Below are 115,343 nucleotides of genomic sequence, written 5' to 3'. Positions count from 1 at the left end.
GATGAACGCCCACCGGCCGGTCCGGTATTCGATGACGGTCGTCTCAGGATCGGCGGGCCATGTCTGTTCGGGCACGAACGGCAGCGTAGCCGAAGATGGCTCCAGCAGTGGGGGTTCGCGACCTGTGCCCCGGATGGTCAGCGGATGCTTACACTGCCGGGTCCGAAAGTGTGGATGAGCTGGGTGATCGTGGGGACCGCCGGGGAGGCAGCCGCCAGCTGAGGGCTGGCCTGACAGGTCGACAACTACGCTCGATACCGGGCCTGGCGGGCTGATGCGCCGCCCGCGCATACTGCCCGATGCTGACCTCCGCAGAGATCGAACGAACCGCAGGAGGCAGGCATGTCGGTCACGGTGGGACTGCTGGTGACGCTGGAGGCGCGGCCGGGCAAGGAGGCCGACGTCGAGGAGTTCCTCAACGCCGGTCGCTCGCTGGTCGAGGACGAGCCGGCCACCTACCCCTGGTTCGCCGTCAAGCTCGGACCGACGACTTACGCGATCGTGGACTTCTTTCCCGACGCCGCCGGCCGCACGGCCCATCTGCAGGGCAAGGTCGGTCAGGTACTCGGGGCGAGGGCCGACGAGCTGTTCGCGAAGGCACCCGACATCGCGCAGCTCGATGTGCTGGCGTCGAAGCTGACTTGAAGTCTCGAGAACGGGCGCTGGAAACCGGGGCGAGGGGCTGCTCACTCGCCGTTCACAACGAGCCTCCCAGCACCTTCCAGGCTCTGGTGGCCACGTGCAGGTTGAACCTGCTGTCGACGTCATTCAGGTCCAGGTCCGTGATCTCCCGGATCCGGCCCAGCCGGTAGCGCAGGGTGCTGCGGTGGATCACCAGCGTGGCAGCGGTCTCGTCGTAGTGCCCGCCGCATTCGAGGTACTGCGACAGCGTCTGCACCAGGTCCGTGTTCTTGTGCTCGTCGTAGTCGAGCAGCTTGCCCAGCCATTCCCGCACGTACGCCACGATTTCGTCGCGATTTCCCCCGTTGTCCAGAATGCGGTAGAGGCCCAGTTGGTCGAAGGTCGTCGCACCATCGGGCGACCTCGATTTCCGGCGGATGTCCAACGCCCGTATCGCTTCCGAGTAGGACCTCGGAAAGTCACCGGGGCGGTCGCAGCGGCCACCGATCCCGGCCGCACCCGCGCCACCGAGGTTCTCCGAAAGCAGGCGGTACAGCACGTCCGCTTCCGGGCACCCGCTGACGAGGAGCACCACCAGACCCGAGTGCCGCGAGACGATCGAGCTCAGCTGGAGCGATGCGGCCGCTCGGCCCACGGCCTCGGCGACGGCGTCATCGGTCTGCACTCCATCCCAGCGGACGACGATCACGCAATGCGCACCACGCAGGTCGTGCCCGAGCACGTCGGCGCGCGCGTAGGCACTCTCGTCGTCGGTGCCGGTGATCAGGTCATCGACCAGGTCGCGGTGCAGACGCAACTCGACTTCGGCGAGATTGCGCATGTGGGACAGCTCCAAGGCCAGCACCGTCGTCGCGTATTCGAGGGTGAACATCTCGTGGGTGCCCACGGTGTGGCGCGGGTCCACGAGAGCCACCACAGCGAGCACCTCGTGCCGCGGTTTGACCAGCGAGAGCACCCGATCCCTCTCACGGACCGGGTGCGGAACCGCCGCGGCCCGCCTGAGCAGTTCCCCGCGCCGGGGGGCCTGGGGCTTCGGGTACGGATCGGGCTTGCCAGGCCCGGCCCAGGCCCGCAGGTTGCCGAACCGGTCCTCGATCGCGACCGGCAACGACGTCAACCGGTGCACCGCGTGGGCGATGCCGGGCTCGCCCGCACTCGACACGGAGAGGTCGCTGAGCATCTCGTGCACGCGCGTCTGCTGCTCGAGCCGGGCGACCGAGGCGGACAGCCTGCCGTTGAGCTCCTGCAGTTCGAGCGCGTGCTCGCGCTCCCGTCGGTGAAGCGAGGCGTTCACCAAGGCACCCGCCGTCTGCTGGCCGAGTGCTTCGAGCAGGAAGAACTCGTCCCTGGACGGCTCCACCGCCGCGTACACCACCAGATACCCCAGCAGGCCGTCCGGTCCCCGCAGCGCGAAGCCCCAGCACCAGTCGCCATCGGGGAGGACGAGCGGGCCGCTGACGCCGTCGAGGAACCTGACCTGCCGGTCGAGCTCCGCGTCCGGCTCCGTGTCGTCACGACGGCGGAGTCCGCCGGCGGTGAACAGGTACACCGCCCTGGCACCGCAACTGCTCAACGACGAGACCGAGGCGGCGGCCAGCCGGAGGATGTCGTCGGCTTTCCGGCCGTCGATCATCATCGTCGAGACCGCGAACAGCCCACTCAGAGTCGACTGCCGGCCACGCCACCAGTCATCCGTCCTTTGTGGAAATTCGTGGGCTCCGTCGCCCGCCTGCGCGGGTGCCATCGGACCTCCGACCATCGGCTACCTAGAACGCTACAGCGATTGATCCTGTTCTGCCGGGTCGATCGGGGGCGCGAAATTCGACCTGCCAGGCGCACGCGCGGGCACCGCCGTCCTTGCCACTGTGGGGTCATGTCGAGAGATCACCGCTACCGCAGGTCTCGCGACCTTTCCGGCGTGGTCGGTCTCTTCGCGACAAGCACCCGGACGAGGAATGAGGAGAGTCATGACACTGATGCGTTTCGACCCGTTCCGCGATCTCGAACGGTTGACCGAGCAGGCCTTGACCGGCGCGCGCGGCCCGCGGGCGATGCCGATGGAGGCCTTCCGCCGCGACGACCGGTTCGTCGTCGCCCTGGATCTGCCGGGAGTGGGCTCCGGCGATGTGGACCTGACGGTGGAACGCAACGTGGTCACCGTGCACGCCCGCCGCGCCCCGCTCCGCCGTGAAGGTGACGAACTGCTGGTCGACGAACGGCCGCAAGGAGAGTTCAGCCGTCAGTTCTTCCTCGGCGACAACCTGGACAGCACACGGCTGGCCGCGGAGTTCGACCGCGGCGTGCTCACGCTCGACATCCCGGTCGCCGAAGCCAGCAAGCCCCGCAAGGTCGAAATCAGTGGTGGTTCCGAGACGGCGGAAAAGCCCCGGATCGCCGAAAAAGCTTCCCGAGAAGAATCCGCCAACGTCTAGGAGTCGGACGATGAGCACGCAGCACGGCGCCAAGGCGCCATCACCGCGTCACTCGACGGATCCCAGCACTTCGGACCAGCGCCGCCCGATCGCGTCCTACGCAAACTACAGCGAAGCCGAACGTGCCGTCGACTATCTGTCGGACAACGGCTTCCCGGTCGAGCGGGTCGCCATCATCGGCTCGGACGTCAAGCTGGTCGAGCAGGTCGTCGGACGCCTGAACTACGGCGGCGCGGCGCTGCGCGGAGCCGGTTCCGGCGCGCTCACCGGGCTGCTGATCGGCTGGCTGTTCGGGATCTTCAACTGGTTCACGCCCTTGCTGGCGGCCTTCACACTGGCCGTTTACGGCCTCGTGTTCGGCGCGGTGATCGGCGCGATCTTCGGTCTGGTCATGCACGCGCTTCAGGGCGGCCGCCGTGACTTCGCCTCGGTCCGGGCGATGACGCCCACCCGCTACGAGGTCGTCGCCGACGAAGAGGTGGCCGGTGAAGCCAAGAACCTGCTCGCGAAGATGACGGGAGATGCGTGATGGCCAAGGCGGTCGGTATCGACCTGGGGACGACCAACTCGGTGATCGCCGTCTGGGAAGGCGGGGAGCCCACGGTCATCGCCAACTCCGAGGGCGCTCGCACCACCCCGTCGGTGGTCGCGTTCACCGAAACCGGGGAGCGGCTGGTCGGCCAGCTCGCCCGCAGGCAGGCGATCCTCAACCCCAAGGGCACGATCTACTCGGCGAAGAGGTTCATCGGCCGGAAGTTCGACGAAATCGGTGACGAGGCCAAGGCGGTCGGTTTCGACGTCGTCGACGGGCCGGGCGGCGTCGTCCGGTTCAAGATCCGCGACAAGCTCCACTCACCCGAGGAGATCAGCGCGCAGGTCCTGCGCAAGCTCGCCGACGACGCGGGCAAGTTCCTCGGCGAGCGGGTGACCGAGGCCGTCATCACGGTGCCGGCGTACTTCAACGACGCCCAGCGGCAGGCCACCAAGGACGCCGGCAAGATCGCCGGCCTCGAGGTCCTGCGCATCATCAACGAGCCCACCGCCGCCGCGCTCGCCTACGGGCTCGACTCGAAGGCCCACGAGACGGTCCTGGTGTTCGACCTCGGCGGCGGCACCTTCGACGTGAGCCTGCTCGATGTCGGTGACGGCGTGGTCGAGGTCAGGTCGACCGCCGGGGACACCCACCTCGGCGGCGACGACTTCGACCGCCGGATCGTGGACCACCTCGCCGACCAGTTCCAGCAGGACAACGGCATCGACCTGCGGTCGGATCCGCAGGCGCTGCAACGGCTTTTCGAAGCCGCGGAGAAGGCGAAGGTCGAGCTGAGCTCGGTCAGCCAGACCAGCGTGAGCCTGCCGTTCATCACCGCGGACAAGGACGGTCCGAAACACCTCACGACCACTTTGATGCGTTCGGTGTTCGAGCAGATCACCGCGGACCTCGTCGAGCGGTGCCTCGGCCCGGTCCAGCAGGCGATGGCCGACGCGAAGGTGACCGCGAACGACATCGACGAGGTCATCCTGGTCGGCGGGTCGACCCGGATCCCGGCCGTGCAGAGCCTGGTCCGCAGGCTGACCGGGGGCAAGGACCCGAACATGAGCGTCAACCCGGACGAGGTCGTCGCACTCGGCGCGGCCGTGCAGGCGGGTGTGCTCAAGGGCGAGGTCAAGGACGTCCTGCTGCTCGACGTCACCCCGCTGTCCCTCGGCGTGGAAACCCGCGGTGGCGTGATGACGAAGATCGTCGAGCGCAACACGACGATCCCGGCGCGGCGGACAGAGGTGTTCTCCACCGCGGAGGACAACCAGCCTGCGGTCGACGTCGTGGTGCTCCAGGGCGAGCGGGAACGGGCCGCCGACAACCGGGTGCTCGGCCGCTTCCAGCTCACCGACATCCGGCCGGCACCGCGGGGCGAGCCCCAGATCGAGGTCACCTTCGACGTCGACGCCAACGGCATCCTGGATGTCACCGCGAAGGACAAGGACACCGGCGCGCAGCAGGGCATCACGATCAGCGAGAGCTCGAACCTCGACCAGGCGGAGGTCGACCGCATGGTCGCCGAGGCCGAACGCAACCGGTCCGAGGACCAGCGGCTGCGCGAGGAGATCGACGCGCGCAACCTGCTCGACTCGGCCGCCTACCAGGTAGAACGCGCCATCACGGACACCACCCCGCCGCATGAGAAGGCACGGGCGGAGATGCTCGTCCAAGAGGCGCGTGAGGCCGTGAAGGACGCCGCGCCCCTGGACCGAGTGCGGTCGCTGACCTCGGAACTGCAGCAGGTGCTGGCCGGGCTCGGCGCGCCCCGGGGGAGTGGCGGCGGCAACGGCGATGGCGGTCCACGGCAAACAGCCGACGAGGACGACGTGATCGACGCGGATTTCGACCGGGCGTGAGGCGGATCGATGGCCACCACAGGAAAGGCGGAGGAGCAGGAGAACCCCGCCGAGCCCGGCACGGTGTCCGGCCCCCAGGAGACGCCGGCACCGGAGACCGGGGCGGACGAGAAGCTCGCCGAGCTCGAGGATCGGTGGCGGCGCGCCGTGGCCGACCTCGAGAACATCCGCAAGCGCCATGTCACGGATCTGCGGCGGGAGACCGAAGCCGAGCGGGCGCGGGTCGCGGCGGCCTGGCTTCCGGTGCTGGACAACCTCGAGCTGGCGCTCGCGCACGCGGAGTCGGATCCGTCGGCCATTGTGCAGGGCGTCCACGCGATCCGGGATCAAGCCGTCCGGCTGCTCGCCGAGTTCGGGTATCCGCGTGACGAGGAAACCGGGGTTCGGTTCGACCCGAACAGGCACGAGGTCGTCGCCGTCGTCGAGGACCCGGCCACCGAACCGAACACCGTGACCGGCGTGGTGCGCCCCGGCTACGGGACCGACCGGCACCAGTTGCGGCCGACGGCCGTGACGGTGTCCAAGTCCCAGGGGTGATGACCGGTGGCGAACGATTTCTACCAGGCCCTCGGTGTCGCCAAGACCGCGAGCGCCGACGAAATCCAGCGCGCGTACCGGAAACTGGCGCGGCAGCATCACCCCGACGTGAACTCGGACCCGGCCGCGGAAGAGCGCTTCAAGGAGATCAGCGAGGCCTACCAGGTGCTGTCCGACCCGGAGCAGCGCAAGAAGTACGACCGGTTCGGCGCGGACTTCCGCCGCGTGCCCGACGACTTCGGCGAGCGGGTGTACGCCGGTGACGCCGGCCGGGGTGGCGGCCGCGTCCGCTACGCACAGGCGGATCCGGGCTTCGCCGGCGGATTCGAGGGTTTCGAAGGCATCGACATCGAGGATCTGCTGGGCGGGTTCTTCCGTGACCGGGGCTCCGGCGGCGGCCCGATCGCCGGCGCCGACCAGGAGGCCGAGCTCGAACTGACCGTCGAGGAGGCCTACCGGGGCGGGCGAAGGCACTTGAGCGTCGCGGGCGAGCGCGGCTACGACGTCGACATCCCGGCCGGTGTGCTCGACGGGCAGCGCATCCGGCTCGCGGGCCAGGGCGGCAGGGCGTCCGGGAACGCCGCGCCCGGTGATCTCTACCTCGTGGTGCGGATCAAACCGGATCGTCGCTACCGCCTGTCCGGGCGCGACATCACGGTCGAACTGCCGGTGTCGCCCTGGGAGGCGGCGCTCGGCGCGACGGTTCCCGTGCTGACCCCCGGCGGTGAGGTGAAGGTGCGGGTCGTGCCCGGCTCGTCGACCGGGCGGCGGCTGCGGCTGCGCGGTGAGGGCATGCCCAACCCCAAGGGCGAGCCGGGTGATCTCTACGCCGAGGTGCGCGTGATGGTGCCGAAGAAGCTCGGCAAACGGGAGCGCGAGCTCTTCGAAGAGCTCGCCGCGGTCTCCGATTTCGACCCGAGGAGGACCTGATGGCCGAGTACCTGCTCACCCGTCCCGTCCGGCTCAGCCTCGACACGGTGGCCGCGCGAAGCGGGCTGCACCCGGAGCTGATCCGCCGGTTCGTCGCGCTGAGCCTGGTGGACGGCACCACCGACGCGAGCGGGCGGCTGTGGTTCGCGCCGTCCGCCGTCGACACCCTCGCGCGTGTCCAGCGCCTGCGCGCGGGCCTTTGCCTCAACTACGCGTCCATCGGGCTCGTGCTCGACCTGCTGGACCGCATCGACGTCCTCGAAGCCCAAGTCAGGAGCCACCGGCGATGGACATGAGCAAGCTGACCCGGAAATCGCAGGAAGCGCTGCAGGAAGCCCAGAGCGTGGCACAGCGCCACGGCCACACCGAGACCGACGGCGAGCATCTGCTGTTCGCCCTGCTCGACCAGTCCGACGGCCTGGCGCCCCGGCTGCTCGAACAGGCGGGCGCGGACGTCGACGGTCTCCGCGAAACCGTCGAAGCGGAGATCGCACGGCGACCGAAGGTGACCGGCCCCGGCGCCACCCCGGGGCAGGTCTACCTCACCCGGCGCCTCGCCGGCCTGCTGGACACCGCCGAACGGGAAGCCAAGCGGCTCAAGGACGAATACGTGTCCGTCGAACACCTCGTGCTGGCGCTCGCCGACGAGGGCGAGAAGTCCGCCGCGGGGCGGCTGCTGACCCGGTACGGCGTGACGCGCGAGTCGTTCTTGACGGCGCTGACCAGGATCCGGGGTAACCAGCGGGTCACCTCGGCGACCCCCGAGGGCGCGTACGAAGCGCTGGAGAAGTACGGCCGGGACCTGGTCGCCGACGCGCGGTCGGGCAAGCTCGACCCGGTGATCGGCCGCGACGCCGAGATCCGGCGGGTGATCCAGATCCTGTCGCGGAAGACGAAGAACAACCCCGTGCTGATCGGCGACCCGGGGGTCGGCAAGACAGCGATCGTCGAGGGTCTCGCCCAGCGGATCGTGCGTGGTGACGTGCCGGAAGGCTTGCGGGACAAGACGATCTTCTCGCTCGACATGGGCGCGCTCGTCGCCGGGGCGAAGTACCGCGGCGAGTTCGAGGAACGGCTCAAGGCCGTGCTGGCCGAGGTCAAAGCCGAAGAAGGACGCATCCTGCTGTTCGTCGACGAACTGCACACGGTCGTCGGGGCAGGCGCCACCGAGGGCGCGATGGACGCCGGGAACATGCTCAAGCCGATGCTGGCGCGCGGCGAGCTCCACATGATCGGGGCGACGACCCTCGATGAGTACCGCAAGCACATCGAGAAGGACGCCGCGCTGGAGCGCCGGTTCCAGCCGATCGTCGTCGACGAACCCTCCGTCGAGGACACCATCTCGATCCTGCGCGGACTGCGGGAGCGGCTCGAGGTGTTCCACGGGGTCAAGATCCAGGACGGCGCGCTGGTCGCCGCCGCGACCCTGTCCCACCGCTACATCACCGACCGGTTCCTGCCGGACAAGGCGATCGACCTGGTCGACGAGGCGTGTGCGCGGCTGCGCACGGAAATCGACTCCATGCCGGCCGAACTCGACGAGCTCACCCGGCGCGTCACCCGCCTGGAGATCGAGCAAGCCGCGCTGTCCAAGGAATCCGACCAGGCCAGCAAGGCGCGGTTGGCGGACCTCGAGAAAGAACTCGCCGATCTTCGTGCCGAAGCGGATTCGAAGAAGGCGCAATGGGAAGCCGAGCGCCAGGGGATCCGGCGGGTCCAGGAGCTGCGGTCCGAACTGGAACGGCTGCGCCACGAAGCCGAAGAAGCGGAACGGAACTACGACCTGAACCGCGCGGCCGAGCTGCGCTACGGCGAGATCACCGAAGCCGAGCGCCGGCTCGCCGCGGAGGAGGAACAGCTGGCGGGGAAGCAGGGCCGGAAGCGGTTGCTGCACGAGGTCGTCACCGAGGAGGAGATCGCCGAGATCGTCGCCGCGTGGACCGGGATCCCGGTTTCCCGGTTGCAGGAAGGCGAACGGGAAAAACTGCTGCGGCTCGACGAGATCCTGCACGAACGAGTGATCGGCCAGGACGAGGCGGTCCGGCTGGTGGCCGACGCGATCATCCGGGCCCGTTCGGGGATCCGCGATCCGCGCAAGCCGATCGGGTCGTTCATCTTCCTCGGCCCGACCGGGGTCGGGAAGACCGAACTGGCCAAGACCCTCGCGTCGGCCTTGTTCGACAGCGAGGAGAACATGGTCCGGCTCGACATGAGCGAGTACCAGGAGCGGCATACCGTCTCGAGGCTGCTGGGCGCTCCGCCGGGTTACGTCGGCTACGACGAGGGCGGGCAGCTCACCGAAGCCGTGCGGCGCAAGCCTTACTCGGTCGTGCTGTTCGACGAGATCGAGAAGGCGCATCCGGACGTGTTCAACACACTGCTCCAGGTGCTCGACGACGGACGGATCACCGACGCGCAGGGCCGGACGGTCGACTTCCGCAACACGGTGATCATCATGACCTCCAACATCGGCTCGCAGCACCTGCTCGACGGGGTCACCTCCACCGGTGAGATCAAGCCGGACGCCCGGGACGCCGTGCTGGCCGAGCTGCGGCACCAGTTCCGGCCGGAATTCCTCAACCGTGTCGACGACATCGTGCTGTTCACCCCGCTCGGGCGGTCCGAGATCGAGCGGATCGTCGACCTGCAATTCGACGAACTGCGCCACCGGCTGGCCGAACTGGACATCTCGGTCGAGCTCACCGCGGAGGCTCGGAAGCTCATCGCCCAGCATGGGTTCGATCCCGTGTACGGCGCCAGGCCGCTGCGCCGGTACATCTCCCACGAGGTCGAAACCAGGATCGGGCGCACGCTTCTGCGCGGTGAACCGACCGAGGGACTGGTGATCACCGTCGACGCCAAGGACGGCGAACTCGTCGTCACCTACAGCGGGAGCGAAGGGAGGTCCGCGGCATGAGCACCGACACGGTCGTCTGTGAACACTGCGGCCACAAGAACCGGGTCCCGGCGGCCGCCGCGGGCAAACCGAAGTGCGGCACTGCCATGAGCCGCTGCCCTGGATCGTCGACGCAGGCGAGACCGACTTCGCGGAAGTCGCGGAGCGGGCGACGATGCCGGTGCTGGTCGACCTCTGGGCCGCCTGGTGCGGACCCTGCCGACAGGTCAGCCCCGCGCTGGCCCAGCTGGCGCGGGAGCGGGCCGGAAAGGTGAAGCTCGTGAAGGTCGACGTGGACAAGGCACCCGGGCTGGCCCAGCGGTTCGACGTGAAGGCCGTGCCGACGCTCATGGTGCTGCGCGGTGGCGAGGTCGTCGCGCGGCAACCGGGCGCCGCGCCCGTGAACGTGCTTCGCGAGTGGCTCGACCAAGCGCTGGCACGGCCGGAGAACACCCAGAAAGCCAAAGCGGATCAGGGAAGTGACGTGCGATGACCGACCTCGTCGACCGGCATCTCGGGTTCATCCGGCACGTTGTGCCGCGAACCCCGCAGGGTTGTGAGGAGTGCCTGGCCGCCGGCACGCCATGGCTGCACTTGCGGCTGTGCTTGACCTGTGGACACGTCGGCTGCTGCGACTCGTCGCCGATGAAGCACGCGGGCAAGCACGCACACGCCATCGGGCACCCGATCGTGCGCTCGTTCGAGCCAGGGGAGTCCTGGCGCTGGTGCTACATCGATCAGACATTCGTATGACCGCCTCGACGGGAATCGACCTCGGCGCGCCGCTGACCGAGACCCCGGACACCTGCGGCGCGTTCCCCCGGCTCACGGACGAGCAGATCCGCGCGCTCGGCAAAGCGGGGAAACGCCGTCCGGTCGACGCCGGTGAGGTGCTGTACGCGCAGGGAGGGCGGCCGTCCGAGTTCTTCGTGATCTTGAGCGGCAAGGTCGCCGTGACCGAAGGAACCGGGGACGACACGGCGGTCGTCCGTGTGCACGGGCCTCGACGGTTCCTGGGCGAGCTCGGACTGCTCGAAGGGCAGCCCGCGTTCGTCGGCGCCGTGGCCGCCGAGCCCGGCGAGGTGCTCGCCATCCCGGTGAGCGCGGTGCTGCGCCTGGTGCTCGGCGATCCGCTGCTCGGCGACCTGATCCTGCGTGCCTACCTCGTGCGCCGGACGCTTCTCATCGGAGCCGGGAACGGACTGCGGATCGTCGGCTCCTGCTACTCCCCGGACACCAGGCGGCTGCTGGACTTCGTGGCGCGCAACCGGCTCCCGTACCGGCTGGTCGACGTCGACAAGGACCAGCAGGCCGAGGCGCTCCTACGGCGCTTCGGCGTCGCCGTCGCGGATACGCCGGTGGTCGTGGCGAACGGCGCCGAAGTGCTGCGGAACCCGAGCACCGCCGAGCTGGCCGGGAAAATCGGGTTGCGGCCGCCGGAACCGGAAAACGGTGTGCGGGACCTGCTCGTGGTCGGCGCCGGGCCCGGTGGGCTGGCCGCGGTCGTCTACGGCGCGTCCGACGGGTTGCGGCTGTCGGCGTTCGACGCCACGGCCGCAGGAGGCCAGGCCGGGACGACGTCGCGCATCGAGAACTACCTCGGCTTCCCGCCGGGGATCTCCGGTGCGGAACTGGCCGAGCGGTCAGTGATCCAGGCGGCCAAGTTCGGGGCGCGGGTCGCCGTCCCGGCCGAGGCGCGCACGCTCGAAGCACGCGACGGCCACTACGCCGTCGGATTCGACGAGGGCATCGAGATCGTTTCCCGGGCCGTCGTGATCGCCACCGGCGCCCGCTACCGCCGGCTCGTCGTGCCCGGCATCGAGAAGTTCGAAGCGTCCAGCATCTACTACGCGGCGACTCTGCACGAAGCGCGTCGATGCCAGGCTTCCCCGGTGGCCGTGGTCGGCGGTGGCAACTCGGCAGGCCAGGCGGCGGTGTTCCTCGCGGAAGGTTCGCCGGAGGTCTTTCTGCTGGTGCGCGGCGGCGACCTCGCCGCGAACATGTCCCGCTACCTCGTCGACCAGGTCGAACGGCATCCGCGGATCACCGTGCTCGCCCACACCGAAGTCCATGGGCTCGTCGGCGGCGGCACCCTCGAATCCGTGGTCGTCGAAAACAACCGCACCGGCGAGCGCCGCGTCCTCGACGCCCGTGCGTTGTTCGTCTTCATCGGGGCTTCCCCGCACACCGCCTGGCTTTCGGGGATGGTCGCCCTCGACGAGGACGGGTTCGTCCGCACCGGGGCCGACGCCGCCGGTTTCCGGGACTCCGACCTGTGGCGCGGGGTGCATCGCGCACCACTGGTGCTGGAAACGAGCAGGCCCGGGGTGTTCGCGGTGGGGGACGTACGCCACGGCTCGGTCAAACGGGTGGCTTCGGCGGTCGGGGAAGGCGCCATGGCCGTCCGGTTCGTCCACGAACATCTCTCACAGGAGGTCTGATGCCGGTCATGGGTGCGGCGAGGTTCGAGCGGTTCTTCCGGATGGCCGCGAGCCTGGACGTCGACAAGAGCGATCTGAAACGTTACGACGAATTCCTGGACCGCGAGATCCACGATCTCTTCGTGGTCGCCAAAGCCACGGCCAAGGCCAATGGGCGGGATGTCATCGAGCCGAGCGACCTGCCGGTCACCAAGGGACTCCAGGAGCGCATGCACGAATTCGCCAAACTGGAGGAGGACCTGGAAGTCGCGCCGCTGCTCGAGCAGCTCCTGGCGCGTCCCCCGCTCGGGATGGCGCTCTCCGAAGACACCGAGGCACGGCTCCCGGCCATCGCCGGCGGTCTCAGCGTGGCGCTGGCCCAAGCGTTCAAGATCATCGACCCGCGCGTGAAGAACCCAGGCTCCGCCGAATGGGATCAGGTCTTCCGGATATTCGAACTGCTCCTCTGAAAGGGCGTCAGGCATGGTCAACGGACTCTCACTCGACCTCGATCAGCCGGCGTACGTGGCCGCGTTCGCCGAGCTGCAACGCCTCACCGGGCGGGCGCGTGGCGCACCACTCGACGTCGCCGGCATCGCCGGCAACTTCACCGTCACCTCGACCTTGCGCGACGACCACTACACCGTCGTCACGGTCGGCGGATCGATCGACGCGCGGGCACTCCGCCTGCTGGCCGCGCACTTCGCCGGGCTGATCCACGCCGGCACGCGGCACCTGGTGGTCGACCTGTCCCAGGTCGGGCAGGTGGACGATGGCCTGCTCGAACTCGTGCACCGGGTGGAGGACAGGCTGACCGCGCTCAACGGCCTGTTCGAGCTGACCGGGCTCGCGCCGCCCGTGCTGTACGCGATGGACGACACCCTGCTGAGCGAGGTGTTTTCCTGGTACCGCTCCATCATCGACGACCCGAGACCGCGTGCCGCGCTGTGGTCGTCACTGCGCTGCCCACACGGACTCGAGGACGTCGCGGAGCCCGGATCCGCGGCGCGGTACCGGACTTTCATCGACACGGCCGCCCACGGCCGCGGCGAGCGGTGGGGGAGGCGCAGGTGAGTGTGATCGCCGAACGCCCGAAGCGACGCATGTGGCTCCGGATGTTCGGAGCAGGCCTGGTCCTGTGGATCCTGTCCGCGCTGGTCACCTACCTGACCGGAAACCCCAACCTCATCCCTACCCTGGTGCTGCTCGGCAGCTTCCTGGTACCGGTGACCTTCGTGGCGTGGGCGTTCGAACGCCGCGACTCCGGCGAGATCACCGCCGAACTCGTGTTCCGCACGTTCATCGTCGGCGGCGTGCTCGGCGTGCTCGGCGCATCGGTGCTCGAGACGTATCTGCTGTACCCGTCGGCGTGGCTGTACGTCGGCGTCGGCCTCATCGAGGAAGCGGTCAAACTGGCCGCGCTCGCCTTGCTGACCCGGCACTTGGCCGTGAAGTCCATGCGCGACGGGCTGATCCTCGGCGCGACGGTCGGGTTCGGGTTCGCCGCCCTGGAGTCGGCCGGGTACGCGCTGACCGCGCTGTTCACCCCTCAGGGACTGTCACTGACGGATTTGGTGACCACCGAGCTGCTGCGCGGGATCCTGGCCCCGGTCGGGCACGGGCTGTGGACCGCCGTTCTCGGCGGGCTCCTGTTCGCGTGGAGCACCCGGGCCCACTTCGTCCTCACCGCCCGGCTCGCCCTGGCCTATCTGGGTGTTTCGCTGCTGCACGCGCTGTGGGACTCGATGTCCGTGATTTCCCTCTACGTCACGCTTCTGCTGACCGGTCAGTCGTGGCAGTACGAACTGCTGGCCCGTGGCCTGCCTGCGGCGCCGACCGGTGCACAGGTCGGGCTGTACACGACGCTGACCTGGGTGGGGCAGGGCCTGATCGCGGCGATCGGGGTGGCGTGGCTGCTGGTGCTGGTCGCGCGGGCACGCCGGGAACGGCGGGGCACGCCACCGGCACGGGCCTACCGCGTGGCGACCTCCCGGCATCCCGCGCTGCCCCTCTGACGCCCTGCCCGACCCGGCTGGTTTGGCCGGCACCCGTCGGGGAAACCAGGTGCCGAGGAGAGAGGGGAAACCACATGAACGCGCCGCACCAGGTGGCCGTCGGGGTGTTGGCCGACGAAGGCCAGCCGGAGCAGGTGATCACCACCATCGTCGACGAGCTACCGGAAACCTTCGCCGCTTTGGTGAGTGGGCAGACGCGATGGCGGGTGGAGCACGAGGTCGACCAGTTGCCGCTGGACGAAGACGGTGACATCCCCATGCGCACGCTGTCGGAGCGGCACCGTCAGCGCCGGGGCTGGGATCTGCTGGTGCTGGTCACCGATCTGCCTCGGCGTGCGGGGACGAAACCCATCGTCGCCGGTGTCGATGTCGAGCACGGTGTCGCGATGATCTCGCTGCCCGCGCTGGGCGCCGTCCTGGTGCGGCGCCGAGTACGAGCGTTACTGGTTCGCGTTGTGCGGCAGTTGGTGTCACGGCGGTCCGGGGATCACGGCGGGCAGGGTGCCGCGGCATGGCTGCGTGAGGCGCTGGCCCCTACGCAGTTCCTGGCCGATGACAGAGCGCCGTCCGCGACACACGTCGCCCTGGTCGGGCTTCGTGGCCGGCTCCGGCTGCTGGCCGGGATGGTCCGAGACAACCGTCCGTGGCGGCTCGTCCCGCACCTCGCGGGTGCCACCGCGGCGGCGGCGGGCACCGCGGCCTACGGCATCATCACCAGTTCGTTCTGGAAGCTCGCGGACGCGCTGCCCCCGCTGAGGCTGACAGCGATCACGGTGGTCACCGTCCTGATCATGACGGTGTGGCTGACGGTGTACAACCACCTCTGGGACCAGCCTTCCGAAGCTGCCGAGCGACGCAAAGCGCTGCTGTACAACGTCTCCACGGTGACCACGCTGGCGATCGGAGTGGCGTGCATGTACGCGATCCTGTTCGTGCTCGCGCTGCTCGCGGCGGCCGTCCTGATCGACAGCGGCTATCTCGCTCAGACGCTCGGGCACCCGGTCGGTGTGGGTTCGTACCTGAACCTGGTGTGGTTGTGCAGTTCGGTCGGCATCGTCGCCGGCGCCTTGGGATCGAGCTTGGAAGACGAAGAGACCGTGCGCGGCGCGACCTACAGCCGCCGCGAGCAGGAACGTCAGGAACGAAACCAGCGCCGACAAGAACACCGGAGGACCACGAACAGGAACCCCTCCGCGCAAAACTCGGCCAAGGACAAGTAAGCGACCGCGAAGTTCGGGCACGCCCGGAGTCCGCACGAGCTGAACTGTCCGACATGTTCGCCCTGCCGACACTCGACTCTGTGAACACCCGGTCCGCTGTCGAAGCGTTGCGGTATCGCTTCAGCGGCCTGAGAATGACTGTCGTGGACGTTGTCGTCGGGCAGGAGAGCCACAGTGGACTTCAGGCGTCGAGTGCTCCGGGCGTTGCGACCATCGCCACGTCCGACCGGCCGGTTTCGCGATGGCCACCAGGATCGCGCCGGTCTTACGTCCTCTCCTGCGCCGGGCGTCCGCCTGGCTATGGCGGGACGACCTCGCCTACGCCGAACGTCGTTATGCGTTGAGAACCGGCCGAAAGTGAAGGACCCCTTCGTGTCGCGGATTCCAGCGGACGTGGCCGGGCTGCCATTGGTGGTCACCGCCACGGTCGACATGGACACCCAGGAGTACTGGGACCGGTTGCGCCGCACCTGGTTCCCGCCTGACCGGCTCAAGGTGGGAGCGCACATCACGCTTTTCCATACTCTTCCTGGAGACCATCTCGACTCGGTCGGCGGGGACTGTGCCGTACTGGCCGGCGAGACAAGCCGGTTCACGCTGGCGGTGACCGGGGTCCGGTCGCTGGGGAGCGGGGTCGCGCTCGTGCTGGACTCGCCCGAGCTGGTTTCCGTCCACAGTGGCCTGAGAAGCCGATGGCTCCGTTGGCTCACACCCCAGGACAGGCAACCTTTGATGCCTCATGTCACAGTCCAGAACAAGGTCGGCGCCGCCACCGCCGCGGCTACCCTCTCGACCCTCCGGCAGGAGATCACGCCCAGCACGGCAAGGGTGACCGGCCTGGCCGTCTGGCGTTACCTCGGTGGTCCTTGGGCACCGATCAGCAGGCACGAGTTCTCGGGAACCGTGCCCGCCTAGGCGTTTCGGACTTCGGACGATGTGGCCGGCCCCGTGTCGAGGGACCGGCCACATCGTGTGCAAACGGCCTGGGTCGGGAGAACCGGCCGTCCTCCTCACCATTTGGTCGGGCAGCGACCCTGGTGTGGTGAGGTGGTCTGATCGGGGCTAGGACTGGCCAGGGCGTTGCACGTCGCCGCGCCAGGCGCCGGTCTCGGAGCCGCCGCGGTTTTCGAGAAAGGTCTTGAAGCGGTCGAGGTCGCCTTGGACGCGGCGGTCGAGGATGCCGAGCTTGTCGGCGACGTTCTCCACGAATCCTTCGGGATCGATGTCCATCTGAACGGTGACCCGGGTCTGGTGTTCGTCGAGGCGGTGCACGGTGACGACGCCGGCGTGGTTCGGGCCGTCGTCGGACTTCCACGCGACGCGTTCGTCCGGGTGCTGCTCGGTGATGGTGGCGTCGAATTCCCTGGAAACGCCTGCCACGGTGATGGTCCAGTGTGTGTGGGTGTTGTCGCGCTCCTCGACCCGCTCCACGCCTTCCATGAAGTGGGGGAAGTCGGCGAATTGGGTCCATTGGTTGTAGACGTCGCTGACCGGCGCCTCGACATCGACGGACTTGGTGATCGTGCTCATCAAGCGCCTCCCTTGGGTGCTGGCCTGTTTCGTGTCCGCCTCCTGATACCCCGCCATGTCCGCTCGAAACCAGGGAAGTCGTCGCCGAACCTTGTCGCCGGCGACGATCGGGACGAAGGATCGATCGACCGGGATCCACTCGTCATCAGGACCTTCAGTGGTACACCGCGATCGGCGAAGTGAGCGCGACATTCCCCGCGCGCTCCATTTCGATGACACGACCTACGTGTGCGGGGCCCACCGGAATACGAGTTCCCTGCAAAGAGTGCTCGTGTCCGGCTCATACGGTCGGCTTGGCCACTTTCCCGCGAACGGCAGGGTTTCCACCGGGAGTTTTTCCTCACCAACGGAAAGCCGACCGCCCTGTAGCGCGGTGGGTGCGTACACAGCACCCACCGCGGTCGACGCACTAGCGGGGCCACCGGGCGGCTAGCCGCTCTCGACGGCTCCCAGCCGGTTCTCGTGGCCGGAGACTACGGAATGGACGAAGTGGGAGGCGACCTCGTGGAGTTTGGTGTTGCTGTGCTGGGATTCGGTGACGAGCAACCTGAACGCGTCGTCGGCCGAGACCTTGTGCACGGCCATGAGGATGCCTTTGGCCTGCTCTATCACGCCCCGGGTACGCATGGCTTCTTCGAGTTGGACGACGAGCCTGCGGGTGTCGCGATAGCGGCGGGCGGCGCGGAGACTGGAGGAGACGACCGTGGTGTACAGCTTCAGCAGTTCCGAATCGCTGTCGCGGAAACCGTGGTCGCCGAAACCGAAGAGGTTCAGCGCGCCGGAAAGCGTCTCGTCGATGTGCAGCGGCGCGGCGAGATAGCTGCCGACTCCCAGTTTCCGTGCCGTGGCGGCGAAATCGGGCCAGGCCTGGTCCGCGGCCGGCATCGAGAGCCGGACGATTTCGCCGCTGCGGGCCGCTTCCAGGCAGGGGCCGTCTCCGAGGGCGTACTGGGCGCGATCGATCTCCTCGGTGCGGTCGTCGGTACTGGCGGCGGTCCGCGGCCGACCGGTGTGGATCGCGGTGACACTGGCCAGATCCGCATCCGGAATCGCTCGCACCGCCTGGGCGCAGACGGCGTCGAGCAGTTCTTCGTCGCCTGATTCTGTTTCCAGCGTCTCGGTCAATGCGGCCAAGGCCGCGTTGACCTCGTCCAAGTACCCGTTCACCGAGGATTCGTTCGGCATGGTCTTCCTCTTGGTTCCGTCCTGCCGAGCGCCAGTTCGAGGTCGGCGTGGCAGGTGGCGCCGCGGTGTGACGGCGGTGTGAGCTGTCCGACGTAGCGATCGCCCGAGCGGAGGGCCTGGACGAAGCGCGCGACCCTGGCCGCCGTCGGGGCGATGGTCTTCCCGCCGAGGTAGCAGACGACGATGAGATCTTCGCCGGAATGCGTTTCGATCGCGATCGCCCAGCCGTGGACCTCGTCCCAGAGCAGGGCGACGTCCCGGTCGGGGTGGCCGGGGAGCCTGCCGTCGAGGGCGACGTAGGCCGAGACGGGGGTGTCGTGGTCGACGATGCAGGATTCGGGGCCGATCCCGAGGGCGTCGGTGACTTCGGCGAGGTAGTCCCAGAGGGCGGCGAGAGCGGGGTGCCGGGCCGGCGCGAGGAGCGACGCGGTCAACGGGGGTGTCCTTTCTTCCACGGCTGTCCGTGGTGGGACCGGTGATCGGCCGGTCCCACCACGGACACGGCGCTCAGGCCTGGATTTCCTTGCGGTCGGTCTCGGAGCCGCTGATCTCGATGCGCCGCGGCTTGGCCTTCTCGGCGATCGGGATGCGCAGGGTCAGCACGCCTGCTTCGTAACCGGCCGCGATGCGGTCGGTGTCGAGAGTGTCGCCGAGGAACAGCTGCCGGGAGAAGACACCCAGCGGACGTTCGGAGACCTGCATCTGGACGTCTTTCCCTGGGGAGGGCCGCCGTTCGGCCTTGACCGTGAGGACGTTGCGCTCGATGTCCAATTCGATCGCGTCGGCGGCGACGCCGGGAAGGTCGAAGCAGACGACGAATTCGTCGCCGTCGCGGTAGGCGTCCATCGGCATCATGGCCGGTTTGGACCAGGTTCCCGGGTTCGCGGCGCCGAACACCTGCTGGGAGAGCCGGTCCAGCTCGCGGAACGGGTCGGTGCGCATCAACATCGGGTTCCACCTCCTGGGTTCGTTGTCTGGTGTCAACACGCCCCTCTGTTCTAACATGTCATCGAAGCGATGACAACATCGGAGTCGTCGAAAGGATGACAATGGTCGAGACTGACTTCACGCGCCGGTCGCGTGACCTGTACGAGGTGGTGATGACTGCCCGTTCCAGCGCTGTCGAGCCGGTGACGCTCTTGGCCGCACTGGAGTCCTTACGGGTGCTACGAGAGGAGTTCGCCTCCTGGGAACCGGAATTGATCGAGGCGGCCCGCGCGGAAGGGGTCAGCTGGGCCCTGCTCGCCCCCGCGCTGGGAGTCGCCAGCCGTCAGGCGGCGGAACGCCGGTTCCTGCGGCTGAGGCCGTCCGACGGGGGCGAGCGGACGGGGGAGGCGAGGGTGGACGCCGAACGTGACCGTCGCGCGGGCGATCGAGCTGTCGCGGAATGGGCTCGGCGCAATTCGGCGATGTTGCGGCAGGTGGCCGGACAAGCCGGCGCGGTGGAAGGACTGAGCGCGGAAGGCAGGAAGAGCGCCGACAAGCTCAACACGGCACTCGGCGAAAACGACGTGGCCGATCTCCTGACTCCACTGGCGGACATGCGAGACCACCTGACGGCCGATCATCTCCACCTCGCCGATCGCCTCGGCGCGATCAGCGAACACACCGGGCAAGTACGGCAAGACGCCCTGGACAACCGTCGGCGACCCACGACCTGACACTCGTCATCCCGCGGCTGGACCCTGCCCGTCAGCGCGTCTCGACGATGCGGTTGAACTCGGCACAGGCTCGCTCGACCTTGTGCTGTGGATACTCCGGCAAGGATGCGACCGCCTCTCCGTTTCCCTGCGGGCGGCGAATAGCGCACGCCGACTTCGATGCCGGTCCGCCCGGAGCCCTTGTCGTGGAAGCGGACCACTCCGGAATTGACGACGTCGGGATCGGTGTTCTCGGCGGTGGTACAGGCGATCGCGTGCGGAGCCTGGTCTTCGGGATCCATTCGACGGTGCCCGCCGCCGCAATGTGCCCGGATCCGGCAGCGCGGAGCGTCTGCGCGTTGCTGTCGGACTGGCTCCCGGCCACGACCGGGGCGATGATCATGGTCGACGGCGGTGTCCACGCCCTCGGCGTCTGAGCCCGCGCCGCGGCCACCGCTCTTCCAGCCTCTCCCGGTTGAACGGGCTGCCGTGAGGCGCCTCTGCCACAGGTATGCGATGCATATTCGATGCATGAGTATCAGTGTGCACGGCGATGCGCGATCATCGTGACCGGGAGCAATGCAGGATCGATGCGATGCGACAGTGTTCGGCAGTGTCCGGGAGTGGAGGAGGTGCGATGAGTTCACTCACCACCCCGACAAAGGGGACGAACCCGGCCGAGAAGGCCGCGGGCGCTGGTGCGAAGTGGGCCGACGACCGGTATCACCTGGCCAAGGGCATGCGGCACCAGATCAACAAGGTGTTCCCGACCCACTGGTCCTTCCTTCTCGGCGAGATCGCCCTCTACAGCTTCATCATCCTGTTGCTGTCGGGTGTGTACCTCACGCTGTTCTTCGACCCCTCCATGGAGGAGGTCGTCTACAACGGCAGCTTCACCGGTCTGCAGGGCGTCGAGATGTCGCGGGCCTTCGCGACCACGCTCGACATCTCGTTCGACGTCCGCGGCGGTCTGTTCGTCCGCCAGCTGCACCACTGGGCCGCGCTGATCTTCGTCGCCTCGATGATGGTCCACATGTTCCGGATCTTCTTCACCGGCGCGTTCCGGCGCCCGCGTGAGGCGAACTGGGTCATCGGCGCGCTGCTGCTGGTCCTGGGCATGTTCGAGGGCTTCTTCGGCTACTCGCTGCCGGACGACCTGCTCTCCGGTACCGGTATCCGCGCGACCCTGTCGGGCATCGTGCTGTCGGTGCCGGTCATGGGCACCTGGATCCACTGGGCGCTGTTCGGCGGGGAGTTCCCGGGCAACGAGATCATCCCGCGCCTGTACACGATCCACATCCTGCTGCTGCCGGGCATCATGCTCGCCCTCGTGGGCGCGCACCTCGCGCTGGTCTGGTACCAGAAGCACACGCAGTTCCCGGGCGTGCGCCGCAAGGAGACCAACGTCGTCGGCGTCCGCATCATGCCGGTCTTCGCGCTCAAGGGCGGTGCGTTCTTCGCGCTGGTCACCGGCGTCATCGCGCTGATGTCGGGGCTCTTCCAGATCAACCCGATCTGGAACATCGGCCCGTACAACGCGGCGCAGGTCTCGGCGGGTTCGCAGCCCGACTGGTACATGGGGTGGGCGGATGGATTGCTGCGGATCTGGCCGCCGTGGGAGTTGTATCTCGGCGACCACACGGTTCCACCCGTCTTTTTCGCCGGCGCGGTGGGTATCGCGGTGCTCCTCACGCTTCTGCTGTCCTACCCCTGGCTGGAGCGGAAGCTGTCCAAGGACACCGCGCACCACAACCTGCTGCAGCGTCCTCGCGACGTCCCGGTCCGGACTTCGCTGGGCGTGATGGCGATCAGCTTCTACGTCGTTCTCACGCTGTCGAGTTTCAACGATATCTTCGCTTATCAGTTCGACCTTTCGCTCAACGCGCTCACCTGGGCGGGCCGGATCGGGCTTCTCCTCGTGCCGCCCACCGCGTATGCGCTGACATATCGGATCTGCCTGGGTCTTCAGCGGGCCGACCGCGAGGTGCTGGAGCACGGTGTCGAGACCGGCATCATCAAGCGCCTGCCGCACGGTGAGTTCATCGAGATCCACCAGCCGCTCGGCCCGCTGCCGCTCGAGTACCAGGGCGCGTCGGTGCCGAAGAAGATGAACAAGCTCGGCTCGGCGGGCAGGTCTCTGTCCGGGACTTTGCTGAAGCCAGATCCTCGGGAGGAGACCCACGCTCTCGAGGTCGCCCGCCGCAACGGGCATTCCGGGGGAGGCGCGGACCGATGACCGCGTTGCCGGGCTCCGTACCGGGCGGTCGGGCCCTCGGCGCGGTCATCGGGACGTGCGCCGCCGGTGGAACGATGCTGTCGCTCGCCGCGACGATCGAGACCGCGTCCTTGTTCGTTGTCGACGATCCGTTCCTTCGCCCGATGGCTGTGATCGTGGTGCCCGTCGTCGTCCACGGGATGCTGATCGTGACCATTGTGGACAGTAGGCACAGCGGGAGGCGGAAGTCCGCTTCGGTGATCGCCGCGCTGTTCGGGTTCTACCTCGTCGCCGGAACCGTCTGGGCGGTGATGTCACATAGCCCAGGCGAGAACACGATGGTGCTGATGACGGTTCTTCAGAACACGACAGGTCCGCTTCTCCTCTGCGCCTGGCGAGGCTTTGCCATGACAGATGCCGTGAACCGACCTCGGAGGGGAACGTGGGGCTGACTTTCTCCAGCGTGGTGGACGCCGAACTGGGCGAGGTCTTCGACTGGTTCTCCCGGCCGGGGGCGATTCACCGGCTGACTCCGCCCTGGCAGCCGATCCGTGTCGGCGCCGAAGCCACTTCCTTGCGCGATGGACGCGCCGAACTCGTCTTTCCCGGCGGCGTCACCTGGATCGCCGCCCACGACGAGGCCGAATACGATCCGCCGCGCCAGTTCGTCGACGTGTTCGCCAATCCTGTGTTGTCGCCTCTGCTGCGGTGGCGTCACACACACCGGTTCGCTCCCGCCGGACCGCGGCGGACCGAGGTGATCGACGTGGTCGACACCCCGGTGCCCGCACCCTTCCTCCGGTCGATGTTCGCATACCGGCATCGTCAGTTCGCCGCCGATCTCGCCGCACAGCAACGGTACCGTTCCCGCCCGCTGACCGTGGGAGTGACCGGGGCCGGAGGACTCGTGGGGACGGCCCTGACCGCCTTCCTCACCACAGCAGGTCATCGGGTCGTCAGGCTGGTCCGACGTCCGGCGCGAGACGCCGAAGAACGAACTTGGGATCCTTTCGCTCCCGCCGAAGATCTTCTCGAAGGTTTGGACGCCGTGGTCCATCTCGCCGGGGAGCCGATCGCGGGCCGGTTCACCGACGGACATCGTCGCGCGGTGCGGGAGAGCCGGGTCGGGCCGACCCGCGTCCTCGCCGGGCTGGCCGCGCGGACGACCGGGGGTCCCGGGGTCTTCGTGTCCGCCTCGGCCGTCGGCTACTACGGCACCGGACATGGTGACGAGATCCTCTCGGAAACGAGCCCCCGCGGTGACGGATTCCTCGCGGACGTCGTCGAGGATTGGGAGACAGCCACCGCACCGGCGTCCGAGGCAGGCCTGCGGGTCGTTCTTGTCAGAACAGGCTTGGTCCTCAGCCCCCGCGGCGGCCTGCTGCGCTTGCAGCGCGCCTTGTTCGGCGCGGGTCTCGGCGGTCCTCTCGGTGACGGCACACAGTGGATGCCGTGGATCGGCTTGGACGACCTGACCGACATCTACACCCGGGCCCTCACCGACGAAACGATGGCCGGACCGGTCAACGCGGTCGCGCCGGAGCCGGTCCGCAACGCCGACTACACGCGGGTACTCGGACGGATCCTCCACCGCCCGGCGCTGATGCGGGTCCCCGAGTTCGCGCCCCGGTTGCTGCTCGGCCGCGCCGGAGCGGGCGAACTCGCCCTCGCCAGCCATCACGCACGACCGGATCGTCTGACCGAAGCGGGGCACGTCTTCCGTCATCGGGAGCTCGCGGGCGCGCTCTCCCACCTGCTCGGCACCACGACGTCAACCGACATGGAACAACAAGAGAAAACCACGTGACCACGGTTCACGGGCTTTCTCGCCGAGGGTGCTTTCGCCTCGACCGGGCCAAGACCATCTACAGTGGACTTACACTTCCGTCCTATATGGACTTTCTTGTATCTGATGATCGCCGTCAGCCGCCGAGCTCGTCGAGCGCGGCGGTGAACGACACGGGCACCGGTTCGCCGACGATAGGAAGCCCCGCCCAGCCCGGCCCGGAGGGGCGTACCGGGATGCCGTGCGTGTGGAGGGCCCGCAGCAGCGCGACGTCCGCAGAGTGAGGCGTCATCGACCAGATCACGATCGCGTGGGGGAGAAAGCGCTCCTTGAGGGCGTGCAGCACGTCGACCGATACGAAGGTACCGAGATACATGGCGGGAGCTCCGTCATCCTGGAGCGCGGCGCCGAGCATCTTGATCGGAAGTTCGTGTCGTTCCGCGGGGCCGCTGAGCAGGAGGACAGGAGGCCTCCGGCCCGCGGTGAGATTGCCCGGCCCGGTGTAGCGATCGACCGCCGAGTCTGCCGCCGTCGCCAATGCCCATTCGGAGGCCATCACACAGCCCTCCCCACGGCGATTCCAACGGATGCCGAGAGATTTCAGCACAGGCGAGATGACCTCTGTCCAGGTGGACGCGACCCCCAGGGTCTCGAAAGCCTCGTCGAGAAGACCGGCCAGCGCCGTCATGTCGAGCGCCTCGGTCGATTCGACGAGGCGATCTCCCCGTTCTTTGGCTGTTTTCTCGGCGGCTGAGCGGGTGAGGACCAACTCTGCCGCTTCACGTGCGCTGGTTCCCTGTGCCTGCAGCGCTCGCATACGCCGCAGCCGCCGGACGTCTTCGGGGGAGTAGCGGCGGCGACCGTTGGCTGCGCGCTGTCCGGCGCCGATCCCGTAGCGCTGCTCCCAGGACCGGAGAGTCACCTGGGAGACGCCCAAGCTCCGGGCGACTTCACTGGATCCGAGCAGCCGCGAGACACCGTCGACAGTCAACTTGCCTCCACTCCTTGCCTGCTCTCGTAGTTTAGTCACCGATGACCGCCTGTTCACTTCGGACGCGGGAGCGACGTCCGTTCGACGACCACCCTCGGCGGTGGGGTGAAGGGGAGTCGCACGACGCCCGGGTCAGCGGTCCGCTGCGGGCTGGTGGGCTTGTGTGGTTGGGCTCGCTCGCCAGCGGAGTCTGCGTGCGTAGTCCTCGTCTCGGCGTTGCCCGGCGAGGGTGACGAATCGTGCCTGCGCTTCGGCGGGATCGGCGCCGCGCAAGGTCAGCTCGGCGAGAACGTCGACCGGCCAGGTGAGCAGGATGCCGTGCCGGGCGAAGTAGACCGCCACGGTGCGGATCCGATGGGTGTCGGCGGTGTCGAGCCAGACGGCGCCGAGCAGGTTCCATACCCAGCGGTGCGCTCGCTGGCCCGAATCGACTCGGACGGCGCAGTTGACGTCGAGCAGCGTGGATCCTCGCGGGCCGGTCAGGAGCAGGGTTCCGTCGTCCCAGTGGTCGAACACGACCGGCGCGGTGACGCCCCACGGTTCGCCCACCGCGCGTGAGCCGGTGAGCGCGCGCAGATCGTCGAGGACGCCGGTGGTGACCAGCCGGTGAATGAGCGCCAGCGGGTCGGTGATGGCGGTGTCGTCGGCGAGGGCGTGCAGCTGTCCGAGGGTGGGAGAGCCTTCTTTGAACAGGTGGAAGACGGGGTGTGTGGTGTCGGCGCGGTAGGCGTAGGCGAAGGCGCCCAGCAGCCAGGACACCCGGGCCAGTCCCGCTTCGCGGCCCGGTCCGCCGACGTGGCCCAGCGGCGCGTGCTCCCATAAGTACGCGCGGATCCGGTCGAACAGCTCGGTCAGCATCGGTTCGTGAACCGGCGGCAGTGTGTTCGGCTGGTCGACCTCGAGGACCGCGGCGCCCCGTTCGTGCGCGACGCGCAGATCGAGCCAGCCGGTCGGGGTCGGGCGGAAGTCCAGCGCACGGGCGCGATCAGCGGCAGGCAACCGCGCATGAGTGGGATAGCGAGCGGCCTGCGCGTGTGCCCAGTCCCAGGACGCCAAACCGGACCTGATCAGCCCCAGCAGCGTTGTATAGGGCGGGGCGGCCTGCACCAGCGCGGACAATCGCGCGCTGAACGTGCGTGCTACTTGAGACCAATGGCGCCGGTCGACCTTTTCCGCCGGCCGGGTGACGTCCGCGCCCCGTACCCGTTCCCCGACCTCGTGTGCCACGTCGACCGCGCCGACGAGGTGCTGTTCGCACCACTCGGCCAGCTCGCCGTTGGACAGATGAGACACCAGAGCCATGTGCGAAATCTTAACGCGCCGTCGAACCCCGATTACCCTGATCCCGAGTCACGGAGTGGTGGCGGTTCCAAGCGCGTGGCGCGCTGAAGTCGTTGACCGGCAACAAATTTGTCGGCTGTTCGCCCACGGCCGTATCGGTTCACCGGAGAACTCGTTCTCGTGGTGCTGGTCAGTGCTCGCGCCGCAAGGGATCTGTGGGTGCCCGAGTCCTCGGCCCTGCTCAGCCGGTCGGAGTGCTGTCGGAGTTGTCCGGAAGAACACCTTGATCTACGCCAAGAACGCCCGAAGCGCTGTCGCAAGGTCGGCTGGATTGTCCTCGGCGACGTGGTGCCCGGATTCGATCGCACGCCCGCTCACGTCCTTGCCCCATTCCTGCCAGATGGTCAACGGGTCGCCATAGAGGTCTTCGAGGTCGTCGCGGCTGGACCACAACACGAGTACGGGGCAGGCGATTTTGTTCCCGGCCGCTTTGTCGGCGTCGTCGGCTTCGCGGTCGGGTCCGAGTCCGGCGCGGTAGTCTTCGAGCATCGCGTGGACGGTTTCGGGGTCGTGGATCGCGCGCTGGAAGTCGGCGTGGTTCTCCGCGCCCATCGCTTCCGGGGCGCCGCCGTACCAGGCGTCGGGGTCGGCGTTGATCACGCGCTCTGCGGGTTTCGCGAGCTGGCCGAAGAAGAACCAGTGCCACCAGGCTCGGGCGAAGTTCGCGTCGGCGCGGGAAAGGTGTTCACCGATGGGAAGACCGTCGAGAACAGCCAGTTTCGTGACCGCTTCGGGGCGGTCGAGAGTCAGTCGGTAGGCGACCGAGCTACCGCGGTCGTGCCCTGCGATGGCGAATCGCTCATGACCGAGATGCCGCATGAGTGCGATGATGTGCCTGGCCATAGCGCGTTTCGAGTGGGCGGAGTGGTCTTCGGTGGTCTCGGGCTTCGAGGACTGGCCGTAGCCGGGAAGGTCCGGGCAGACGACGGTGAACGCGTCCGCGAGCCGGGGCGCGACGTCGTACCAGGTGGTGTGGGTGCGGGGATGTCCGTGCAGGAGAACGAGAGGCGGCCCCGATCCGCCGTGACGGACCCTGAGGGTCGCTTCACCGACGTCGACGTTTTCGAGCTTGAAGCCTTCGAACATACCTCTTCGATAGCCTGCATCAACCGGGGCTAAACGCACATTGTCAACTGGTTGCCCGATGGAGACGTCCCGGACCCCATGTTCCGCCAGCTGTACATCAGGCCAGGCCGAACACCCGGCTGTTACGACCCGGACCCAGCAGCGCGTGAGGACCGGCTTCGCGCCGCCCCACATGCCGGCAACAAGACTCCGGTAACGACGAGCTGAGAGTCCGCAGCCGTGCGGAAAGCCCCTCCGGTGCTCGGCCGTCGAGCCGGGCGCTCGTCGTCACTTTCGCTTCGTCGGCGAAGGCGACGCGAAACCCGGCGCGGAAGAGGCGATGCCACAAATCGTGATCCTCGGCCGTGCTGATCGGAAGGAAGCCGCCCACGGCGCGATAGGCGCTTGCTCTGACCGAGAGGTTCGCGCCGTACACGTTTCCATGGCCCGCGGGGCTTCGTGCCTGAGCCAGGAGAGCTTCGTATCGGGGCTGTGCGGCGGTCGCGAGTCCGGAACTCAACTGTGCTGTTCCGGCCACCGCGTCCCAGCCGGCCTCCGCCCGGCGCACGTGACGTACCGCCCAATCGCGTTTCACCACGGTGTCCGCGTCCGTGCTCAGCAGGAGGGTGCGGGTCGCGCCGTGATGGTTCAGACCGGCCAGCAGGTGCCGCGCGCCCAGTGCGCGGACAGCCCCGATCGTCAGGTCGTGAGTGTTCACGCAGACCTGTGCGCCGGCTTTCCTTGCGAGTTCGGCGGTGTCATCACGGCATCGATCGGCCACCACGCAGACCTGTCGTTCCACACCCGGCGGTAGCTCGCGTAAGGCCTCGCGAAGGGCGTATAGACAGCTCGGGAGTTCGGTTGCTTCGTCGCGCGCGGGAATCAACACTCCGACGGAGGTGATCACCGCCGTGTCAGGACGTCGACCAGGAACTCGTCTTCACGGTGTTCCACAAGGGGCCGCAGACCAGGGTGCGTCCGCAGTCGTTCGTGGACCTCTTGCCCGTGGTGGGGTGCGTCCGGCGCTTGGGGGCGCCAGTGCACGGCGAGCACCTGGCCGCCCGGCCGCAGCGTTTCCAGGGTGCGGTCGAGGGTCGCCGTCAGATCCGGTTCCGACAGGTAGTAGAGGATCTCGCTCAGTACCACCAGGTCCGTCGGGCCCTTCAGGTCTCCCGGCAGCGCACCTGCCGTGAAATCCACTGTGGACAGATGTGCTGACCGGTTCCTGGCGGCCGACAACGCTGCGGGCACCGGGTCGAACGCGTGGACCCGGTCGCAGCGTGCCGCCAGCTTCACTGTCAGCGCGCCGGTGCCACACGCCGGTTCCACGGCCACGCCGTAACGCTCCGAAGGCAGCGCGGCCAAGGCGATCGTCCTTTTTCGACGTTCGTACCAGCTGTCCATGGCCCATGGATCAGGTTCGCGATAAAGCGTTTCGAATCTGCTGACCGGTGTCGAGACCGACCGGGGTTCGTGGAAGAGGATCTCCCTGCCGAGGGTGAAGTGCTCCAGGATTTCGGGCGTGAGGATCGGATCTTCCCCTCGGGGGCCCGGCTCCAGCTGGGAGGGGAAAGCCTGGATCGCCTTCGCCTTGACGGCCGCGCTCCCGTCGTCCAGCCGGATCTGCGTGGCCCGTGCCCACGGGGTGCCCGGATCGTCCGGCGTGCCCAGGTGCCACAGCCAGATCGGGTAGGACCATCGGTACGCGCCCAACGGCGCGGCCCGGAACGCGGCCCGGCCCGCCGCCCGGTGGTCCGGATGAGGATCGTCCGGCCATGGCGCCAGGCAGAGTTCGCTGTCCACGGAAAGTTCCCGGACGAGGCCGGTCAGTGCGGTCTCGTGGTCGGCCAACGCGGAGTCGGGGAGACCCGCCCACACCGGTTCCACGTCACCCATCCCCTGACATCGCAACGCTTCCAGGAGCTCCATGCGGCGGCGTGTACCGAGAGCCCGGCGCTCGTCGGCCGAGGAACCGGGAAACGCGCCCTCCCCGTCCGTGGCGACGATCAACCGGATCTCCGCTCCCCGCGCGTGCAGTCGCTGAAGGAGTCCGGACACGCCGAGTGTCTCGTCGTCCGGATGCGCGGCCACGACACATACGCGACGGACGTCGTCGTGCGGAAAGGGCGGAAGCGACTCCGTGATCACCGCTGCGCGCCCTTCAGTAACTCGGCACCCAGGGCCGCGAGATCGCGGGCACCGTGATGCTGCCGGACGTAGACCAGGAGATCCGCCAGTCGCCGCGGAAGACGGCGGTCGCGGCACAACGCCGTCGGCCCGGTGATCTCCGGGGCCAGGTCGAGGATCTGCCTGGCGGTGCGCTCGACGGCGGCCCGGCAGAGCGCGCTCAGCATGGCCGGGTCGCCTTCCGAACCACCGTCGACGACGTCCGCCGTGCGCACGAGCAGCGCGTCCGCCTCGTGGGTCACTGTGTGGAGCGTCCCGAGGTGGGCGTGCTGGTGTTCGTCCGCCGAGCCGCGATCCACGAGAAAGGCCAGCACCGAGTCCAGGACGGCCGCACAGCCGCCCAGCCAGACCGCGGCGACGCCCGCACCGCCGACGGCGAACCCCGGTCGCGCCACGTACCAGCCGGGCTCGCCGACGACGTGCGCGGTGGTCACCGGTACCCGGTCGAACCGCACGTCCCCGCTGTCGGAGGCGTCCATGCCGATGGCCTGCCACGTTTCCGGCAACGCCTGAACACCAGGCTCGCGCAGGTCGACGTCCAGCAGGATCGGGGGGCCATCCTCGAAGTCAGCCACCACGAGGGCCCTGTCGAGGACCTGGGCCCCGGAGCAGAACCGGACCGTCCCGGTGAGGGCGCCGCCTTCGACGGCGGCCCCGGTGCCGCCGGAGCGGGCGGCCCAGACGCCGTACAGCGCTTCCGGCGCGGGGTCATGGCCGGCTTCGGCCAGGATCGCGAGGGCGTCAGTGTGGCCTTCGGCGATCCGCCCGAGCACCAGGTCGCGACGGCCGAGCCCGGCGAGTGTCGTCCAGCGGCCCCACGTGTCGCCCCCGCCAGGGCGGGGCAGGTCGAGGACGCCGTTCGCCATCAGCAACCGCACCATGGCGGTGATGGTTTCGATGGTCCTCGGCTCCGGCAACGGTTCGGGCGCGGTCGGTTCGAGCAGGGTCTTCATCGGTGTGGCATCCCCGGATCGGTCGGTCAGCTGTTCATTACCCGCTCGGCCCGTTCCCACACGCGGTGCAGTCCCACGCCGTCCACCAGTTCGGTGGAGAACGGTTTGGCGACCTCGTCGGCGAGCACCATGCCCGGCGCGCCGACGTCGATCCCGGCGTCGGTGAGGACCTGGACGCCGTCGCCCCAAGCACCGATGACCTTGCAGTGGCGGAACGCCTCCTGCAGCAGCACGGTCAGCTTGACGTCCTGCAATCCGGCCGTGCCGTCGGCGACCACCACCGCGTCGAACTCGATGGAACGAGCGGTGAGAAACGTCCTCGACACCGGTTGCTGACCGCGTCCGCGCTTCAGCGTGCCGCCCACAGGGGCCAGGACGCGCAGGATCCCGCCTTTCGCCTCCACGGCGCGGCGGAGTTTGCCCACCCCGGCGAGGTCGGCGCCGGAGGCGGCGACCACCCCGATGATGCGGCCCGCGATCGGGCCCGGTCCCGTCGGGATCTGCGACAGCGCCGCCGACGGCGTGACATCCTCGGCGGGGGTGCCGTCCGGAGCGGGTAGGCCGAGCCCGTCGGCGACCGCCGCGCACAGTTCGGCGTCGACCCGGGCGAGCGATTCCAGCATCCGCTCCTGGATCGTCGTCGAGAAGCACTTTCCCAGCTCGAAGGTGAACGCCTCGATGACGTGGACCTTCTCGATCCCGGACAGGCTCTTCCAGAAGAGCGTGGCCTGCGAGAAGTGGTCGTCGAACGACGCCGGGTTCGCCCTGACCTTGGGGCCCCCGACTTCGACAGCCCGGTGGACGTAGGCGCCTTCGGCTTCCGTCGCCGTCCTCGGCAGGCCGTCGTCGACACTGTTGGGCAGATATGGCGCCTGACCGTGGTGGATGAGGGTCTGGTGCATCCCGTCACGCAGGTTGTCGTTGACGGCCGCGTGCGGGCAGTTGATCGGAAGCTGGGTGAAGTTCGGTCCACCCAGCCGGGTGAGCTGGGTATCCAGATAGGAGAACAGCCTCGCTTGCATCAGCGGATCGTCCGTCACCTCGATACCCGGCACGAGGTTCCCGGTGTGGAACGCGACCTGTTCGGTCTCGGCGAAGTAGTTGGTCGGATTCCGGTCCAGGGTGAGCTTGCCGACCAGCTGGACCTCGGCGAGTTCCTCCGGGATGATCTTGGTCGGGTCGAGCAGGTCGATCCCTTCGAACATTTCGTCGTCGGAGTCCGGCAGCACCTGCAGCCCGAGCTCGTACTCCAGAGGCGCTCCAGCGTCGATGCCGTCGGCCATGTCCCGGCGGTGGAAGTCGGGATCGGCGCCCGCGGCGATCTGGGCTTCCTCCCAGACCAGGGAATGCACGCCCGCCACCGGTTTCCAGTGGAACTTCACCAGGCTGGTGCGGCCTTCGGCGTCGACGAGCCGGAAGGTGTGGACGCCGAAGCCCTCCATGGTGCGGTAGGAGCGTGGGATCCCCCGGTCGGACATCGCCCACATGACGTGGTGCGTCGCCTCGGTGTGGAGGGAGACGAAGTCCCAGAAGGTGTCGTGCGCGGTCTGCGCCTGCGGGATCTCGACGTCCGGATGAGGCTTGCCGGCGTGGATGACGTCCGGGAACTTGATGCCGTCCTGGATGAAGAACACCGGCATGTTGTTGCCGACCAGGTCGAAGTTTCCCTCGTCCGTGTAGAACTTCACCGCGAACCCGCGGACGTCGCGGACCGTGTCCGCCGAACCGCGGGAACCCAGCACCGTCGAGAACCGCACGAAGACCGGAGTCTCGCGGCCCTTCTGCAAGAAGCCGGCCTTGGTCACCGAGGAGGCGTTCCCGTAGGCACGGAAAGTGCCGTGTGCGGCGGCGCCCCGCGCGTGGACCACCCGCTCCGGGATCCGCTCGTGGTCGAAGTGCGTGATCTTCTCGCGGAGGTGGAAGTCCTCCATCAGGGACGGTCCCCGCGGACCGGCTTTGAGGGAATGATCGGTGTCCGGCAGGCGGACCCCCTGGGCCGTCGTCAGGTACTTCCCGCGCTCGCGGTCCGCAGCCTGCCTCGACTCGGTTCGGCTGGGCTCTGCCTGCTCGTCTCGGCGTTTCGGGGGCATCGATTCTCCTTGCCGGAAGTGGTGGTACGCCGCAGATACCCCGCCTCCGCAGCGTCTAAGCGTGCGCTTTTCCTTGTGCCTCCAAGAAGAAAGTGATGATCGATCCGATGTGTGCGATGGCGCGGTGCGGGGTACTCGGATCGTCTGTACCCGAACGTGTGAACCCGGAGAGCCACCATGATGACGAGAGCCGCCGTCCCATCGTCTTCCGAAGTCGTGGAAGCAAGCGGAGGCGCCTTGCTCGCCGTCGGGCCTGTCGTCACGTTCTTCACGTGGTGGTCCTGGTGGACGGTAGCGGGCATCGCCCTGACACTGGCCGGCGTGCTTTTGCTTGCTTCGACGAGGGCCATCCGCGACGGGACGGGAGTCCCCGGATGACTGCCGAAAGGCGGATCATCAACCCGTGACCGTCCGGTCGCAGCTTCTGGGCGGCATGATCATGGGACTTTCGATGGCGTCGCACGGGAACGGGGTCCTCGATCCCCGTGTGGGCCAGACAACCGACCAGGATCTCGCCGGATACCACATCGCGACCAGCGCCGACATCGAAGACGTGCGCGCGGACTGGATAGACGAGCACGATCCGCACTTCAATCCCATGGAGAGCGGCGAAATCGGCATCGTCGGTACGGCTGCGGCGATAGCCAACGTCGTCCATGACGCCACCGGCGCGCGAGTGCGGGATCCGCCGATCACCCTCGACAACCCCTGCCCGGATTGCCCGGGTGAGTGATCCTCGCCCGACCCGGGCTCAGCGCTGTCCGGTCCTGCTCTTGAGGTAGCCCGCCGCGGCGGTGGCCACGAACAGAACGGCACCCACGATGACGAGCCAGAAGAGTCCCTTGATGACGAAGCCGAGCACTACGCATACCAGCCAGACCACCAGCAGGAAAACCAGAAACGCCACCATTTCGACCTCCGTACTCGAAGTGATCTTCGAAGCCTATTCCTGCGTTCGCGTACCTGCCAGCGGGAACGCCTCAGTCCCTCAATAGCGGCTCAGCCGGACCGTCGACGCTTGAGCGTCCCGCAGCTCCAGCGTCCACGACAGACACTGGACCAGCACCGCCATCACCTCGGCCGGTGTTCCACGGGTGGCGAGATCGGAGTGGATTTCGAGGTCTCCGGCGTCCCTGTTGAGGCTGGCGGCCAGGGCGCGCAAGGCGGCGCGCGGGCCGGGCGGCAGGATGTCCACGTCGACCGGCTCGTCATGCTCGGTCGTCACGTCGAAGGTGAACAGAGCGCCGCTGTTTTCCGGGGTTCGAGCGCGGATCATCCGGGCACTGGCGCTGATCAGGTCCTGCAAGAGGACGCTTGCACGGGCTCGCGAACCGTCCGCCACCATTCTGGCCAGAACGTCGGCAACGTAGTCGTGGTCGCCGGTTCGCGTGGCCGTGACGAGCCTCTCGGCCAAGTGGCCGATGTCCGTGTCGAAGTCGGTCATCCTCAGGGATACCCGCTGTGGACTTCGGTAATCACCCGGCGATCGAGACGTGTCTTCCGTGAGGTGAGGGCCCTGCCAGCCCACTGCTGGACTGGCAGGGCGGGGGCCGCTCCGCCCCTGTGAGCGAACACCTCGGGGCTATCTCTGGCAGGCGCGCTCAACCATGCCGGTCGTGACAAAGAGGGTCAGTTGCCACTGACCCGGCCATGCGTGGAATGTCGCGTCGGCCCAGAGTGGTCCAAAGTGGACCGATATCGCCGATTCTCGACACCGATCGCGGCCGGGGGCTGATCCTCATGCGTGCCCTCATGGACGAGGTCACCGTCGAACAGGGAAACGCCGGAACCACCGTCTATCTGAAGGCGAGGATCTTCTGATGGGTACACAGCTCACCCTCACCACGGACAGCCGTGAAGACGGCACCGTACTGCTGGTCGCCTCCGGCGAAATCGATCTGAGCAATGTCAGCGCTTTCAGCAGCGCGCTTGCCCACGCCACGCAGAGCGGTGCGGCCATCGTCGACCTGCGCGGGGTGGACTATCTCGACAGTGGCGGCATCAACGCGCTGTTCACCTACGCCGACCGGATCCGCATCCGCACCCATTCGCTCCTGATGCCGGTTCTCACCGTCAGCGGACTCGTCGAGCTCGTCGACATCGAGCAGTGATCACCCTCCGGCTTCGCCGAGGGGCACCAACGGCTTTACCGGCTCAAGAGCCGGGTATGCGCGTTCATGAACGACTTTCGCCACGCCGCCACGATCGACCTGCCCGCGTCCGACTTGTTCGCCTACCTGCGTGAACCAAGGAACCTGCCGCGCTACTTCCCTCAGATGACTCAAGCCGAGCCAGAAGGCGGCGATACCGTGCATGTCGAAGCCGACGTGCACGGCCGGCACGTCGAAGCTGACGCGTGGTTGAAGGTGGATGCGGATAATCGTTCCTTGAGCTGGGATTCTCAAGGTTCGCACGACTATCACGGCCGGTTGTCGGTCGAGGACACCGGGCCGAACGAGTCCCGATTGACCGTTATTCTGAGCAGCGTCCGCGAGGCAGACGGGGAGGAAGTGCAACGGGGACTCGAGAAGGCTGTCGCCGCGTTGGCGCATACCGCGGTCGCGGAATCCGATGTCGAGGCCGCCGCGGAGCAAGGCGGGTGGTCGGGGCATTCCTGACCCGGATACGCGAAAGAACCCGGCCATCGGTTTTGGGCCGTCTGTAGGCGGCCCGTGCCCTCGGCACCTCTGGAGCGGGGCAGGGTGCCGATCCTGATGTACCACCGAGTGGTCTCGAAGCCTCGTTCGGCGCACGCGCTGCTGGTCCGCCCAGGCCACGGTGACCTGGGCGGACCAAAACCCGCGTGACGCGCTACCCCGCTGTTTCGGGCCCGCCATCTCTCGGCCGCGATGGCGAACCGCCCGGCAGAGCCGGGATCGCGGAAGGGGAAGAGTCCGGCCCTGGGTTGGCAAAATCGCGACCGCCCCATCGTCGAACGGTGATCGATCGCGGATCTTTTCAGGGGTGCAGGACGACTTTCGTCCAACCGTCCTCGCGCTTGTCGAAGTGATCGTAACCTTCCGCCGCCTGGTCGAGGTTCAGCTCGTGGGACACGAGAAAGCCTGGCGTGGCGACGCCTTCGGTGATCAGGTCCCGCAGCCGGGCGTTGTACTGCTTGGTGTTGCATTGGCCGGTGCCCATGGACTGGCCCTTGAAGAAGAAGGTGCCGTAGTCGAAGGCGAGTTTGCCCTCCTTGGCGAGTTCGCCTTCCGCACCAGGGTCTTGGGGAACGTAGACGCCGACCACGCCGATGCCGCCCGTCGGTTTGACCGCGGCGACCAGCTCGTTGAGCACGATCTCCGGCTGTTCGGTGCCGTCCGGGCTGTGAGCCTGGTAGCCGACCGCGTCGACGCCGCGATCGGCGCCGCCGTCGGTGAGGTCGGTGATCCGCTCGACGGAGTCGCCTGTGGACCGATCGATCGGGATCGCACCCACCTGTTCGGCGAGTTTGAGACGATCCGGCTGATGGTCGACGACGAAGACGCGCGACGCGCCCTTGATCGCGGCGGAGTGCGCGGCCATGAGTCCCACGGGGCCCGCGCCGTAGATGACGACGGTCTCGCCCGGTTGCATCTTCGCCAGCTCGACGCCGTGCCAGCCGGTCGGGAAGATGTCCGAGAGCATGGTGTAGTCGAGTTCGTGCTCGGTGCCCTCGGGGAGGACGAGGGCGTTGAAATCCGCCCACGGGACACGCAGGTACTCGGCCTGGCCGCCGTTGTAGGGGCCCATGCTCGCGTAGCCATATGCGGCGCCGGCGCTCCCGGGGTTCGCGCGCAGGCAGAAACCGGTCAGGCCCTTGAAGCAGTTGTCACAGGTCCCGCAGGCGATGTTGAAGGGGAGCGAGACACGATCGCCGACCTTGATCCGTTCGACGGCGTCCCCGACGGACTCGACGATCCCCATGTTCTCGTGTCCGAGGACCTTGCCTTCCTCGACGTCGGTGCGCCCTTCGTACATGTGCAGGTCCGAACCGCAGATGTTCGTGGTGGTGATCCGGACGATCGCGTCCTTCGGGTCCTCGATCCGTGCGTCCGCGACGTCTTTGACGGCGACGTCGAACGGTCCTTGGTAAACCAGTGCTCGCATGGGTGCCTCTTTCTATCTTGGTAAATGGGTGAGGATCCGTCGGATCAAGCGTCCGCTCGTCGGCGGGCAGGTTTCCGCCCCGCGCTACGAGCGACGACGATGCCCACGGCGAGCGCGGCAAGCGACGTCAGCGCGTGAAGAACGTTGTCGGCCCAGTTGACGTTCACCGTGTCGCCGGCTGAAGTGGTCGCTGCCGAAAGAACACCGAAGGCGGTCAAGCCCGCGAAGGCGATGAAGATCATCCAGGTGTAGCCGTAAATCGCCGAAGGTTTCAACACCGCCGCCACGCCGAGAACCCCGACGATGGTGCGGATGATGTTCAGCATGCCGGTGGCGCTGAAGATCCAGACCGTGTTCTCGCCCGTTTGATTGGCTTCCGGCAAGAAAAAGAAGCCGAGCACACCCAGTACGAGATGGACCAGCGCGATGAGCAGCACCACCGGTCGTAAAGACCGTCCGATCGTGTTCTCGTTCATCGAAATGCCTCCGTTCGAAGGCCTGGCGCCGTGCTGCTCGTCAACGACGCGGCCGGGCCGAGCGCGGGGGTGGCCGACCGGCTGGCTGTTCAACGAGCCGACCACCACTCGACTGGTACCCGTAGCCGGTGGCGTCACACGCGAAGTCCTCATCGGATTCGCGGGTGCTCAAATTCGTCGGCTTCCGCCCTGTGAAGGTTGGCTGGGTGGCGTACGGTGGATCATGCGTGGGGCTCAGACCCGCAGCTTCGCGTGCACGACGCCGATGTCCGTCGCCACGCACGTGCGTGGTCCGGCGACGCGTTTCCGCGAGTCTCCCTTCGTGCATACCGCGCAGGCCTGCTTGGCGGCCGTGTCGTCCCGATTGTCGGGAGGCCACCGATGACTCCGTCCTACACAACCCCCGGTCATAACGGACGTTCTGCTTCCGTCCTCGCCGCAGCACTACCCGATGGCCTGGGCTTCCATGCCCGGCTTCTCGGCGTGTCGACGGCGCGAGTCCGGGAGCAAACCGTGACAGTCGACCTGCTGGTTCTCAGCGTGTCCGGTGATCTCGATACGTGCACGGCGCCGTTGCTCCAGCACAATCTTTCCCAAGCTCTGCCCGCAGTCACAGTGCTCGACTTGTCGCGACTCGAATTTCTCGGCGTGGCGGGCCTGCAGGTCTTGGAGGCCGCGGCGACCAACGCGGTAGCCGAACGCCGCCGGATCGGCCTGGTGACCGGCTCCGACTCGGTACGGCGCATCATGCGGCTGTTCGACCTCCACCTGCGTGTACCGGTTTACCCGCTGCTCGGGGACGCGCTCCGGGAACTGACCTAGACCGGAAGGGTGGCCGTGGCGTACGCGGCCAATCGCTCGCCGAGATCCTCGCAAACCGGGAGCTGGGAATCGTCCTTGTCCCACATGGCTTCGCCCGCGTAGGCGTCTCGCGTGAACGTGGCCACCACGCGGGGCGAAGGAAGGATCCCGGCGCCGAGGCGCTCGACCACGACCAGGTCTTCCCGGCTGTCGGTTTCGAGGGCGAGGGCCCATCCTTTGCCTTCGTTCCACACCAAGGCCACGTCGCATCCGGGATGACCGGGCAGTTTCCGGTCCAGGGCGATGTACGCCCCGGCGTTCGGATCGAGCTGGGCGTAGTAGGCGTTTCCACTCAGCCTGAGTTCCTCGATCACGAGCCGCACGTAACGGTGCAAGCCCCGGATGACCGTTTCACCGAATTCCGACTCCATGCCATTCGCCCCTTGTCGTCTCGTCGTAGCGCGGCGCCGACTGCTTGACGCGACAACGGGAACCGACCCGTCCGAGCGCAGAATGACCCCTGGTGGGGCGGTTCAAACCTGGACTCCGTCCACGCTGCCGGGTGGCCGCGAGTCTGACACCGTGAAGACCATGACCGCACCCGGACCAGAGCCACAGGACGCTCCCGGCTTGGAGCCGGGCGGTTCCGTATCGCCTGGTGACACCCCTCCGGACGCCGGGCAGACCTCGGGCCTGTCCCATCCGCAGCCGATCCCGTCGCGTAAGCCCGCCGTCATCACACTCGCCGTGATCGCGGACCTGGTCTTGGGAGTCGCGGGGTTCTTCGTCCTTCGTGCTCTGAACCTCTTCTGAGCGAACCGATCGAAGACAGCCCAGTACCCGTCGGCGGTGCACGTTTGGCACCACACCATCGGGGTATCCAGGGGGATCGACGGCGAATCGGAGACGTCATGACCGCGAGCACCAAATGCGGCGAATCCGCCGTATATTTCCTGCCCGGTAGCACTTGGCGGCGGCATGAGCGGCCGGTGGTGATCCGTGCCGACCGGCCGTAGGACCCGTGTGCGGATCGAGCCGGGCGGGCCCCTGCTGGTGGAGGGGCCCGTCGAGGTCGTCACGCCGGACGGTGAAACGGTGACGTCGGACCGGTTCGTGGTCGCTCTCTGCGCCTGCCGCCGCAGCAAACGTTACCCGTTCTGCGATACCAGTCACCGTCGTCGGTCACGCCAAGGAACGAAGCGGCCTGAGAAGTGAAGTCTCGCCGGCTGACCAGGAACCCAAGAGGTGTTCGGCCAGCCGGTTCTCGAGCAGCTCGGTGGCTTGGATACCCAGCGCGATATCCGCCGCCAGCTCAGGTTCCCGTTCCAGCAGATCGCCGACGACGTCGTGCCGCAGCACCTGTTCGTGCACGGCGTCGGCCTCGATGTGTTCGGTGTAGAAGTAGCGGCATTCGGCCGCGCCACCGAGCCGGCTCAGCGCCTCGTCCATTCGCCGGGCGGACGGGCCGGTGGTGATCTCGGTGACGGCGAAATGCCCGACGAGCGCTCCTCTGAGATCGCGGTGCAGCCCGAACAGAGACATCATGTTCACCGTCGTCAGCGTGCAAGCCGGGACGTGGTCGAGGTAGGCGAGGTAGCCCGGTGAGAGGCCTGCCGCGGCCAGCAGGTCGGCGAACAGCCTCGAATGCGCCTGATCGGCCCGTCCGCCGCCGAATTCGTCGAACTCGACGGCGACCAGCGCTGCCTTGGCCCGGCCGCTCAGCCGCGGGATCACCCACAAATGCGGGTCGGCTTCCTTGAGATGGTAGATCGACCGGTGCGCGAAATACTCCGCGAGATGCCACCACTCGCCGTCGTCACGCAGGAAGTGAGAGACGCCTTCGCCGTCGGCCGGTTCGATCAGCAGTTCGTCGAGCAGGCCCTCAACGTCGTCCCCGCCGGGCACGGCCGCGCGGATCCCGGCCAGGAACGCACGCTCCAGCGCCGCGCGGAAGCCGAGCAGGCGCACATCCCACTCCCAGTCGTCGCCCACTCCGGCGAACCCTTGGTAGTGGAGCTCGTAGCAGACGTGCAGGGCAAGCTGCAGGTCTTCACCGAAGGGATCGGCGGCGAGGGCGGCGTCCAAGTCGAAATCGTCCCGGCGCGCGCCCGCCAGGGTGTCCACCACCGCGGCGGAAAGAGGGCCGCGGATCTCGGGCAACGTCGCGGCGGTCGCGCGGTCGATCGTCGTCATGCCACCGGAGTACCCGATCTACGGTGGGTGGAACCGTCTCCTCGGTCAGCATCCGCAACACCGCGACATCACCGTCGATGGCGGCCCGGCGGGTAGTCCGGCTTCGGCGGCGGCTTCCGCTTCACGCTCGAGACCTTCCACGGTTTCGGGCTTGGTCGTGTAGACGAAGCTGTCTGCACGGGTGAAGCCGCAGTCGATGTCGAGTTCGGCCGACGTGGCGGCATCGGGCACCTTCTGTTCATGGCGGCCGGACTCCCGTACGGCCGTGCGGGCAAACCAGCGTCGGCCGGCTCGCGATCGAAGAGATCTCTCACCTCGTCGACCGTGCTTGACGGGTGGCTCTCCTCCGAACGCGCACCGCACGACCTCCCCGCGCCCATGTTCAGGACCGGTCTCACCGGGTAACCGCCGGAAAAGCACCGACCCGGAGGGAGCCCCCATGGCCGACAAACTGCGACCGCCGCAGCAACAGGACCCGCCCGGCGTGACGTCCGAGATGGACCCGCCGCCTCGCGACTCCATGGAGGACTACGAGGGCCGCGACCTGCTGCGCGGCAAGCGCGCGCTTGTCACCGGTGGTGACTCCGGGATCGGCCGCGCGGTCGCCATCGCCTTCGCGAAAGAGGGCGCCGATGTGGCGATCGCCTATCTCAGTGAGCACGAGGATGCGAAGTACACCGAGGAGCGCGTCCGCGCGGAAGGTCGCGAATGTCTCCTGCTGCCGGGAGACCTGGCCGAAGCGAAACAATGCCGCGAGATCGTCGCCCGCACGGTCGCCGAGTTCGGCGGCCTGGACATCCTGGTCAACAACGCCGCCACGCAATGGCCGGTCGACTCCCCGGAGCAGCTCACCGACGAGCAGTGGACGCACACCTTCGACGTGAACATCCACAGTTTCTTCCGGGTGACGAACGCCGCGCTGCCCCATCTGGGCGAAGGCTCGGTGATTATCAACACCGGCTCGGTGAACGGTCTGCGCGGCAACAAATCCCTCATCGACTACTCCGCGACCAAGGGCGCCGTGCACGCTTGGACGTACGCGATGGCGCAGGCATTGGCCGATCGCGGCGTCCGGATCAACTGTGTCGCGCCGGGTCCGGTGTGGACACCGCTGATCCCTTCGACGTTCCCGCCGGAGAAGGTGGAGAAGTTCGGCCTCCAGGTGCCGTTCGAGCGGGCGGCGCATCCCGACGATCTCGCTCCTTCGTACGTCTTCTTGGCGTCCAACCGGCTCTCGTCGTACTACAGCGGCGAGGTCATCGCCGCGTTGGGCGGGGAGACGACGCCCGGCTGAGGTTTCGAGATTTCGAGGAGGTGCGGATGACGGACGCCCGGAACCGCTGGGCGGCACCGTTCGGCTGGATCGCCAGGGCCTCCCGTGTTCCGGGAGAGGAACGCCGGAGTCTCGTCCAGACCACGAAAGCCGCGGTGGCGGCGGTGCTCGCGTGGATCATCGCGACAGCGGTGCTCGACCTGCCGCAACCCTTCCTGGCGCCCTACGCGGCCGTGTTCCTCGTTCAGGCGACCGTTTACCGGTCGCTGCGCGGCTGGGCACAGCAGGTCGGCGCGGTCAGCGCGGGGGTGCTGCTCGCGGCGGGTGCGGGGCAGTTCATCCCGTCGGTGACGGTGGCGCTCGGGCTGGTCGTCTTCACCGGCTTGCTGATCGGCTCGTGGCGGGGGTTCGGCGACTCGGGGGTGTGGGTCGGGGTGACTGGCATGCTGCTGGTCTCCTACGGCAACGCGACAGAGCCCGTGCTGCTGGCGGACAGGCTGTTGGAGACCGCGCTGGGGGCGGCGATCGGCGCGGTGCTGAACGCGGTGGTCCTTCCGCCACTGCACGGTGGACGCCTGCGGGCGGCGACGTCCCGGCTGGCGTCGGCCGTCGCGGACGTCCTCGACGAGACCGCGGCACTGGTTCGCGGCGAGTCGCCCGAAGCGGCAGATGTCCTGCAAGACCGGATGCTCGACGTCCGCAGTCTGGTCGCCGAGGCGGAGGAGGCGATCGGCTGGACCAGGGAAGGCCGGTACCTGAATCTTCGCGGACGGCGTGAGACCCGCGAAGAACCGCTGGCGAACCTCGTCACCCTGTGGCCACCGCTCACCCAGCTGATCGACGCGGTGAGCGAAGCCGCCCGGAGCGAGCAGCCGTTCCGGCATCCCGGCGAGCATGGGCGCGGGGTGGTCGGCGACCTGCTCGAAGCCCTCGCCGAGGTGGCCCGTTCGGGTGACCCGGACAGGCTCGACCGCTGTTCCAAGCTGGTCGAGGAGATCGACCGCCTGCTCGTCACGCCCACGGACGAGGTCACCACCTCGATCGGGCTCGGGGCGATGGCACTGCCTGCCCGGCGTATCGTCCAGCAGCTCCACGCCGATTAAGCCGGGGCGACGGTGGGTAACCGTAGCTACGATCAGCGACGGTAGGTGCATAGATGAGAGAACGATTCCACGGTGAATTGAGCGTGCTCGGCGAACTCTTGTCGACCATGTGCGGCATGGCGTGTGAGGAGTTACGGCTGGCCAACCGGGTCTTCCTGGACCGTGATGCGGAGGTCGCGGTCGACATACCCCGGTCAGATCCACCGGTGCGGTCGCTACTCACAGGCAAACGCGGTCACGACCGACGGACAGAACCACCCTCGATGCTCCGAGGTTGGCGGCCTCGGCGACCGCGGCGAGGCGCGGATCACGAGCCACCTCTCCAGCGGAACCTTGCTGGCACCCCGCCGCGGCACAGGGCTCCGCACGCACCGCGGGGAAAATACGGGCGGGCCCTGCGTCTCACGGATCGCGTTTCCTGCGGGTGCGGGCGAGTCTGGCTGGCGGCCTGGCCCGGAGGGTCGTCACCCGGGTGATCGATACTCTGGTGGCCTCGGCGGTGTCGCGGGCTGTGCTGCCCTGTGTGGTCAAGGCGGTCACGGCGTCCGCCAGGGCTGTGTCGTAGGTGGCCTCGGCCCGCCGCAGACGGTCCAGCTCGGGGCTCACTGGGGTGATCGTGACGTGGACCGTCACGCCCAGTAGTGCGAGCCCGCGGACGAGGTCGTCGTGCAATGCCTTCAGGGTCCGTCCCGACCCGTACGCCGTGGTGGGGATGCTGGCTGTCCACATGTCGTCGTGCAGGCGGGCCACCACTTGCCCGCATGGTCGTCGCGGATCGGAAACGCCCACCTGCAGGTTAGACTTGATCTCACGCAAGTTGTGTTGCTCGGGTCGATGACAGACGCTGGACCGTCTGAGTGGTTGCCACCGACATGCCGATGTAGCTTCGCGCTTCGCTGTGTCTGGTTGGCGGGAGGTTGGCTTTGCCGATGGCTACCTGGTGCGAGCGAAGTAGTGATGGCCGGCGCGGCTGCCCCGACGTTGACGATGGTCAGGTACCGATGCACAAACGGAGCCTCTGCGGAGGTTCAGGCGTGGGAATCGGTCGACCTGGACGCTTTGGAGTTGGAGTCGCCGTGGCGGACGTTTCGCGTGAGAGCATCGCAGGGTGACAGTTCCGCCCGACAAGGCCAGGCGCCGGCAGCTTCGTGACCAGTACAAGCGGGCCGACCAGGAGAGGCGCGCAGCGGTGCTGCCGATTGGTCGTGAGCAGCTCGCGGCACTCGTCGATTTCGTGGATGGGCTCGTGCTCTCGGAGGGCTGCGACCACACGTTGCGCCATGCCCGGTCCTGGGCAGAGGGCCACGATCTCGACTGGACTCCAGTCGCCGCGGGGCTTGCCGAACTCGGCGGCTACTGCGATTGCGAGGTCGTCATGAACTGCGATCCCGAGGACGTGTTCGGCTAGTCATGTTCTCCTTGTGAGGAAGCCCGTTGAGGGCTGAAATCGGTGTCGGCTGCCCGCTGTGTCGGGGTCAGCGAAACGTCCGCTTCTGCCGCGAAGCGATCGATACACAGCGAAAGAACGTACGCTCATGCCGATGAGCGGCAACCGACTCACCAGAGGACTGCTCTACTTGGAACCGTCATGTGCGTTCGAGGCCGATCAGCGGCGCAGCGAGGCTCTCGCGGATCTGGAGAACCAGCAGAAGGCCCCCCGGCGCGTGCGGGCGCCCAACGACGAGGACGCCCTCAAGACCGCCAACGCCGAGACCCTCATCCAGCCATCGTCCTATCCAGGGCGAAGGACAGCTGGTTCCGGTGTGGGTCGCGCCGCTACGTCACCGAAACCAACGCGGCCGCGGGGTGTCGGGAAAGCGCTGCTCTTCAAGCAGGTCGCGGAAGCCGACGCGGCCGGACTCTGGAGCTCGACTGGGCCGAGCCTGTGCAGGAAGGACTGGCCGGTATCCCAGGTGCGACGGAAGCGGATCCCGTTGTGAAGCCTGGCGCTGCTCTTGGCCGACATGGCCTAGCTGTTGCCGGCGACGACACCGCCTGCTGCTGGTCGGGCGTGCGAGGTAAATGAAGCCGAGAGCCTCATGAGCGAAGTCGATGTCGCTGAGCAAGGGCAGACTGGCTTCGATACTTACGCACCAAGGAGCCGAGTTAGTGTGATCTCCACGAAGCCTGCCCCTTCGAGGCCGTCTCGTGGAAGGTGTCGGCACTGGTGCGGATCAGCGCGTTCTTCCCGGGACACCGTGAGTGATTCCTCGTCGTACACGACGCGGATATCCCCGTCCCTGCAGAAGTCGGGGACAGGCCATCGGGCACAATCCCATGATTCCATCCGTCCTACGACCGGCCATTCCTCGCGAACTAGCCTGAGGTCGCCGCACCGGCTGATCTTCATCGCGGAATCGGCGTCGAGGGCAGGGGTGTTCGGCAGGTTGTCGAGGGACTCCACGCGCGGTCCGAAGAAGTACCCGAGCACGATCCCGTTCCCGTCCGCCCTTGCGATGACGCCGAGCGCGTACCCGTGATCGCGAAGTGGCACCGCGAAGACATCCCCTGGGGAATACGGCAACTTCTGAACCATATTCAGTCCCCCTGCCCCTGGATGCCACGCGGCCGAGAACTACGTGTGGTGACCAATGTCGTTGTGCGTCCGCGCTTGGAGTTTACGCCCAGGCCAGTGCTCCGTCGTCGCGTACGGTCGGCTCTCCTGACCGCGGCGGGGTTTCGTTCGTGGTTGGACGGTCGAGGCGTTGGGCGGTGTCGGTGAGCAGGGCCCCGATGCTGGCCCAGGTGGTGCGGCAGGCACCTGCTTGCGCCATCCAGTCCATCACGCAGCCGTGGTCGGCGCGTTGCGCAGGTCGATGGCGAGGACGGCGCCGTCGAGGGCGCGGCGGACGGGCAGCAGCGCGGTGCAGTCTTACAGAACAGCTACGGAAGTGCGCTGACTATCTACGGTCCGCGAGGTTCTGTAGCGGTCGCCCGATGGCGGCTTCAGGTCGTTCGCGCCTTGTCGAGGTTTGAGCGGATGATCTGGGTTGTGGGGTGGTCGGGACCGAAGACTCGTTCGCTGTCGGTGAGGGTGGTCTCGTGCAGCGGGATCGCCCGCGCAAGATCACCCACTGACTCGTAGGCGCCCGCCACCTCGACGTGGAAGCGTTCGGCCGTCGAAACCGGCACGCCTTCCGGTTCTGCGTTGGCGTAAAGCGGTGTTCTTCCGTGAAGAACACGCCGATCGAGGTGCTCGTCTGGCCAACGGGCGGACACCCGGATCGACCTGGAGCTCAACGCGCGGAATCGGCCCGGAGGGTTGGCCGCCCCAGATTTAGAAAGGCTCCGCGGTCGTTGAACCCGGCGTGTCGATGGTCGTGCGGATTGTCCACTGCACCGAGTGAAGGCCCGTAGACGGCCTCAGCATGGCCACGGTTGGCCCTCAAAGCTTGTCCAGGTCCGGTATTGGTCTTTGCGGCGACCTTGGGGCGCCCTGTCTGAGACCCCGAAAAGACCATGGCCCATCCAGGCCCATCCGGGGACCAGAAACAGACCCGAACAGGACCACACGCCAAGCCCGAAGCTCATGCGGAAATCACAGTGTGCGCGTGGTTTCAGTGTTGCGAACGCAGTGTTGTCGCGTACCGTGGGAATCAAGGCAGCGCACGGATTGCGCGGCCGATCCAGGCGGATGCCAGACCGCTCGAAGACCCTGTGTGGTCTCGCGGGACGAGGGACGGACTCGGACGGGGCTCGCCGCGCTGAGCGCGGGCGGAACGAGACAACTCATCGCTACGTGAGAGGTCTCCCATGTCCCGCAAGCCATCCCTGCGCCCGGCCGTCGTGCCCCCTGTCATCAGCCAGCCCCTCTGCCGCCGCCTTCAGGCACGCCTGGCTGTCTCTGCTCGGACATCGGATGGGGTTCCCGTTCTCGTGTTCACCGCGGCACGTCGTCCGGTCCCACGCTTCATCTTGCCTCCGCTGATCTTGCCTTCCCCTCGGGTGTGCCCGGTCTTTGGCGGTCACACGGCAGTGCCCGGGACGTTCAGCGTCCCGTCGCGTGGCGGGGTGGGGGAGTCGTGACGGAGCCGCTGCTGGTGGATGGGACGTGGTTGTCGACGGAGGAGGTGGCGGCGCTGTTGCATGTGGATCCGTCGACGGTGCGGCGGTGGCGGACGGCGAAGCCGCCGCAGGGGCCGCCGTTCGTGCCGTTGTCGGAGCGGGTGATCGTCTACAGCGCGGCGGACGTCGACACGTGGCTGCGGAGCCGTCGGGTGGATCCGGAGAAGGTGACGGCCTGATGCCCGCTGCGATCGTGGTGCCGATCGGGATCTCGCTGTCGGCGGACATCGAGTACCGCGAGGGCCGGACGAAGCCGTACAAGGCGCGGGTGCGCTGGGTCGATCCGGTGACGAAGAAGCGGCCGAGCAAGTCGGAGTCGTTCGCCGAGGAGCGCGAGGCCCAGCAGTGGATCGAGCAGCTCGAGGCCGACGCCGAGAACGGGATCGATCCGCGGATGGCGACGATGCCGCTGGCCGAGTACGGCGAGGCGAACATGCCGCTGATCATGCGGGGCCTGGAGACGAAGAGCCTGGACCCGTACATGGCCGGGTGGCGGTTGCGGGTGGTGCCGACCGTGGGGCATCTTCCGGTGCGGAGGATCTCCAACGGTGTGGTCGACCGTGCGGTGCACGCGTGGATCGCCGACGGCTACAGCCGGTCGGTGGTGAAGAACAGCATCGCGCCGCTGGTCAGGGCCATGGAGCAGGCCCGCCGCGACGGGCTCGTCGAGTACAACCCGGCGCGGGTGACCGGGTGGCAGAAGGAGTACAAGCTGGCCGAGGACGAGCTGGAGGATCCGCGGGCGCTGGCGCTGCCGGATTGGTACACGCTCACCGCCCTGGCCGACGCCCTCGTCGCGCGGTCCTACCGTGAGTACCGCGGCTGGGGCGACGTGGTGGTGTTCGAGGCGTGTACCGCGACCCGGATCGGGGAGGTCTCCGGTTGCCGGGTCAAGGACATCGACACGAAGAACTGGATCTGGAACCTGCGGCGCCAGACCACGCCCGGGCCCGGTGGGCTGCTGGACAAGGGCACCAAGGGCAAACGAGCCCGGAAAGTGCCGATCATCGAGGACATCCGGGACCTGGTCCTGCAACGGATCGCCCTGACCGACGGGAACCCGGACGCGCGGCTGTTCGTCGGGCCCCGCGGCGGCCGCGTCACCACCGCGATCCTGCGCGACGCGACGCACTGGGACGAGATCGTCACCCAGCTCGGGTACGAGCACCTGCGCCGTCACGACCTGCGCCACACCGGGCTCACCTGGATGGCCGACGCCGGCGTCCCGGTGCACCACCTGCAGAAGATCGCCGGCCACGGCTCGATCATTACCACCCAGCGCTACCTGCACCCCGACCAGCAGACCGTCACCGACGCCGGGGAGCTCCTCACCGAGCACCTGCGCGCCCCACGCACACCCCGGCTACTCGTCGTGAAATAACTGAATTCTCGCCGCACTACAAACGCTCCGCCTTTCCGAAGGCGGAGCGTTTTCTTTTGCGCGATGTTCTTGCAGTCGACCCCGGCCACGGGCAGCCATCCTCGAATTGCGTAACCCGCCGCCGCGGCGGCCCGCGAAGCCGTTAGATGATCACCGCGGCGACATTTCCGCGAAGGCGCTATTGGTGGGGCCTGCGCGCATTTCTTGCAGGTCCGCTGACGCTGATCCGGGACGTCAGCCGGTGGCACAGTGTCAGATCGCCGTGACTGTACGCAGGCGAACGTTCACCCGCGCGGGGGAAGCTCGCGTCAGCGACGCGGAGACAGCCTCTGGCGCTTACGCTGCCGGATTCACTCGGATGGGGGAACGTCGGGAACCCTCTTTTGCTCCAGTCAAGTGCGCTTCGGGCGCCTGAAGATCAACTTGGTCCCCGCGTGGTCCCCAAGCAGATGCTTCGGTGCTTCCCGAAAAATAATCTTCGCCGCAACGAAAAAACCGCCTGACCAGGACTGTAGTCCCAATCAAGCGGTCTTTCTGTCCGTCGGGCTGACAGGATTCGAACCTGCGACCCCTTGACCCCCAGTCAAGTGCGCTACCAAACTGCGCCACAGCCCGGACCCGCGCTCCGTGGAGTGCGATGTGAGTACTTTAGCGGGTCCCGAACAGGGGCTTGCAACCAGGGGTCACTGTGTGTCTGAGCTGGGAAAACGGACCGTGAGGGCCGCCCTGCCGCAATCAGGCGGCCCTCACGGAGTCACTGTGGGTTGTCGGCGTGCGTGAGGGTCTGCCAGGAGACGAACAGGCTGTTGGTGCCCGCGGGGCGCTGGCGCAGGGTGAGGGCCTCGGTGTTGGCCATGGTGAGCCCGAGGCGGGTGTGGAAGTGGTTGTAGCCGACCTCGGTGATCGGGCCCAGGCCGAGCTTCAGGCTGCCGCCGCACAGCCACGACGGGACGGCCGCGCCCATCTGGTACTTCGCGTGGAAGCCGAGGCCTTCGCGGAGGCGGTCGCCGATCTCGGGGTAGAGATCCTGGCCCTGGATGCGGGTGGTCTCGGCGAAGTTCGCGATGGCGGCGAGGCCGTAGCCGGTGTGGGTGAAGTCCCGGCAGGTCTCCTGCGAGAGGCCGTTGACGAACGTCGTCTGACCCTGCCAGTACTTCACGATCTTGTCGCGGGTGTCCAGGCCGCTGCCGGGCGCGGTCTTCGGGAGCGCGCCGTCACCGGTGAGGTAGAGGTAGGCGGGCACGCGGGTGCGGAACTTCGCGACGGCCTTGTCGTAGCTCGTCTTGTCGTCGAGGAACACGGCGATGCCGATCGAGGCCTCGGTCATGCTGAGTTCCCAGTTCCCATTGCTGTGACTGCCGTTGATCACCTTCGGCAGGTACACGTTCCTGAGCATGGTGCCGAAGCGGCCGGAATTCGGCCAGCTCGTGTAGGTGTGCTTGATGATTTCCGCCGCGCGCGGCCATGACGAGGCCGACCAGGCCGATTGCAGGGGCGCGTTGCTGTTCGTGTGATCTTTCAGTACCGCGGACCAGGCGTCCATGATCTCGATCGCCTTGGTCGCGTATTTCGCGTCGCGAGTGATGTACCACGCGAGAGAAAGGGAGTACGCGGCGATCGCGTCTTGCCGTTCATCGGTACAGCCGATATTCGGATTCGAATAGGGGCCGCATTCGACGACGGCGCGCGGTTTCGGTGACCGGGACAGTGAGGCGTACGGACTCGACATCATCGCGTCGTAGGCCTGTTTCCACGGTTGCGCGCCTGCCTGGACCTTGGTGCGTACGAAGTCGAGCTGCGGGCGGCTGACCAGCACGCCGGGGTGGGTGAAGGTGGCGGGCGCGGCCTGGGACGGCGCGCTGAAAAGCCCTAGCGCCAACGGGACGAGCGTGGCCAGTGCGAACAGTTTCTTCGGTAGGGACATGGTTCTCCTCGGGCGGGTGTGAGCCAGGTCACCGGCGGCGTGCGATTCAGTGTCATGGTCTGAACCAGTTGCGTCAAGACCTTAATTCGCCTCGAAAAGAAAGAAATCCGTCTTTGTTCAGCGGGCTGAACAAAGCGTTCAGCCCGCTGAACGAATCAGGCTCGCCAGGGGCCGACGAAAGCCGGGCTCCCGACCGGATAAGTGCCGATCAGCCGCCAGGTCGCTAGCTCGTATGCCTGGATCGCGTCGGCGCTCTGCGCCGCGACATAACAATGATCGCCGACGATCGAGAAATGCCGAGGCCATTCGCCGGTGCCGTGATCGGCGACGGCCTTCGGGAGGACTCCGTCGAAAGTGAACTCCGTGACCGTCTCGGGGCCCCGGTTCGACACGAACAACCGGTCGTCGTGCAGCGTGAGCTGGCCGGGAAGGTTGTCACCACCGGGATCGAGGGGCGCGGGAGTGGAGTTCTCGACGGCGAACGTGCCTGGCGGCTCTTCCCGCACCGTCAGCAGCGAAGCGGCCAGTTCGCCGAGGACGTACGCGTGGTTCGTACCGGGGCGCCGGACCAGCTGGCGGGGGCCGGTCCCGGCGGGCAGCGTCGACACCGACAGCGGGATCAGCTCGCCTTCCTCGCCGAGGCGGTAGCTGCGGATCTCGTCGGCGCCGAGATCGACGGCGCTGACCAGCGTGCCGGTCTCGTCGACCACGGCCATGTGGACGTGCGCCGCTTCCTGCCGGTCGGATATAGGGCCGGCGCCTTCGTGCTGGACGAGTGCCGTGCGCACGGTGGGCACCCCGTCCGCGCCCAGTGCGAACACGGCCAGGCTGCCGCCGCTGTAGTTGGCGCACAACAGGAACCGGCCGTCGGGAGTGACCGCCAGATGGCACGGGTCCGCGCCACCGGCCGGGAGCGAGTTCAGGACCTCCAAGGTGCCGTCTTCGGCGACAGCCACGGCGGTGATCGCGCCTTCGGCCGTCTCGTTCACGGCGTAGAGCACCGGCAGCGTGGGATGCGGGGTCAGCCAGCTCGGTGAGTCGAGTTCGAGCGAGCCAGCCGGGGTCAGCTCCCCGGTCCGCCCGTCGCGCCAGAAGGTACCGATGCCTTCGCCGTTCCCGTCGCTCGCGGCGGTATAGCAGCCGACGATGAGCAGAGTCCGGTCGTCGTTCGCAGAAGTCACGAGGCACACTGTGCAGCAAGCCGAGGTGGAGGAGAATCCCTTTTGACCACATCCTGCGCGATCGTTTCGGGGGCCGCGTCCGGTATCGGCGCGGCGACCGCGACCCGCCTCGCCGCGGCCGGGCACACCGTCGTCGGCGTGGACATCACCGAGCAGCCGGGGCTGGAGCACGGCGTCGTCGGCGACGTGTCCGACGAAGGCACCTGGCGGCGGGCCGTCGAGCTCGCCGAAAAGGCCTGCGGAGGGGTGGATGTCCTGGTCAGCAACGCGTTCACCGTCGTGGTGGCGCCGCTGCACGAACTCGAGAGGACGGACTGGGACCGGCAGCTGGACGTCAACCTCGCGGGCGCGTATCTCGGCGCCAAAGCCTGTCTTCCGTCGTTGCGGGAGCGCCGGGGATCGATCGTGCTGGTCTCCTCGGTGCACGCTCTCGTCGGACTCCCCGGGAGGCCGGCCTACGCGGCGAGCAAGGGAGCTTTGGTCGCGCTCGGCCGCCAGCTGGCCGTCGAGTACGCGCCCGACGTCCGCGTGAACTCCGTCCTGCCCGGTCCGATCCAGACCCCGGCCTGGGACCGCGTGTCCGAGGCCGACCACGCCCGCGCCGTCCGGGCCACGCCGGCGGGACGGCTCGGGGATCCCGCGGAGGTCGCCGAGGTGATCGCGTTCCTGGCCTCGCCCGCGGCCTCGTACGTCACCGGGACAAAGCTGGTGGTGGACGGCGGCTGGACCGCGACCAAGGACTCGGTCTAGGTCGTGAGTGGTAAGTCGCGTTAGAGCCACCGGGTCTCAGTTACCTACTGGGTTCTGGCTGTGGTGGGTCGTAGGTCCAGGTCCGTGAAGGCCTCCTTGAGGGACCCTGGGTCCCTCAAGGAGGCCTTCACGGACTTGGAGGTCGTCCCCGTGCACCAGCGGTTACCGCGGTAGCGCGGGCGACCAAGGTGCCGCGCCGTAGTCGGTCAAGGGGGTCGTGAGTGGTAAGTGACGTTAGAACGTCACTTACCACTCACGAGCTTTTACTTGAGGGAATTGTCCACTGTGGTCATGAGCGCGCCGGTGTCACCCGACATCTCCCATGCCATGACTCCGAGCAGTCCCTTGGACTTGAGCCAGGCGACCTTCTGCTGGATGGACCAGGCGTCGTCGAAGGTCCACCATTGTCCGCCGGCGCCGGTGTAGCACGCCGTGGCCACGGCCGCGGTGTCGTGCTGGACGGTGCAGTTCGGGACACTGGCCAAGAGATTCGCGTAGCCACGAGTACCTGCTTCCTCGGCGAACTGGCCTGGCGCGGCGCCTGTCGCGCTTTGCCACTCACCCTTCTTTCCGCCGTCCGCGACCCCTTGCCAGCCTCTTCCGTAGAAGGCGAGCCCGAGGGTCAGTTTCCGTGGATTCGCCCCGGCGTTGGTGTAGGCGGCTATCGCCGACTCCACGCTGAACTTGAACTTGTAGGGGTCGTCCGCGTCGGGGTAGAGGTTCCCTTGGTGACCGGTCATGTTCGGCTCCCACGAGTTGTCGCTGCCCGAGCCGTGGAAGTCGTAGCCCTGCACGTTGGCGACGTCGAGGTAGTCGAAGATCTTCGGGATCTCCCAGCCACCGCTCACCTTCGCCGGGTCGGCGGGGGTGAACGCCTGGAGTTCGTACCGCTTGCCGGTGGTCGCGCCGTAGGCGTCCATCTGCGTGCGGAACTCGGCCAGCAGGGCGGTCAGGTTGGTCTTGTCGGCGGCGCTCCAGTGGTTCCCAGGGTGCCCGTCGGGGCTGCCCGGCCACTCCCAGTCGATGTCGATGCCGTCGAAGATGCCCGCGGCCGTACCCGGTCCGCCCGCACCGCCGTACGCCTTGACGTTCCCCTTCAGGTACGTGTCGATGCACGACGCGACGAACTTCTGCCGCGACGCGGCGGTGGCCGCGACGTCGGAGAAGTACTTCGAGTAGGTCCAGCCGCCCAAGGAGATGAGGACCTTGAGGTTCGGGTACTTGGCCTTGAGCTTCTTCAGCTGGTTGAAGTTGCCACGCAAGGTCTCCCACCCGGTGTCGCCGACGCCGTCGACCGACTGGGACGCGGACATCGGCCGCGAGTAGTCGGCTTCCGCGTCGCCCGCGCCGTCACCCTGGTTCGGGTCCTGGGGATTCGACGTCGTTCCCTTGGTGACACCCGAAAGGCAGGTGTGGTTGACCGGGTCGATGTTCCCGAAGGCGTACAGCAGATGCGTCAGCTTGGCGGCCGATCCGTTGGACACCAGGTTCTTGACGAAGAACTGGCGGCCGTAGATGCCCCACTGGACGAAGTAGCCGACCCGGGCGTACCCGTTCACGATGTCGCCGGTGCGAGCGCTGACGGCGGCGCTCGCCGCGGACACGTTGTCGTACCCGTCACGGGCTTTGACCGTGAAAGAGTACGAAGTGGACGGTGAAAGCCCGTTCACCGTTGCGGTCGTGCCGTTCACCGTGGTGGCGAGGTTCGAGCCGTTGTAGACGTCATAGGAGACGACGCCGGTGTTGTCGGTCGACGCGTTCCACGCCAGGGCGACGGAACCGGACGTGACCGCGGTCGAGCGGAGGTTCGACGGCGCGGTCGGCGCCTGGGTGTCGTCGCTCGGATTGTTGGTGGTCACCGCGAGCGCCGGGGTGGGCGGGGATTTGGCGTCCTTCCGGTCCTTGGCGACGACCGTGAAGCTGTAGGCCGTGTTCGGCGTCAGCCCGGTGATCCTCGCTTCGGTGCCGGTGACCGAGGTCGCCAGCGTCGTGCCCTGGTAGACGTCGTAGCCGGTGACGGGCAGGGAGCCCGGTGCCGAGGCGTTCCAGGCCAGCGCGGCGGTCGTGGTCGTCTTCGCCACGAGGCGCAGGTTGGCCGGGGTGGACGGCGGCGCGTCGCCCGAACCGTCGCAGTTGCCGTCGTCGATCCGGCACGTGGCCGGGGTGACCCCGGAACTGAGCTGGAACGTCGGGCTGTACGGATAGGTCGACCGGCCCGGCCCGAGGGACTTGATGTAGAAGGCCGGGGTGAGGGTGACCTGGTTGCCCGATTGGGAAACCGTGGCGTTGGCGCCGTTCGTGGCGGTCACGCCGGCGGGGACGGTGAAGGTGATGGACCAGTCGGCGACGGTTTCGCTGCTGGGGTTCGTGACGGTGTACTCACCGGTGTTGCCGGTCAAGGCGAAGGCGGCGCGGAGGCGGCCCGCCGCCAGCGCCGGAGTACCCGCGGCCACGAGGAGCCCGGCAGCGAGGAGTGTCACGGTGAGTGCGCTGAGTAGTCGTTTTCTGGTGCGTCTCATGGCGGTTCTCTCCAAAAGAGGCGGCGAGACTGACCTGCTCGGAAAATGGCGCGTGTGGTCTAGACCACAGATGAATGTAGCGCGGCACGCATAAAAGGTCTAGACCGATTCGTCGGTCGTGAACCCGTTCGACGCCGGATGCGGACAACAAGTGACACTGACGAACGGCGAAGGGCGGTTCATGAGCTCATCTAGGGCGGATCCGGGCGATCTGGAGGACGCGGAAGTCATCGCGAGGTCGGTGACCAGCCCGGACCGGTTCTCCGCGATCTTCGACCGGCATGCCGCGCACATCCACCGCTACCTGGTCAGACGCATCGGGCCCGCGGCCGCGGAGGACGCGCTGGGGGAGACGTTCCTGGTCGCCTTCCGCAAACGCGAGGGATACGACACCGAGCGCCGGGACGCCCGGCCCTGGCTCTACGGCATCGCGACCAACCTGGTCGCGCAGCGGCGCCGTGACGAGGTCAGGGAGCTGAAACTGCGCGAAGCCCTCGGTCCGCCGCTCGACGAGGAAGGGCACGCCGAACGCGTCGCCGATCAGGTGACCGCCGAGGCGATGGGGAAACTGTTGGACTCGGCGCTGGCGGAACTTGCCGACGGCGACCGCGACACGCTCACGCTGTTCGCCGGTGAAGGGTTGAGCTACGAGGAGATCGCCGCGGCGCTGGACATCCCGCTCGGCACCGTCCGCTCACGGCTCAACCGTGCCCGTCGAAAGGTCCGCGAGGCGCTCGGGCGCCCGGACACCACGACTTCGAAGGAGATCTCCACCCATGGATGAGCTGCACCTGATCGCCGAGCGGACCGGATCGGTGCCCCTCGCGGATTCCGGCGCCCTCGGCTCGGCACGCGCGCGATTGATGGCCGAAATCGCCGCCACCGAAACGGAAAACGTGGTGCCGCTGCGGAAAAGGCCGCGCTGGGTCTGGATCGGCGCCGGCGCGGCCGGCCTCGCGGCGGCGATCACCGCCGCCGTCGCGCTGGCACCGGTCGACAAGGTCGGGCTGGAGCCGCCCGCGGCCGCCGCGGACCCCGTAGTCGTACTCCGCAACGCCGCCGCGGCCGCGCTGAAGACTCCGGACACACCGCCGAAACCGGACCAGTTCGTCTACATGAAGACGAAGCGGCCCGACGGCGAGCGGGAGGCGTGGCTGTCGGCCGACGGCACCCGCGACGGGCGGATCAAGATGACCGACGGCTCGCTCTTCCCGCTTCCGGGCTGCCGGAACGGGCGGGCGCAGGCGTACAAGGGCGACCAGCCGCTCAAGGGCGTCACGGAGCCTTGCACGCCGTCACCCGCCTACCGGACGGACCTTCCCGTCGACGCCGAGGCGATGTTCGCCTACCTCAACGCCCACCACAGCGGTGAGACGGGTGACTACAACGCGATGGGCAAAAACATCCTCGCGCTGGCGAACGAGAACCTCCTCCCGCCCGCCGTCCGGGCCGCCCTGTTCGGCGCGGCCGCCAAGGTGCCCGGGCTGCGCGCCGTCGACCACACCGAGGACGCGGCGGGCAGGCCCGGTGTCGGCATCACGTGGCCGCTCGGGCCGCATGACGACCCGAAGGTGGCGAAACCGGTGGTGATCGTCTTCGCCGCCGACACCTTCCTCTACCTGGGCACGAATTCGACCGCGGTGACCTCGTCCGGTGTGGTGGACCAGGCCGGACAACGTCCCTGACGGATCAGCGGCCGGTGAAGGTCGCCTTGCCGGGGCCGTCGGCGAGGAACGACTTCACCGCGCCGCGCAGGTCCTCGGTGTCGAAGAGCCCGGCGGCGATCGTCGTGATGTGTTCGTTCGCCTCGGCGACGCCGCCGTGCTCGTAATGCTCGAGCACCTTCTTGGTCGCCGCGTGCGCCCGTGTCGGCCCCTGCGCGAGGTCGGTCGCGAAGGCGCGCACGGCCTCGTCGAAGCCGTCCACCGGGAGTACCCGATTCACCACGTTCCAGCGTTCGAGGGTCGCGGCGTCGTAGGTCGCGCCGGTCATCACGAACTCCTTGGCGCGGCCGACGCCCGCCCGCGCGGCGAGCCGTTGCGTGCCGCCCATGGTCGGGGTCAGGCCGACGACCCGCTCGACGAGGCCGAATTTGGCCTTCTCGCTCGCGAGGATGATGTCGCAGGCGACCGCGACCTCGAAGGCCCAGGTCAGGCACAGGCCGTGGGCGGCGAAAACGGTGGGGAACGGGAGTGCGGCGATCCGGTCCGGGATCGCCAACATCTCGTCGAAGAGCACCTTGGCCTCGGCGGCGTTCGCCTGGGCGTCGAACAGGGAGACGTCGACGCCGCCGCTGACGATCTTCCCCTCGGCCCGGATCAGGGCCGCGCGCGGCGGAGTGGCCTCCAGTTCGCCGATCGCCTCGGCCAGTTCGTCCTGTAGGTCCGCCGTGTACAGATTCAGGGGCGGCGAAGCGAAGGTCAGGACGGCGAGGCCGTCTTCACGGTCGAGGCGGATCGAGGTGGCCAAGGCGGTTACCTCCCGGTAGGTCGTTTTCCCGTGACCTTAGCCGGACGTCGCCGCGAGTTCGTCCCATTGCGCCTGTGCTTCTGGTCGCCATTCGACGTGCTTCCGGTGGAAAAGGTCCGCCGCGCGCACGCCGCTCCAACCGTCGGGAAGAAGTTTTAGCGGAAGACGCGGATCCAGGAACGGGAAGCTGCGCCATTCGTGGACGAGTTCGGTCTGCGCGCGCAGGACACCGTGCTCACCGGACGGGTGGGTGCCGGTGAAGCGGTCGATGAAATCCTCGTAGCGGTCCTTGAGCTCGCTGAGATCCCAGGACCGGCTGACCATCGTCTCCTGATCGCCGACTTCGCCGTAAGCGGCGGTGAACGACATCGCCTGCGCGTCGAGGCCGAGTTCCTGCACTATCTGCTGGGCCTCACGCTGGCGGCTGAGGTCCGGGCTGACCCAGACACCCGCCACCGGCGAGCCGAATCCGGCCCACGTCAGGCGCGTGCGCAGCCGGTGCCGGAGATCCCGCTTCGCTTCGGGGACCGACACGATCAACATCAGCCAGCGGTCGTCCCAGGCCTTCTCCTCGTTACCGAAGGCGTAGATCCGTTCAGCGCCTTCGGTGAGAAGTCGTCTGCCTGGTGGTGTGAGTGACCAGCGCACTCTTCGTCCGACGCGTTCGGAAACGACCCAGCCCTCCGCGGAGGACCGGGCGAGCGCCTGCCGGGCGGACTTCTCCTCGATGTCCAGCACTCGCAGCGCTTCGACCAGCGTCGACGTCCAGATCGACTGGTCACGGGGCAGGACGTACTCGCCGAGGATCGTCATCAGCAGCGATCGCGCACTGGCATGACTGACTTCGCGCCGCCTGCTCAACGTCGGCCTACGGGTACCGCCTTTCTGTTGGGGGACGACGGGGACCGGGGTGGCGGAGTCCGCCATTTGCTGTCACCGACCTCAATGCTCGGGGATTCGTTCGGGTCCAGAAGAACATCCAGGCTACCCACGTTCCGTGATCGCTTGGATACTTGCCACTCTTCCGAGGGACCACGAGCTGTTCAATCGGTCCCCGTAGACTTACCGATCTCATGAGCGCCACACTCGTTGCCAAGGATCTCGCCGCCGGCCACGGCGACCGTGTTCTGTTCTCCGGTCTCGACCTGGTCGTCGCCCCCGGCGAAGTGATCGGTCTCGTCGGTGTGAACGGCGCGGGCAAATCGACCCTGCTGAAGACCCTCGGCGGGCTCGTACCGCCGGAAGAGGGCAGTGTCCGGCTGAACCCGCCGACGGCCACCGTCGGTCACCTCCCACAGGAGCCGGAACGCCGCGAGGGTGAGTCCGTGCGCGCGTTCCTGTCGCGCCGCACGGGCGTCACGGCTGCGCAGGCCGCGCTCGACGCCGCCACCGCGGCGCTCACCGAGGGTGAACCCGGCGCGGACGACGCCTACGGTGTCGCGCTCGACCGCTGGCTCGCGCTCGGCGGAGCGGATCTGGACGACCGGGCGGGCGAGGTCGTCGCCGATCTCGGGCTGACGGTCAACCTCGACCAGCCGATGCTGTCGCTGTCCGGCGGGCAGGCGGCCCGGGCGGGAATGGCCTCACTGCTGCTGAGCCGGTACGACATCTTCCTACTCGACGAGCCGACCAACGACCTCGACCTCGACGGCCTGGAGCGGCTCGAACGGTTCGTGACCGGGCTGCGCGCCGGGACCGTGCTGGTCAGCCACGACCGGGAGTTCCTCGCCCGCACCGTGGACCGCGTCGTCGAACTCGACTTCGCCCAGCAGCAGGTGCGGACCTACGGCGGTGGCTACGAGTCGTACCTGGAGGAGCGCGCCGTCGCGCGGCGGCACGCCCGCGAGGAGTACGAGGAGTACGCGAACACCAAGGCCTCGCTCGAAGCCCGTGGCGCGATGCAGCGTTCCTGGATGGAGAAGGGCGTCAAGAACGCCCGGCGCAAGGCCACCGACAACGACAAGGTGGGCCGCAAGTTCCGGAGCGAGGCGACGGAGAAGCAGGCGTCCAAGGCCCGCCAGACCGACCGCATGATCGAACGGCTCGATGTCGTCGAGGAACCGCGCAAGGAATGGGAACTGCGGATGGAGATCGCCGCCGCGCCCCGGGCGGGAGCGGTCGTGGCGACCCTGCGCGGGGCGGTGGTCCGGCGGGGCGAGTTCACCCTCGGTCCGGTGGACCTGCAGATCGGCTGGGCGGACAAGGTCGCCATCACCGGGGCCAATGGCGCCGGGAAGTCGACCCTGCTCGCCGCGCTGCTCGGCCGGGTCCCGGTCGACGAGGGCGCCGCGTCGCTCGGCTCCGGTGTCGTGGTCGGTGAGGTCGACCAGGCCCGGAAGCTGTTCCTCGGCGACCTTCCGCTCGTCGAGGCCTTCGCCCGCGAAGTCCCGGAACTCGCCGACGCCGACGTGCGGACGTTGCTGGCGAAGTACGGGCTGAAGGCCGCGCACGTCCTGCGCTCGGCGGCCACGTTGTCGCCGGGGGAGCGGACGCGGTCGGCGCTGGCGCTGTTGCAGGCGCGCGGGGTCAACCTGCTGGTGCTCGACGAGCCGACGAACCACCTCGACCTGCCCGCGATCGAGCAGTTGGAGTCGGCGCTCTCGGAGTACCCGGGGACGCTGCTGTTGGTGACGCACGACCGGCGGATGCTGGACGCGGTCGCGACGACGCGACGGCTGGAAGTGGCCGACGGGAAGGTCACCGAACTCTGAGCATTCATTGGGGGTAAGGCAAAGGTGGCGTGTTCAGTCGTTCGCCCGCCCGCCGACCTCGGGTGTTGCGAAAGCCACTTTCGCAACGTTGAAGGTTGCGAAAGTGGCTTTCGCAACGCTCCCGAGCCTTCGCCCCCCCCGGAGACCTCATGCCCCGGGCTGAAGGGGACTTTCCGCTCGTTCGATGAGGGGAAAGTCCCCTTCGCCGCGCTGATCACCGCCGAACTCCGGTCCGTGAAGGCCTCCTTGAGGGACCCAGAGTCCCTCAAGGAGGCCTTCACGGACTTGGCGCCCGACAGGGACACCTTTGCTCGGCGCATTCAGAGGACGAAATGCGCCAGGGTCAGCCCTTGGTGGCGCCGCCGGTCAGGCCCTTCACGAACTGCTTCTGCAACGCCAGGTAGAAGATCAGCACCGGCAGCGTCGCCAGGAACATCAGCGCGAACACGCTGCCGAGATCGGCCTGGTACTGGCCGATCGAGCGGTAGATGCCGGTGGTGATCGTGGTCCCTTGGCTGGGCCCGAGGATGATCAGTGGATCGATGAAGTCGTTCCAGATCCACACCCCGAGGAAGATCAGCACACTCGCCGTGGCCGGGCGCAGCAACGGGAACACGATCCGCCAGAACACCTGCATGCGGTTCGCCCCGTCGAGCAGGGCGGCCTCCTCGAGTTCCACCGGCACCCCGCGGATGAACCCGGTGAACACGAAGACGCCGAACGGCACGTAGTACCCGACGTTGAACAGCACCAGACCTTGCAGGGTCGCCATCATCCCGGTCAGCCGCAGCACCTCGGTGACCGGGATCAGGATCACCTGCGGCGGGATCATCAGGCCCGCCAACAGGATCAGCGCGAGCACCTTGGTCCATCGCTTGCCCGAGCGCGCCAGGTAATGCCCGAGCATGGCCGAAAGCACGGTCAGCACGATGATCGACAGCAGGGTGACGAGCACGCTGTTCGCCAGGCTCACCCAGAACAGGCCGTCGGGCCGGGTGAGCACGGCGTGGATGTTGGACAGCGTCGGTGGCAGCGGGACCGACGCCGGCTCCTGGGCGATCAGCTCGCCGGGTTTGAAGACGTTGACGAGCACGTAGTACAGCGGCACGAAGAAGATCGCGCTCACCACGATCGCCACCGCCGGCCGGAGCCACGAACGCCGCGGACTGTCCTTTGTGGTCACAGGTCGACCTCCCGCCGCCGCAGGAACCGCAACACGATCGTGGTCAGCGTGGCCACGATCACCAGCATCACGACGGCCATCGCGGACGCGTAGCCGACGTGGTTCGCGTCGAGACCGGTTGCGAGGACGTTGAACGCGATGGTGGCGGTGGTCCCCGAACCCGGCCCGCCGTTGGTGACGACCTTGACGTAGTCGTAGGTCTTGAACGCCGAGATCAGCAGGACGACGGTGTTGATCGTCAGCGACGGCGCGAGCAGCGGCCAGGTCACCGCGCGGAACCGGCGGACCGGGCCGGCGCCGTCGATCTCCGCCGCCTCCAGGAGTTCGGCCGGGACACCTTGCAGGCCCGCGAGGTACACGACCACGCAGAACCCCAGCATCTGCCAGCACACGATCGACGCGACCGAGTACAGCGCGAGATCCGGATCCGAAAGCCAGCCCGGCGGATGCTCGACGCCGAGGGCGCGGAGGACGTCGTTGACCGGACCCCGGTCGTCGAGCAGTTTCGTCCAGATGATGCTGACCACGACCGAGCTGAGGATCACAGGGGTGAAGAACACGCTCCGCAAAGCGTTGTACAGCCAGCCTTTCCGGTCGAGCAGCAGTGCGACGCCGAGGCCGATCACGTTCGGCACGACCACCACGATCAGGGTCAGGATCGTGGTGACCCGGAGCGCGGTGAGGAACTGTTCGTCCTGGAAGAGCAGCTGGTAGTTCTCGAGCCCCACGAACTCCGAGGGCGGGTTGAACGGGTTGTGGTTCGTGAGGCTGTAGCCGAAGCTGATGAGGATCGGCGCCATGACGAAACAGAGATAGATGACGACGCCGGGTGCGCCGAACGAGGCGAAATGCCACACGCGCGGCAGGATCGGTTTTCTCGCCATCGCAGTGTCAGCGCGCCTTTGCCCACTCGGTGTCCAGGAACGCGCACGCGTCGGCCACCGTCTTGCGGCCGGTGATGACGTCCTGCGCGGCCTGGTAGACCTTGTCCTTCATCCCCGGCAGGAGCCCGTCGTCCGCGGTCTCCCAGCTGAAGGCGTTCACGACGGCGTTCTTCGCTACGGCCTCCTGATAGAGGTCGTAGCCCGCCTTGAAGACCGGGCCGGCGTCGGACGGCGGCGTGTAGCCCTTGATCGCGGGGAACAGGCCGTCGGCCTTGACCGAGGCGTCGATCTGTTCCTTGTCGAGCTGGAACGCGAGCGCGAACTTCCTTGCCGCGTCGAGGTTCGGGGACTTGGCGTTGACCACGATGCCGCCGCCGGTGTAGGCCGGGACGACGAGTTTCCCGTCCTCGGAAGGGAAGTTGAAGACGCCGATCTCGAACGGCGGCTTCTTCGCGTCGGCGCTGGCGGCGAACCAGTTGCCCATCGGGTACATCGCGCCCTCGCCGTTGAGGAAGGCCGCTTCGGTCGCCGAGTAGTCCCGCGAGACCTGCGTCTTGTCGATGTAGCCCTTGGCGACCAGGTCGGCGAACTTGCCGAACGCCTGCTGGAAGGCAGGGTCGGCGAACTTGACCTTGTCGGCGCGGCGCTGGGAAAGCCAGTCCGGGGTCTTGCCGTAGACCTCGACGCTGACCAGGCCGTCCAGCAGCATCGCGGACGGGAACCCTTCCTTGCCGCCGCCGATGGTGAACGGCGTGATGCCCTTCGCCTTCAGTTTCTCCGACGCGGCGAGGAGTTCGCTCCAGGTCGCCGGCGCCGCCGTGATCCCGGCGTCGGCGAAGAGCTTCTTGTTGTAGTAGATCGGCGGGATGGTCTGGGTGTTGGCGGGCAGTTGGTGATGTCCGCCCTTGATGGGGTTGGCGCCGGGGAACTGGAAGTCCTTGAGCTCCTCGGGCGTCCACGCGTAGAGGTTGCCCGATTCGGCGAACCCGGCCGAGTCGACGGCGATGGCGACGTCGGGGAACTGACCGGACTGCAGCAGCTGCTTGGCGTAGCCGGTGCGGTCGGTCGACGGAGCGACCAGCTTCTTCACGCTGAGGCCGGGATTCCGGTCCGTGACCCGCTTGATGGCCGAGTCCCAATAGGACGGTGGCAGGTTCGGTGTTTCGAACGTCAGGAAGGTGATCTCGTCGCCGGAGCCGCCCGCACTGCCACCGACCGTGCAGCCGGTGAGGCTCGCGGCGAGGAGGAGTGCCGCTCCCAACGCGAAGGACCTTCTCATGCCCCAGTCACCCTTCTCGCGGCGATGCACGGCGTCTCATATACGGCGGCATTCGATCGGATGTCTAGGGGGATGTCAAGCGGCCGGGTGCGCCAATTGTGGGCGAAAAGGGGCGATACATCTGATCTATCGCGGTGCTCAGAGCTTCGTCAGCCGGATCGCCGTGCTGGCGAAATCGCCGTCCGGCAGGCCCGGGAACAGGCCGTGTGCCAGCAGCGCGGCGCCGTGCCGCACCTGTCCGGTGTCCTCGTCGCGGTAGCGGGCGGAGGGGTCGAGGCCGTCGAGCCGGAGTGGTCGTTCGTGGGTGTGGAAATGTGCCGCTTGCCGGAACGCGAACACCACCGCGTGCTCGCCGTCGGCCGCCACGTACTGCAACGCGGAGACGCCGTCGGTGGTCGGCGGCACCAGACGGTACAGCCTGCCGTGCTGGACGACCGGCCGGATCTCCTTGTACAGCGCGATCTGTCCACGCGCGTACGCGAGGTCCTCCTCGGACCACTTGACGATGTCGCCGCCGACGCCGAGCACGCCGGCCATCGCGACATGGAACCGGAACCGCAGCGGGGTGGAGCGCCGGGTGACGAAGTTGGGGTCGTCGGTGACCCACGCCGACATCGCGCGCGCCGGGTACACCTGGCCGTAGCCGTGCTGGATGACGAGCCTGTCGAGCGCGTCGGTGTTGTCGGACGTCCAGACCTGGTCCGTCCTGGCCATCACGCCGAGGTCGATCCGCCCTCCGCCGCCGCTGCACGCCTCGATCCGCAGCCCGGGATGGGCCGCGCGCAGGCGGTCCATGATCGCGTAGACCGCGCGGGTGTGCTCCACCCAGAGCCGGTCCTGGTCGCCGTCACCAGGCCAGCCCGCTTCGCTGAACGGGCGGTTCATGTCCCATTTGAGGAAGTCGATCCCGTGCTCGCCGACGAGGGTGTCGAGCCTGCCGAACGCCCATTCGGCGACGTCCGGACGGGCGAAGTTGAGCACCAGCTGCCGTCGCAACTCCGAGCGTGTCCTTTGTGGATAGTGCAGGACCCAGTCCGGACGCGCGCGGTACAGGTCGCTGTCCGGGTTGACCATCTCGGGTTCGACCCAGAGCCCGAACTTCATACCGAGCCGGTGCACCTCGCCGACCAGCGGTCCGAGGCCGTCGGGGAACTTGTCGCGATTGACGTGCCAGTCGCCGAGGCCGGCGTGGTCGCCGTCGCGGGCGCCGAACCAGCCGTCGTCCATCACGAACAGTTCGACACCGAGTGCCGCCGCCTTCTCGGCCAGCTTGCGCTGTCCGGTCTCGTCGACGTCGAAACCCGTTGCCTCCCAAGAGTTGTACAGTACCGGCCGGAGTTCGCCGGGATGCGGGAGGACGTGGCCGAGGGTGTACGCGTGCCAGGCGCGGCTCGCGGCGCCGAACCCGCCGTCGGTGTACAGCCCGGCGAAGACCGGCGTGGTGAGCGTGTCGCCGGGGGAGAGGCGTGGGACGACGCCGTCCTGGCCGAAGCCGCCGGTCACGGTGAGGCGGCCGGTGGACGAGCGAGTGGTGGTGATCCGCCACGAACCGCTCCACGCGAGCGCGGCGCTGTAGACCTCGCCGTGCCGCTCGGTCGCGTCGCCGTCGTCGAGCATCACCCATGGATTGGCGTGATGGCTGGTGATGCCGCGCCTGCTGCCGAACGTCGTTTCGCCGTGGGGGACCGGTTCGCGGAGCAGCTGGCTCTCCGCGGCCCAGCGCCCGGTGACATGGCTGACGCGGTGGTCCGGCCGGGCCGGGACGACCCAGGTCGCCGAATCGGCCCGGATGACCTCGATCGGGTCGCCCGGGCCGTCGTGGGTGAGTTCGGTCCAGCGTTCGATGACGTCGGTGCCCGCCGGGACGCGGTAGCCGAGCGTGATCCGCAGGGGGTAGTGGCGATCGCGGAAACGGACGCGAAGCTGCCCGCCGTCGATGTCGTGGCCGAGGTAACGCCATTCGAGGGCGCGGGTCCCGTCGGCGAACCGGAGCTGGAGGGCGGGGGTCCAATAACGGGTGCCGCCGTCCGCGGCGAGTTCGTCGAGGCCCTCGTTGGGATCGTTGAAGGCGTCCCAGCGTTCCTTCGTCCGGGGGAGGACGTCGGCGAGCTGGTCCGGAGTGAGCGCCGGGCCCCAGTAGACGTGGGAGGGCGTGTCGTCCTCGGTCAGCCTGAGCGCGTAGCTCGTGGCTGCCGTGCGGATGAGCCAGGAACGGGTGCTCTCGTCGTAAACGATCTCGGCCACGCCGCCATCCTGACGGCGAAACCCGGTGGCGGCCAGGTGGCTCCCGCTTGGCGGTACACCGGGTGGTGGGCTGGGGTGGTCGTGAGTGGCGATTCGGGTTATTGAGCAGAAGGCAAAGGTGTCCTGTCGGGTGCCAAGTCCGTGAAGGCCTCCTTGAGGGACTCTGGGTCCCTCAAGGAGGCCTTCACGGACCGGTGTTCGGTGGCGATCACCGCGGGGGCATGCGGGCGAAGGCTTGGAAGCGTTGCGAAAGCCACTTTCGCAACCTTCAACGTTGCGAAAGTGGCTTTCGCAACACCCGAGATCGGCGTGCGGGCGAGCGAGGGAACACGCCACACTTGCCTTTACCTCTCAATAAACCGAATCGCACTCACCAGGCCCGACGCGGTCAGCCGCCGACCTTCGCGATCGCCACGATGTTCTCCGGCCGAACCCGAACGATCACCTTCCCCGGTGACGTGGCGTAGGCGAGCCAGCCTTCGATCGCCTCCGGTCCCGCCTCCCCGAGGTACCGCTGAGCGATCAGCTCCGAACCCGTGCGCACCCCGTCGGGATCCGAAACGATCTCCGCGACACCCTCGACGCTCACGAACGAGAACGGCGGACGCGGATCGTCGGCGACCACCGAAACGCGCGGATTCTCCTTGAGCGTCCTGCCTTTGACGGTGTCCGCGCCCAGGTTGACCAGGATGTCGTCCCCGTCGACGGCGAACCAGACCGGGACCGCGTGCGGCCTCCCGTCCGGGCGGACCGTCGCGAAGACGGCGGTGCGGGTGCCTTCGGCGAGAAACGTGCGACGCTGCTCGTCGGTCATCTTCTCCGGCATTACTTTCCCTCCAGGGTGGCGTCCAGGCCGAAGGCCGGGAACAGGTGGCTGTCGAAAGTGGTGAACTCCGCGGCCTTGCCGTCGACGACGCGGAGGACGTCGAGCTTGAAGGCGCGGAAGATGGTGTCGCCAGGACGGCGCAGGTACGAGGCGAAGGCGGGCATCCGGTTGGCGTCGACCGCCACGGCACGCCATTCGCCCATCTCTTCGGCGATCCTGCCGTGCCTGGCGAGGTGTTCGAGTCCGATGTAGCAGTGCGGCTCCGGCGGCATGGTGTGGCGGACATCGTCGCGGACCAGGCTGCTCATCGTGCTGAAGTCACCGTTGTCGTGGGCCTCGATGAGCCGCCGCACCAGCGCTCGTTCCTCTTCGGACGGTGTCGGCGCCGACCATTCGCCGCGTTGCTGCAGAAGGCGTTCACGCAGGGTCGCGCGGCCGCGCTGCAAGGCGCTGTTCGCGGCGGGGACGGAGAGGTCGAGCAGCGACGCGGTTTCGGCGGCCTGCCAGCCGAGCACGTCGCGCAGGATCAGCACCGCGCGCTGCTGCGGAGGCAGCATCTGCAGGACCGCTAGGAAGGCGAGTTCGATGGTCTCCCTGGCCACGGCGAGCGCGTGCGGTTCGGCTTCGGACGGCGCGATCTCGTCGAGCAGGCGGTCCGGATACGGCTGGATCCAAGGGACTTCGGCGAACGAGCGCAGCGAAGGCACCCGCCGCTCGTTCTTGCGGATCGCGTCGAGGCAGGCGTTGGTGGCGATCCGGTACAGCCACGCGCGGAAGTTCCCGCCGTCGAACGTGCCCAACCCGCGCCAGGCGTTGAGCAGCGCCTCCTGGACGACGTCTTCGGCCTCGTCGAACGAGCCCAGCATCCGGTAGCAGTGGACGTGCAGCTCCCGCCGGTGCCGTTCGGTCAACGCGGCGAAGGCGAGTTGGTCTCCCGCCTTCGCCGCGGCGACTGTTTCGTCCGTGTCGGTCATGGCGCCTCCCATCGAGTGTTCTTACCCGATGTAACGGCGCCCTTCGCGAGAACTCATCGGTCCCGCGATGACTATTTTCGCGGGACCCCGAAACCGCAGGTCAGGGACGGGAGGTGAGGTAGCCGCCCATGGTGCGGAAGTACTCGGTCGCGGCGAGTTCGGTGCCGTCCTCGGTGCGGACCCGCTCGATGACGAGCCCGTGCGACCGGCCGCGGCGCGCCTCAGGCCCGGCGACGATCACGACGCCCTCACCCTCCCGGATGAAGATCCGGCCGGGGGTGCCGCCGTAGAGACCCGTCGACACCGAAGCGCGGACCACGCGCAGCTGCTTCCCGCGGTGGTGGGTGAAGGCGTTGGGGTACGGATCGGATTGCGCGCGCACGAGCCGCTCGATCTCGTCGGCGGGCCAGGTCCAGTCGATGAGGCTGTCTTCGAGGGCGCGCTTGTGGAAGAAACTGGCCTTCGACCTGTCCTGTTTGACCGGGGTGAAGTTCCCCTTCGCGATCAGCTCGATGGCGTCGGTGGTGATCGGCGCGATGAGGTCGACCGTCCGGTGGAAGAGATCGGTGGTCGTGTCCTTCGGTCCGACCGGGACCGAACGCTGCAGCACGATGTCGCCCGCGTCGAGGTCGGCGTCCATCATGTGGGCGGTGAGCCCGACTTCCTTCTCGCCGTTGATGAGCGCCCAGATCAGCGGCGAGAAGCCGGCGTAGGCGGGCAACAGCGAGTCGTGGACGTTCAGCGTGCCGTGGCGCGGCATCTCGAAGATCTCGGGCGGCAGCCAGGTGCGCCAGTTGTTCGCGACGATCAGGTCGAGATCGGCTTCCTTCAGCTCCGCCAGCAGGTCCGCGTCGTCGGGACGCTGGCGCAGCAGGGTGCGGATCCCGTTGGCCTCGGCGAGATCCGCGACGGAGTCGGCCCAGATCTTCTCGTAGGCGTGGTCACTCTTCGGGTGGGTGACGACGAGGGCGACGTCGTGGCCCGCGTCGATCAAGGCCCGCAGGGTGCGGTGTCCCCAGGTCTGGTATCCGAACATGGCGACCCGCATGGGACCGGCCTCCTCCTGGTCGAGGGATGAACATCACCACTGAAAGTACTAGTTGAGCCTCACCTAACTTAGGTTAGGGTTCCCTGGTCTTTGTAACGAAGTACCGAGATGCGGCTGAGCCGCGCTAGGGGTTCAAGATGGCACGAGCAGTGGTCGGTGAACGGGTTCCGGTCTACGACGTGGTCGGGGTCGGGTTCGGTCCCTCGAACCTGGCGCTCGCCATCGCGGTCACCGAGCACAACGCCGCGCCCGGAGCCGAAACCGTCACCGCCCACTTCCTCGAGCGTCAGCCCCGCTTCGGCTGGCATCGCGGGATGCTGATCGACAGCGCCACCATGCAGGTGTCCTTTCTCAAGGACCTGGCGACCATGCGGAACCCGACGAGCTCCTTCAGCTTCCTGTCGTATCTGCACAGCAAGGACCGGCTGGTCGACTTCATCAACCACAAGAACCTGTTCCCGTTGCGGATCGAGTTCCACGACTACTTCGAATGGGCCGCGGAAAAGGTCGACGACCTGGTTTCCTATGGCACGGAAGTGCTTTCGGTCACGCCGGTGTTCGACGGCGACGAGATCGTGTTCTTCGACGTGCACGCCCGGACCGACGGCGAACTGGTGAATCTGCGCGCCCGCAATCTCGTGATGGGCACCGGACTGCGGCCGAATCTCCCGGAAGGTGTGACGCCGGGCACGCGCATCTGGCACAACAGCGAACTGCTGCACCGCGTCGAGGGTATGGCCGCCGAGGAGCCGCGCCGGTTCGTCGTCGTCGGCGCCGGCCAGAGCGCGGCGGAGGTCAGTGCCCTGCTGCACGACCGTTTCCCGCAGGCCGAGGTGTGCGCGGTGTTCGCGCGGTACGGCTACAGCCCGGCCGACGACAGCGCGTTCGCCAACCGGATCTTCGATCCCGAGGCGGTCGGGCGGTTCTACGAAGCGCCGGAAGAGGTGAAGGACCGCCTGATGCGCTACCACGGCGCGACCAACTACTCGGCCGTGGACATCGAGCTGATCGACGAGCTGTACCGGCGTATCTACCGCGAGAAGGTGCAGGGGATCGAGCGGCTGAAGCTGATCAACGTCTCCCGTCCGACCGAAGTCACCGACACCGGCTCCGGGGTCCGGGTCACCATCGAGGCGCTGGAGACCGGCGAGCGGACCACGCTCGACGCCGATTTCGTCGTGTACGCCACCGGGTACAGCCCGGCGGACCCGACGCCGCTGCTCGGTGAACTCGCCTCCGCCTGCGCTCGCGACGACGAGGGCAGGCTCCGCGTCGAACGCGACTACCGGATCGTCACCGAACCGCCGCTGGACGGCGGGATCTACCTCCAGGGTGGCACCGAGCACACCCACGGCATCACGTCGTCGCTGCTGTCCAACACGGCCGTCCGGGTCGGGGAGATCCTCCAGTCCGTTGTGGACCGGCGCGCGGCCGGCGCGTCCCGGCCCGAGTACGCGGTGAGCGGAACCGGGCCCGCCTGACCCACGGACGACGTTTCGCGCCCTTCGAACGGTGGAGGCAACACCGATGAACCGCGGCTTTCCCCTGACCCCGGCACAGCAGGGGATCTGGCTCGCGCAGCAGCTCGACCCGGCCGATCCGGTCTACACGATCGGCTGGGTCGCGGAGCTGCGCGGCGACATCGATGTCACCCGGCTGAGTGACGCCGTTCGGAGGGCGGTCGCGGAGGCCGAATGCCTGCACGTCACGGTCGGGCTGGACGGCGACACGCCGCTCCAGCGTCCGGCCACCCCCGGTGAGGTCGCCGTTCTCGACTTCACCGGCGAGCCGGATCCGGAGCGTGCTGCCGACGAGTGGGCGCGGGCCGAACTGGCCGTGGTGGCCGACCTCGGCCGGGGCCCGCTCACCGGGCACGCCCTGCTGATCCTCGCCGAGGACCGGGTCCGCTGGTTCCAGCGCTACCACCACCTGGTGATGGACGCGCACGGGCAGGCCGTCCTGACCCGTCGCGCGGCGGCGCTGTACTCGGGCACGGCCGAGGAGGTCGCCTGGCCGCTTTCCGGGCTGGCCGAGGCGGTCGATGACGACGAGGCCGACCGCGCGTACTGGCTCGGCGAACTCGCGGGCAGGCCGAATCCGGTGCGGCTGCTCGGTCGCGCGTCGTCCGGCCCGATCCGGCTGCGGCGGCACTCGTGGGAACTGCCCGCGGCGAAGACCGGACGCCTGCGGAAGTTCGCGCTCGACGCGGGAACGAGGCTGTCCCGCGTCGCGATCGCCGCCGTGGCGGCCTACGCCCACCGCGTGACCGGTGCCGAAGACCTCGTCCTCGGTCTGCCGGTCACCGCGCGCACCACCCGCAGTCTGCGCGAGCAGCCGGGCATGGTCTCGAACGTCCTGCCGCTGCGGCTGACCGTGCGACCCGAGACGACACCGGCGCGGCTCGTCGCCCAGGTCGCGGAAAAGGTCTCCGCGCTGCTGGAACACAGCCGGTACCGCGGCGAGGACCTCGCGCGCGAACTCGGCGCGAGCGGCGGGGTGCACGAACTCGTCGGGCTGAGCGTGAACTTCATGGCCGTGGACGGCGAACTCGCCTTCGGGGACGCGAGCGCCACGGTGCGCAACCTCGAACTCGGGCCGATCAGCGACGTCGCCATCGCTGTGTATGACGCCGGCGAGGGCCGGGGCCTTCGCTTCGACTTCGACGCTGACGCGGCCGTTTCCACCGACGACGAACTCGCCGACCACCGTCGCCGGTTCGCCGCGGTGCTGGACGCGCTGGCGGCGGGAGCCGACCTGCCTCTGGCCGCGATCGACCTGCTCTCGGCCGGGGAACGGGCTCGGATGCTGGCGTTCGGGACCGCGGTGGCGGATTCGCCCGAGGTGTCCTGGCCCGAGGCGTTCGACCGGATCGTGGCGCGGAAACCGGACGCCGAGGCCGTCGTCTGCGAGGACGTCCGGCTGACCTACGCCGAGCTCGACGCCGCCGCCAACCGTCTCGCCCGCCTGCTGCGACAGCGCGGTGTCGGTGATGAGGACGTCGTCGCCGTGGCGATGCCGAGATCGGCCGATCTCGTCGTCGCGCTCCTCGCCGTCATGAAGGCCGGGGCCGCGTACCTCCCGCTGGACCTCGACCATCCCGAGGACCGCCTCGCGTACATGCTGTCCCACGCGGGCGCGGGAATCGTGGTGTCCACAAAGGACGAGGCCGCGCAGCTGCCGTCCGGTGCGGACGTCGAACGGATCCTTCTCGACGATCCGGCCATCGTCGCCGAACTCGCGGGACTTGCTTCGTCCACTGTGGACGTCAGCGGGATCGCGCTGAACCGGGCCGCGTATGTCATCTACACCTCGGGTTCGACGGGCAAGCCGAAGGGCGTCGTTCTATCCCACGACGGGATCGGCAGCCTGATCAGTACGGCGACCGAGCGGATCGGGATCGGCGAGGACAGCCGGGTGGTGCAGTTCGCCTCGACCGGATTCGACGTGACGGTCTGGGATCTGGTCATGTCCCTGTGCGTCGGCGGGACGCTGATCGTGGTGCCGTCGCACCGCCGCGTCGCGGGCGTCGAGCTGACCGGTTACATCGCCGCCAACGCGGCGACGCACATGATCCTGCCGCCGTCGCTGGTCGCGGCACTGCCGCCGGATTGCGAACTGCCCAAGGGCGCGGTGCTGATCGTCGGCACCGAGACCGTCCCACCGGAACTCATCGCGCGCTGGGCCGAGGACCTGAAGGTCGTCGCCGCGTACGGTCTCACTGAGGCGACGGTGAACTCGACGCTCTGGGCGGCCGAGCCAGGCTGGACCGGGCCCATCCCGATCGGCAGGCCGGATCCGAACACCCGCTGCTATGTCCTCGACACCGCGCTGCGGCCGGTCCCGGTCGGCGTCGAAGGGGAACTGTACGTCGGCGGACGCGGTCTCGCCCGGGGCTACGCCGGACGTCCGGAGCTGTCGGCGGAACGGTTCGTCGCCGATCCGTTCGCCGGTGGCGGCGAGCGCATGTACCGCACCGGCGACCGGGTCCGCTGGCGCGCTGACGGGAACCTCGACTTCCTCGGCCGCACCGATCACCAGGTCAAGATCCGCGGGTTCCGGATCGAACCGGGGGAGATCGAGTCCGCGCTCGCCGCGTATCCCGGGGTCGAGCGGATCGCCGTCGTGCCGCGCGAGGTCAAGCCGGGGGACCGGCGCCTGGTGGCGTACGTCGTTCCGGAGGCAGGCGGGTCGCCGTCGTTGCTGACGGACCTGCGCACCCACGCGGAATCGGCGCTGCCGCACTACATGGTGCCCTCGGCGTTCCTCGCGCTCGACCGGCTGCCGATCATGCCGAACGGCAAACTGGACCGCACTTCACTGCCCCTGCCCGACTTCGGTGCCGCCGCCACCGGCCGCGCGCCGCGCACCGAGCGGGAACGGATCCTGTGTGACGTCGTCGCGGCCGTCCTCGGGCTGGGCTCGGCCGGCGCCGACGACGACTTCTTCACCCTCGGCGGCGACAGCATCCTGTCCATCCGGCTGGTGCTCGGCGCGGCGGAGCAGGGCTTGGCCATCACGCCACGTCAGGTGTTCCAGCACCGGACTCCCGAGGCGCTCGCCGCGTGCGCGGAGGCGGTCATCAGCGAGTCCACCGTGTCCACTGTGGACGAGCGACCGCTGCTGGAGCTGACCGGCGCCGAACGCGCGTCGCTCGCCGAGTACGCCGACGTCCTGCCCGTGACGCCGTTGCAGGAAGGGTTCTTCTTCCACGCGGAGTTCGAAGGCGGCTCGGCCGCTGACATCTACACGGTCCAGGAGGTGCTGGACCTCGAAGGCGACGTCGACGCCGACGCGCTGCGCCGGGCGGCGCAGGCGCTGCTGGACCGGTACTCGTCGCTGCGGTCCGGTTTCCGGCAGCTCGACGGCGGCCAGGTCGTCCAGACGGTGACCCGGCACGCCGAACTGCCCTGGCGGGAGGTGACCGCCGAAGATGCCGCGGAAGCCTTCGAGGCCGATCGTGTGCGCCGGTTCGACTTCGCGCGCCCGCCCTTGCTGCGGGCGACCTTCGCCCGGATGGGCGAAGACCGCGCCAAGCTGGCGCTGACGTTCCACCACATCATCGCCGACGGCTGGTCGGTCGTGGTGCTGCTGCGCGAACTGCTGGCGGGATACGCCGGAGCGGACGCGCCGCTCCCGGAACCGGGCACCCGTGCGGACCACCTGCGGCGGCTCGCGTCGCGCGATCACGAGGTCTCCCGGGAAGCCTGGCGCAACGCACTGTCCGAAGTGGACGAACCCACCCGGCTGATCGAGGGAGGGCTCGCGGCCGAAAGGCGGCCGTCGCGAGTTCACCTGAACCTTGGTGCGCGAGCCACGGCGGAGCTGTCCGCCATGGCGCGAGCGCACGGCCTCACCCTCGGCACCGTCCTGCACGGCGCTTGGGGGCTGCTCCTCGGCGGGCTCACCGGCCGGGACGACGTGCTGTTCGGCAGCACGGTCTCCGGTCGCGACACCGGTGCCGACGGCCTCGAAGCGGCTGTCGGCCTGTACATCAACACGGTGCCGGTGCGGCTGCGCTGGTCCCCGTCCGAAACCGTCGCCGCCGTGTTGCGGCGATCGCAGGACGAGCAGGCGGCCCTGCTGGACCACCAGCACCTCGGCCTCGGCGAAATCCAGCGTGTCGCCGGCTTCGGCCAGGAAGAACCGTTCGACACCCTCGTGGTCGTCGAGAACTTCCCGCGTGACGACGAGCGCGCGGATCCGTCCGGAGCCGTGCGGCTCACCGGAGTCGAGGTCACCGACGCGGTGCACTTCCCGGTCGCGGTGATCGCGACCCCGGGCGAGGACCTGGCGTTCAGCCTCAAATTCGACGCCGCCCGGATCGACGCGGTCGCGGCCGGACACCTCGCGGAACGCTTCGCGCGGCTGCTGGAGACGCTGACGGCGAATCCCGGCCTGCCGGTCGCCGCCGTCGACCTGCTCTCGCCCGCCGAACGCGGCCGCCTGGCGGAGCTCAACGCGACCGCGCATCCGGTGCCCGAGCGGACGCTGGCCGAGGCCTTCGCCGAGCAGGTCGCCAAGACGCCGTCCGCGACCGCGGTGGTGTTCAAGGACACCGAGCTGTCCTATGCGGACCTCGACGCCCGGGCGGAGCGGCTGGCCCGCAGGCTGCGTTTCCTCGGCGCCGGTCCCGACGAGATCGTGGCCGTCGCCGTGCCGAGGTCGGTCGAGTTGATGGTCGCGCTGCTGGCCGTCCACCAGGCCGGGGCCGCCTACCTGCCGATCGACCTCGACTATCCGGCGGACCGGCTCGACTTCATGCTCACCGACTCCGGTGCCCGGCTCGTGCTTTCCGAACCCGGGACGGCGTCGCGGATTCCTTCCGTCGCCGGGCTGACGCAGGTCTCCGTGACCGGCGAGGCCGCCGTCGAAGACGTCCAAGGCGTCGCCGCCGGGCCGGATAACGCCGCGTACGTGATCTACACGTCGGGATCGACCGGACGGCCGAAGGGTGTGGCCGTCACGCATCGCGCGATCGTCAACCGGCTCGCGTGGATGCAGCACGAGTACCGGCTCACGGCCTCGGACCGCGTGCTCCAGAAGACGCCGTCGAGCTTCGACGTGTCCGTGTGGGAGTTCTTCTGGGCGCTGTGCGAAGGCGCGACGGTGGTGCTGGCCGAACCGGACGGCCACCGCGATCCCGCGTATCTCGCGCGGCTGATCCGGGAGCGGGGGATCACCACCCTGCACTTCGTCCCGTCCATGCTCGCCGCGTTCCTCGGCAGCGAGCCGGCCCCCGGTGATCTCGGCTCCCTGCGCCGGGTCTTCTCCAGCGGCGAGGCGCTGACCGGCGAGACCGCCGCGCGCTGGCGTTCGCTCACCGGCGTCCCGCTGCACAACCTCTACGGTCCCACCGAGGCCGCCGTGGACGTGACCTACTTCGACACCGACGGCGCCGAGGGCGCGGGAGTCCCCATCGGACGTCCGGTGTGGAACACGCGGACGCACGTCCTCGACGGCTGCCTCCGCCCGGTGCCCGACGGCGTGCCGGGCGAGCTGTATCTCGCCGGTGTCCAGCTGGCCCGCGGCTACCACGGGCGGCCCGGTCTGACCGCCGAACGCTTCGTCGCCGACCCGTTCGGCGAACCCGGACAGCGGTTGTACCGCACCGGGGACCTCGTCCGGCGTCGCGCCGACGGCGAGATCGACTACCTCGGCCGCACCGACCGTCAGGTGAAGATCCGCGGCAACCGGATCGAACTCGGCGAGATCGAAGCGGTCCTCGCCGCACAGCCGGAGGTCACGGCCGCCGCGGTCGTGGCGAAGGACGGCGCGCTCGTCGGCTATGTGGCCGGTGGAGCGGATCCCGAGCGGCTGCGGGCCGGGGTGAGCGAGGCCTTGCCCGCTCCGATGGTCCCGTCCTCGTTCGTGGTGCTCGACGAGTTCCCGTTGACGCCCAGCGGAAAGCTCGACGTCCGGGCACTGCCCGCGCCTGCGGTCGAGCAGGCCGCCGCCACGCCCGAGAACGACCGGGAACGCGCCCTCGCGCGGATTTTCGCGGACGTCCTCGGACTGGACGCGGTGGGCGCCCACGGCGACTTCTTCCTGCTGGGCGGCGACAGCATCTCGTCGATCGCAGTGTCGAGCCGCGCCCGGCGGGCCGGGTTCGAACTGAGCCCCAAGGACGTCTTCGAACTCCGTACCCCGGCCGCGCTCGCCGCCTCCGTCACGCCTGCCGAGCCGGTGGTCGACGACGGCATCGGCGCGCTCCCGCTCCTGCCCGAAATGCTCCGGCTCCGAGAACTGGGCGACACGGTGCGGCCGGAGTCCGTGCTGCTGACCGTGCCGTCCGGGGCCGACGTCGAGACCCTCGCCGCAGCCCTGCAACTCGTACTCGACCACCACGACGGCCTGCGGCTCGAGCTGTCGCGGGTCGCTTCGGTGCTGTGGTCGCTCGAAATCCGTCCACAAGGGATAGTCCAGGCCGTCGACCTGCTGCGTCACGCGACCGGGTCCCTTGAGGACGAACACCGGGACGCGGCGGGCAGACTGGCGGACAACCTGCTCCAAGCCGTCTGGTTCGACGACCCGGGCAGGCTGCTCCTGGTCGCGCATCCGGTCCTGCTGGACGTTCGGAGCCTGACGAGGCTGGCGGCGGACCTCGTGATCGCCTGGGAAGCCGTGACCGGCGGCCACCCGCCGGTGTTCACGCCGGTCCGGACCTCACTGCGGACCATCGCACGTCGCGTGGCCGAAGTGGCGCAGGATCCCGCGCTGCTCGGCGAGATCGAGCACTGGGCCCGGACCCTGGCACCGGGTGCGTTCGAGATTCCGGCCGACGGCGAAGTCCTGCGCCGGATCACCCTGTCAGTCGAGGACACCCGGACGCTCGTCGGCCCGCTGCCCGCCGCCGTGAACGGGGACGTGACCGACGTCCTCCTGGCCGCCCTGAAATCCGTCGTCGACGGAGACCTTCTCGTCGACCTCCACGGTCGGGTGGACGCCGCGGACACCATCGGTGCGCTGACCTCGGTCCGCCCGGTGCGGATCACCGCGACCGGCGACCCGCTCGCGATGCTCAAGGCCGTCAAGGAGACCGTCCGGAAGACACCCGGGGGCTACGGTCCGCTGCGTTACCTCAACGTCCAGACCGGCCCGCTGCTCGCCGGGCTCGCGAAGCCGCGGATCGCGCTGCGGTACGACGGCCGGATCCCGGCAGGGCCGGGGGAGTGGCAGGTCGCCGGGTACGCGGCGGTGCCCCCGGCAGGCGACCACGTCCTGCGGATCGGGGTCGCCTGCGAGGACACCGAGGACGGACCGAGGCTGACGGCGACGTTCGCGGGCGTGGCCGGGGACCTCGCCGACCGCTGGGCCGCGGCGTTGAGCGACCTCGCGGCGGCGGACACCGACGCCCGGGTGGGGCTCACGACGTCCGACCTCGAACTGGTGTCGCTGACCCAGGAGGAGATCGCCCGCGTCGAGCGGTTCAGCTCGGCGCCGGTCGCCGACGTCTGGCCGCTGTCGCCACTTCAGGAAGGCCTGTTCTTCCACTCCAGCTACAACTCCGACCGGGTGGACATCTACACCATCCAGGAGGCGATCGACTTCGATCACCGCTTGGACGTCGAACGGCTCCATGCGGCGGTGTCCGCGCTGCTCCGCCGGATCCCCAGCCTCGGGGCGGGTTTCACCAGCGAGGGGCTGCGAGGACCGGTCCAGTTCGTGGCGGCCGAGATCGAACCCCCACTGTCCGAAGTGGATCTCTCGACGCTGCCCGAGGACGAGCGGCAGGCCAGGCTCGACGAGCTGATGGCCGAGGACCGGGCCACACGGTTCGACCTCGGCGCCCCGCCGCTGTTCCGGCTGAAACTGGTCCGGCTCGGGGACGGGCGCGACCGCGTGGTGCTGAACCGGCACCTGCTGCTCTGGGACGGCTGGTCCGCCTGGCTGTTCATCGAGCAGCTGTTCGCGCTCTACGACCTCGACGGTGACGACCGGACGCTTCCCGCCTCCGGGTCCTATGTGGACTTCCTGCGCTGGCTGGACCGGCAGGACATCGAGGCCGCGACGGAAGCGTGGCGCGAGGCGCTGTCCGGTCTCGCGGAACCGACGGTCATCGGACCGGAAGGCCGCGACCTGGTCCCCGCGACGCCGGTCAACCTGGACACCGTGCTGCCCGGCGGCCTCAGCCGAAAACTGCGCGAGCAGGCCCGCCGCCACGGCCTGACCGTCAACTCCGTGCTCAACGCCGCCTGGGGCCTGGTCCTGTCGACCATGACCGGACGGCAGGACGTCGTGTTCGGCGCCGCTGTCGCGGGCAGGCCCGCCGCCGTGCCCGAGATCGAGAACACCATCGGCCTGTTCCTCAACACCGTGCCCGCGCGGGTGCGGCTCGACGCGGCAGAGTCCGTCCTGGACCTGGTGCGGCGCTTGCAGTCCGAGCGGATGGACCTGACCCCGTACGAATTCATGAGCCTCGGTGTCCTGCAACGGGAGGCCGGGCATCGCGTCCTGTTCGACACGCTCTTCGTGCTGCGCAACGCGGACGGCGACGAACGGCGTGACGGCCTCCGCCACCGGCACGGCATCACCGACCTGCTCAACATCGACGCGACGCACTACCCGCTGACGCTCGTGGTGACGCCGGGCGAGGAAATTCGCATCACGCTGTCGTACCGGGACGACGTGATCGACGCCGCCGAGGCCGCGTCCGTGCTGGGGCGGTTCACGTCACTGGTCACGCAGATCGTCGACGATCCGGCGAAACCGGTCGCCGCGCTCGCGACGGTGTCCACTGAGGACCGTGCCGCGCTGGAGGCGGGTTGGGCCGAGGCCGAGCACCCGGTCGTCGAGGACACGATCGCGGACCTGCTCGCCACCCAGGCGAACCGGACGCCCGACGCGACGGCCGTGGTGTTCGGCGAAGAGCAACTGACCTATGCCGAGCTCGACGCCCGGATCAACCGGATGGCCCGGCTGCTGCTGGCGAAGGGTGCCGCGCCGGAGCAGGTGATCGCGCTCGGCCTGCCGCGGTCGATCGACATGGTCGTCGCGCTGTTCGCCGTGCTGCGGACCGGTGCCGCGTATCTGCCCCTGGAACTCGACTACCCGGCCGAGAGGCTCGCGGTGATGCTGGAGGACGCCGGGCCGTTGTGCCTGGTGTCCACAAAGGACGTATCGGCGACACTGCCCGACGCCACGCCGCGGGTGCTCGTCGACGATCACGAAGACAGGGCGTTCGGCGGCGGCCCGATCTCCGACGCCGAACGCCCGCTGTTCGCGCGAGGCCGCGCGGACCGCCTGGAACACCCGGCCTACGTCATCTACACGTCGGGCTCGACGGGCAAACCCAAGGGTGTCGTCACGCCGTACCGCGGCCTGACGAACATGCAGCTCAACCATCAGGGCGCGATCTTCGCCCCGGCCATCGCGTCGGCGGGCGGACGGCGGCTGCGGATCGCGCACACCGTGTCGTTCGCCTTCGACATGTCCTGGGAGGAGCTGCTGTGGCTCGTCGAGGGGCACGAGGTCCACGTCTGCGACGAGGAACTGCGGCGCGACGCGCGGGCGCTCGTGGCGTACTGCGACGAGCACGAGGTCGACGTCGTCAACGTGACGCCGACGTACGCGCATCTGCTGATCGAGGAAGGGCTGCTGGAGGGGCACCGGCCCGCGCTCGTCCTGCTCGGCGGCGAGGCGGTGTCGGAGTCGGTGTGGAACCGGCTGCGGGACACCGACGGCACCTACGGCTACAACCTGTACGGCCCCACCGAGTACACGATCAACACCCTCGGCGGCGGCACGACCGACAGCGACACCCCGACCGTCGGCAAGCCGATCTGGAACACCCGCGCCTACATCGTGGACGCCTGGCTCCGCCCGGTCCGCGACGGCGTCGCCGGAGAGCTCTACATCGCCGGTGAAGGGCTGGCCCGCGGTTACCTCGGCCGTCCCGGCCTGACCGCGGAACGGTTCGTCGCCGACCCGTTCGTCCCCGGGGGTGGGCGCATGTACCGCACCGGTGACCTGGTGCGCCGCCGCGCGGACGGGAACCTCGACTTCCTCGGCCGCACCGACGACCAGGTCAAGATCCGCGGCTACCGCGTCGAACTCGGCGAGATCGAGACCGCGCTCAGCCGGTACCCGGAGGTCGCGCAGGCCGCCGTCATCGCGCGGCCCGACCCGTCGGCTCCCGGGCTGCAACGGCTCATCGGGTACGTCGTCCCGGCCGAACTGAGCGGGGACGCGCGCGCCGAGGCGGAGGCCGACCAGGTCGGCGAGTGGCGGCAGATCTACTCCGATGAGTACACCGAGATCCCGACTGCGCTGTTCACCGAGGACTTCGCGGGCTGGGACTCCAGCTACGACGGCGACCCGATCCCGCTGGAGCACATGCGGGAATGGCGACAGGCGACCGTCGACCGGATCGCCAAGCTGAAGCCGGAACGAGTACTGGAGATCGGCGTCGGCACCGGTCTGCTGATGGGGCAGATCGCGCCGCTGGCCCGGGAGTACTGGGGCACCGACCTCGCCGCGCCGGTGATCGCGAAGCTGAACCGCGAGCTGGAGCAGGATCCGGAGCTGGCGGCCAAAGTGAACCTGCGCGCCCAGCCAGCGCACGTGTTCGACGGCCTGCCCGCCGGACGGTTCGACACGATCGTGATCAACTCGGTCGTCCAGTACTTCCCGAGCGTCGACTACCTGACCGACGTCGTCACGAAGGCGATCGGCCTGCTCGCGCCCGGCGGCGCGCTGTTCGTCGGCGACGTCCGGAACCTGCGGCTCGCCCGCGCCTTCCACACCGCGATCCAGCTGACCCGCGCCGACGCGACCTCCGACGTCGCCCAGGTGCGGCGGGCGATCGAACGTGGGGCCGCGCTCGAGAAGGAACTCCTGATCGACCCGGACTACTTCACCGCGCTCGCGCGGCGGCTTCCGGACGTCGCCGCGCAGGTCCGGATCAAACGGGCCCGGCTGCACAACGAGCTGAGCCGGTACCGCTACGACGCGGTTCTGGTGAAGGAGCCGGCCGGAACCCTGTCCGTCGCGCAGGCGCCGCGCCTGTCGTGGGACGAGATCGGCTCCCTCACCGCGTTGGAGGAGCAGCTCACCGGCGCGGAAACGCTGCGCGTGAGCCGGATCCCGGACGCCCGGCAGATCGCCGAGGTCGAGGCGACCCGCGCGCTGGACGCCGGGGCGCCACTGATCGACGTGCTGGACCTGTTCCGCGCCCCTGCCGGGATCGAGCCGGAGGACGTGCACGAACTCGGGGACCGGCTCGGGTTCCGGGTGTACTGCACCTGGTCGGCCGACGGCGCGTTCGAGGCGGTCTTCGTCCACAAGGGACAGCCGGACGCGCTGGTCACCGGGGTGCACCTGCCGGTTTCGGTCGGTACGAATCTGGCCAAGTACGCCACGAGCCCGACGGCCGCGCGCGGTGGCGGTGAACTGGTGCAACGCCTGCGGGACAGGCTCAAGACGGAACTGCCGGACTACATGGTCCCGGCCGCGTTCGTCACGCTGGGCGCCCTGCCGCTGACCGACAACGGCAAGCTCAACACGCGGGCACTGCCGGAAGCCGATCAAGCGGTGCGGCTCGCGGAAAGCCGTCCGGCCGAGACCGCCGCGGAGGAGACGCTGTGCGCGCTCTTCGCCGAGGTCCTCGGGCTGGACGGTGTCGGCGTCGAGGACAACTTCTTCGATCTCGGCGGCCATTCGCTGCTCGCCACCCGGCTCATCAGCCGGGCCCGGACCGAGCTCGGCGCCGAACTGGCCATCCGTGACCTGTTCGAGGCGCCCACGGTCGCCGAACTGGCTGCTCGCGCGGGCGGCGGCGAACCCGCGCGGCCGCCGGTGGTCCGCGTCGAACGTCCTGAACGGATCCCGCTTTCGGCCGCCCAGCGCAGCCTCTGGCTCGTTGACCGGATGGATACGAACGCGGTCGCCTACAACTTCCCGCTGACCTTCCGGTTGCGCGGGCATTTGGACCTCGAAGCCCTGCGTGCCGCCTTGGGCGACGTCCTCGGCAGGCACGAGGTCCTGCGGACGGTGTTCGCCGAGCACGACGGCGAGCCGTACCAGCGCGTTCTCGACGCGCCGGAGATCCCGTTCGCCGTCGAGGAGTGCGACGAGGCCGGGTTGGACGCCCGGATCGCTGAACTGTCGCGGACACCGTTCGACCTGGCGCGGGAGATCCCGGTGCGGCTGCGGGTCCTGCGGCTCGGCGACGGTGACCAGGTGATCTCGGTCGTCCTGCACCACAGCGCGACCGACGAATGGTCCGACCGCCCGTTCCTGGGCGACCTGGCCTCGGCGTATCAAGCCCGCCTCGGCGGGGGGAGTCCCGTGTGGACGGACCTTCCGGTGCAGTACGCCGACTTCGCGCTGTGGCAGAAGGACTTCCTCGACCAGTATGGCGCCGATCAGGTCACCTTCTGGGCCGACGTCTTGCGTGGTGCGCCCGACGAGCTGACGTTGCCGCTGGACCGTCCGCGTCCGCTCCGGCCGACCGGCAGAGGCGGAAAGGTGAAGTCCCCGCTGTCCGGAGAGCTGTCGGCCGCCGTGCGCGACCTGGCGGCGAAGGCGGGAGCGAGCCCGTTCATGGTGCTCCAGGCGGCCGTTGCCGCGTTGCTGCACCGGACTGGCGCCGGGGACGACATCCCGCTGGGCGCCCCTATCGCCGGGCGCACCGACGCGGCGCTCGATGATCTCGTCGGGTTCTTCGTGAACACGCTGGTGCTGCGGACCGATCTGTCCGGTGAGCCGACGTTCGCCGCGTTGCTGGACAGGGTGCGCGAGGCCGATCTGGCCGCGTTCTCCCACGGTGACCTGCCGTTCGAGCGCGTCGTCGAGGAGCTGAACCCGCCCCGGGTGCCGGGGCGCACCCCGCTGTTCCAGGTGATGGTCGGCTACCACCGGCAGTCCGATGCCCAGGACGTGCTCGGCCTGCCCGCCGAGTGGTTCGAGATGGACACCGGCATGGCGAAGTTCGACCTGCACTTCACGATGGTCGACGACGGGGACACCGCCACGCTGATGCTGGAGTACGCCGAGGACCTCGCCGACGCGGGTACGGCCGAACGGTTGCTGACCCGGCTCACGTCCCTGCTGGAGCAGGTCACCGCCGAGCCGGACCGGCCGGTCGCCCTGCTCGACGTCCTCATCGGCGACGAACTCGCGCTGCTCGACCGATGGAACGAGACGGCGCACGAGGTTCCGGTGGTGACGTTGCCGGAGTTGTTCGAGGCGCAGGTGTCGCGGACGCCGGATGCTCCTGCTGTGGTGTTCGAGGGCATGGAGCTTTCGTATGTCGAGTTCAACGCGCGGGCGAATCGGCTGGCCAGGTGGTTGGTCGAGCAGGGAGTGGGTGCGGAGTCGGTGGTGGCGGTGTCGCTGCCGCGGTCACTCGACCTGGTCGTCGCTCTCTACGCCGTCCACAAGGCCGGCGGGGCTTACCTGCCGGTCGACCGCGACTACCCGGCGGATCGCGTCGCCTTCATGCTCGAAGACGCCGCTCCCGCTGTTGTGCTCGACGAATTGCCTGACTTGGACGGCTACTCCGACGAGAATCTGGGCCGGGTGGTGGATCCGTCGTCGCCCGCGTATGTGATCTACACGTCGGGTTCGACCGGGCGGCCCAAGGGTGTCGTGGTGCCTCATGCGGGCATCGTGAACCGGTTGCTGTGGATGCAGGACGAGTACGGTTTGACGGCTGATGATCGGGTGTTGCAGAAGACGCCGTCGAGTTTCGACGTGTCGGTGTGGGAGTTCTTTTGGCCGCTGATCACCGGCGCCACTCTCGTGGTCGCCAAGCCTGAAGGCCACAAGGATCCGGAGTACCTCGCGGAGCTGATCCGCACGGCCGGGATCACCACCGTCCACTTCGTCCCGTCGATGCTCGCCCTGTTCCTGGAGACCGCGGACTGCACAGGGTTGCGCCGCGTGATCTGCAGCGGTGAGGCACTGCCGTCCGAACTGGCCGCCCGCGTCGACGTCCCGCTGTACAACCTCTACGGCCCGACCGAGGCGTCCGTCGACGTGACGGCGTGGCGGGCCGGTGCCGAAACGACTCCGTCCGTCCCGATCGGGCGCCCGGTGTGGAACACGCGGACGTACGTGCTGGACGCCCGGCTCCGGCCGGTCCCGCCGGGTGTTCCGGGCGAGCTGTACCTCGCCGGTGTCCAGTTGGCGCGCGGGTACCTCGCCCGGTCGGGGCTGACGGCTGAGCGGTTCGTCGCCGATCCGTTCGGTGCGGCGGGGAGCCGGATGTACCGCACCGGGGACCTCGCGCGCTGGTCGGACAATGGCGTGCTGGAGTTCCTGGGCCGCGTCGACGACCAGGTCAAGATCCGTGGCTTCCGGGTCGAACTCGGCGAGGTCGAGGCGGCCCTGACCGCGTCGGCGTCCGTCACGCGCGCCGTGGTCGTCGCTCGCGAAGAGCGGCTGGTCGCCTACATCGTCGGCTCCGATGACGGACTGCGGGAAGCGGTGGCCGCGAAGCTGCCCGAGCATATGGTGCCGTCGGCGTTCGTGACGCTCGACGAGATCCCGCTGACCCCGAACGGCAAACTCGACCGCAAGGCCTTGCCCGCGCCCGAGTTCGCGAGCACCGAAGGCCGCGAGCCCCGGAACTCGCGCGAAGAAGCTTTGTGCGCGTTGTTCGCCGACGTGCTCGGAGTCGAGCGAGTCGGGATCGACGACGGGTTCTTCACCCTCGGCGGGCATTCGCTGCTGGTGATGCGGCTGGTCAGCCGGATCTCGGCGAGCCTGGACGCCACCGTGTCGGTCCGCGACGTCTTCGACGCCCCGACTGTCGCGGCGCTGGCCGAAAGGCTCGCGGAACCGTCGGCCCAGCCGGTCCTGAGCGCCGGGAACCGGCCCGGCGTGCTGCCGCTTTCGCCCGCGCAGCAACGCTTGTGGTTCCTGTACCGGCTCGAAGGCGTCACGCCCACCTACAACATCCCGCTCGCCTGGCGCCTGCACGGCGAACTGGACGCGGACGCGCTGCGTGCGGCGATCGGCGACGTCGTCGAGCGGCACGAAACCCTCCGGACCGTGTTCGTCGAGGAAGGCGACGTCGTCACGCAGCGGATCCTCACCGACGCGCGCCCGGACGTCGTGTTCACCGAGGCCGGGGATCTGACGGCGCAGCTGTCCGCCGAAGCCGGTCGCGGATTCGCCCTCGACGAGGAACTCCCGATCCGGGCCAAGGTCTTCGCCGTGTCGCCGCGTGAACACGTCCTCCTGCTGGTGCTGCATCACGTCGCCACGGACGAAGGCTCGCAGGGACCGCTGATGGCCGATCTCGCGGCGGCGTACTCAGCACGCCTCGCTGGTCGCGATCCACAGTGGACTGCTATGCCGGTCCAGTACGCGGATTACGCCTTGTGGCAACGGGAACTGCTCGGTTCGACGGCTTCCGGGCATATCGACTTCTGGCAGGAAGCCCTGGCGGGCCTGCCGGACGAGCTGGCCCTGCCAGCGGACCGGCCACGTCCGGCCGAGTCGAGCCACCGCGGTGGTCTCGTCACCTTCCCGATCGACGCAGGGCTGACCGGACGTGTGCGCGAGATCGCGCGGCGGCACGACGTCAGCATGTTCATGCTGGCGCAGGCCGCGGTCGCGGTGCTGCTGCACCGGCTCGGGGCCGGGGACGACATCCCGCTCGGCGCGCCGAGTTCCGGCCGCGCCGACGAACGGCTGGAGCCGCTGGTCGGCTTCTTCGTGAACTCGCTCGTCCTGCGCACCGACCTGTCCGGCGATCCGGCGTTCGCCGAGCTGCTCTCACGGGTGCGGGCGACGGACCTCGCCGCCTTCGAACACCAGGACCTGCCGTTCGAGCGGCTGGTCGACGCGGTCAACCCGGAGCGCTCGCTGGCCAGGCATCCGTTGTTCCAGACGATGGTGGTCTACCTGCCCGAACCCGGCGACGGGCTGACGCTGCCCGGCCTGCGTGCCGAGCGGGAGGACCTCGCGCAGGGGGTCGCCAAGTTCGATCTCGAATTCGGGTTCCTGGAGAACGCCGACGGGATCTCGGGCGCGATCGAGTACAGCGCCGACCTGTTCGATCACGAGACGGCCGAAGGGTTCGCGCGGCGCTTGGTCTCCGTGCTGGAGCAGGTGGCCGCAGATCCCGCGCTCCCGGTCGGCGCGTTCGAGGTCCTCGGCGAGAACGAGCGCGCGCTGCTCGACCGATGGAACGAGACGGCGCACGAGGTTCCGGTGGTGACGTTGCCGGAGTTGTTCGAGGCGCAGGTTTCGCGGGCTCCGGATGCTCCTGCTGTGGTGTTCGAGGGCATGGAGCTTTCGTATGTCGAGTTCAACGCGCGGGCGAATCGGCTGGCCAGGTGGTTGGTCGAGCAGGGAGTGGGTGCGGAGTCCGTGGTGGCGGTGTCGCTGCCTCGCTCGCTCGATCTGGTCGTCGCGCTGTACGCGGTCCACAAGGCGGGCGGGGCGTATCTACCGCTCGACAAGGACTATCCGGCCGACCGTCTGGCCTTCATGCTCGAAGACGCGGCTCCCACCGTCGTTCTCGGCGAACTGCCGGTTCTGGACGGCTACTCGGGCGAGAACCTGGGCCGGGTGGTGGATCCGTCGTCGCCCGCGTATGTGATCTACACGTCGGGTTCGACCGGGCGGCCCAAGGGCGTTGTGGTGCCTCATGCGGGCATCGTGAACCGGTTGCTGTGGATGCAGGACGAGTACGGTTTGACGGCTGATGATCGGGTGTTGCAGAAGACGCCGTCGAGTTTCGACGTGTCGGTGTGGGAGTTCTTTTGGCCGCTGATCACCGGCGCCACTCTCGTGGTCGCCAGGCCCGAGGGGCACAAGGATCCGGTGTACCTCGCTGAACTGATCCGCGACCAGCGGATCACCACTGTCCACTTCGTCCCGTCGATGCTGGAAGCGTTCCTCGCCGAAGAACCGCGGTGGCACGACGTACGCCGGGTGCTGTGCAGCGGCGAGGCACTGTCGCCGGAACTGGCCGCTCGCGTGGACGTCCCCCTGCACAACCTCTACGGGCCGACCGAGGCGTCGGTGGACGTGACCTCCTGGGAGGTCGTCGACGACACCGTCCCCATCGGACGTCCAGTGTGGAACACGCGGACGTACGTGCTGGACGCGCGACTCCGGCCGGTCCCGCCGGGCGTGGCAGGCGAGCTGTACCTGGCGGGCGCGCAACTCGCGCGCGGCTACCTCGGCCGAGCCGGGCTGACCGCCGAGCGGTTCGTGGCCAACCCGTTCGCGGCGGGGGAGCGGATGTACCGCACGGGCGACCTCGCGCGGTGGCGCGCCGACGGCGTGCTCGACTACCTCGGTCGCGCCGACGACCAGGTCAAGCTGCGCGGGTTCCGGATCGAACTCGGTGAGATCGAGTCGGTGCTGTCCGCGCGGGTGGTCTTGCGAGAAGGCAGGCTCGTCGCCTACCTGACCGGGGATGTCGACGTCGAAGAAGTCCGGCGGCTGGCCGAGGCCGCTCTGCCGGAGTACATGGTGCCGTCGGCGTTCGTGGTGCTGGACGCGTTCCCGTTGACCCCCAACGGGAAGCTGGACCGTAAGGCGCTGCCGGCCCCGGACTTCGCCGTCGCGGTCTCCGGCGACGCACCCCGGACGCCGCGAGAAGAGCTGCTCGCGTCGCTCGTCGCCGGTGTCCTCGGGCTGGAGAAGGTCGGCGTCCACGACGACTTCTTCCGCCTCGGCGGGGACAGCATCGTCGCGATGCAGCTGGTCGGCCGCGTGCGGAGTGCCGGGCTGCTGCTCAGCCCGCGTGACGTCTTCCGGCACCGGACCGTCGCGGCCCTGGCCGAGGTCAGTTCGGTACGGCTCGACGCGACCGCGTCGGCGAGCGGGAAGCCGTTGGTGGAGCTCGACGCGGGCGAACGCGCCGAGATCGTCGACGTCGCGCCGGACACGGCCGAGGTGTGGCCGCTGACGCCGTTGCAGGCCGGGTTGCTGTTCCACGCGACGATGGACGGCGGCGGACCCGACGTCTACACCGTCCAGGTGTCGTTCGACCTCCACGGGCCGCTCGATCCCGCTCGGTTGCGCGACGCCGCTCAAGCCCTCGTCGACCGGCACGCCGTCCTGCGCACGGGCTACCGCTACCTCGCGTCCGGCCGTCCGGTCGCGCTGGTGGCGCGTTCGGTCACGGTTCCCTGGCGCTTCGTGGCGTCGTCGGACGCCGTCGAGGCGGAGATGGCGCACGACCGGCGCCGGTTCGATCCGGAGTCCGCGCCGCTGCTGCGGTTCCTGCTGATGGCACTGCCCGATGGACGGCACCGGCTGGTGTTCACCCACCAGCACGTCCTGCTCGACGGCTGGTCGGTTCCGCAGCTGTTCGCCGAGCTTTCCCAGCTGTACGCGGGCGCCGGCCTGACACCGGCTCGGCAGTACAGCGACCACCTCGGCTGGCTCGGGGAGCAGGATCGGGAGGCGGCTGAAACCGCTTGGCGGCAGGCGCTCGACGGGCTCACCGAGCCGACGCACCTCGTCCCGCACGATCCCCAGCGGGTCTCGGCGCTGCCGGATCGCCTGTCCCTGGAGCTGCCGGAGCGGGCGACCGGCGCGCTGACCGAACTCGCGCGCTCACGCGGGCTGACGCTGAACACCCTCGTCCAGACCGCGTGGAGCATCGTGCTCGGCAGGCTGACCGGCCGGTCGGACGTCGTGTTCGGCGCGACGGTCGCCGGACGACCGCCCGAGCTGGCCGGGGTCGAGCGGATGATCGGCCTGTTCATCAACACGATCCCGGTGCGGATCGCGGTCGACCCCGCCGAAGAACTGGGCGCGCTGCTCGACCGGGTCCAGGACGAGCAGTCCGGCCTGCTGGCGCACCAGCACTTCGGGCTCGCCGACATCCAGCGTGGCGCCGGGCTGGGGGAGCTGTTCGACACGCTGATGGTGTTCGAGAGCTACCCGGGCGCGGACGAGGACGAGACCGGCGCCGGGCTGCGCGGGGAGATCGTGCGCCACGAGGACTCCACGCACTATCCGCTCACGTGGGCGGTGGAACCCGGAACCCGGTTGAAACTCACCGCGGAGTACCGCTCCGACCTGTTCGAGGCCGGCCTTCCGGAACGTCTTCTCCCCGCGATGGAACGGGTGCTCGCCGCGATGGTGTCCGATGTGGACACTCCGGTCGGCAGGGTCGACATCCTGCCCGATGCCGATCTCGACCTGATCGTGCGCGAGTGGAACGGGACGGCGCTCGACGTCAGCCCGTCCACTGTGGCCGGTCTGTTCGAGGACCAGGTCCGGCGTTCGCCCGGCGCGACGGCGGTGGTGTCCGGCGAGGTCGCCTGGTCGTTCACCGAGCTGAACCAGCGCGCCAACCGGCTCGCCAGGGCCCTGGTCGCCCACGGGATCGGCCCGGAGGACTTCGTCGCCCTGGCGTTGCCGCGTTCGGCGGACGTCCTGCTGGCGGTCCTCGCGATCCACAAGGCGGGGGCCGCGTACCTGCCGCTCGACCCGGACCACCCGGCGGACCGGCTGGTCGCGATGCTGGCCGACGCGCGGCCCAAGGTGATCCTGACCGAGCCCGAGCTGCTGGAGTCGTTGCCGAGGAACGAGATCGAGACGCTGGCGCTGTGCGCGCTCGTCACCGAGGACCGGCAGGCGCACGACCTCACCGACCGGGACCGCGTCCGCCCGCTCGACCCGGAACATCCGGCGTACGTGATCTACACGTCGGGTTCGACGGGGACACCCAAGGGAGTCGTCGTCCCGCATCGCGGTGTGGTGAACCTGTTCCACAGCCACCGCGCCACGCTGCACCGGCCCGCGGTCGAGGCCACCGGCAAGCCGCATCTGAGCGTGGGGCACGCGTGGTCGTTCTCCTTCGACGCCTCCTGGCAGCCGCAGTTGTGGCTGCTCGACGGGCACGCCGTGCACATCGTGGACGAGGAAACCCGGCGCGATCCGGAACTCCTCGCCGCGATGATCGAACGGGACGGCTTCGACTTCATCGAGGTCACGCCGTCGTTCTTCGTACAGATGGCGGAGGCCGGTCTGCTCGACGGGGACCGGTGCCCGCTGGCCGTGATCGGCGTCGGTGGTGAGGCGGTACCGGAGAGTCTCTGGCGTCGTCTAGCCACTTTGGACGGAACCGAAGCGTTCAATCTGTACGGTCCTACCGAGTCCACAGTGGACGCTCTGGTGGCGCGGATCGGCGACAGTGACAGGCCGCTGGTCGGCCGTCCGGTCGCGAACACCCGCGCCTATGTGCTGGACGCGTCGTTGCGGCCGGTGCCGCCCGGGGTCACCGGTGAGCTGTACCTCGCCGGTTCCGGTCTCGCCCGGGGCTACCTCGGGCGCGCGGCGCTGACGTCGGAGCGGTTCGTGGCCGATCCGTTCGGCCCGGCTGGCGCCCGGATGTATCGCACCGGCGACCTCGCCCGGTGGACCGCGGACGGCCGGCTGGACTTCGGCGGGCGCGCCGACGACCAGGCGAAGATCCGCGGGTTCCGGGTCGAACCGGGTGAGGTCGAAGCCGTGCTCGAACGGCACGGCGACGTCACGCGGGCCGTCGTTGTGGTGCGTGAGGACCGGCCGCGCGTCAAGCAGCTGGTGGCGTACGTGGTGTCCACTGTGGATCGCGCGGAGCTGCGGCGGTTCGCGGCCGAGACGTTGCCGGAGTACATGGTCCCGGCGGCGTTCGTCGCGCTCGACGTGCTTCCCGTACTGTCCAACGGGAAGCTGGACCGCAAGGCACTGCCCGCCCCGGACTACGCCGAGTTGGCCGGCGGGCGGGCACCCGAGACCGCGTACGAGAAGACGTTGTGCGCGCTCTTCGCGGAAGTGCTCGACGTACCAGGACTCGGTGCCGACGACGACTTCTTCGCCCTGGGCGGGGACAGCATCGTCGCGATGCGGCTGGTCAGCCGGGCTCGCGCGGCAGGGCTGAAGATCACGCCGCACGAGGTGTTCGCGCGCCGGACGGTCGCCGCGCTGGCCGAGGTCGCCGAGAGCCTGGAGGACGACGGCGCCATCGCGCCGACGCCGATCATGCACGCGCTGCGCGAACTCGGCGGGCCGATCGCGGGCTACCACCAGGCGGCGCTGCTCCAGACGCCGTCCGGGATGACCGGCGAGCAGCTGAACAGCGTGATCGGCGCTGTCGTGGAGCGGCACGACATGCTGCGCGCGCGGCTCGACCGGTCGGTGGACGGCTGGGCGCTCCGGGTCGCCGAGTCCGTCGACGTCGTCCTCGAACGCGTCGATGCTTCGGACGGCGATCTGTTCGCGCTGATCGAGCGGCACGCGGAGCCGACGCGGTCCCGCCTGGACCCGGACGCCGGCGTGATGCTGAGCGCGACGTGGTTCGACGCGGGATCGGCAGGGCCCGGCAGGTTGCTGCTGATGATCCATCACCTGGCCGTCGACGGCGTTTCGTGGCGGATCCTGCTGCCGGACCTCGCTTCCGCGTGGGAGTCGGTCGCTCTCGGTGCGGCGCCGGATCTGCCCTCAGCGGACACTTCGTTCCGGCGGTGGTCGCGAGCGCTGTCCACTCAGGACCGCGGCGGCGAGCTGGATCGATGGAAGTCGGTGCTGGGTGGTGCGGATCCGCTGGAGCTGGACCGGCCGCTCGACCCCGGTCGGGACGTGCTGGGCACTGTGAAGAAGCTGTCGCTGACATTGCCCGCCTCGCGGACGGCGCCGCTGTTGTCGCGGGTGCCGTCGGCGTTCGGGGCGACGATCAACGACGTCCTGCTCACCGGGCTCGCGCTCGCCGTCGCCCGGTGGCGCCGCGACGGGGGACGGGCGGTGCTGGTCGACGTCGAGGGACACGGCCGCGAAGAGGACCTGGCCGGTGGTGCGGACCTTTCGCGGACGGTCGGCTGGTTCACCAGTGTCGTCCCGGTGTGCCTGGACCTGGGCGACCTCGACCTGGACGACGCGTTCGCGGGCGGGGCGGCCGCCGGTGTCGCGCTGGAACGGGTCCAGGCGCAGCTGGACGGGCTGCCGGACGGCGGGATCGGGCACGGTCTGCTCCGATATCTCGATCCGCGGACCGGTCCTGAACTCGCGAAGTTCGCGAAGCCGCAGATCGAGTTCAACTACCTCGGCCGGATCGGCGTCCCCGAAGCGACCGACTGGTCGTACGCGGCGGAAGCCGAGGCGGCCGAAATCGGGGCGGACGAAGAAATGCCGGTCTCGCACGCCCTGACGGTCAACGCCCTCACCGAGGACCGCCCCGGCGGCACCGAACTGGGCGCACAATGGTCCTGGCCGGAGGCGATGCTGACCGAAGAGTCGGTACGGGACCTGGCGGAGGACTGGTTCACCGCGCTGGACGCGCTCACACGCCGGGCTGATTCATCGGATACACCAAAGGAGAACAAGCCATGACGAACCCGTTCGAGAACCCCGACGGTACGTACCTGGTGCTGGTCAACGACGAGGGCCAGCACAGCCTGTGGCCCGAGTTCGTCGAGGTCCCGGCGGGCTGGACGACGAAGTTCGGCCCGGCCTCGCGTCCGGAGTGCCTGGAATACGTCGAGACCAACTGGACGGACCTGCGGCCCGTTTCGCTCGTCAAGGCCATGGAGTCCTGACGTCGTGTCCTGAGGTCGTGTCCGTGAAGGACTCCTTGAGGGACCCAGAGTCCCTCAAGGAGTCCTTCACGGACTTGCGTTGTTCAGAAGCACGACCGAATTCGGCCATAAAACGTGAGTACGGTTCGCGTTATGGATCGAAGAGCTTTCATGGTGACCGCCGGAGGTGCGGCGGCAGGGGCGGCGATGCTGCCGGGTCAGGCGGAGGCGCAGCCCCAGACGCAGGCGAAGTGGGGTCCACAATGGCCCGTCGTCCGGTTCAACATCATCAGTGACATCCAGGGCGATCTCACGGACTTCGGCAAGGCGCTCGACGATCTGAACGCGGTCAACCCGGGCAGCGCGGGACTCGGCATCGCGGGTGACCTCACTCCGCGTGGCTACGACTTCGAGTACGGCCAGCTTCGCGAGACCTTCGACAAGCACCCGCATCCGCGTCAGGTCGCCTGGGCCATCGGCAACCACGAGTTCTACGTCCCGAAGTGGCGGGATCCCGACACACTCGCCCAGGAAACCTGGCCCAACGGGACGACCGAGGACTCGCTCTTTCGCAGTTTCTACCGGTTCGCGGGACGCAACACCGTCTACAACGAGACGTCGTTCGGCGGTGTCCCGGTGCTGTGCCTCGGAACCGAGCGCTACGCCAAGTACCACGACCCCAAGCTGTGGGACGAGGTCTGGATGAGCGACCGGCAGTTCACCTGGCTCGAACAGCGTCTCCGGTACTGGTCGCTCCGGCGCAGCCCGGTGATGGTGCTGACCCATCACCCGCTGCCCAACACCGTTTCCGGCACGCACAACAAGCTCTACCGCTCCGACTACCTCCAGCCCGACAGGCTGCTGTCGATCCTCGGCCGTTACAAGGACGTGTTCCTGTTCTCCGGGCACACGCACTGGGACCTGAACCTGTCGGACTGGGTCGTCCGGCGGGTGGTCCCGGGTACCGGCAACCTCGAAGGGTTCACCGTGGTGAACACCGCCGCCGTCCAGACCGGTTGGACGGACGACGGCAAGGGTGGCGAGGTGTCGCTCGGCGGCGCGTTCAACCAGGGGCTGCAAGTCGAGGTCTCGCCCGGTTCGGTGGTCATCAAGGCCCGCGACTTCACCACCAAGACCTGGCTGAAGCAGATCACCGTTCCCCTGCACGACTCCTGGGGATTCCCGCACTGACCGTGGACGCGCAGGTGGGCTTCGGTACAGGTGGTCGTGAGTGGTAAGTGGTGTTCTAACGACACTTACCACTCACGACCAACCCGACCCACTCGATACCGGCGCTTGCCCGCTTGCGGTACATGAAGGCCCCCTTCCTTGCGCCAGGCGCAAGGAAGGGGGCCTTCATGTACTCCGTTGTGGCTACTGGGTTTCTGGGGCGGCGGCTGCGCGCATGAACCGCCTCACGTCCGTGTCGCGAAAGCCACTTTCGCGACGTCTGGTGTCCCGAAAGCGGCGTTCGCGACACCTCCGGGCCGGCCCCGTTTCTGCCCGAGAATGGCTCAGTTGGCCGGTTTGACCTCGGTCTTCGGGTCGCCGTCGACCGCCGCGGTGAGCTGCGGGACGATCCGGTCGAGCACGTACGGCAGGCTCAGCACGGTCACGAAGGAGACCGCGCTGCCATAGGTGCCCTCGTTCTCGATGAACACCTCGCGCTTCTCCTTCGCCACCTTCAGTCCGGTGTAGAGCGCGTCCTTGCCGAGGATCTCCTGCGCCTTGGCCGGGGTGTCGATGAGCCACACGAGCGCGTCGCGGTCGAGCAGGTCGGTCCGCTCCGCGCTGAGGCTCTTGCCGAACTTGTCGCCGATGGCGGCGTCGAGGTCGGCGGGCAGCTTGAAGCCGAGCGACTGGAGGATCCGCGAGCGCGGGTCCTGGCTGCCGTAGACGAAGTAGCCCTCGTAGGTCGACGCCATCAGGGCCGACTTGCCCTCGAACTCCGGGTGCTCCTTGCGGACCTGGGCGAACTTGTCCTCGACGCCCTTGACCAGCTCGTTGGCCTTGGTCGCGCGTCCGACGGCCTGGCCGACCTTCTTGGTCGCCTCCTGCCACGGGATGCCGTAGTCGTTGTACTCCTTGGGCTGCGCGACGACCGGGACGCCGATCTGGCCCAGTTTGTCGTACTGCTCCTTGGTGAGCCCGGAGTACAGCGCGATGATCAGGTCCGGCTTCAGCGCGGCGATCTTCTCGTACTGCGGCCCGTCGACGTCCTTGAGGACCTCGGGCAGCGCGGCGCCGCCGAGTTTGTCGGTCGCCCACGGGGCGATGGTGCCGGGGAACTTGCCGAGCCATTCGGTGACCCCGACCGGGACCACGCCGAGGGCGAGCAGCGCGTCCTGTTCGGTCAGGCCGACCGTGACGACCCGCTTGGGCTCCTGCGTGATGGTGGTGCTGCCGTACTTGTGCTCGATGGTCGTCGGGAACGCGTTCGCGTCGACCGCGGAACCGGCGGAGTTCTGCGCGGCCGGGGTGGCCGACTCGCCGCCTCCTCCGCATGCGGTGAGCGAGGCGGCCAACACCAGGGAGGACGCCAGCAAGCCGGCGGTCTTCAGGCGCCCGCGCACGGCGGAGAGGGTGGGGATTCGGGCCATCATCCGTCCTTCGTGATCGGCGATCCGGCGAGACGCCGGATTAATCGAGAATCAGGTTTGGCTAACCTAAGACGCCGACCGGCCGATTGCAACCGGTGACGCTGCGTCCCGGGTCACGTCCGTGAACGGTTGTCCGACCAGGCCGCCCACAGCGTTGCGTATTGACCGCCGGAGGCCACGAGTTCGTCGTGTGTCCCGCTTTCGACGACCGCACCGGCGTCGAGCACGACGACGCGGTCCGACGCCGCCGCCTGTGTCAGCCGGTGCGCGACGACGAGACCGGTCCGGCCTTCGAGCGCGGCGGCCGCGGCGGCTTCGAGGGTCTTCGCGCCCGCGCTCCCGGCTTCGGCGGTGGCCTCGTCGAGGATCGCGATCGGCGGATCCGCCAGCACCAGCCTGGCCAGCGCCAGCTGCTGGGACTGGGTGACGGTCAGCTGATGCCCGCCTTCGCCGACGACGGTCGCGAGACCTTCTCCCAGCGCCTCCGCCCAGCCGCGCGCGCCTACTTTCTCCAGCGCCGCCAGCAGTTCCGCGTCGGACGCGCCGGGCCGGGCGAGCCGCAGGTCGTCCGCCAGCGAACCGGCGAAGACGTGCACCTCCTGGCTGATCAGCGCGACCGCCTGCCGGGTGGCGGACGGCCCGAGTTCGTCGAGCGGCACCCCGCCGACGGAGATCGTGCCCGAGCCCGGGGTGTGGATCCCGGCGATGAGCTTGGCCAGCGTCGTCTTCCCGGCGCCGCTCGCGCCGACCAGCGCGACCCGCTCGCCGGGGGCGAGGCTCAGGTCGACGTCGCGCAATACCGGGTGACCGTCCACATAGGAATGGGAGATCCCGGCCGCTTTCACCGAGGCGTCAAGGGGTTTCGCGGGCAGTTCCGGTTCGCGCGGCGCGGGCAGGTCGGCGACACCGATCAGCCGGGCGAGGCTCGCGGCGGCCGCCTGCGCGTCGTCCACCAGTGCCAGCGCGGTGTTGATCGGGCCGAACAGACTGTGGAAGTACAGCGCCGCGGCCGTCGCCGCGCCGACGGTCACCGCGTCGGCGCCCACCAGCAGGAAACCGGCCGCGAGGACGGCCGAGAGACCGACGAACTCGGCGAGGTTGAGCCGGGCGAAGAACTTCGTCATCAGCCTGACCCCGCGCAGCATCAGGTCCATCGCGCCCTCGGACCGCTGCCGGACCCGTTCCACGTGGGCGTCGGCGAGCCGGAACGCGCGGACGGTCTTCGCGCCGCCGATCGTGTCGAGCAGCTGCTGCTGCTGCGAACCCGTCGCGATCCGCTGCTTCGCGTACAACGGCACGGCGTTGCGGACGTACCAGCGCACGGTGTGCAGCTGGATCGGCGTCGCGAGCAGCGCGGCCAGGAGGAATCGCCAGTCGAGGACGGCGAGGGCGCCGAGGGTCAGCACGATGGTGAGCACCGAGCGGCCCAGTTCGGGCAACGCCTCGCGGACCGCCCTCGCGACCACCGTGACGTCGTTGGTGACCCGGGCGGTCAGGTCGCCGGAGCCCGCGCGTTCGACCTGCTCCAGCGGCAGGCCGAGTGCCCTGTCGACGAACCGTTCGCGCAGTTCCGCGAGCAGCGTTTCGCCGAGTTTCGCGGTCAGCGAGACACCGAGCGCCGTCGCGATCGCCTGCGCGACGGCGACCAGGACCAGCCCCACCACCGGGGTGGTCAGCTCGGTCGCGGGCCGTTTCTCGATGACGAGATCGACGATGTGGCCCAGCAGGCGGGCGGTGAGCAGGCCGATCGCGGTCGCGCAGACGAGCATCAAGAGCGCGCCCGCGGCGCGGGCCTTCGACGTGCGGACCAGTTCGCCGAGAACGGCGCGGATCCGCTTGCCGTCGGCGGTGGGGAGGAGTTCGCGGGTCATGACAGCACCGCCGCGCGGTAGTCGGCGCGGTCGCGGGCGAGTTCGGCGTGGCCGCCCTCGCCGGTGACCCGGCCGCCGTCGAGGACGACGACGCGATCGGTCACGGCGAGCAGTGCGGGACTCGTGGTCACCAGGATCGTGGTCCGTCCTCGTCGTAGCCGGGCGAGCCCGGTGGCGATCTTCGCCTCGGTCACGGTGTCCACCGCCGTCGTCGGGTCGTGGACGACGAGCACCGGCGCGTCGGCGGCGAGCGCTCGGGCGAGGGCGACGCGTTGCCGCTGGCCGCCCGAGAGTGAGCGTCCGCGTTCGGTGACCGTGGTCGCGGTGCCGTCCGGCAGCGCCGCCGCCACCTCGTCCGCCGCGGACGCGGCCAACGCCTCGTCCGGGTCGGTCCCCACGTTTTCGGCCAGCGTGCCTTCGAACAGATCCGCGTCGTGCGCGGCGATCAGGACGACCTCCCGCACTCGATCGGGGTCCACAGTGGACAGATCGACGCCGTCGACGTGGACGGTGCCCGCGGTCGGGTCGCCCGCGCGGCCGAGGCAGTCGAGCAGATCGGTCGCGGCGACGGGATCAGCGGCGACGACGCCGATCAGCTGCCCGGCGGGGATTTCGAGGTCGACACCGCGGAGGCTGCCGTAGGAGACCTCGGTCAGCCGGACGGTCCCGGTCGAGGGGGAGGGGAGTTCGCCGTCGCCCGGTTCGACCGCCGCCGGCGTGGTCAGCAGGCCGGCGACCCGGGACGCCGACGCGCGGCCCTGCGCCAGCTGGCCGTTGACCCACGCGAAGATCAGGAACGGGGTGAGCAGGAACTGCGCGAGCCCCACGGCCGCGACGAGGTCGCCGACGCTGATCGATCCGGACGACGCGAGGTTTCCGCCGACGAGGGCGACGATCGCGATGAAGACGCCGGTCAGCGCGAGTACCGCGCCGTCGTGCCAGGCCTTGGCCCGCGCGGCGCGCAAGGTGGCCTTGAGCGAGTTCTGGCTGGTGTCGCGATACCGCGCGACCGCGGCCGGTTCGGCGCCGATGCCCTTGAGCACCCGCAGGCCGGAGACCAGATCCGTGGCGACGCCCGAGGCGTGCGCGGAACGCTCCTGTTCGGCCTCGCTGCGGCGTTCCAGCGGTTTGCCGATGAGGTGCGCCAGGTACAGCAGCGGCGGTGTCCCCAGCAGGACGAGGAGACCCAGCGGCAGCGAGATGCGCAGCAGGGCGACGGCGCTGACCAGGACCCCGGCGAGGGCGGCGATCCCGAACGGCAGTGCCGCGTTCACGACCCCGACCCGCTGGGCGTCGCTGGTGCCGATGTTGACCAGCTCACCCGCCAGCTTGCCGCTTTCGGCGCCGCCACCGGGATGCAGGACGCGCCTGCTGATCGCGATGCGCAGGTCGTGCGCCGCCCGGAGCGAGGCGCCTTCCGCCGCGCGCGCGGCGAACCGGTAGCTGTAGGACAGTCCGGCGAAGACCACGCCGAGCACGGCGAGCCAGAACACGAGCGTGCCCGCCGAACCGCCGTCGACGGCCTGGTCGATGACCACGCCGATGATCACCGGTACGAGTGCTTCGCCGCCCTGATGCCCGGCGGCGAGCACGGACGCGAGCGTGACACGGCGTCGCTGTCCGGAGATCGCCTGGCGCAGGACGCTCCGGCTGGTGGTGGCCGTTGCGGGCACCGGCGCCTCCGTTCTTCGGGGTAGGTAAGGCTAGTCTAAGTTGATACCTCGTTGAGGTGAACTCCGGCGCCTCATCAGTGAGGAGGGTCCCGTGGTCGTCACCGAACGCGCGCCCGCGACGTCCCCGCCGAGCACGGCGGCACGGACGTTCCGCGCCGGCGGTCTGGTGCTCGGGCTCGCCCTGCTGGCGCTCGTGTTCCTGCTCAGCATCTGGGTGGGGTCCAAGAGCATCCCGTTCACCTCGACCTGGTCGGTGCTGTGGCACAACGACGGCTCGACCGACGCGGTGATCATCCACGACCTCCGCATCCCGCGGACCCTGCTCGGTCTCGTCGTCGGCGCGGCGCTCGGCCTCGCGGGCGCGGTGATGCAGGCCCTGACCCGGAACCCGCTCGCCGATCCCGGTCTGCTCGGGGTCAACACCGGCGCCGCGGCCGCGGTCGTCTCGGGGATCGCGTTCGCCGGTGTCACGAGCGTGCTCGGCTACATCTGGTTCGCCTTCGCCGGAGCGGCGATCGCCTCGGTCGTGGTGTACGTCCTCGGCTCGGCGGGCCGCAGTGCCACGCCGGACCGCCTCGTGCTCGCCGGTTCGGCCGTCATGGCGGTCCTTCAGGCGTACATCGTCGGTGTGCTGCTGCTGATGCCCGAGACGTTCAACCAGTTCCGGTTCTGGAACGTCGGCTCGCTCAGCGGCCGGAAATGGGACGTGTTCTGGCAGATCTCGCCGTTCGTGGCGATCGGCGTGATCATCGCGCTGCTGCTCGCCCGGCCGCTCAACGTCCTCGCGCTCGGCGACCAGACCGGCAAGGCGCTCGGCGCCCACGTGGGTCGCACCCGCGTGTTCGGCGCGATCGTCGTGATGCTGCTCTGCGGCGCGGGGACCGCGGCGATCGGACCGGTCCTGTTCCTCGGGCTCGCCGTGCCGCACGCCGCGCGCATGCTGGTCGGCCCGGATCAGCGCTGGGTCCTGCCGTACTCGATGCTGCTCGCGCCGATCGCGCTGATCGGCGCCGACATCGTCGGCCGTGTGCTGAACCCGCCGGAGGAACTGCAGGCGGGCATCGTCGTCGCGTTCCTCGGGGCACCGGTGTTCATCGCGTTGTGCCGGCGCAGGAAGCTGGCCCGGCTGTGACAACGAAGGAGCGCCCGCCGATGACCACCCGCGTCCTGCGCACCCCGGGCGGGGGGCTGTCGCTGCGCGTCACGCCGCGGGCGGCGATCGTCGTCGTACTGCTGGCCGTGGCCGTGTTCTTCGTCGGCGCGGTCAGCATGACCACCGGCGACTACCCGCTGAGCGTCGGTGAAGTCATCCAGACGCTGTTCGGCTTCGGCGACCGCGCCACCGAGTTCATCGTGACCACGCTGCGGCTGCCGCGGCTGCTGACCGCGCTGCTGGTCGGCGGCGCGCTCGCGGTCAGCGGCGCGATCCTGCAAAGCCTGTCCGGGAACCCCTTGGGCAGCCCCGACTTCATCGGCTTCACCGAAGGCGCGGCCGCCGGCGCGCTGCTGACGATCATCGTGGTGCACGGCGGGATGCTCCAGGTCTCGTTCGGCGCGCTCGTCGGCGGCGTCGCGACCGCGGCGCTGATCGCGCTGCTCGCGTTCAAGGGCGGCGTGCACACCTTCCGGCTGATCCTCGTCGGGATCGGGGTGAACGCGATGCTCATCGCGTTCAACTCCTACCTGATCACCCGGGCCGCCCAGCAGGACGGCCTGGCGGCGCAGGCGTGGCTGGTCGGCGGCCTCAACGGGCGCGGCTGGGAGCACGTCGTCCCGGTCGCGATCGCCATCGCCGTCCTGGTCCCGCCCGCCTTCGTCTACGGCAGAAGGCTTTCCCTGCTGGAGATGGGCGACGACTCGGCCATGGGACTCGGCGTGCCCGTCCAGCGGAGCCGGATCGTGCTCCTCGGTGTCAGCGTCGGGCTGTGTTCGATCGCGACGGCGGCCGCCGGGCCGATCGCGTTCCTCGCCCTCGCCGCGCCTCAGCTGGCGAAACGGCTCACCCGGTCTTCGGGACCCGGGCTCGCCGCGGCCGCGCTGATGGGCATGCTCCTGCTGGTGACGAGCGATCTGGTCACCCAGCAGTTCCTGGCCGGCCTGCCGGTCGGTCTGGTGACCGGGGCCATCGGCGGGCTGTACCTGGCCTGGCTGCTGGTGTCCCGGCGCGGGGTCAGCCGAGCGGCGCGCTGACCGGCTCGATCGGCGCGGGCTCGCCGAAGCGGGCCAGCGCCAGCGCCGCCGAGACCGCGAGCACGAAACCGACCGCCGCCACCACCGCGAACCCGGGCCGCGTGGTGTCGCCCAGCACGAGAACCCCGATCAGGGAGGGGAAGACGGTCTCGCCGATCACCATCATCGCGGTCGAGGTGGTGACACTGCCGCGTTGCAGCGCGGTGGCGTAGAACAACATCGCCAGCGCGCCCGCCACGCCGAGGGTGTACGTGGCCGGGTCGGTCAGCAGGTCCAGCGGGGCGAGGCTGGTGAGCACCCGGCCGGACAGGGCGACCACGCCGAAGCACAGCCCGGCGATCAGGCCCAGCGCCGGCGTCCGGATCCGTCGCGACGCGCGGCCGGCGAACATCCCGGCGATGCCGAGGACGACCACCGACCCGACCAGCACGAGGCGGAACCCCAGCCCGGTCGCGTCCGAGCCCTCGCTCTCGGCCGACATCCCGAGCAGCGCGAGCCCGGCGCAGACGACCGCGACCGCCGTCCACTCGCGACGGCCCAGCCGGACGCCGAGCACCCGCGCCGCGACGGCGGTGACGGCGAGGCTCCCCGCCAGCGCCGCCTGGACCACGAACAGCGGCAGCACCCGCAGGGCGGCGAGCTGGGCGACGAACCCGATGACGTCCAGGGCGAGGCCCGCGACGAACTTCCACTGCCGCAGCACGCGCACGAGAAGCCGGGGATCGACACGGTCTTCGGTGCCTGAAGTCGCCTTCGCCGCTATCGCCTGCATCACCGAAGCGACGCCGTACGCACAGGCCGCGAAGAGCGCGCAAATCAGTCCCCACCACATGAAGCGTCAGCCTAGTCCTGTCCGATGTGTAGAGTGGCCGGATGTCGAACACGAGTTCGAGCGCCGCCGAGCCGGTCGACCGGGCCTGGCCGGACGGGATCGCCGAGGACGAAGCCGGGATCCAGTGGGACTTCCTGCGCTTCCTCCGCGCGACCGCGGTCAACAAGGTCGCCGGGCTGACCAGGGAGCAGGCCGCCGCGACACCGCTGCCCGCGTCCCCGCGGACCAGCGCGCTGGGCGTGCTCAAGCATCTGACCGCGGTCGAACGCTGGTGGCTCTCGATCGAAGCGGGCGGCGCCGAGCTGCCGTCGCTGTGGGAAGGCTCACCGGATCCGAGCTGGGAGTTGACCGAGGACGACGACCCGCGTTCGGTCGTGGCGGCCTACCGCGCGGAGTGGGCGTTGTCGGAGTCGTCGCTGGCCGGGGTCTCGCCGGACGATCGCGCGCGCCGGTCGGGGAAGTTCACCGTCCGGTGGGTGTTCGCGCACGTGCTCCAGGAGACCGCGCGGCACACCGGGCATCTGGACATCCTGCGGGAGCTGGCCGACGGAAGCACGGGCGAATAGGCCCGTAAGGTGTCCGCATGGCTGACAGGCTGTACTTCCGGCAGTTGCTCGCGGGCCGTGACTTCGCGGTGGGGGATCCGGTCGCGACGCAGATGGTCAACTTCGCCTATCTGATCGGCGACAGGGAGACGAACGAGGCGGTCGTCGTCGACCCGGCGTACGCCATCGGCGATCTGCTGGACCTGCTGGAAGCCGACGGCATGCGGCTGACCGGTGTCCTCGCCACGCACCACCATCCGGACCACGTCGGCGGCGAGATGATGGGCTTCTCGCTGCCGGGGATCGCGGAACTGCTGGAGCGCGAGCAGGTGCCGATCCACGTCAACGCCGCCGAAGCGGAGTGGGTCCGCCGCATCACCGGCGTCTCCGGAACCGACCTGCGCTCGCACGAGCACGACGACGTCCTCGAGGTCGGCGCGGTGCCGATCCGGCTGCTGCACACGCCGGGGCACACCCCCGGCAGCCAGTGCTTCCTGGTCGACGGACGGCTCGTCTCGGGCGACACGCTGTTCCTCGAAGGCTGCGGCCGGACCGATTTCCCCGGCGGTGACGTGGAAGCGATCTACCGGAGCCTGCAATGGCTGGCCGGGCTGGACGGGGATCCCGTCGTCTACCCGGGGCACCAGTACTCGGCCGAGCCGTCGGCGAACCTCTCGCGGGTCAAGGACACGAACTTCGTGTTCCAGCCGAAGTCGCTGGACGAGTGGCGCCTGATGTTCGGCGGCTGAGCCCGGTACCAGCGTGTCCTGTCGGTTGCACGGTTCTCGCGGCCTCGTGGGCTGTTGAAGGCTCGGGCGTGTTGCGAAAGCCACTTTCACAACGTCAGATGTTGCGAAAGTGGCTTTCACAACACCCGAAACCGGCAGGTGGGCGAGCCAGACACGCCACCTTTGTCTTGCCTCTCAAGAGAACGGTCCCTGCCACTCACCAGAGCTTCGGACCGGCGAGTTTCGGCGAACTGGCTGAGGTTGTGAAAGCCACTTTCGCAACCCTCAACGTTGCGAAAGTGGCTTTCACAACCCTGTCTCCACGACACCGCGACCCGACGCCCCGCCGTCAGTCGACTGAATGCGACGAGGGATGCGGCAGGCGTCCAGATCGCGGGAAGCGAAGCCCGCCGATTGACCCGGCCCGCCCGGGAAGCCGAAGCTCGGAACCGTGACGCTCAAGCTGCATTGGTTCCTGCCCACCACCGGCGACGGCCGCACGATCGTCGAGCACTTCCACGCGAGCCGGGCCGCCGGGGCGTCCGCCGCGCGTGAGCCGAGCCTCGACTACCTCGCCCAGGTCGCCCGCGCCGCCGAGGCCAACGGGTTCGAAGGGGTCCTGACGCCGACCGGGACCTGGTGCGAGGACGCCTGGCTGACGACGGCGGCGCTGATCCGGGAGACGAGAAGCCTCAAGTTCCTGGTCGCGTTCCGGCCCGGGACGGTCTCGCCGACGCTGGCCGCGCAGATGGCCGGGACCTTCCAGCGGATTTCGCAGGGACGCGTGCTCCTCAACGTCGTCACCGGTGGCGACGCGGTCGAGCAGCGCCGGTTCGGCGACTGGCACGACCACGACCAGCGCTACGCCCGCACCGGTGAGTTCCTCGAGATCGTGCGCGGGGTGTGGAGCGGCAAGCCGTTCGACTACGACGGCGAGCATCTCAAGGTCGAGGGAGCGACCACGCGCGCGGCGCCGGACCCGGTGCCGCCGATCTACTTCGGTGGTTCGTCCCCGGCGGCGCTGCCGATCGCGGCGAAGCACGCCGACGTCTACCTGACCTGGGGCGAGCCGCCCGCGCAAGTCGCCGAGAAGATCGCCAAGGTCCGCGAACTCGCCGAGGACCAGGGCCGGAAGGTCCGCTTCGGCATCCGGCTGCACACTCTCTCCCGTGACACGTCGGCGGAAGCCTGGTCGGAGGCGGCGAAACTGCTGGAAGCGATCGACCCGGAGCGGATCGCCCACACCCAGAAACAGTTGTCCGCCAGTGAATCCGTGGGCCAGCAGCGGATGGCGGCGCTGCACGGCGGGAAGACCGGCGGCGGCGTCCGCGGGCTGGAGATCCACCCGAACCTGTGGGCGGGCATCGGCCTGGTGCGCGGCGGCGCCGGCACGGCTCTGGTCGGCAGCCACCGCGAGGTCGCCGATCTCATCGAGGAGTACCACGCGCACGGCATCGAGGAATTCGTCCTCTCCGGATATCCGCATCTGGAGGAGGCGTACTGGTTCGGCGAAGGTGTCCGGCCGGAGCTGGCCCGCCGCGGCCTAGTCCCAGCGTTGTGAGGCGTACACGACGACGTTGTCCCGATAGGACCGTTTCGCCGTGTCGAAGCTTCCTCCGCAGGTGATCAGCCGAAGCGCACTTCCCGGCGCCGGTCCGTAGACGGCCTGCGTCGGGAATTCGTTCTTCGGGTAACGCTGGACGGAGTCGACGCGGAACACGACGTCGGCGCCGTCGGACCGCGCGACCCGTACCTCGTCGCCGGACCGCAGGTCTCGCAGCCGGAAGAACGGCGCCGGTCCCGAACGCGAGTCCACGTGCGCGGCGAGGACGGCGGGGCCGGGGTCGCCCGGCACCGGACCGCCCTCGTACCAGCCGACGTCGGAGAACCGGACGGGCGCCTGGAGTTCGCCCGCGGCGCCGAGCGCGAGCGGGACCAGCCCCGCCTGGTCGAGACCGATCGCCGGGATCGTCAGACGGACCGGCGACACCTTCGCCCTGGCGGGAAGCGGAAGCGGGCCGGACACGGTCGGCGCGGCCGCTCCCGCCGGGACCGGAGGAGCCGGGGCGGGTGCGCAGGCGGCGAGTGTCAAGAGTCCGAAAAGGACGATGCCGACGCGCTCAGCGATCATGGGCCGGGCGCCGCCGGAACACCAGCAGCGCGAGCGCGACCGGGAGTACGAAAAGCCACCACGGCACGGACTCCGGGGCGGTCCCGCCGCCACCGGTCTCGACGCCGAGTTTCGGCGGGTCCGGCAGGGTGGCGCCGTCGGCGATCGCCTCGGTCTTCAATCCGGTGCCGTTCTCGGTCACCAGGAGGCTGGTCGTCGACCCGGCCTTGACGTCCACTGTGGACTCCGAGGTCGTGCCGCCCGAGGTCAGCTTCAGCGGCCAGCGTCCTTCGGGAAGCTCGGTGTACGGCGTCGTTGAGCCGTACGCCGCGCCGTTCACCACGGATTTCCCGTCCTGTCCGGCGACGCTCACCGGGGTCAGGGCGGCCGAACCCTGGACGACGCGCACCCGTCCGTTCCCGGCCGCGGGCGCGCTCAGATCGTCCTGGACCAGGCTGCCCTGCAAGCCCCCACCGGGCCCGTTCGCGAACACCAGCAGGGAATACGCGCTCGCCTCCTTGAGCTCGATCGTCGCGCTCAGCGCGGGCGGTGAGGACGCGGCGGCGTCCGCGGGGCGCATCGAAACGGTGTACGCGCCGGGAGCCACCGAGGAGTACGGGGTCACCGCGCCGTAGCCGGCCTTGCGGATGACGACCTTCTCGGGCTTGCCGAAAGCGGCGAAGTAGATGTCGACCGGCGGAACCTTGGGTGAGAAGTGCCCGACGCGGATCCAGCCGACGCCGGGGCCGGGCGCCGCGTGGGCGGCGAGCGGCGAACCACCCAGCAGCACCAAGGCGGCGGCGAGCGCGACGGCGGGTCTCAGCAGGGCCGTGAGGAGACGCATTGCGGGACCTTTCTTTGCCGGGGGGTCAAGGTGACGAGAACGGCGTGAGCAGTCCGGACGGGGGGAACAACGGGTACGTCACGAGCACTCCGCCCCGCACCCGGGTGACGGACGCGGGCTGGAACGTGGCGCGCTGACCGGTGAAGAAGTCGGCGATGGCGGCCTCGTCGTTACCGGAGACGACCAGTCGGCGCAGTGGCTGATCGGCGGCCGCTTCGCCCGGCATGGCGGGAAAATCGACCAGCCGGAGCGGATGGAGGGTGGCGAGCGCGGCGACGGTGGCGATCAGCCGGGGGTCGACCCTGCCGGCGGTCAACGCGTCGCGGGTACGGCCTTCGCACCGGATTCGTTCCGACGCCGCCAATGCCGCACCGGCGCGGGAACGCGCTCCGGATTCCTCGGTCGCGCCGGGGAAGTCCGAGGGCTCGCCGAACCGCGAAACCGTGACGGCGCCGAAGACCGCGACCTTCGTGGACCCGGCGAGAACCGCCGCCGCGGCGGGGAAACGGGACCCCTCGCGCTGCCCGGAAGCGGTCAGCACGGCCCATTCCGGGGTGGCGCAGGTGACCGCGCACGAGCCGATCGGGATCAGCGAACCGGTCGGCCACCTGTCCGCGGCGAGTTCGGTCCAGCTCGCGTCGTCGACCAGGACGACGGCACCGGAAGCGTTGTCCTGCAACCACTCTCGCGCTTGGGTGAGCGCCGGGTCGCCGGACTGGTCCAGCCTGGCGAAACCGTGCGCCCAGCCCGCCACGGAGACGAACGTCAGCACCGTCGCCAGCACGACGGCCGGAACGGGACGGCGCGTCGGCACCGGGCGATGCCCGGCGGGTGGCCTGCCCGCCGCGATCGTGGCCGCGACTTCGGCGACGAGCAGCGGCGTCAGTGGGATCAGCAGTGCGAGCGGCAGTTCGACGGGGATCGCCGGGAAGGCGAGGACCGCGGCGAGCAGCAGCGCCGACACGGCGAGTGGGCGCGTCCGGGGCAGGACCATCCCGGCGACGATCGCGACCATCGACAGCACGACGAACACGGGATCCAGCGCGACCCAGCCGGCGATGCCCGGCGGCCCCGGTTCGGGAAGCTCCGGACGCAGCGCGGGCCCGGCGGGGCCGAACGCGATCCCGAGGCCGAGCGTGAACACCACGGCGGTGAACGCGACGCGGGACGCCTCCCTCCGCCGGACGAGCAGCCAGCCCGCCGCGGGCAGCGCGAGCAAGGCGAAAGGTGACGTGAGGACGGCCGCGAGAAGGCAGGACGCCGCGAGGACGTCGTGCCACGGCCGTGCCCGCTCGCGAGGTGTCGCGGCGAGGACGAACGCGGCGAGGATCCAGGTGACCGCGAGATGTTCGACGAGCACCACCCGCTGCATCCCGATCGCGAGCGGCGACACCGCCATCAGCACGACGGCCATGGTCGCCGCCCAGAACGGCAGACCCAGCCGTCGCGCGAGGAGCCACAGCAGCACCGCGCACAGCACCGCCGTGATCACCATCGTTTCGCGGACCGCCGTGACCGGGACGGTGGTCCGGTCGAACGCCCGCGAGATCAGCGCGTACCAGGCGAGCTGCGCCCAGCCGAACGGCGACGTCCCGGTGACCCCGGTGTCGGTGAAGGAAGTGAGGTGGCTCAAGGCGAAGACGTGCGCGACCGTCGCCGGTTCGGTGGCGGGAGACGGCGTCGTCGAGGCCAGGTGGAGCACGCGCGCGCCGCCCGTGATCACGAGGAGCGTGAGGACGACGTCGATCGACAGCAGACGGATGGCGGCCGCCCCGACCAAGCGACGGCCGTTGACATCGACGGGGACCACGGACGAAGCGTAGCCCCGGAAATTCGCTGTGGCCACGGCCGAATTGACGACATTCCGTTGATCTTGTGAAACCTTGTTTTCCGATCGCGCGAAAAATTGGCAGAGAATCTTTTACAAAGTGCGAGAAAGCGCGAGGGCGGCAGTGCGGACGGCGGGCGCGACCCGATTGGTGTGCATGCGATTCGCCCAGCCGGAGATCGACAAGGCCGCCACCGCGACACCCTGCGAGTCCAGCAAAGGGCTCGCGGCGCAGACGACGCCGACACCGGATTCTTCCCGCTCCAAGGCGATTCCTTCGTCGCGGACCTTCGCGAGCTGACGGCGCAACAGGCCGGCGGCGGTGATCGTCCGGACGCTGACCCTCGGCAATCCCGCGTCGATCACCTGGGTCACCACGGATTCCGGCGAAAACGCGAGAATGGCCTTTCCGACGCCGGTGGCGTGCGCGGGAAAACGGCCACCGATCCGGGACGGCAAGGACGGCGCGTCGGGTCCCCGCAGAATGTCGAGATAGACGACCTCGGTGCCTTCCAGTACCGCGAGATGCACGGTGTTCCGGGTCGCCTCGCGGAGATCGGCGAGATACGGACGCGCGGCCTCGACCAGTCCGCGGCGCCGTACCGCCAGCTGGCCGATCTCGAACAGTTTCAGCCCGAGCCGCAGCGCCGCGCCCTCGCGTTCGAGGAGTCCGGTCGCGACGAGGTGCCCGGTGAGCCGGTGGACGGTCGACTTCGCCAGTCCGGTCCGCCGCGCGAGCTCGGAAACGCCGAGGGCGTCGTCGCCGGGACGGAAGGCGGAGAGCAGCGCGGTGACACGGGCGGCCACGAGGCCGTCCGCTCCGGTTCGTTCCGGGTCGTCGTTCCGCCCAGCGGCACGCATGGGTTGAGTGTGCCCTATCCGCTCGGGGAGCGTCACCTGACATGGCGCAACGGAAAGCGGTGGCCGCGATCGTCGGTCCCGGGAACATCGGCACCGACCTGCTCGCGAAGCTGAGGCGCAGCGAGCACGTCGAGGTGCGGTACATGGTCGGCGTGGACCCCGAGTCGGACGGGCTGGCCAAGGCGGCCGAGCTGGGATTGGAGACCTCCGCCGGCGGCGTCGACTGGCTGCTGTCCCGCGACGAGCTGCCGGACCTGGTCTTCGAAGCGACCTCGGCGAAGGCGCATCTGGCGAACGCGCCGCGCTACGCCGCCGCGGGGATCCGCGCGATCGACCTGACCCCGGCCGCCGTCGGCCCGTTCACCTGCCCCGCCGTGGGCCTGCCGGAACGGCTGGACGTGCCGAACGTCAACCTCATCACCTGCGGTGGCCAGGCCACCATCCCGATCGTGCAAGCGGTGTCCCGCGTGACGCCGGTGCCCTATGCCGAGATCGTCGCGTCCGTCTCCTCGCGCTCGGCGGGGCCGGGCACCCGGGCGAACATCGACGAGTTCACCGCGACCACGGCGCGCGGGATCGAGCTCGTCGGGGGAGCGAGCCGCGGCAAGGCGATCATCATCATCAACCCCGTGGAACCGCCGATGATCATGCGCGACACGGTGTTCTGCGCGATCGACCCGGACGCGGACTTCGGCGCGGTGACCGAATCCATCCACCGGATGGTCGAGACCGTCCAGGGTTACGTGCCGGGCTACACGCTCAAAGCAGATCCGCAGTACGACCCGCCCCGGCCGGGCTGGAGCGGGCAGGCGCGGGTCGCGGTGTTCCTGGAGGTCGCCGGGAACGGGGACTTCCTGCCGAAGTACGCCGGGAACCTCGACATCATGACGGCCGCGGCCGCCCGTGTCGGCGAGCTGCTGGCGACCCAGGAGGTGGCGGCGTGAAGTGGGACGAGATCGACCGTGAGGTCCGGCTGGTCGACACCAGCCTGCGCGACGGCAGCCACGCGATGGCGCACCAGTTCACCGAGAAGAACGTCCGTGACACCGTCCGGGCACTGGACGACGGCGGCGTCTCGCTGATCGAGGTCAGCCACGGCGACGGGCTCGGCGGCTCGACGTTCAACTACGGGTTCTCCCTGGTCGACGAGCGGAAGCTGATCGCCGCGGCGGTCGACGAGGCACGGCGCGCGAAGATCGCGGTGCTGCTCCTGCCCGGCCTCGGCACGGTCGGCGACCTGAAGGTGGCGGCCGATCTCGGCGCGGGTGCGGTCCGGATCGCGACCCACTGCACCGAGGCCGACGTCTCCGTCCAGCACTTCGGCGCGGCGCGGGAGCTCGGGCTGGAGACGGTCGGTTTCCTGATGCTGTCCCACATGTCGACGCCGGAGGCGCTGGCGAAGCAGGGCCGGATCATGGTCGACGCCGGCTGCCAGTGCGTGTACGTCGTCGACTCGGCCGGGGCGCTGATCCTGGAGGACGCGGGCGAACGTGTCGCCGCACTCGTGGCGGAATTCGGGGACGAGGCGCAGGTCGGTTACCACGGGCACCAGAACCTGAGCTTCGGCGTCGCCAACTCGGTGGTCGCCTACCGGGCAGGCGCCCGGCAGATCGACGGTTCGCTGGTGGCGCTCGGCGCCGGCGCGGGGAACTCGCCGACCGAGGTCCTCGCGGCGACGTTCGAACGGCTCGGGATCCGCACCGGCGTGGACAAGGACGTCCTGATGGACGCGGCCGAGAACGTCGTGAAGCCCTACATCACGCGGCTGCCGGTGATGGACCGGTCGTCGATCGTGCAGGGTTTCGCGGGCGTGTACTCGAGTTTCCTGCTGCACGCGGAGCGCGCTGCCGAACGCTACGACGTCCCGGCGCACGAAATCCTCTACCGCGTCGGCGCCGCGAAGTACGTCGGCGGGCAGGAGGACATGATCATCGACATCGCCCTGCAACTGGTCGCCGAACGGGATCAGGGCTGACGGTCGGCGCCGAGCACGAGGCGGACGCAGTGGTCGATCAGGCGGTCGCGGCTCACCTTGAGCGAGCCGTCGAGGTAGGCGATGAACACGTTGCTCAGCGCGCCGACCAGCCCGATCGACGTCATCTGCCGTTCCGCCGCGTCGCCGTGGGACAGCTGCCCGCTGACCAGTTCGGCGAAGGAGGGGAGGAGCGCGATCCCGCGGGTGGTCAGCGCGGGATCGGTGATCGGCGCGAGCAGCAGCACACGGCCTTTACGCGGATCGTCGAGCATCAACTCGACGAACGCGCGCACGGCCGCCTTCGCCCGTTCGGCGGGTTCGGCCGTGTCGCTGACGGCGTCGACCAGCGCCTGCCGGGCCTGTTCGCCGATGTGTTCGTAGACCGCGACGACCAGTTCCTCGCGGTCGGTGAAACTCTCGTAGAAGTACCGCTCCGTCAGCTTGGCGTGACGGCACACCGCGCGGACGCTCACCCCGGCGCTGCCCTGGGTGCCCAGCAGGTCGAGTCCCGCCTCGACGAGCTGTTCCCGCCGCGCGGCCTTGCGGTCGTCCAGGGTCGTGCCTGCCCAGCTCCGGCCGGCCATGATCGGCTCCTCTTGTTGACTGCGGCTGTTGTCAACTTTAACCTGACAACAGTTGTGGTCAATTTAACCAGCTCATTGAGGAGACCGGGGATGACACAGCCGCGGCCGCTGGGACCGGATTCGCTGACCTGGAAGTACTTCGGCGATTGGCGAGGGCTGCTCATCGCCCTCTGGGCCGGCTCCATGCAGAACATGCACCCCGAGCTGGGCGCGGGCGTCGAGGAGCACTCGCGGTTCTTCGAGGAGCGCTGGCAGCGGCTGTTCCGCTCGCTGTACCCGATCGGGGGAGTCATCTACGACGGCCCGCGTGCCCGGCAGACGGCGTCGGAGGTGCGCGGCTACCACGATCGGATCAAGGGCGTCGACAAACACGGGCGGCGCTATCACGCGCTCAACCCGGACACCTTCTACTGGGCGCACTCGACGTTCTTCATGAGCGCCATCCTCATCGCCGACAACTTCGTCGGCGGCATCGGCGAGGCTGAGAAGCGGAAGCTGTTCGACGAGCACGTGCAGTGGTACGAGATGTACGGCATGAGCATGCGCCCTGTGCCGGAGTCGTGGGAGGACTTCCAGCTGTACTGGAAGCGCATGTGCGAGGACGTCCTGGAGGACAACAAGGCCACGCGCGACGTGCTGGAGATCAAGGACATCGCGAAGCCGCACTTCCTGCCGTGGCTGCCGGACTTCGCGTGGAACCTCGTGCGCGGGCAGGTGGCGCGGAACTTCGTCTGGCTGACCGTCGGGCTGTACGACCCGCCGATCCGCGAACGGCTCGGCTACACCTGGACCGAGCGCGACGAACGACGGCACCGGAGGGCCGGGAAGCTGATCAACGCGGCGTTCAAGCTGATCCCGCGAGACCGTCGTTACCACCCTCGCGCCAGGGCGGGCTGGCGTCGCGAACGTGGCGAACTGGCCGCGGACGCGCCGTTGGTCGAGACTCCCGCGAGGAACCTTCCGCCGCTTTCGGAGCGGGGCAAACCGGAGCACTACTCACCGAACGTCTGATCAGGAGTGTCGATGAAGCTTGGTTACCACCTCGGTTACTGGTCCTCCGCCCCGCCCGAAGGCGCGCTGGACGCGGTGCTGCGCGCCGAAGAACTCGGCTTCGACTCCGTGTGGACCGCCGAGGGCTACGGTTCCGACGCGTTCACGCCGCTCGCCTGGTGGGGCGCGTCGACGAGCCGGATCAAGCTCGGCACCAACATCGTCCAGATGTCGGCGCGCACCCCGACCGCGACGGGCATGCACGCGCTGACCCTGGACCACCTGTCCGGCGGCCGGTTCGTGCTCGGGCTCGGCGCGTCCGGGCCGCAGGTGGTCGAGGGCTGGTACGGGCAGCCGTACCCGAAGCCGCTGGCGCGCACCCGCGAGTACGTCGACATCGTGCGGAAGGTCGTCGCGCGCGAGGCGCCGGTGACCCACGACGGGCAGCATTTCCAGCTGCCGCTGCAAGGCGGGACGGGGTTGGGGAAGGCGCTGAAGTCCACGGTGCACCCGTTCCGCAAGGAGATCCCGATCTTCCTCGCCGCCGAAGGGCCGAAGAACGTCGCGCTGTCGGCGGAGATCTGCGACGGCTGGCTCCCGCTGTTCTTCTCGCCCAAGAGCGACGCGTTCTACCGGACGGCGTTGCAGGAGGGTTTCTCGCGGCCCGGTGCCCGGCGCGGGTTCGACGACTTCGAGGTCGCCGCGTCCGTCCCGGTGCTCGTCCACGACGACGTCGAGGAGGCCGCGAGCTGGATCAAGCCGTCGCTGGCGCTCTACATCGGCGGTATGGGCGCGAAATCGGTCAACTTCCACCACGACGTCTTCGCCCGGATGGGATACGAGGACGTCGCGGACAAGGTCCAGGAGCTGTACCTGGCGGGCCGGAAGGACGAGGCGACCGCCGCGATCCCGACGTCGCTGGTCGAGGACACCTCGCTGATCGGACCGCCGGAAAAGATCCGGGACGAGCTGGCCAAGTGGGAGGAGACCGTGGTGACGACGCTGCTTCTGCGGGGCGATGCCGCCACCCTCACGAAGGTCGCCGAAACCCTCTCGTAGGTGCGGCGTTCCCGGGTTCACCGCATTTAGTCCTCTGAATGCGTTCGTGGGTTGCGGGGGTGAGGCCCATCACGTAGCGTCCCGGCCACGAACATGAAGTCGGTTCATGTTCGTGGCCGGGAGGTGCGACTCATGACGGTGAGCCGGAGGCGGGTTCTCGCGGGCGCGGCGGCGTTGCCCGTCGCGGCGAGTGTGCTCGGCGCCCAGCAAGCGCAAGCGGCGCCGGCCAAGGGATTCCGCGTCGGAGCAGGTATCTCCGACGTCACCGGCCCGGCCGCCGAAAACGGCATGATGGGCTACTCGATGCCGCAGCAGCAGACCGCCGGCATCCACCTCCGCACCCGGGCGCGGGCCTTCGTGGTCGACGACGGCGCCAAGCGGATCGCCTTCGTCACCGCCGACCTCGGCGCGTTGTTCCAGTCGGTCCACCAGGGCGTCATGCGCAAGCTCCAGGCCGCGTACGGCGACCTCTACACCGAGCAGAACGTGCTCCTCAACGCCACGCACACCCACTCCGCGTGCGGCGGGGATTCCCACTACGCCGCCTACGATCTGGCGATCCTCGGCTTTCAGCAGCCCGTCTACGACGCCGTCGTCGACGGGATCTTCGAGGCCATCAGCCGGGCGCACGCGAACCTCGCGCCCGGATCGATCCGGCTCGGCCGCGCGGAACTGACCAAGGCGAGCGTCAACCGCTCCCGCAAGGCCTTCGACCTGAACCCGCAGGCCGACAAGGACCACTTCCCGCAGGCGATCGACCCGGCCGTCACGGTGCTGCGGTTCAGCCAGAACGGCGTCGACATCGGCGCGATCAGCTGGTTCGCCACGCACGGGACGTCGATGAGCAACGGCAACCACCTGATCAGCGGTGACAACAAGGGTTACGCCGCCTACGAGTGGGAGCACGACCACGCCGGCGTGCGCTACCTCGACGGGAACCCGCGGTTCGTCGCCGCGTTCCCGCAGACCAACACCGGCGACATGAGCCCGAACCTGAACCTTTCACCGGGGACGCCGGAGACGGAGTTCGAGAACACCCGCACCATCGGCGACCTCCAGTTCCGCGCGGCGAAGAGCGCTTTCGACGCGGCGGCGGAAGCCGTGACCGGCGGCGTCGACCACCGGATGTGCTACGTGGACATGTCCGATGTGGCCATCGACGCGAAGTACACCCCGAACGGGCGGCCGCAGCACACCTGCACCGCCGCGATCGGGGTGTCGATGCTCGCGGGCAGTCGCGAGGACGGGCCCGGCCTGCCGCTTCCGGAAGGCGTGAAGAACCCGTTCATCGACTGGCTCGGCGGCATCGACGCGCCGATCCCGCAGGCGCTCGCCGACGCGCACGCGCCGAAGGTGATCGCGGTGCCGTTCGGCGCGATGAAGCCGTATCCGTGGACGCCGGAGGTCCTGCCGCTGCAGATCGTCCGGATCGGACAGCTGCACCTCGTGGCCGTGCCCGCCGAGCTGACCATCGTGTCCGGGCTTCGCCTGCGCCGCACCGTCGCCGCCGAACTCGGCGTCCCGCTGGAGAACGTGCTCGTCCAGGGCTACTCCAACGCCTACAGCCAGTACGTCACCACGCCCGAGGAGTACGACTCGCAGCAGTACGAAGGCGCGTCGACCCTCTACGGCCGCTACACGCTTCCGGCGTATCAGCAGGAATTCGCCAAACTCGCGGCCGCGATGAAGGCAGGGAAGACCGTCGCGCACGGGCCGACACCGCGAGACCTTCGCGGCAAGCTGATCAACTTCCAGCCCGGCGTCGTCTTCGACAGCGCACCCGCGTTCAAGAACTTCGGTGACGTCACGGTCGACGCGAAGAGCACCTACGCGCGCGGCGAGCAGGTCGCGGTCGAGTTCGTCACCGGGCACCCGAAGAACGACCTCCGGCGCGGTGGCACGTTCCTGGAGATCCAGCGGCTGGTCGACGGCAAGTGGGTCCGGTACGCCGACGACGGCGACTGGGACACGAAGTACCACTGGGCAAGGACCTTCGTCGCCGAATCGAAAGCCGTCGTCCACTGGAAGATCCCCGCGAACGCCCCGATCGGCAAATATCGCGTGGTCCACTTCGGCAACTGGAAGAACGGCTGGAACGGGGCGATCTCCGCGTTCAGCGGAACCTCTCGGACGTTCGTCGTCTCCTGACACCGGAAAGGTCTTTCGTGCGGAAGCTCGCCGTAGTCGCCATCGCCGCCGCCTTGTTCGCCGGAACCGCCGTGCCCGCCCAAGCGGCGGTCTCGGTCAAGGTCATGGCGTTCAACATCTGGCAGCTGCCCTGGATCGCCAACCCGAACACCGCGGACAAGCAGGCCAGGGCGCGCGCCGCCGAAGACGTCATCCGCGCGAACAACGCCGACGTCGTCGTCCTCGACGAGGCGTTCAGCGCCCAAGCCGAGGAGATGCGGAACCGCCTGAAGGACGTCTGGCCGTACCAGACGCCGCTGGTCGGCCAGTATTGCAACACGTCATCCGGCTGGACCACGGTGAACGGGAACTGCTCGAATTCGCCCGTCGTGGTGAACGGCGGCGTCACCGTGCTGAGCAAGGCGCCGGTGACCGAGCAGCACCAGCTGGTCTTCCGCAATTCCTACTCGGGCACCGCGGACTACCTGTCCAACAAGGGAGCCGCGCTCGCCCGGCTGGTCGTGAACGGCAAGCCGGTCTGGATCGCGGGCACCCACATGCAGGCCGACGAGGGATCGGAGACGCTGCCGAAGGCGCACGACGTCCGGATGGCGCAGCTCGGCGAGATCCGGGACCTGGTCACGAAATACGCGCCGGCGGCGGAGCCGGTCGTCATCGCCGGTGACCTGAACATCGAGTACTGGGCCGGACA

The 115,343-nt window shown here is 68.8% G+C and carries 96 protein-coding genes, 1 tRNA gene and 2 pseudogenes (2 of these 99 cut by a window edge); 54 read left to right on the top strand and 45 right to left on the bottom strand.

What is annotated here, in order from left to right; all coding sequences use genetic code 11:
• A protein-coding gene (locus tag B0293_RS21025; protein ID WP_005158881.1) for a hypothetical protein crosses the window boundary here: on the bottom strand, positions 1-75 show its 5' portion. 486 nt of this gene lie to the left of the window's left edge; 75 of the gene's 561 nt are visible here — the first part of the coding sequence; its start codon is at positions 73-75; its stop codon lies beyond the left edge, outside the window.
• 267 nt (positions 76-342) lie between these two features.
• On the opposite strand from B0293_RS21025, the gene B0293_RS21020 reads away from it, so the two are divergent.
• Positions 343-645, top strand: coding sequence for a putative quinol monooxygenase (locus B0293_RS21020; protein ID WP_005158880.1), 303 nt, complete (start codon positions 343-345; stop codon positions 643-645).
• Positions 646-697: 52 nt separating this feature from the next.
• Here B0293_RS21020 and B0293_RS21015 read toward each other — a convergent pair whose 3' ends face one another.
• Positions 698-2,278, bottom strand: coding sequence for a PucR family transcriptional regulator (locus tag B0293_RS21015; protein WP_005158878.1), 1,581 nt, complete (start codon positions 2,276-2,278; stop codon positions 698-700).
• Between the two features lie 331 nt (positions 2,279-2,609).
• On the opposite strand from B0293_RS21015, the gene B0293_RS21010 reads away from it, so the two are divergent.
• The 16 genes from B0293_RS21010 (at position 2,610) to B0293_RS20940 (ending at position 16,404) form a co-directional block, all read left to right on the top strand.
• On the top strand, positions 2,610-3,074 hold the full coding sequence (locus B0293_RS21010; RefSeq protein ID WP_005158875.1) for an Hsp20/alpha crystallin family protein: 465 nt from the start codon (positions 2,610-2,612) through the stop codon (positions 3,072-3,074).
• 10 nt (positions 3,075-3,084) lie between these two features.
• Complete coding sequence (locus B0293_RS21005; RefSeq protein WP_005158873.1) at positions 3,085-3,603, top strand: general stress protein; 519 nt, start codon at positions 3,085-3,087, stop codon at positions 3,601-3,603.
• Positions 3,603-5,471, top strand: coding sequence for a molecular chaperone DnaK (gene dnaK, locus B0293_RS21000; protein ID WP_039918415.1), 1,869 nt, complete (start codon positions 3,603-3,605; stop codon positions 5,469-5,471). The genes B0293_RS21005 and dnaK overlap by 1 nt, the downstream gene beginning before the upstream one ends.
• Positions 5,472-5,480: 9 nt before the next feature.
• Complete coding sequence (locus B0293_RS20995) at positions 5,481-6,008, top strand: nucleotide exchange factor GrpE (RefSeq protein WP_005158868.1); 528 nt, start codon at positions 5,481-5,483, stop codon at positions 6,006-6,008.
• A gap of 6 nt (positions 6,009-6,014) precedes the next feature.
• Complete coding sequence (locus B0293_RS20990; RefSeq protein ID WP_005158864.1) at positions 6,015-6,938, top strand: DnaJ C-terminal domain-containing protein; 924 nt, start codon at positions 6,015-6,017, stop codon at positions 6,936-6,938.
• Complete coding sequence (locus B0293_RS20985) at positions 6,938-7,234, top strand: chaperone modulator CbpM (RefSeq protein ID WP_005158862.1); 297 nt, start codon at positions 6,938-6,940, stop codon at positions 7,232-7,234. The genes B0293_RS20990 and B0293_RS20985 overlap by 1 nt, the downstream gene beginning before the upstream one ends.
• Positions 7,225-9,855, top strand: a complete 2,631-nt coding sequence (gene clpB / locus B0293_RS20980) for an ATP-dependent chaperone ClpB (protein WP_005158859.1) — start codon at positions 7,225-7,227, stop codon at positions 9,853-9,855. The genes B0293_RS20985 and clpB overlap by 10 nt, the downstream gene beginning before the upstream one ends.
• Before the next feature lie 73 nt (positions 9,856-9,928).
• On the top strand, positions 9,929-10,327 hold the full coding sequence (gene trxA / locus B0293_RS20975; protein ID WP_005158857.1) for a thioredoxin: 399 nt from the start codon (positions 9,929-9,931) through the stop codon (positions 10,325-10,327).
• Positions 10,324-10,587, top strand: coding sequence for a ubiquitin carboxyl-terminal hydrolase 14 (locus B0293_RS20970; RefSeq protein WP_005158855.1), 264 nt, complete (start codon positions 10,324-10,326; stop codon positions 10,585-10,587). The genes trxA and B0293_RS20970 overlap by 4 nt, the downstream gene beginning before the upstream one ends.
• The gene (locus B0293_RS20965) at positions 10,584-12,275 is read left to right on the top strand and encodes an FAD-dependent oxidoreductase (protein WP_005158852.1); all 1,692 of its coding nucleotides are present in this window, start codon (positions 10,584-10,586) and stop codon (positions 12,273-12,275) included. The genes B0293_RS20970 and B0293_RS20965 overlap by 4 nt, the downstream gene beginning before the upstream one ends.
• On the top strand, positions 12,275-12,724 hold the full coding sequence (locus B0293_RS20960) for a DUF1931 family protein (RefSeq protein ID WP_005158850.1): 450 nt from the start codon (positions 12,275-12,277) through the stop codon (positions 12,722-12,724). The genes B0293_RS20965 and B0293_RS20960 overlap by 1 nt, the downstream gene beginning before the upstream one ends.
• Positions 12,725-12,737: 13 nt before the next feature.
• Positions 12,738-13,328 carry an STAS domain-containing protein gene (locus B0293_RS20955; RefSeq protein ID WP_005158848.1) on the top strand — a complete coding sequence of 197 codons (591 nt, stop codon included), beginning with the start codon at positions 12,738-12,740 and terminating at the stop codon, positions 13,326-13,328.
• Positions 13,325-14,269: a PrsW family intramembrane metalloprotease gene (locus B0293_RS20950; RefSeq protein WP_005158845.1), complete on the top strand. Its 945-nt coding sequence runs from the start codon at positions 13,325-13,327 to the stop codon at positions 14,267-14,269. The genes B0293_RS20955 and B0293_RS20950 overlap by 4 nt, the downstream gene beginning before the upstream one ends.
• Positions 14,270-14,343: 74 nt before the next feature.
• Positions 14,344-15,489 carry a hypothetical protein gene (locus tag B0293_RS20945; protein ID WP_005158841.1) on the top strand — a complete coding sequence of 382 codons (1,146 nt, stop codon included), beginning with the start codon at positions 14,344-14,346 and terminating at the stop codon, positions 15,487-15,489.
• A gap of 241 nt (positions 15,490-15,730) precedes the next feature.
• Entirely contained in the window at positions 15,731-15,850 is a 120-nt protein-coding gene (locus B0293_RS44325; protein ID WP_005158838.1) for a DUF5914 domain-containing protein, read from the top strand.
• Positions 15,851-15,861: 11 nt separating this feature from the next.
• On the top strand, positions 15,862-16,404 hold the full coding sequence (locus B0293_RS20940) for a 2'-5' RNA ligase family protein (RefSeq protein WP_245191965.1): 543 nt from the start codon (positions 15,862-15,864) through the stop codon (positions 16,402-16,404).
• Between the two features lie 147 nt (positions 16,405-16,551).
• Here the strand turns inward: B0293_RS20940 and B0293_RS20935 are convergent, their stop codons facing one another.
• From B0293_RS20935 to B0293_RS20920, 4 genes are all read right to left on the bottom strand, one after another.
• Positions 16,552-17,019, bottom strand: coding sequence for an SRPBCC family protein (locus tag B0293_RS20935; protein WP_005158832.1), 468 nt, complete (start codon positions 17,017-17,019; stop codon positions 16,552-16,554).
• A gap of 429 nt (positions 17,020-17,448) precedes the next feature.
• The gene (locus B0293_RS20930; RefSeq protein WP_005158819.1) at positions 17,449-18,204 is read right to left on the bottom strand and encodes a GAF and ANTAR domain-containing protein; all 756 of its coding nucleotides are present in this window, start codon (positions 18,202-18,204) and stop codon (positions 17,449-17,451) included.
• A complete protein-coding gene (locus B0293_RS20925; RefSeq protein WP_245191964.1) occupies positions 18,183-18,638 on the bottom strand; it encodes a DUF6292 family protein in 456 nt (151 codons plus the stop codon). The genes B0293_RS20930 and B0293_RS20925 overlap by 22 nt, the downstream gene beginning before the upstream one ends.
• A 73-nt stretch (positions 18,639-18,711) precedes the next feature.
• Positions 18,712-19,152 carry an Hsp20/alpha crystallin family protein gene (locus B0293_RS20920; RefSeq protein WP_005158814.1) on the bottom strand — a complete coding sequence of 147 codons (441 nt, stop codon included), beginning with the start codon at positions 19,150-19,152 and terminating at the stop codon, positions 18,712-18,714.
• A 101-nt stretch (positions 19,153-19,253) separates the two neighbouring features.
• On the opposite strand from B0293_RS20920, the gene B0293_RS20915 reads away from it, so the two are divergent.
• The 5 genes and pseudogenes from B0293_RS20915 to B0293_RS20895 all read left to right on the top strand — a co-directional run bounded on the left by B0293_RS20915 (position 19,254) and on the right by B0293_RS20895 (position 23,866).
• The gene (locus tag B0293_RS20915) at positions 19,254-19,865 is read left to right on the top strand and encodes a hypothetical protein (RefSeq protein ID WP_005158812.1); all 612 of its coding nucleotides are present in this window, start codon (positions 19,254-19,256) and stop codon (positions 19,863-19,865) included.
• 308 nt (positions 19,866-20,173) lie between these two features.
• Positions 20,174-20,281 (top strand): annotated as a pseudogene (locus B0293_RS43120) (enoyl-ACP reductase FabI); the annotation flags it as partial.
• Between the two features lie 200 nt (positions 20,282-20,481).
• Positions 20,482-22,080 (top strand): cytochrome bc1 complex cytochrome b subunit, encoded by a 1,599-nt coding sequence (gene qcrB / locus B0293_RS20905; protein WP_077241351.1) that lies wholly within the window; start codon positions 20,482-20,484, stop codon positions 22,078-22,080.
• Positions 22,077-22,511 carry a hypothetical protein gene (locus B0293_RS20900; protein WP_005165394.1) on the top strand — a complete coding sequence of 145 codons (435 nt, stop codon included), beginning with the start codon at positions 22,077-22,079 and terminating at the stop codon, positions 22,509-22,511. The genes qcrB and B0293_RS20900 overlap by 4 nt, the downstream gene beginning before the upstream one ends.
• Positions 22,502-23,866, top strand: a complete 1,365-nt coding sequence (locus B0293_RS20895; RefSeq protein WP_005165395.1) for a TIGR01777 family oxidoreductase — start codon at positions 22,502-22,504, stop codon at positions 23,864-23,866. Before B0293_RS20900 ends, B0293_RS20895 begins: the two co-directional genes overlap by 10 nt.
• A gap of 115 nt (positions 23,867-23,981) precedes the next feature.
• Here the strand turns inward: B0293_RS20895 and B0293_RS20890 are convergent, their stop codons facing one another.
• The 7 genes from B0293_RS20890 to B0293_RS20860 all read right to left on the bottom strand — a co-directional run bounded on the left by B0293_RS20890 (position 23,982) and on the right by B0293_RS20860 (position 32,472).
• Positions 23,982-24,836: a MerR family transcriptional regulator gene (locus B0293_RS20890; RefSeq protein WP_005165396.1), complete on the bottom strand. Its 855-nt coding sequence runs from the start codon at positions 24,834-24,836 to the stop codon at positions 23,982-23,984.
• A 132-nt stretch (positions 24,837-24,968) separates the two neighbouring features.
• Positions 24,969-26,138 carry a hypothetical protein gene (locus tag B0293_RS20885; protein WP_005165397.1) on the bottom strand — a complete coding sequence of 390 codons (1,170 nt, stop codon included), beginning with the start codon at positions 26,136-26,138 and terminating at the stop codon, positions 24,969-24,971.
• Between the two features lie 267 nt (positions 26,139-26,405).
• On the bottom strand, positions 26,406-27,263 hold the full coding sequence (locus B0293_RS20880; RefSeq protein WP_005165401.1) for an alpha/beta fold hydrolase: 858 nt from the start codon (positions 27,261-27,263) through the stop codon (positions 26,406-26,408).
• Between the two features lie 97 nt (positions 27,264-27,360).
• Positions 27,361-28,149 carry a glycosyltransferase gene (locus B0293_RS20875; protein WP_077241350.1) on the bottom strand — a complete coding sequence of 263 codons (789 nt, stop codon included), beginning with the start codon at positions 28,147-28,149 and terminating at the stop codon, positions 27,361-27,363.
• Positions 28,146-29,333, bottom strand: a complete 1,188-nt coding sequence (locus tag B0293_RS20870; protein WP_005165404.1) for a bifunctional PIG-L family deacetylase/class I SAM-dependent methyltransferase — start codon at positions 29,331-29,333, stop codon at positions 28,146-28,148. The genes B0293_RS20875 and B0293_RS20870 overlap by 4 nt, the downstream gene beginning before the upstream one ends.
• 53 nt (positions 29,334-29,386) lie before the next feature.
• The gene (locus B0293_RS20865; protein ID WP_005165406.1) at positions 29,387-30,382 is read right to left on the bottom strand and encodes an acyl-CoA dehydrogenase family protein; all 996 of its coding nucleotides are present in this window, start codon (positions 30,380-30,382) and stop codon (positions 29,387-29,389) included.
• Positions 30,383-30,408: 26 nt separating this feature from the next.
• Positions 30,409-32,472 carry a catalase gene (locus B0293_RS20860; RefSeq protein WP_039919403.1) on the bottom strand — a complete coding sequence of 688 codons (2,064 nt, stop codon included), beginning with the start codon at positions 32,470-32,472 and terminating at the stop codon, positions 30,409-30,411.
• Between the two features lie 400 nt (positions 32,473-32,872).
• Between B0293_RS20860 and B0293_RS20855 the strand changes: the two are divergent.
• Positions 32,873-33,205 (top strand): annotated as a pseudogene (locus B0293_RS20855) (xanthine dehydrogenase family protein molybdopterin-binding subunit); the annotation flags it as partial.
• A gap of 18 nt (positions 33,206-33,223) precedes the next feature.
• Here the strand turns inward: B0293_RS20855 and B0293_RS43545 are convergent.
• Positions 33,224-33,382 (bottom strand): hypothetical protein, encoded by a 159-nt coding sequence (locus tag B0293_RS43545; protein ID WP_005165416.1) that lies wholly within the window; start codon positions 33,380-33,382, stop codon positions 33,224-33,226.
• Between the two features lie 78 nt (positions 33,383-33,460).
• Positions 33,461-33,916 (bottom strand): hypothetical protein, encoded by a 456-nt coding sequence (locus B0293_RS20850; RefSeq protein WP_005165419.1) that lies wholly within the window; start codon positions 33,914-33,916, stop codon positions 33,461-33,463.
• 206 nt (positions 33,917-34,122) lie between these two features.
• On the opposite strand from B0293_RS20850, the gene B0293_RS44870 reads away from it, so the two are divergent.
• The 3 genes from B0293_RS44870 (at position 34,123) to B0293_RS20840 (ending at position 35,090) form a co-directional block, all read left to right on the top strand.
• Positions 34,123-34,293, top strand: coding sequence for an ATP-binding protein (locus tag B0293_RS44870; protein ID WP_407640102.1), 171 nt, complete (start codon positions 34,123-34,125; stop codon positions 34,291-34,293).
• The gene (locus B0293_RS20845) at positions 34,293-34,583 is read left to right on the top strand and encodes an STAS domain-containing protein (RefSeq protein WP_005165422.1); all 291 of its coding nucleotides are present in this window, start codon (positions 34,293-34,295) and stop codon (positions 34,581-34,583) included. Before B0293_RS44870 ends, B0293_RS20845 begins: the two co-directional genes overlap by 1 nt.
• A 66-nt stretch (positions 34,584-34,649) precedes the next feature.
• Complete coding sequence (locus B0293_RS20840; RefSeq protein WP_005165423.1) at positions 34,650-35,090, top strand: SRPBCC family protein; 441 nt, start codon at positions 34,650-34,652, stop codon at positions 35,088-35,090.
• Between the two features lie 340 nt (positions 35,091-35,430).
• Here B0293_RS20840 and B0293_RS20835 read toward each other — a convergent pair whose 3' ends face one another.
• Both B0293_RS20835 and B0293_RS20830 read right to left on the bottom strand, forming a co-directional pair.
• Positions 35,431-36,558 (bottom strand): glutathione-independent formaldehyde dehydrogenase, encoded by a 1,128-nt coding sequence (locus tag B0293_RS20835; protein ID WP_005165425.1) that lies wholly within the window; start codon positions 36,556-36,558, stop codon positions 35,431-35,433.
• Positions 36,559-36,602: 44 nt separating this feature from the next.
• Positions 36,603-37,034: a DUF4383 domain-containing protein gene (locus B0293_RS20830; protein ID WP_005165429.1), complete on the bottom strand. Its 432-nt coding sequence runs from the start codon at positions 37,032-37,034 to the stop codon at positions 36,603-36,605.
• A 513-nt stretch (positions 37,035-37,547) separates the two neighbouring features.
• On the opposite strand from B0293_RS20830, the gene B0293_RS20825 reads away from it, so the two are divergent.
• Positions 37,548-37,856, top strand: coding sequence for an STAS domain-containing protein (locus tag B0293_RS20825; RefSeq protein ID WP_052014580.1), 309 nt, complete (start codon positions 37,548-37,550; stop codon positions 37,854-37,856).
• On the opposite strand, the gene B0293_RS20820 is transcribed toward B0293_RS20825, so the two are convergent.
• A complete protein-coding gene (locus tag B0293_RS20820) occupies positions 37,853-38,266 on the bottom strand; it encodes a DUF6292 family protein (RefSeq protein ID WP_005165434.1) in 414 nt (137 codons plus the stop codon). The genes B0293_RS20825 and B0293_RS20820 overlap by 4 nt on opposite strands.
• Positions 38,267-38,426: 160 nt before the next feature.
• Between B0293_RS20820 and B0293_RS20815 the strand changes: the two genes are divergently transcribed.
• A complete protein-coding gene (locus tag B0293_RS20815; RefSeq protein ID WP_039919412.1) occupies positions 38,427-38,648 on the top strand; it encodes a DUF6480 family protein in 222 nt (73 codons plus the stop codon).
• Positions 38,649-38,834: 186 nt separating this feature from the next.
• The gene (locus B0293_RS20810; RefSeq protein WP_077241348.1) at positions 38,835-39,050 is read left to right on the top strand and encodes a CDGSH iron-sulfur domain-containing protein; all 216 of its coding nucleotides are present in this window, start codon (positions 38,835-38,837) and stop codon (positions 39,048-39,050) included.
• Here B0293_RS20810 and B0293_RS20805 read toward each other — a convergent pair.
• Together B0293_RS20805 and B0293_RS20800 are read right to left on the bottom strand one after the other, a co-directional pair.
• Entirely contained in the window at positions 39,018-40,028 is a 1,011-nt protein-coding gene (locus B0293_RS20805; RefSeq protein WP_005165441.1) for an iron-containing redox enzyme family protein, read from the bottom strand. The genes B0293_RS20810 and B0293_RS20805 overlap by 33 nt on opposite strands.
• Before the next feature lie 45 nt (positions 40,029-40,073).
• Positions 40,074-40,259 (bottom strand): hypothetical protein, encoded by a 186-nt coding sequence (locus B0293_RS20800; protein ID WP_005165442.1) that lies wholly within the window; start codon positions 40,257-40,259, stop codon positions 40,074-40,076.
• A 208-nt stretch (positions 40,260-40,467) separates the two neighbouring features.
• Here B0293_RS20800 and B0293_RS20795 point away from each other — a divergent pair, with 208 nt between their 5' ends.
• A complete protein-coding gene (locus tag B0293_RS20795) occupies positions 40,468-41,322 on the top strand; it encodes an SDR family oxidoreductase (RefSeq protein WP_005165444.1) in 855 nt (284 codons plus the stop codon).
• 26 nt (positions 41,323-41,348) lie between these two features.
• Positions 41,349-42,404 carry an FUSC family protein gene (locus B0293_RS20790; RefSeq protein WP_005165445.1) on the top strand — a complete coding sequence of 352 codons (1,056 nt, stop codon included), beginning with the start codon at positions 41,349-41,351 and terminating at the stop codon, positions 42,402-42,404.
• A gap of 402 nt (positions 42,405-42,806) precedes the next feature.
• Here B0293_RS20790 and B0293_RS43735 read toward each other — a convergent pair whose 3' ends face one another.
• Entirely contained in the window at positions 42,807-43,220 is a 414-nt protein-coding gene (locus B0293_RS43735; RefSeq protein ID WP_167334570.1) for a hypothetical protein, read from the bottom strand.
• Between the two features lie 292 nt (positions 43,221-43,512).
• Here B0293_RS43735 and B0293_RS20775 point away from each other — a divergent pair, with 292 nt between their 5' ends.
• Both B0293_RS20775 and B0293_RS20770 read left to right on the top strand, forming a co-directional pair.
• Positions 43,513-43,812 carry a DUF2695 domain-containing protein gene (locus B0293_RS20775; RefSeq protein WP_039919404.1) on the top strand — a complete coding sequence of 100 codons (300 nt, stop codon included), beginning with the start codon at positions 43,513-43,515 and terminating at the stop codon, positions 43,810-43,812.
• A gap of 133 nt (positions 43,813-43,945) precedes the next feature.
• The gene (locus tag B0293_RS20770) at positions 43,946-44,344 is read left to right on the top strand and encodes a hypothetical protein (protein ID WP_143254614.1); all 399 of its coding nucleotides are present in this window, start codon (positions 43,946-43,948) and stop codon (positions 44,342-44,344) included.
• Between the two features lie 146 nt (positions 44,345-44,490).
• On the opposite strand, the gene B0293_RS20765 is transcribed toward B0293_RS20770, so the two are convergent.
• Both B0293_RS20765 and B0293_RS20760 read right to left on the bottom strand, forming a co-directional pair.
• The gene (locus B0293_RS20765) at positions 44,491-44,940 is read right to left on the bottom strand and encodes an Imm26 family immunity protein (RefSeq protein ID WP_039919406.1); all 450 of its coding nucleotides are present in this window, start codon (positions 44,938-44,940) and stop codon (positions 44,491-44,493) included.
• A gap of 410 nt (positions 44,941-45,350) precedes the next feature.
• On the bottom strand, positions 45,351-45,623 hold the full coding sequence (locus B0293_RS20760; protein WP_143254613.1) for a tetratricopeptide repeat protein: 273 nt from the start codon (positions 45,621-45,623) through the stop codon (positions 45,351-45,353).
• Between the two features lie 803 nt (positions 45,624-46,426).
• On the opposite strand from B0293_RS20760, the gene B0293_RS20755 reads away from it, so the two are divergent.
• Entirely contained in the window at positions 46,427-46,648 is a 222-nt protein-coding gene (locus tag B0293_RS20755; protein WP_039919407.1) for a helix-turn-helix transcriptional regulator, read from the top strand.
• Positions 46,648-47,850: a tyrosine-type recombinase/integrase gene (locus B0293_RS20750; protein WP_005165450.1), complete on the top strand. Its 1,203-nt coding sequence runs from the start codon at positions 46,648-46,650 to the stop codon at positions 47,848-47,850. The genes B0293_RS20755 and B0293_RS20750 overlap by 1 nt, the downstream gene beginning before the upstream one ends.
• A gap of 541 nt (positions 47,851-48,391) precedes the next feature.
• Here B0293_RS20750 and B0293_RS20745 read toward each other — a convergent pair.
• The 3 genes from B0293_RS20745 to B0293_RS20735 all read right to left on the bottom strand — a co-directional run bounded on the left by B0293_RS20745 (position 48,392) and on the right by B0293_RS20735 (position 50,955).
• Positions 48,392-48,465 (bottom strand) — tRNA-Pro (locus tag B0293_RS20745).
• Between the two features lie 139 nt (positions 48,466-48,604).
• Complete coding sequence (locus B0293_RS20740; protein WP_005165453.1) at positions 48,605-49,774, bottom strand: alginate lyase family protein; 1,170 nt, start codon at positions 49,772-49,774, stop codon at positions 48,605-48,607.
• Between the two features lie 155 nt (positions 49,775-49,929).
• On the bottom strand, positions 49,930-50,955 hold the full coding sequence (locus B0293_RS20735) for a lactonase family protein (protein WP_005165456.1): 1,026 nt from the start codon (positions 50,953-50,955) through the stop codon (positions 49,930-49,932).
• 42 nt (positions 50,956-50,997) lie between these two features.
• Here B0293_RS20735 and B0293_RS20730 point away from each other — a divergent pair, with 42 nt between their 5' ends.
• On the top strand, positions 50,998-51,705 hold the full coding sequence (locus tag B0293_RS20730; protein ID WP_005165458.1) for an SDR family NAD(P)-dependent oxidoreductase: 708 nt from the start codon (positions 50,998-51,000) through the stop codon (positions 51,703-51,705).
• A 263-nt stretch (positions 51,706-51,968) separates the two neighbouring features.
• On the opposite strand, the gene B0293_RS20725 is transcribed toward B0293_RS20730, so the two are convergent.
• Entirely contained in the window at positions 51,969-54,185 is a 2,217-nt protein-coding gene (locus tag B0293_RS20725) for a glycosyl hydrolase family 18 protein (RefSeq protein WP_039919839.1), read from the bottom strand.
• Between the two features lie 220 nt (positions 54,186-54,405).
• Here B0293_RS20725 and B0293_RS20720 point away from each other — a divergent pair, with 220 nt between their 5' ends.
• Together B0293_RS20720 and B0293_RS20715 are read left to right on the top strand one after the other, a co-directional pair.
• A complete protein-coding gene (locus B0293_RS20720) occupies positions 54,406-55,008 on the top strand; it encodes an RNA polymerase sigma factor (RefSeq protein ID WP_039919843.1) in 603 nt (200 codons plus the stop codon).
• Positions 55,001-55,909, top strand: coding sequence for a CU044_5270 family protein (locus B0293_RS20715; protein ID WP_005167457.1), 909 nt, complete (start codon positions 55,001-55,003; stop codon positions 55,907-55,909). Before B0293_RS20720 ends, B0293_RS20715 begins: the two co-directional genes overlap by 8 nt.
• 4 nt (positions 55,910-55,913) lie before the next feature.
• Here B0293_RS20715 and B0293_RS20710 read toward each other — a convergent pair whose 3' ends face one another.
• Positions 55,914-56,693, bottom strand: coding sequence for an enoyl-CoA hydratase/isomerase family protein (locus B0293_RS20710; RefSeq protein ID WP_005167456.1), 780 nt, complete (start codon positions 56,691-56,693; stop codon positions 55,914-55,916).
• A 36-nt stretch (positions 56,694-56,729) separates the two neighbouring features.
• Positions 56,730-57,620, bottom strand: a complete 891-nt coding sequence (locus tag B0293_RS20705; RefSeq protein WP_077241347.1) for a PaaX family transcriptional regulator — start codon at positions 57,618-57,620, stop codon at positions 56,730-56,732.
• Positions 57,621-57,766: 146 nt separating this feature from the next.
• Here B0293_RS20705 and B0293_RS20700 point away from each other — a divergent pair, with 146 nt between their 5' ends.
• Positions 57,767-59,404 (top strand): ABC-F family ATP-binding cassette domain-containing protein, encoded by a 1,638-nt coding sequence (locus tag B0293_RS20700; RefSeq protein ID WP_005167454.1) that lies wholly within the window; start codon positions 57,767-57,769, stop codon positions 59,402-59,404.
• A gap of 343 nt (positions 59,405-59,747) precedes the next feature.
• Here B0293_RS20700 and B0293_RS20695 read toward each other — a convergent pair whose 3' ends face one another.
• The 7 genes from B0293_RS20695 to B0293_RS20665 form a co-directional block, all read right to left on the bottom strand.
• Positions 59,748-60,587, bottom strand: a complete 840-nt coding sequence (locus B0293_RS20695; protein ID WP_039919838.1) for a carbohydrate ABC transporter permease — start codon at positions 60,585-60,587, stop codon at positions 59,748-59,750.
• Positions 60,584-61,471, bottom strand: a complete 888-nt coding sequence (locus B0293_RS20690) for a carbohydrate ABC transporter permease (RefSeq protein WP_245192162.1) — start codon at positions 61,469-61,471, stop codon at positions 60,584-60,586. The genes B0293_RS20695 and B0293_RS20690 overlap by 4 nt, the downstream gene beginning before the upstream one ends.
• 7 nt (positions 61,472-61,478) lie before the next feature.
• Entirely contained in the window at positions 61,479-62,750 is a 1,272-nt protein-coding gene (locus B0293_RS20685) for an extracellular solute-binding protein (protein WP_039919841.1), read from the bottom strand.
• Between the two features lie 138 nt (positions 62,751-62,888).
• Entirely contained in the window at positions 62,889-64,994 is a 2,106-nt protein-coding gene (locus tag B0293_RS20680; protein ID WP_005167450.1) for an alpha-galactosidase, read from the bottom strand.
• A 388-nt stretch (positions 64,995-65,382) separates the two neighbouring features.
• Positions 65,383-65,820: a PPOX class F420-dependent oxidoreductase gene (locus B0293_RS20675; protein WP_005167448.1), complete on the bottom strand. Its 438-nt coding sequence runs from the start codon at positions 65,818-65,820 to the stop codon at positions 65,383-65,385.
• Entirely contained in the window at positions 65,820-66,794 is a 975-nt protein-coding gene (locus B0293_RS20670) for an RNA polymerase subunit sigma-70 (RefSeq protein ID WP_005167444.1), read from the bottom strand. Before B0293_RS20670 ends, B0293_RS20675 begins: the two co-directional genes overlap by 1 nt.
• 100 nt (positions 66,795-66,894) lie before the next feature.
• Entirely contained in the window at positions 66,895-67,842 is a 948-nt protein-coding gene (locus B0293_RS20665; protein ID WP_005167442.1) for a methionyl-tRNA formyltransferase, read from the bottom strand.
• A gap of 137 nt (positions 67,843-67,979) precedes the next feature.
• On the opposite strand from B0293_RS20665, the gene B0293_RS20660 reads away from it, so the two are divergent.
• The 4 genes from B0293_RS20660 to B0293_RS20645 all read left to right on the top strand — a co-directional run bounded on the left by B0293_RS20660 (position 67,980) and on the right by B0293_RS20645 (position 93,005).
• A complete protein-coding gene (locus tag B0293_RS20660; protein WP_005167440.1) occupies positions 67,980-69,323 on the top strand; it encodes a lysine N(6)-hydroxylase/L-ornithine N(5)-oxygenase family protein in 1,344 nt (447 codons plus the stop codon).
• Between the two features lie 31 nt (positions 69,324-69,354).
• Complete coding sequence (locus B0293_RS20655; protein ID WP_281256262.1) at positions 69,355-91,629, top strand: non-ribosomal peptide synthase/polyketide synthase; 22,275 nt, start codon at positions 69,355-69,357, stop codon at positions 91,627-91,629.
• A complete protein-coding gene (locus B0293_RS20650) occupies positions 91,626-91,835 on the top strand; it encodes an MbtH family protein (RefSeq protein WP_005149866.1) in 210 nt (69 codons plus the stop codon). The genes B0293_RS20655 and B0293_RS20650 overlap by 4 nt, the downstream gene beginning before the upstream one ends.
• A gap of 132 nt (positions 91,836-91,967) precedes the next feature.
• Entirely contained in the window at positions 91,968-93,005 is a 1,038-nt protein-coding gene (locus B0293_RS20645) for a metallophosphoesterase family protein (RefSeq protein ID WP_063936612.1), read from the top strand.
• 323 nt (positions 93,006-93,328) lie between these two features.
• Here the strand turns inward: B0293_RS20645 and B0293_RS20640 are convergent, their stop codons facing one another.
• From B0293_RS20640 to B0293_RS20630, 3 genes are all read right to left on the bottom strand, one after another.
• A complete protein-coding gene (locus B0293_RS20640; RefSeq protein ID WP_005149871.1) occupies positions 93,329-94,414 on the bottom strand; it encodes an iron-siderophore ABC transporter substrate-binding protein in 1,086 nt (361 codons plus the stop codon).
• A gap of 113 nt (positions 94,415-94,527) precedes the next feature.
• Positions 94,528-96,285, bottom strand: a complete 1,758-nt coding sequence (locus B0293_RS20635; RefSeq protein WP_005149873.1) for an ABC transporter ATP-binding protein — start codon at positions 96,283-96,285, stop codon at positions 94,528-94,530.
• Entirely contained in the window at positions 96,282-97,958 is a 1,677-nt protein-coding gene (locus tag B0293_RS20630) for an ABC transporter ATP-binding protein (protein ID WP_005149877.1), read from the bottom strand. Before B0293_RS20630 ends, B0293_RS20635 begins: the two co-directional genes overlap by 4 nt.
• A 91-nt stretch (positions 97,959-98,049) precedes the next feature.
• Between B0293_RS20630 and B0293_RS20625 the strand changes: the two genes are divergently transcribed.
• Positions 98,050-99,090 (top strand): FecCD family ABC transporter permease, encoded by a 1,041-nt coding sequence (locus B0293_RS20625; protein WP_005149878.1) that lies wholly within the window; start codon positions 98,050-98,052, stop codon positions 99,088-99,090.
• Positions 99,091-99,110: 20 nt separating this feature from the next.
• Positions 99,111-100,148, top strand: coding sequence for a FecCD family ABC transporter permease (locus B0293_RS20620; RefSeq protein WP_005149879.1), 1,038 nt, complete (start codon positions 99,111-99,113; stop codon positions 100,146-100,148).
• Here B0293_RS20620 and B0293_RS20615 read toward each other — a convergent pair.
• Complete coding sequence (locus B0293_RS20615; RefSeq protein ID WP_005149880.1) at positions 100,129-100,980, bottom strand: DMT family transporter; 852 nt, start codon at positions 100,978-100,980, stop codon at positions 100,129-100,131. The two genes, B0293_RS20620 and B0293_RS20615, sit on opposite strands and share 20 nt — an antisense overlap.
• 41 nt (positions 100,981-101,021) lie before the next feature.
• On the opposite strand from B0293_RS20615, the gene B0293_RS20610 reads away from it, so the two are divergent.
• The 3 genes from B0293_RS20610 (at position 101,022) to B0293_RS20600 (ending at position 103,814) form a co-directional block, all read left to right on the top strand.
• Positions 101,022-101,546 (top strand): DinB family protein, encoded by a 525-nt coding sequence (locus B0293_RS20610; protein ID WP_005149886.1) that lies wholly within the window; start codon positions 101,022-101,024, stop codon positions 101,544-101,546.
• Positions 101,547-101,563: 17 nt separating this feature from the next.
• Positions 101,564-102,274 (top strand): MBL fold metallo-hydrolase, encoded by a 711-nt coding sequence (locus B0293_RS20605; protein WP_005149888.1) that lies wholly within the window; start codon positions 101,564-101,566, stop codon positions 102,272-102,274.
• Positions 102,275-102,704: 430 nt separating this feature from the next.
• The gene (locus B0293_RS20600) at positions 102,705-103,814 is read left to right on the top strand and encodes an LLM class flavin-dependent oxidoreductase (RefSeq protein WP_005149891.1); all 1,110 of its coding nucleotides are present in this window, start codon (positions 102,705-102,707) and stop codon (positions 103,812-103,814) included.
• Here B0293_RS20600 and B0293_RS20595 read toward each other — a convergent pair.
• The 4 genes from B0293_RS20595 to B0293_RS20580 form a co-directional block, all read right to left on the bottom strand.
• Positions 103,797-104,384, bottom strand: coding sequence for a class F sortase (locus tag B0293_RS20595; protein ID WP_005149895.1), 588 nt, complete (start codon positions 104,382-104,384; stop codon positions 103,797-103,799). The genes B0293_RS20600 and B0293_RS20595 overlap by 18 nt on opposite strands.
• A complete protein-coding gene (locus B0293_RS20590) occupies positions 104,374-105,207 on the bottom strand; it encodes a DUF4397 domain-containing protein (protein ID WP_005149897.1) in 834 nt (277 codons plus the stop codon). The genes B0293_RS20595 and B0293_RS20590 overlap by 11 nt, the downstream gene beginning before the upstream one ends.
• 25 nt (positions 105,208-105,232) lie before the next feature.
• Positions 105,233-107,017, bottom strand: coding sequence for an ArnT family glycosyltransferase (locus B0293_RS20585; protein WP_005149906.1), 1,785 nt, complete (start codon positions 107,015-107,017; stop codon positions 105,233-105,235).
• 111 nt (positions 107,018-107,128) lie between these two features.
• Positions 107,129-107,896, bottom strand: a complete 768-nt coding sequence (locus B0293_RS20580) for an IclR family transcriptional regulator (RefSeq protein WP_039915039.1) — start codon at positions 107,894-107,896, stop codon at positions 107,129-107,131.
• Between the two features lie 41 nt (positions 107,897-107,937).
• On the opposite strand from B0293_RS20580, the gene B0293_RS20575 reads away from it, so the two are divergent.
• Together B0293_RS20575 and dmpG are read left to right on the top strand one after the other, a co-directional pair.
• Positions 107,938-108,840, top strand: coding sequence for an acetaldehyde dehydrogenase (acetylating) (locus B0293_RS20575; RefSeq protein ID WP_005149910.1), 903 nt, complete (start codon positions 107,938-107,940; stop codon positions 108,838-108,840).
• Entirely contained in the window at positions 108,837-109,871 is a 1,035-nt protein-coding gene (gene dmpG, locus B0293_RS20570; protein ID WP_005149912.1) for a 4-hydroxy-2-oxovalerate aldolase, read from the top strand. Before B0293_RS20575 ends, dmpG begins: the two co-directional genes overlap by 4 nt.
• Here the strand turns inward: dmpG and B0293_RS20565 are convergent.
• Complete coding sequence (locus B0293_RS20565; RefSeq protein WP_005149914.1) at positions 109,862-110,455, bottom strand: TetR/AcrR family transcriptional regulator; 594 nt, start codon at positions 110,453-110,455, stop codon at positions 109,862-109,864. The genes dmpG and B0293_RS20565 overlap by 10 nt on opposite strands.
• 90 nt (positions 110,456-110,545) lie before the next feature.
• On the opposite strand from B0293_RS20565, the gene B0293_RS20560 reads away from it, so the two are divergent.
• The 4 genes from B0293_RS20560 to B0293_RS20545 form a co-directional block, all read left to right on the top strand.
• Positions 110,546-111,466, top strand: a complete 921-nt coding sequence (locus B0293_RS20560; RefSeq protein WP_005149919.1) for an oxygenase MpaB family protein — start codon at positions 110,546-110,548, stop codon at positions 111,464-111,466.
• Positions 111,467-111,478: 12 nt separating this feature from the next.
• A complete protein-coding gene (locus tag B0293_RS20555; protein ID WP_005149921.1) occupies positions 111,479-112,504 on the top strand; it encodes an LLM class F420-dependent oxidoreductase in 1,026 nt (341 codons plus the stop codon).
• A 132-nt stretch (positions 112,505-112,636) separates the two neighbouring features.
• Complete coding sequence (locus tag B0293_RS20550) at positions 112,637-114,652, top strand: neutral/alkaline ceramidase (RefSeq protein ID WP_005149922.1); 2,016 nt, start codon at positions 112,637-112,639, stop codon at positions 114,650-114,652.
• Between the two features lie 17 nt (positions 114,653-114,669).
• A protein-coding gene (locus tag B0293_RS20545) for a sphingomyelin phosphodiesterase (protein ID WP_005149923.1) crosses the window boundary here: on the top strand, positions 114,670-115,343 show its 5' portion. The gene runs 286 nt beyond the window's last position; 674 of the gene's 960 nt are visible here — the first part of the coding sequence; the start codon lies at positions 114,670-114,672; its stop codon lies off the right edge, out of view.

Origin of the sequence: Amycolatopsis azurea DSM 43854, from assembly GCF_001995215.1 — a bacterium.
Taxonomy (GTDB): Bacteria; Actinomycetota; Actinomycetes; order Mycobacteriales; family Pseudonocardiaceae; genus Amycolatopsis; species Amycolatopsis azurea.
This window is presented reverse-complemented; position numbering and strand designations above follow the sequence as displayed.

Bases quoted from the DNA above. Each gene is read 5' to 3' on its own strand.
- B0293_RS20915 (WP_005158812.1), top strand. From the start codon at position 19,254: ATGGTCGAGACTGACTTCACGCGCCGGTCGCGTGACCTGTACGAGGTG.
- B0293_RS20795 (WP_005165444.1), top strand. From the start codon at position 40,468: ATGGCCGACAAACTGCGACCGCCGCAGCAACAGGACCCGCCCGGCGTG.
- B0293_RS20565 (WP_005149914.1), bottom strand. From the start codon at position 110,455: ATGGCCGGCCGGAGCTGGGCAGGCACGACCCTGGACGACCGCAAGGCC.
- B0293_RS20690 (WP_245192162.1), bottom strand. From the start codon at position 61,471: ATGGCGAGAAAACCGATCCTGCCGCGCGTGTGGCATTTCGCCTCGTTC.
- B0293_RS21015 (WP_005158878.1), bottom strand. From the start codon at position 2,278: ATGATGATCGACGGCCGGAAAGCCGACGACATCCTCCGGCTGGCCGCC.
- B0293_RS20715 (WP_005167457.1), top strand. From the start codon at position 55,001: ATGGATGAGCTGCACCTGATCGCCGAGCGGACCGGATCGGTGCCCCTC.
- B0293_RS20700 (WP_005167454.1), top strand. From the start codon at position 57,767: ATGAGCGCCACACTCGTTGCCAAGGATCTCGCCGCCGGCCACGGCGAC.
- B0293_RS20845 (WP_005165422.1), top strand. From the start codon at position 34,293: ATGGGTACACAGCTCACCCTCACCACGGACAGCCGTGAAGACGGCACC.
- B0293_RS20550 (WP_005149922.1), top strand. From the start codon at position 112,637: ATGACGGTGAGCCGGAGGCGGGTTCTCGCGGGCGCGGCGGCGTTGCCC.
- B0293_RS20880 (WP_005165401.1), bottom strand. From the start codon at position 27,263: ATGTTCGAAGGCTTCAAGCTCGAAAACGTCGACGTCGGTGAAGCGACC.
- B0293_RS20770 (WP_143254614.1), top strand. From the start codon at position 43,946: ATGAGCGGCAACCGACTCACCAGAGGACTGCTCTACTTGGAACCGTCA.
- B0293_RS44870 (WP_407640102.1), top strand. From the start codon at position 34,123: ATGCGTGGAATGTCGCGTCGGCCCAGAGTGGTCCAAAGTGGACCGATA.
- B0293_RS20985 (WP_005158862.1), top strand. From the start codon at position 6,938: ATGGCCGAGTACCTGCTCACCCGTCCCGTCCGGCTCAGCCTCGACACG.
- B0293_RS21020 (WP_005158880.1), top strand. From the start codon at position 343: ATGTCGGTCACGGTGGGACTGCTGGTGACGCTGGAGGCGCGGCCGGGC.
- B0293_RS20835 (WP_005165425.1), bottom strand. From the start codon at position 36,558: ATGCGAGCACTGGTTTACCAAGGACCGTTCGACGTCGCCGTCAAAGAC.
- B0293_RS20965 (WP_005158852.1), top strand. From the start codon at position 10,584: ATGACCGCCTCGACGGGAATCGACCTCGGCGCGCCGCTGACCGAGACC.
- B0293_RS20830 (WP_005165429.1), bottom strand. From the start codon at position 37,034: ATGAACGAGAACACGATCGGACGGTCTTTACGACCGGTGGTGCTGCTC.
- B0293_RS20935 (WP_005158832.1), bottom strand. From the start codon at position 17,019: ATGAGCACGATCACCAAGTCCGTCGATGTCGAGGCGCCGGTCAGCGAC.
- B0293_RS20930 (WP_005158819.1), bottom strand. From the start codon at position 18,204: ATGCCGAACGAATCCTCGGTGAACGGGTACTTGGACGAGGTCAACGCG.
- B0293_RS20660 (WP_005167440.1), top strand. From the start codon at position 67,980: ATGGCACGAGCAGTGGTCGGTGAACGGGTTCCGGTCTACGACGTGGTC.
- B0293_RS20765 (WP_039919406.1), bottom strand. From the start codon at position 44,940: ATGGTTCAGAAGTTGCCGTATTCCCCAGGGGATGTCTTCGCGGTGCCA.
- B0293_RS20805 (WP_005165441.1), bottom strand. From the start codon at position 40,028: ATGACGACGATCGACCGCGCGACCGCCGCGACGTTGCCCGAGATCCGC.
- B0293_RS20685 (WP_039919841.1), bottom strand. From the start codon at position 62,750: ATGAGAAGGTCCTTCGCGTTGGGAGCGGCACTCCTCCTCGCCGCGAGC.
- clpB (WP_005158859.1), top strand. From the start codon at position 7,225: ATGGACATGAGCAAGCTGACCCGGAAATCGCAGGAAGCGCTGCAGGAA.
- B0293_RS20635 (WP_005149873.1), bottom strand. From the start codon at position 96,285: ATGACCCGCGAACTCCTCCCCACCGCCGACGGCAAGCGGATCCGCGCC.
- B0293_RS43545 (WP_005165416.1), bottom strand. From the start codon at position 33,382: ATGGTGGCGTTTCTGGTTTTCCTGCTGGTGGTCTGGCTGGTATGCGTA.
- B0293_RS20620 (WP_005149879.1), top strand. From the start codon at position 99,111: ATGACCACCCGCGTCCTGCGCACCCCGGGCGGGGGGCTGTCGCTGCGC.
- B0293_RS20920 (WP_005158814.1), bottom strand. From the start codon at position 19,152: ATGTTGATGCGCACCGACCCGTTCCGCGAGCTGGACCGGCTCTCCCAG.
- B0293_RS20840 (WP_005165423.1), top strand. From the start codon at position 34,650: ATGAACGACTTTCGCCACGCCGCCACGATCGACCTGCCCGCGTCCGAC.
- B0293_RS20720 (WP_039919843.1), top strand. From the start codon at position 54,406: ATGAGCTCATCTAGGGCGGATCCGGGCGATCTGGAGGACGCGGAAGTC.
- B0293_RS21010 (WP_005158875.1), top strand. From the start codon at position 2,610: ATGACACTGATGCGTTTCGACCCGTTCCGCGATCTCGAACGGTTGACC.
- B0293_RS20970 (WP_005158855.1), top strand. From the start codon at position 10,324: ATGACCGACCTCGTCGACCGGCATCTCGGGTTCATCCGGCACGTTGTG.
- B0293_RS20610 (WP_005149886.1), top strand. From the start codon at position 101,022: ATGTCGAACACGAGTTCGAGCGCCGCCGAGCCGGTCGACCGGGCCTGG.
- B0293_RS20750 (WP_005165450.1), top strand. From the start codon at position 46,648: ATGCCCGCTGCGATCGTGGTGCCGATCGGGATCTCGCTGTCGGCGGAC.
- B0293_RS20675 (WP_005167448.1), bottom strand. From the start codon at position 65,820: ATGCCGGAGAAGATGACCGACGAGCAGCGTCGCACGTTTCTCGCCGAA.
- B0293_RS20580 (WP_039915039.1), bottom strand. From the start codon at position 107,896: ATGCGTGCCGCTGGGCGGAACGACGACCCGGAACGAACCGGAGCGGAC.
- B0293_RS20995 (WP_005158868.1), top strand. From the start codon at position 5,481: ATGGCCACCACAGGAAAGGCGGAGGAGCAGGAGAACCCCGCCGAGCCC.
- B0293_RS20900 (WP_005165394.1), top strand. From the start codon at position 22,077: ATGACCGCGTTGCCGGGCTCCGTACCGGGCGGTCGGGCCCTCGGCGCG.
- B0293_RS20640 (WP_005149871.1), bottom strand. From the start codon at position 94,414: ATGGCCCGAATCCCCACCCTCTCCGCCGTGCGCGGGCGCCTGAAGACC.
- B0293_RS20665 (WP_005167442.1), bottom strand. From the start codon at position 67,842: ATGCGGGTCGCCATGTTCGGATACCAGACCTGGGGACACCGCACCCTG.
- B0293_RS44325 (WP_005158838.1), top strand. From the start codon at position 15,731: ATGGCCACCAGGATCGCGCCGGTCTTACGTCCTCTCCTGCGCCGGGCG.
- B0293_RS20575 (WP_005149910.1), top strand. From the start codon at position 107,938: ATGGCGCAACGGAAAGCGGTGGCCGCGATCGTCGGTCCCGGGAACATC.
- B0293_RS20865 (WP_005165406.1), bottom strand. From the start codon at position 30,382: ATGAAGACCCTGCTCGAACCGACCGCGCCCGAACCGTTGCCGGAGCCG.
- B0293_RS20615 (WP_005149880.1), bottom strand. From the start codon at position 100,980: ATGTGGTGGGGACTGATTTGCGCGCTCTTCGCGGCCTGTGCGTACGGC.
- B0293_RS20705 (WP_077241347.1), bottom strand. From the start codon at position 57,620: ATGGCGGACTCCGCCACCCCGGTCCCCGTCGTCCCCCAACAGAAAGGC.
- B0293_RS20960 (WP_005158850.1), top strand. From the start codon at position 12,275: ATGCCGGTCATGGGTGCGGCGAGGTTCGAGCGGTTCTTCCGGATGGCC.
- B0293_RS20740 (WP_005165453.1), bottom strand. From the start codon at position 49,774: ATGTCCCTACCGAAGAAACTGTTCGCACTGGCCACGCTCGTCCCGTTG.
- B0293_RS20955 (WP_005158848.1), top strand. From the start codon at position 12,738: ATGGTCAACGGACTCTCACTCGACCTCGATCAGCCGGCGTACGTGGCC.
- B0293_RS20590 (WP_005149897.1), bottom strand. From the start codon at position 105,207: ATGCGTCTCCTCACGGCCCTGCTGAGACCCGCCGTCGCGCTCGCCGCC.
- dnaK (WP_039918415.1), top strand. From the start codon at position 3,603: ATGGCCAAGGCGGTCGGTATCGACCTGGGGACGACCAACTCGGTGATC.
- B0293_RS20645 (WP_063936612.1), top strand. From the start codon at position 91,968: ATGGATCGAAGAGCTTTCATGGTGACCGCCGGAGGTGCGGCGGCAGGG.
- B0293_RS21005 (WP_005158873.1), top strand. From the start codon at position 3,085: ATGAGCACGCAGCACGGCGCCAAGGCGCCATCACCGCGTCACTCGACG.
- B0293_RS20815 (WP_039919412.1), top strand. From the start codon at position 38,427: ATGACCGCACCCGGACCAGAGCCACAGGACGCTCCCGGCTTGGAGCCG.
- B0293_RS20650 (WP_005149866.1), top strand. From the start codon at position 91,626: ATGACGAACCCGTTCGAGAACCCCGACGGTACGTACCTGGTGCTGGTC.
- B0293_RS20850 (WP_005165419.1), bottom strand. From the start codon at position 33,916: ATGACCGACTTCGACACGGACATCGGCCACTTGGCCGAGAGGCTCGTC.
- B0293_RS20595 (WP_005149895.1), bottom strand. From the start codon at position 104,384: ATGATCGCTGAGCGCGTCGGCATCGTCCTTTTCGGACTCTTGACACTC.
- B0293_RS20560 (WP_005149919.1), top strand. From the start codon at position 110,546: ATGACACAGCCGCGGCCGCTGGGACCGGATTCGCTGACCTGGAAGTAC.
- B0293_RS20945 (WP_005158841.1), top strand. From the start codon at position 14,344: ATGAACGCGCCGCACCAGGTGGCCGTCGGGGTGTTGGCCGACGAAGGC.
- B0293_RS20605 (WP_005149888.1), top strand. From the start codon at position 101,564: ATGGCTGACAGGCTGTACTTCCGGCAGTTGCTCGCGGGCCGTGACTTC.
- B0293_RS20790 (WP_005165445.1), top strand. From the start codon at position 41,349: ATGACGGACGCCCGGAACCGCTGGGCGGCACCGTTCGGCTGGATCGCC.
- B0293_RS20555 (WP_005149921.1), top strand. From the start codon at position 111,479: ATGAAGCTTGGTTACCACCTCGGTTACTGGTCCTCCGCCCCGCCCGAA.
- qcrB (WP_077241351.1), top strand. From the start codon at position 20,482: ATGAGTTCACTCACCACCCCGACAAAGGGGACGAACCCGGCCGAGAAG.
- B0293_RS20820 (WP_005165434.1), bottom strand. From the start codon at position 38,266: ATGGAGTCGGAATTCGGTGAAACGGTCATCCGGGGCTTGCACCGTTAC.
- B0293_RS20885 (WP_005165397.1), bottom strand. From the start codon at position 26,138: ATGGCTCTGGTGTCTCATCTGTCCAACGGCGAGCTGGCCGAGTGGTGC.
- B0293_RS20860 (WP_039919403.1), bottom strand. From the start codon at position 32,472: ATGCCCCCGAAACGCCGAGACGAGCAGGCAGAGCCCAGCCGAACCGAG.
- B0293_RS20670 (WP_005167444.1), bottom strand. From the start codon at position 66,794: ATGACCGACACGGACGAAACAGTCGCCGCGGCGAAGGCGGGAGACCAA.